Source organism: Oceanisphaera sediminis (assembly GCF_039539745.1).
Classification (GTDB): domain Bacteria; phylum Pseudomonadota; class Gammaproteobacteria; order Enterobacterales; family Aeromonadaceae; genus Oceanimonas; species Oceanimonas sediminis.
In genome coordinates this window covers 1-85,233 of record NZ_BAABDS010000009.1, presented here as the reverse complement: position 1 = coordinate 85,233, position 85,233 = coordinate 1, and the positions used below count along the sequence as shown (strand labels likewise).

90 protein-coding genes, 1 pseudogene and 1 riboswitch are annotated in these 85,233 nt (G+C 58.6%); of the genes and pseudogenes, 61 read left to right on the top strand and 30 right to left on the bottom strand.

The window, feature by feature from the left end; genetic code table 11:
- The first annotated feature begins 228 nt into the window (after positions 1 to 228).
- From ABD827_RS03810 to ABD827_RS03795, 4 genes are all read left to right on the top strand, one after another.
- Complete coding sequence (locus tag ABD827_RS03810; RefSeq protein ID WP_344962486.1) at positions 229 to 1,092, top strand: NAD(P)-dependent oxidoreductase; 864 nt, start codon at positions 229 to 231, stop codon at positions 1,090 to 1,092.
- 287 nt (positions 1,093 to 1,379) lie between these two features.
- The gene (gene hupA / locus ABD827_RS03805) at positions 1,380 to 1,652 is read left to right on the top strand and encodes a nucleoid-associated protein HU-alpha (RefSeq protein WP_204796192.1); all 273 of its coding nucleotides are present in this window, start codon (positions 1,380 to 1,382) and stop codon (positions 1,650 to 1,652) included.
- A 105-nt stretch (positions 1,653 to 1,757) separates the two neighbouring features.
- The gene (locus tag ABD827_RS03800; RefSeq protein ID WP_344962482.1) at positions 1,758 to 2,189 is read left to right on the top strand and encodes a hypothetical protein; all 432 of its coding nucleotides are present in this window, start codon (positions 1,758 to 1,760) and stop codon (positions 2,187 to 2,189) included.
- Positions 2,186 to 2,542: a sirohydrochlorin chelatase gene (locus ABD827_RS03795; RefSeq protein WP_344962480.1), complete on the top strand. Its 357-nt coding sequence runs from the start codon at positions 2,186 to 2,188 to the stop codon at positions 2,540 to 2,542. Before ABD827_RS03800 ends, ABD827_RS03795 begins: the two co-directional genes overlap by 4 nt.
- 45 nt (positions 2,543 to 2,587) lie before the next feature.
- Here the strand turns inward: ABD827_RS03795 and ABD827_RS03790 are convergent, their stop codons facing one another.
- From ABD827_RS03790 to purH, 3 genes are all read right to left on the bottom strand, one after another.
- The gene (locus ABD827_RS03790) at positions 2,588 to 2,956 is read right to left on the bottom strand and encodes a COG4315 family predicted lipoprotein (RefSeq protein WP_344962478.1); all 369 of its coding nucleotides are present in this window, start codon (positions 2,954 to 2,956) and stop codon (positions 2,588 to 2,590) included.
- A gap of 185 nt (positions 2,957 to 3,141) precedes the next feature.
- Positions 3,142 to 4,428 (bottom strand): phosphoribosylamine--glycine ligase, encoded by a 1,287-nt coding sequence (gene purD, locus ABD827_RS03785; protein WP_344962476.1) that lies wholly within the window; start codon positions 4,426 to 4,428, stop codon positions 3,142 to 3,144.
- Between the two features lie 203 nt (positions 4,429 to 4,631).
- Positions 4,632 to 6,215 (bottom strand): bifunctional phosphoribosylaminoimidazolecarboxamide formyltransferase/IMP cyclohydrolase, encoded by a 1,584-nt coding sequence (gene purH, locus ABD827_RS03780; protein ID WP_344962474.1) that lies wholly within the window; start codon positions 6,213 to 6,215, stop codon positions 4,632 to 4,634.
- A gap of 220 nt (positions 6,216 to 6,435) precedes the next feature.
- Between purH and zntR the strand changes: the two genes are divergently transcribed.
- Together zntR and ABD827_RS03770 are read left to right on the top strand one after the other, a co-directional pair.
- On the top strand, positions 6,436 to 6,864 hold the full coding sequence (gene zntR, locus ABD827_RS03775; RefSeq protein ID WP_298715811.1) for a Zn(2+)-responsive transcriptional regulator: 429 nt from the start codon (positions 6,436 to 6,438) through the stop codon (positions 6,862 to 6,864).
- 117 nt (positions 6,865 to 6,981) lie between these two features.
- Positions 6,982 to 8,265, top strand: a complete 1,284-nt coding sequence (locus ABD827_RS03770; protein WP_344962471.1) for a purine/pyrimidine permease — start codon at positions 6,982 to 6,984, stop codon at positions 8,263 to 8,265.
- Here the strand turns inward: ABD827_RS03770 and ABD827_RS03765 are convergent.
- The 5 genes from ABD827_RS03765 to ABD827_RS03745 form a co-directional block, all read right to left on the bottom strand.
- On the bottom strand, positions 8,262 to 8,684 hold the full coding sequence (locus ABD827_RS03765; protein ID WP_298715805.1) for a universal stress protein: 423 nt from the start codon (positions 8,682 to 8,684) through the stop codon (positions 8,262 to 8,264). The genes ABD827_RS03770 and ABD827_RS03765 overlap by 4 nt on opposite strands.
- A 7-nt stretch (positions 8,685 to 8,691) precedes the next feature.
- Positions 8,692 to 10,008, bottom strand: coding sequence for a TRAP transporter large permease (locus tag ABD827_RS03760; protein WP_344962468.1), 1,317 nt, complete (start codon positions 10,006 to 10,008; stop codon positions 8,692 to 8,694).
- Positions 10,008 to 10,538, bottom strand: coding sequence for a TRAP transporter small permease subunit (locus ABD827_RS03755; protein ID WP_298715801.1), 531 nt, complete (start codon positions 10,536 to 10,538; stop codon positions 10,008 to 10,010). Before ABD827_RS03755 ends, ABD827_RS03760 begins: the two co-directional genes overlap by 1 nt.
- A gap of 62 nt (positions 10,539 to 10,600) precedes the next feature.
- Positions 10,601 to 11,608, bottom strand: coding sequence for a TRAP transporter substrate-binding protein DctP (gene dctP, locus ABD827_RS03750; RefSeq protein ID WP_344962465.1), 1,008 nt, complete (start codon positions 11,606 to 11,608; stop codon positions 10,601 to 10,603).
- Between the two features lie 660 nt (positions 11,609 to 12,268).
- Positions 12,269 to 13,201: a LysR family transcriptional regulator gene (locus tag ABD827_RS03745; RefSeq protein WP_344962463.1), complete on the bottom strand. Its 933-nt coding sequence runs from the start codon at positions 13,199 to 13,201 to the stop codon at positions 12,269 to 12,271.
- 232 nt (positions 13,202 to 13,433) lie between these two features.
- On the opposite strand from ABD827_RS03745, the gene ABD827_RS03740 reads away from it, so the two are divergent.
- The 7 genes from ABD827_RS03740 (at position 13,434) to ABD827_RS03710 (ending at position 20,694) form a co-directional block, all read left to right on the top strand.
- Positions 13,434 to 14,897: an NAD-dependent succinate-semialdehyde dehydrogenase gene (locus ABD827_RS03740; protein WP_344962460.1), complete on the top strand. Its 1,464-nt coding sequence runs from the start codon at positions 13,434 to 13,436 to the stop codon at positions 14,895 to 14,897.
- A 24-nt stretch (positions 14,898 to 14,921) separates the two neighbouring features.
- Positions 14,922 to 16,202, top strand: coding sequence for a 4-aminobutyrate--2-oxoglutarate transaminase (gene gabT / locus ABD827_RS03735; protein ID WP_344962458.1), 1,281 nt, complete (start codon positions 14,922 to 14,924; stop codon positions 16,200 to 16,202).
- A 180-nt stretch (positions 16,203 to 16,382) separates the two neighbouring features.
- Positions 16,383 to 16,757: a hypothetical protein gene (locus ABD827_RS03730; RefSeq protein ID WP_344962456.1), complete on the top strand. Its 375-nt coding sequence runs from the start codon at positions 16,383 to 16,385 to the stop codon at positions 16,755 to 16,757.
- Positions 16,758 to 17,129: 372 nt separating this feature from the next.
- Complete coding sequence (locus ABD827_RS03725; RefSeq protein WP_298715786.1) at positions 17,130 to 17,321, top strand: heavy-metal-associated domain-containing protein; 192 nt, start codon at positions 17,130 to 17,132, stop codon at positions 17,319 to 17,321.
- Between the two features lie 46 nt (positions 17,322 to 17,367).
- Complete coding sequence (locus ABD827_RS03720; RefSeq protein WP_298715784.1) at positions 17,368 to 17,709, top strand: zinc-ribbon domain containing protein; 342 nt, start codon at positions 17,368 to 17,370, stop codon at positions 17,707 to 17,709.
- Positions 17,706 to 18,122 (top strand): Cu(I)-responsive transcriptional regulator, encoded by a 417-nt coding sequence (gene cueR, locus ABD827_RS03715; RefSeq protein ID WP_344962453.1) that lies wholly within the window; start codon positions 17,706 to 17,708, stop codon positions 18,120 to 18,122. The genes ABD827_RS03720 and cueR overlap by 4 nt, the downstream gene beginning before the upstream one ends.
- A 73-nt stretch (positions 18,123 to 18,195) precedes the next feature.
- Positions 18,196 to 20,694, top strand: a complete 2,499-nt coding sequence (locus ABD827_RS03710; protein ID WP_344962451.1) for a heavy metal translocating P-type ATPase — start codon at positions 18,196 to 18,198, stop codon at positions 20,692 to 20,694.
- Positions 20,695 to 20,717: 23 nt separating this feature from the next.
- Here the strand turns inward: ABD827_RS03710 and ABD827_RS03705 are convergent, their stop codons facing one another.
- Positions 20,718 to 20,867 (bottom strand): hypothetical protein, encoded by a 150-nt coding sequence (locus ABD827_RS03705; RefSeq protein ID WP_344962449.1) that lies wholly within the window; start codon positions 20,865 to 20,867, stop codon positions 20,718 to 20,720.
- A 229-nt stretch (positions 20,868 to 21,096) separates the two neighbouring features.
- On the opposite strand from ABD827_RS03705, the gene ABD827_RS03700 reads away from it, so the two are divergent.
- From ABD827_RS03700 to ABD827_RS03685, 4 genes are all read left to right on the top strand, one after another.
- The gene (locus ABD827_RS03700; protein WP_344962447.1) at positions 21,097 to 22,110 is read left to right on the top strand and encodes a TRAP transporter substrate-binding protein; all 1,014 of its coding nucleotides are present in this window, start codon (positions 21,097 to 21,099) and stop codon (positions 22,108 to 22,110) included.
- Positions 22,111 to 22,235: 125 nt separating this feature from the next.
- Complete coding sequence (locus ABD827_RS03695; RefSeq protein ID WP_344962445.1) at positions 22,236 to 24,188, top strand: TRAP transporter large permease; 1,953 nt, start codon at positions 22,236 to 22,238, stop codon at positions 24,186 to 24,188.
- A 75-nt stretch (positions 24,189 to 24,263) separates the two neighbouring features.
- On the top strand, positions 24,264 to 24,671 hold the full coding sequence (locus tag ABD827_RS03690) for a GlcG/HbpS family heme-binding protein (RefSeq protein ID WP_344962443.1): 408 nt from the start codon (positions 24,264 to 24,266) through the stop codon (positions 24,669 to 24,671).
- A 32-nt stretch (positions 24,672 to 24,703) separates the two neighbouring features.
- On the top strand, positions 24,704 to 25,471 hold the full coding sequence (locus tag ABD827_RS03685; RefSeq protein ID WP_344962441.1) for an IclR family transcriptional regulator: 768 nt from the start codon (positions 24,704 to 24,706) through the stop codon (positions 25,469 to 25,471).
- 61 nt (positions 25,472 to 25,532) lie between these two features.
- On the opposite strand, the gene pdxR is transcribed toward ABD827_RS03685, so the two are convergent.
- On the bottom strand, positions 25,533 to 27,011 hold the full coding sequence (pdxR, locus tag ABD827_RS03680; protein WP_344962440.1) for a MocR-like pyridoxine biosynthesis transcription factor PdxR: 1,479 nt from the start codon (positions 27,009 to 27,011) through the stop codon (positions 25,533 to 25,535).
- A gap of 183 nt (positions 27,012 to 27,194) precedes the next feature.
- Positions 27,195 to 28,325 carry a chromate efflux transporter gene (gene chrA, locus ABD827_RS03675; RefSeq protein WP_344962438.1) on the bottom strand — a complete coding sequence of 377 codons (1,131 nt, stop codon included), beginning with the start codon at positions 28,323 to 28,325 and terminating at the stop codon, positions 27,195 to 27,197.
- A 273-nt stretch (positions 28,326 to 28,598) separates the two neighbouring features.
- Here chrA and ABD827_RS03670 point away from each other — a divergent pair, with 273 nt between their 5' ends.
- The 15 genes from ABD827_RS03670 to ABD827_RS03600 all read left to right on the top strand — a co-directional run bounded on the left by ABD827_RS03670 (position 28,599) and on the right by ABD827_RS03600 (position 42,828).
- On the top strand, positions 28,599 to 29,465 hold the full coding sequence (locus ABD827_RS03670; RefSeq protein WP_344962436.1) for a FliM/FliN family flagellar motor switch protein: 867 nt from the start codon (positions 28,599 to 28,601) through the stop codon (positions 29,463 to 29,465).
- An 18-nt stretch (positions 29,466 to 29,483) separates the two neighbouring features.
- Positions 29,484 to 29,855 (top strand): flagellar motor switch protein FliN, encoded by a 372-nt coding sequence (gene fliN, locus ABD827_RS03665; RefSeq protein ID WP_344962434.1) that lies wholly within the window; start codon positions 29,484 to 29,486, stop codon positions 29,853 to 29,855.
- Positions 29,845 to 30,585 (top strand): flagellar type III secretion system pore protein FliP, encoded by a 741-nt coding sequence (fliP, locus tag ABD827_RS03660; protein ID WP_425567962.1) that lies wholly within the window; start codon positions 29,845 to 29,847, stop codon positions 30,583 to 30,585. The genes fliN and fliP overlap by 11 nt, the downstream gene beginning before the upstream one ends.
- The gene (locus ABD827_RS03655) at positions 30,586 to 30,855 is read left to right on the top strand and encodes a flagellar biosynthetic protein FliQ (protein WP_344962432.1); all 270 of its coding nucleotides are present in this window, start codon (positions 30,586 to 30,588) and stop codon (positions 30,853 to 30,855) included.
- Positions 30,852 to 31,631: a flagellar biosynthetic protein FliR gene (fliR, locus tag ABD827_RS03650; RefSeq protein ID WP_344962430.1), complete on the top strand. Its 780-nt coding sequence runs from the start codon at positions 30,852 to 30,854 to the stop codon at positions 31,629 to 31,631. The genes ABD827_RS03655 and fliR overlap by 4 nt, the downstream gene beginning before the upstream one ends.
- 1 nt (position 31,632) lies before the next feature.
- A complete protein-coding gene (gene flhB, locus ABD827_RS03645; RefSeq protein ID WP_344962428.1) occupies positions 31,633 to 32,763 on the top strand; it encodes a flagellar biosynthesis protein FlhB in 1,131 nt (376 codons plus the stop codon).
- Positions 32,764 to 32,774: 11 nt separating this feature from the next.
- Positions 32,775 to 34,853: a flagellar biosynthesis protein FlhA gene (gene flhA / locus ABD827_RS03640; RefSeq protein WP_344962426.1), complete on the top strand. Its 2,079-nt coding sequence runs from the start codon at positions 32,775 to 32,777 to the stop codon at positions 34,851 to 34,853.
- A gap of 135 nt (positions 34,854 to 34,988) precedes the next feature.
- Positions 34,989 to 35,075, top strand: a riboswitch (cyclic di-GMP riboswitch).
- Between the two features lie 112 nt (positions 35,076 to 35,187).
- Positions 35,188 to 36,036 carry a MotY family protein gene (locus ABD827_RS03635; protein ID WP_344962424.1) on the top strand — a complete coding sequence of 283 codons (849 nt, stop codon included), beginning with the start codon at positions 35,188 to 35,190 and terminating at the stop codon, positions 36,034 to 36,036.
- Positions 36,033 to 37,397, top strand: a complete 1,365-nt coding sequence (locus ABD827_RS03630) for a sigma 54-interacting transcriptional regulator (RefSeq protein ID WP_344962422.1) — start codon at positions 36,033 to 36,035, stop codon at positions 37,395 to 37,397. The genes ABD827_RS03635 and ABD827_RS03630 overlap by 4 nt, the downstream gene beginning before the upstream one ends.
- Positions 37,394 to 37,711: a flagellar hook-basal body complex protein FliE gene (gene fliE, locus ABD827_RS03625; RefSeq protein WP_344962420.1), complete on the top strand. Its 318-nt coding sequence runs from the start codon at positions 37,394 to 37,396 to the stop codon at positions 37,709 to 37,711. Before ABD827_RS03630 ends, fliE begins: the two co-directional genes overlap by 4 nt.
- A gap of 9 nt (positions 37,712 to 37,720) precedes the next feature.
- Positions 37,721 to 39,418, top strand: a complete 1,698-nt coding sequence (fliF, locus tag ABD827_RS03620) for a flagellar basal-body MS-ring/collar protein FliF (RefSeq protein WP_344962418.1) — start codon at positions 37,721 to 37,723, stop codon at positions 39,416 to 39,418.
- Entirely contained in the window at positions 39,411 to 40,424 is a 1,014-nt protein-coding gene (locus tag ABD827_RS03615) for a FliG C-terminal domain-containing protein (RefSeq protein ID WP_344962416.1), read from the top strand. Before fliF ends, ABD827_RS03615 begins: the two co-directional genes overlap by 8 nt.
- The gene (locus ABD827_RS03610; RefSeq protein ID WP_344962414.1) at positions 40,424 to 41,116 is read left to right on the top strand and encodes a FliH/SctL family protein; all 693 of its coding nucleotides are present in this window, start codon (positions 40,424 to 40,426) and stop codon (positions 41,114 to 41,116) included. The genes ABD827_RS03615 and ABD827_RS03610 overlap by 1 nt, the downstream gene beginning before the upstream one ends.
- The gene (locus ABD827_RS03605; protein WP_344962412.1) at positions 41,103 to 42,437 is read left to right on the top strand and encodes a FliI/YscN family ATPase; all 1,335 of its coding nucleotides are present in this window, start codon (positions 41,103 to 41,105) and stop codon (positions 42,435 to 42,437) included. The genes ABD827_RS03610 and ABD827_RS03605 overlap by 14 nt, the downstream gene beginning before the upstream one ends.
- Complete coding sequence (locus ABD827_RS03600) at positions 42,430 to 42,828, top strand: hypothetical protein (protein ID WP_344962410.1); 399 nt, start codon at positions 42,430 to 42,432, stop codon at positions 42,826 to 42,828. Before ABD827_RS03605 ends, ABD827_RS03600 begins: the two co-directional genes overlap by 8 nt.
- On the opposite strand, the gene ABD827_RS03595 is transcribed toward ABD827_RS03600, so the two are convergent.
- Genes ABD827_RS03595 through flgA form a run of 3 tightly spaced genes read right to left on the bottom strand, consistent with a single transcriptional unit; the run spans position 42,825 to position 44,321 of the window.
- A complete protein-coding gene (locus tag ABD827_RS03595) occupies positions 42,825 to 43,235 on the bottom strand; it encodes a flagellar protein FlgN (RefSeq protein ID WP_344962408.1) in 411 nt (136 codons plus the stop codon). The two genes, ABD827_RS03600 and ABD827_RS03595, sit on opposite strands and share 4 nt — an antisense overlap.
- Positions 43,232 to 43,519, bottom strand: coding sequence for a flagellar biosynthesis anti-sigma factor FlgM (flgM, locus tag ABD827_RS03590; protein ID WP_344962406.1), 288 nt, complete (start codon positions 43,517 to 43,519; stop codon positions 43,232 to 43,234). The genes ABD827_RS03595 and flgM overlap by 4 nt, the downstream gene beginning before the upstream one ends.
- 58 nt (positions 43,520 to 43,577) lie before the next feature.
- Positions 43,578 to 44,321, bottom strand: a complete 744-nt coding sequence (flgA, locus tag ABD827_RS03585; protein WP_344962404.1) for a flagellar basal body P-ring formation chaperone FlgA — start codon at positions 44,319 to 44,321, stop codon at positions 43,578 to 43,580.
- A gap of 80 nt (positions 44,322 to 44,401) precedes the next feature.
- Here flgA and flgB point away from each other — a divergent pair, with 80 nt between their 5' ends.
- The 22 genes from flgB (at position 44,402) to ABD827_RS03475 (ending at position 62,999) form a co-directional block, all read left to right on the top strand.
- On the top strand, positions 44,402 to 44,767 hold the full coding sequence (flgB, locus tag ABD827_RS03580) for a flagellar basal body rod protein FlgB (RefSeq protein ID WP_344962402.1): 366 nt from the start codon (positions 44,402 to 44,404) through the stop codon (positions 44,765 to 44,767).
- Positions 44,768 to 44,769: 2 nt separating this feature from the next.
- Entirely contained in the window at positions 44,770 to 45,189 is a 420-nt protein-coding gene (gene flgC, locus ABD827_RS03575) for a flagellar basal body rod protein FlgC (protein WP_344962400.1), read from the top strand.
- A gap of 2 nt (positions 45,190 to 45,191) precedes the next feature.
- On the top strand, positions 45,192 to 45,848 hold the full coding sequence (locus ABD827_RS03570; protein ID WP_344962397.1) for a flagellar hook assembly protein FlgD: 657 nt from the start codon (positions 45,192 to 45,194) through the stop codon (positions 45,846 to 45,848).
- Positions 45,849 to 45,869: 21 nt separating this feature from the next.
- Entirely contained in the window at positions 45,870 to 47,060 is a 1,191-nt protein-coding gene (gene flgE, locus ABD827_RS03565; RefSeq protein ID WP_344962395.1) for a flagellar hook protein FlgE, read from the top strand.
- Positions 47,061 to 47,070: 10 nt separating this feature from the next.
- Positions 47,071 to 47,799: a flagellar basal body rod protein FlgF gene (locus ABD827_RS03560; RefSeq protein WP_344962393.1), complete on the top strand. Its 729-nt coding sequence runs from the start codon at positions 47,071 to 47,073 to the stop codon at positions 47,797 to 47,799.
- A gap of 75 nt (positions 47,800 to 47,874) precedes the next feature.
- Complete coding sequence (gene flgG / locus ABD827_RS03555) at positions 47,875 to 48,660, top strand: flagellar basal-body rod protein FlgG (protein WP_344962391.1); 786 nt, start codon at positions 47,875 to 47,877, stop codon at positions 48,658 to 48,660.
- On the top strand, positions 48,660 to 49,334 hold the full coding sequence (flgH, locus tag ABD827_RS03550; protein WP_425567961.1) for a flagellar basal body L-ring protein FlgH: 675 nt from the start codon (positions 48,660 to 48,662) through the stop codon (positions 49,332 to 49,334). The genes flgG and flgH overlap by 1 nt, the downstream gene beginning before the upstream one ends.
- Before the next feature lie 8 nt (positions 49,335 to 49,342).
- Positions 49,343 to 50,455 (top strand): lateral flagellar basal body P-ring FlgIL, encoded by a 1,113-nt coding sequence (gene fgIL / locus ABD827_RS03545; protein ID WP_344962389.1) that lies wholly within the window; start codon positions 49,343 to 49,345, stop codon positions 50,453 to 50,455.
- A 9-nt stretch (positions 50,456 to 50,464) separates the two neighbouring features.
- Positions 50,465 to 50,851 carry a rod-binding protein gene (locus ABD827_RS03540; RefSeq protein WP_344962387.1) on the top strand — a complete coding sequence of 129 codons (387 nt, stop codon included), beginning with the start codon at positions 50,465 to 50,467 and terminating at the stop codon, positions 50,849 to 50,851.
- Between the two features lie 6 nt (positions 50,852 to 50,857).
- Positions 50,858 to 52,180 (top strand): flagellar hook-associated protein FlgK, encoded by a 1,323-nt coding sequence (gene flgK, locus ABD827_RS03535; protein ID WP_344962385.1) that lies wholly within the window; start codon positions 50,858 to 50,860, stop codon positions 52,178 to 52,180.
- 53 nt (positions 52,181 to 52,233) lie between these two features.
- A complete protein-coding gene (gene flgL, locus ABD827_RS03530) occupies positions 52,234 to 53,130 on the top strand; it encodes a flagellar hook-associated protein FlgL (RefSeq protein WP_344962383.1) in 897 nt (298 codons plus the stop codon).
- 12 nt (positions 53,131 to 53,142) lie between these two features.
- Positions 53,143 to 54,135: a hypothetical protein gene (locus ABD827_RS03525; RefSeq protein WP_344962381.1), complete on the top strand. Its 993-nt coding sequence runs from the start codon at positions 53,143 to 53,145 to the stop codon at positions 54,133 to 54,135.
- Between the two features lie 232 nt (positions 54,136 to 54,367).
- On the top strand, positions 54,368 to 55,225 hold the full coding sequence (gene lafA, locus ABD827_RS03520) for a lateral flagellin LafA (RefSeq protein ID WP_344962379.1): 858 nt from the start codon (positions 54,368 to 54,370) through the stop codon (positions 55,223 to 55,225).
- Between the two features lie 250 nt (positions 55,226 to 55,475).
- Complete coding sequence (gene lafA / locus ABD827_RS03515; protein WP_344962377.1) at positions 55,476 to 56,333, top strand: lateral flagellin LafA; 858 nt, start codon at positions 55,476 to 55,478, stop codon at positions 56,331 to 56,333.
- Positions 56,334 to 56,642: 309 nt separating this feature from the next.
- Positions 56,643 to 57,959, top strand: coding sequence for a flagellar filament capping protein FliD (fliD, locus tag ABD827_RS03510; protein WP_344962375.1), 1,317 nt, complete (start codon positions 56,643 to 56,645; stop codon positions 57,957 to 57,959).
- A 19-nt stretch (positions 57,960 to 57,978) separates the two neighbouring features.
- Complete coding sequence (gene fliS, locus ABD827_RS03505) at positions 57,979 to 58,374, top strand: flagellar export chaperone FliS (RefSeq protein WP_344962373.1); 396 nt, start codon at positions 57,979 to 57,981, stop codon at positions 58,372 to 58,374.
- 70 nt (positions 58,375 to 58,444) lie between these two features.
- Positions 58,445 to 58,774, top strand: a complete 330-nt coding sequence (locus ABD827_RS03500) for a hypothetical protein (RefSeq protein WP_344962371.1) — start codon at positions 58,445 to 58,447, stop codon at positions 58,772 to 58,774.
- Complete coding sequence (locus tag ABD827_RS03495) at positions 58,771 to 59,973, top strand: flagellar hook-length control protein FliK (protein ID WP_344962369.1); 1,203 nt, start codon at positions 58,771 to 58,773, stop codon at positions 59,971 to 59,973. The genes ABD827_RS03500 and ABD827_RS03495 overlap by 4 nt, the downstream gene beginning before the upstream one ends.
- A gap of 14 nt (positions 59,974 to 59,987) precedes the next feature.
- Positions 59,988 to 60,473 carry a flagellar basal body-associated FliL family protein gene (locus ABD827_RS03490; RefSeq protein ID WP_344962367.1) on the top strand — a complete coding sequence of 162 codons (486 nt, stop codon included), beginning with the start codon at positions 59,988 to 59,990 and terminating at the stop codon, positions 60,471 to 60,473.
- 8 nt (positions 60,474 to 60,481) lie between these two features.
- Positions 60,482 to 61,204: a FliA/WhiG family RNA polymerase sigma factor gene (locus ABD827_RS03485; RefSeq protein ID WP_425567963.1), complete on the top strand. Its 723-nt coding sequence runs from the start codon at positions 60,482 to 60,484 to the stop codon at positions 61,202 to 61,204.
- A 2-nt stretch (positions 61,205 to 61,206) separates the two neighbouring features.
- Entirely contained in the window at positions 61,207 to 62,067 is an 861-nt protein-coding gene (gene motA / locus ABD827_RS03480) for a flagellar motor stator protein MotA (protein ID WP_344962363.1), read from the top strand.
- A complete protein-coding gene (locus tag ABD827_RS03475) occupies positions 62,067 to 62,999 on the top strand; it encodes a flagellar motor protein MotB (protein WP_344962361.1) in 933 nt (310 codons plus the stop codon). Before motA ends, ABD827_RS03475 begins: the two co-directional genes overlap by 1 nt.
- Positions 63,000 to 63,033: 34 nt before the next feature.
- On the opposite strand, the gene ABD827_RS03470 is transcribed toward ABD827_RS03475, so the two are convergent.
- Entirely contained in the window at positions 63,034 to 63,951 is a 918-nt protein-coding gene (locus ABD827_RS03470; protein WP_344962359.1) for a lytic transglycosylase domain-containing protein, read from the bottom strand.
- 93 nt (positions 63,952 to 64,044) lie between these two features.
- On the opposite strand from ABD827_RS03470, the gene ABD827_RS03465 reads away from it, so the two are divergent.
- From ABD827_RS03465 to ABD827_RS03455, 3 genes are all read left to right on the top strand, one after another.
- Entirely contained in the window at positions 64,045 to 64,353 is a 309-nt protein-coding gene (locus ABD827_RS03465) for a hypothetical protein (RefSeq protein WP_344962357.1), read from the top strand.
- Between the two features lie 158 nt (positions 64,354 to 64,511).
- The gene (locus tag ABD827_RS03460) at positions 64,512 to 67,085 is read left to right on the top strand and encodes a putative bifunctional diguanylate cyclase/phosphodiesterase (RefSeq protein WP_344962355.1); all 2,574 of its coding nucleotides are present in this window, start codon (positions 64,512 to 64,514) and stop codon (positions 67,083 to 67,085) included.
- Positions 67,086 to 67,418: 333 nt separating this feature from the next.
- Positions 67,419 to 67,568 carry an entericidin A/B family lipoprotein gene (locus ABD827_RS03455; protein ID WP_344962353.1) on the top strand — a complete coding sequence of 50 codons (150 nt, stop codon included), beginning with the start codon at positions 67,419 to 67,421 and terminating at the stop codon, positions 67,566 to 67,568.
- A gap of 66 nt (positions 67,569 to 67,634) precedes the next feature.
- On the opposite strand, the gene ABD827_RS03450 is transcribed toward ABD827_RS03455, so the two are convergent.
- The 12 genes and pseudogenes from ABD827_RS03450 to ABD827_RS03400 form a co-directional block, all read right to left on the bottom strand.
- Positions 67,635 to 68,000, bottom strand: a complete 366-nt coding sequence (locus ABD827_RS03450; RefSeq protein ID WP_344962351.1) for a glutathione S-transferase N-terminal domain-containing protein — start codon at positions 67,998 to 68,000, stop codon at positions 67,635 to 67,637.
- A gap of 83 nt (positions 68,001 to 68,083) precedes the next feature.
- Positions 68,084 to 68,926, bottom strand: coding sequence for an HpcH/HpaI aldolase/citrate lyase family protein (locus tag ABD827_RS03445; protein WP_344962349.1), 843 nt, complete (start codon positions 68,924 to 68,926; stop codon positions 68,084 to 68,086).
- 258 nt (positions 68,927 to 69,184) lie between these two features.
- Positions 69,185 to 70,117, bottom strand: coding sequence for a catechol 1,2-dioxygenase (catA, locus tag ABD827_RS03440; RefSeq protein ID WP_344962347.1), 933 nt, complete (start codon positions 70,115 to 70,117; stop codon positions 69,185 to 69,187).
- Positions 70,118 to 70,209: 92 nt separating this feature from the next.
- Complete coding sequence (gene catC / locus ABD827_RS03435; protein WP_344962345.1) at positions 70,210 to 70,500, bottom strand: muconolactone Delta-isomerase; 291 nt, start codon at positions 70,498 to 70,500, stop codon at positions 70,210 to 70,212.
- A gap of 47 nt (positions 70,501 to 70,547) precedes the next feature.
- Positions 70,548 to 71,666: a muconate/chloromuconate family cycloisomerase gene (locus ABD827_RS03430; RefSeq protein ID WP_344962343.1), complete on the bottom strand. Its 1,119-nt coding sequence runs from the start codon at positions 71,664 to 71,666 to the stop codon at positions 70,548 to 70,550.
- A gap of 53 nt (positions 71,667 to 71,719) precedes the next feature.
- The gene (locus ABD827_RS03425) at positions 71,720 to 72,781 is read right to left on the bottom strand and encodes an NADH:ubiquinone reductase (Na(+)-transporting) subunit F (protein WP_344962342.1); all 1,062 of its coding nucleotides are present in this window, start codon (positions 72,779 to 72,781) and stop codon (positions 71,720 to 71,722) included.
- Complete coding sequence (locus tag ABD827_RS17815; protein WP_425567960.1) at positions 72,759 to 72,920, bottom strand: hypothetical protein; 162 nt, start codon at positions 72,918 to 72,920, stop codon at positions 72,759 to 72,761. Before ABD827_RS17815 ends, ABD827_RS03425 begins: the two co-directional genes overlap by 23 nt.
- Before the next feature lie 5 nt (positions 72,921 to 72,925).
- Positions 72,926 to 73,153, bottom strand: a pseudogene (locus ABD827_RS17810) (phenol hydroxylase subunit P4); the annotation flags it as partial.
- Positions 73,154 to 73,211: 58 nt separating this feature from the next.
- On the bottom strand, positions 73,212 to 74,717 hold the full coding sequence (locus ABD827_RS03415; protein WP_344962338.1) for an aromatic/alkene/methane monooxygenase hydroxylase/oxygenase subunit alpha: 1,506 nt from the start codon (positions 74,715 to 74,717) through the stop codon (positions 73,212 to 73,214).
- Positions 74,718 to 74,732: 15 nt separating this feature from the next.
- A complete protein-coding gene (locus tag ABD827_RS03410) occupies positions 74,733 to 75,002 on the bottom strand; it encodes an MmoB/DmpM family protein (protein WP_344962336.1) in 270 nt (89 codons plus the stop codon).
- A gap of 12 nt (positions 75,003 to 75,014) precedes the next feature.
- Positions 75,015 to 76,001, bottom strand: coding sequence for an aromatic/alkene monooxygenase hydroxylase subunit beta (locus tag ABD827_RS03405; protein ID WP_344962334.1), 987 nt, complete (start codon positions 75,999 to 76,001; stop codon positions 75,015 to 75,017).
- A 24-nt stretch (positions 76,002 to 76,025) separates the two neighbouring features.
- Positions 76,026 to 76,328: a phenol hydroxylase subunit gene (locus tag ABD827_RS03400; protein WP_344962332.1), complete on the bottom strand. Its 303-nt coding sequence runs from the start codon at positions 76,326 to 76,328 to the stop codon at positions 76,026 to 76,028.
- A gap of 319 nt (positions 76,329 to 76,647) precedes the next feature.
- Between ABD827_RS03400 and ABD827_RS03395 the strand changes: the two genes are divergently transcribed.
- Positions 76,648 to 78,351 (top strand): sigma 54-interacting transcriptional regulator, encoded by a 1,704-nt coding sequence (locus ABD827_RS03395; protein ID WP_344962331.1) that lies wholly within the window; start codon positions 76,648 to 76,650, stop codon positions 78,349 to 78,351.
- 46 nt (positions 78,352 to 78,397) lie between these two features.
- Here ABD827_RS03395 and ABD827_RS03390 read toward each other — a convergent pair whose 3' ends face one another.
- Together ABD827_RS03390 and hmpA are read right to left on the bottom strand one after the other, a co-directional pair.
- On the bottom strand, positions 78,398 to 79,303 hold the full coding sequence (locus ABD827_RS03390; RefSeq protein ID WP_344962329.1) for a SphA family protein: 906 nt from the start codon (positions 79,301 to 79,303) through the stop codon (positions 78,398 to 78,400).
- A 273-nt stretch (positions 79,304 to 79,576) separates the two neighbouring features.
- Positions 79,577 to 80,773, bottom strand: a complete 1,197-nt coding sequence (gene hmpA / locus ABD827_RS03385) for an NO-inducible flavohemoprotein (RefSeq protein WP_344962327.1) — start codon at positions 80,771 to 80,773, stop codon at positions 79,577 to 79,579.
- Between the two features lie 207 nt (positions 80,774 to 80,980).
- Between hmpA and ABD827_RS03380 the strand changes: the two genes are divergently transcribed.
- Positions 80,981 to 81,571, top strand: a complete 591-nt coding sequence (locus ABD827_RS03380) for a DUF4202 domain-containing protein (protein WP_344962325.1) — start codon at positions 80,981 to 80,983, stop codon at positions 81,569 to 81,571.
- A gap of 235 nt (positions 81,572 to 81,806) precedes the next feature.
- Positions 81,807 to 83,147 carry a Na+/H+ antiporter family protein gene (locus tag ABD827_RS03375; RefSeq protein ID WP_344962323.1) on the top strand — a complete coding sequence of 447 codons (1,341 nt, stop codon included), beginning with the start codon at positions 81,807 to 81,809 and terminating at the stop codon, positions 83,145 to 83,147.
- A gap of 117 nt (positions 83,148 to 83,264) precedes the next feature.
- On the opposite strand, the gene ABD827_RS03370 is transcribed toward ABD827_RS03375, so the two are convergent.
- Positions 83,265 to 84,170: a LysR substrate-binding domain-containing protein gene (locus ABD827_RS03370; protein ID WP_344962321.1), complete on the bottom strand. Its 906-nt coding sequence runs from the start codon at positions 84,168 to 84,170 to the stop codon at positions 83,265 to 83,267.
- A 94-nt stretch (positions 84,171 to 84,264) separates the two neighbouring features.
- On the opposite strand from ABD827_RS03370, the gene ABD827_RS03365 reads away from it, so the two are divergent.
- Positions 84,265 to 85,095 carry a phytanoyl-CoA dioxygenase family protein gene (locus ABD827_RS03365; RefSeq protein ID WP_344962319.1) on the top strand — a complete coding sequence of 277 codons (831 nt, stop codon included), beginning with the start codon at positions 84,265 to 84,267 and terminating at the stop codon, positions 85,093 to 85,095.
- Positions 85,096 to 85,233: the final 138 nt, after the last annotated feature.

The following is an 85,233-nucleotide window of genomic DNA, read 5'->3' as shown; positions in this document are numbered from 1 at the left end:
ACTTGCTCTCGCCGGGTGTTTCGGCATGACCTATAAAAACTGGGGAGCCCTCAGCGCCTTCGCGGGAATGACAACAGAACCATGTCTGTTATGCAGCATGACTTATCAAGCGTTATGGAAGGAAAGTGCTTTAGCCTGAGTGTGACTTTATTGGAAAGGCTGCGTTATGCTTTCGGCCATTATTGATGGCTATATAGATATTGGTTAACAAGACTGGGAGTAAAGATAATGAAACTGGCATTTATCGGGCTGGGCGTGATGGGCTTTCCCATGGCGGGGCATCTGCAGCAGGCCGGGCACCAGGTGTGCGTTTATAACCGCAATGCAGACAAGGCGGCCGACTGGGTGTCCCGTCATGGCGGCACCAGCGGCGCGACACCGGCAGAAGCCGCCAAGGGTGCCGACATGGTAATGCTGTGCGTCGGCAACGACGACGACGTGCGTGCCGTGGTGTATGGCGATGACGGCGTGCTGACCGGCATCAAGGCGGGGGCGCTGTTGGTGGATCACACTACTACCTCGGCCATGCTGGCCGAAGAGCTGGCGGTGGCGGCCAGTGAAGCCGGTGCCCGCTTCATCGATGCGCCGGTGTCCGGTGGCCAGCTGGGCGCAGAAAACGGCGCGCTGACGGTCATGGTGGGCGGCGCCGAGGCGGATGTAGCCGACGCCTCGCCGGTGCTGGCGGCCTATGGCAAAAAAGTGACCCGACTGGGCCCGGTGGGTGCCGGTCAGCGCTGCAAGATGGTGAACCAGATTTGCGTGATTGGCGCGGTGCAGGGCATTGCCGAAGGCTTGATGATCGCCAAAAAGGCCGGGCTGGACATTCCTACCCTGATCGACGTGCTGGCCGGTGGTGCCGCCCAGAGCTGGCAGTTGCAGAACCGGGCCCAGACCATGGCCGAAGGCAAGTTCGATTTCGGTTTTGCCGCCCAGTGGATGCACAAGGATCTGGGCATCTGTCTGGACGAGGCCGAGCAGCAGGGATTGACGCTGCCGCTGACCGAACATGTGCATCAGGTATATGAAAAACTGCTGGCCGATGGTCATGGTCGCTGCGATTCCACCGTGGTGATCAAGGATCTTGAGTCCTGAATTCGAGCAATCGATGAGGGCCGGCGGCGGTATTTTGCAGCAGCATCCTCCGTGTTTTGTGCCGAATACCGGTGAGCACTCTGGTAGTCACGAAAGGGGTCGGCTATGCTGTTGTCGTTTGTCGCCGCAGGCCACAGGCACTTTTCCTTGCGGTAATGTGATGTTTTCCGCAGTTTCTGAACAAAACAACGGCACTTGATATTTGGCCTCAAGACAAAGGCTTTGCTTGAGCCTGAAATTTGAATAGAGTGGGCAACCGCTTAATGCCAAGTGAGAAAGGATCCCCTATGAACAAGACTCAGCTTGTCGATGCAATTGCCGCCAAGGCAGATTTGAGCAAGGCTCAGGCCAAGGCAGCACTGGAAGAAGTACTGAACGGTATCACCCAAAGTCTGAAAGAAGGCGATCCGGTGCAATTGGTTGGTTTTGGTACTTTCAAGGTAAACCATCGCGCAGCTCGTACCGGTCGTAACCCCCAGACCGGCAACGAAATCCAGATTGCCGCGGCCAATGTGCCCGCTTTCGTAGCCGGCAAGGCGCTGAAAGACGCCATCAAGTAACGGCTTCCAAACCCGGCTTTCGCCGGGTTTTTTTATTCTCCGCTTGCTCCTCTTGTCCTTCGATTGTTATAACTGAAGCGAGTCTGTTCCCGCTCAAGGGAGGCTATGATGGAAGTGAACGCGATTCGACAGGTGGCAACGCCATGGGCCGGTGCCCGAGGCTTGACCAAGGGTCTGATGCTGACCGAACTGTATCAGAATGTGTGGAATGGCCAACTGGTGCTGTCGATGGGCATGCCCACCGACATCGACACCCCGCCTCAGGTTATCTACCAGCTGAGATTTGATCATCTGTTTGGCTATCGAGTGCTCGAAGGCGCCGATGTGCTGGATTTTATGGACGATGACGAAACTGACAGCGACAGTCAGATCCAGTTGATTACCCCCTCTCGTTTTCTGACCTGGTTTCACCAGCAGAGTCAGGGTACGCATCTGGATGAAGATATTCAGCATTATCGCATTGCGAGCTGGGATTATTGTGTGGACGTACTGGCGGCTCAGGCGCCGCGGGTACAGCGAAAAGCAGGAGTAACATGAAGGGATTTATTCTGGTTGCCCACGGCAGCCGCCGGGCAGCGGCCAACGAAGAAATTGCGGCGTTTGCCCAAAGTCTGACGGCGACCATGGCCGGGCGCTTCGAGCTGATGACTCATGCGTTCTGGGAGTTGGCCGAGCCTGCTCTGGATCAGGCGATTGACCAGCAGGTAGCCGCCGGTGCCAAAGACATCACCTTGTTCCCGTATTTTCTGGCCGAAGGCCGGCATGTGGTCAATGACCTGCCCTCGGTGGTGGTACAGAAGCGGGAGCAGTATCCCGACGTCAATCTGACTCTGTTGCCCCATCTCGGTGCCCTGCCGGGGTTTGCCGACTGGCTGGGGCAACAGCTTTAATCGATTCCCGAACGAAAAAAGAGCCGCTTAAGCGGCTCTTTTTCTTCAGGGCCTGGCCAGATGCCAGACACCGAACTTGCCATCTCCCGACATATCACCCGCTTGCATGTCTTGTTTCCACAGGTACAGCGGCTGTCCCTTGTAGCTCCACTGCAGGCTGCCATCGGCCCGGGTCACTATGCCGTAGTCGCCGTCGGCCTGATCATCGGCGGTGGCGGCCAGCGGTGGCCAGTTATCGGCACAGCTGTCGTTGCAGTTACTCATTCCGGCCTGGTCTTTATCGAACACATACAGGCTCATGCCGACGTCGTTGGTCAGTATTGCTCCCTCCGGGGTATCGGCCATCTGCACCGGCGCCGCCAGTGCCTGCAGGCTGACGGCCAGGGTTAAACCGATCAGTGCTTGCTTGAACATAGCTCCTCTCCTTGAAGGTTGATTGCCGAATAGATGCGTTACAGAATCGCAACTGGCACCTGATTAGAGAGTAGGCGGTTTTCATGCAAGCTGGTGCCGGCTGCCCTTGTTGCCTGAGCCGGATCGACCAATAAAAAAGAGGCCGGATGGCCTCTTTTTGGTACCTGACGTTCAGCGGGTGACGCTTATTGCTGCTGCTCGCGGGCGATGGCGCGATAGGCGATATCGCTGCGGCAGAATACACCTTGCCACTCAATCTGGCGGGCGGCGACGTAGGCGTTGGCCTGGGCCTCGGTCACGGTATTGCCCAGGGCGGTGGCGCACAGCACCCGGCCGCCGGAGGTAACCAGCTCGCCGTCCTTGAACTTGGTACCGGCGTGAAACACCTTGGCGACATCGGTTTCGGCCGGAATGCCGGTGATGACATCATTCTGACGGTAGTGGCCGGGATAGCCACCGGCGGCCAGCACCACGCCCACGGAGGCGCGGGGGTCGAAGTCGGCGGTCACCGTGTTCAGCTCACCCTTGCAACCGGCCAGGCACAGTGCCACCAGATCGGACTGCAAACGCAGCATGATCGGCTGGGTTTCCGGATCGCCGAAGCGGCAGTTGAACTCGATCACCTTGGGCTGACCGGCCTTGTCGATCATCAGGCCGGCATAGAGGAAGCCCTTGTAAACATGGCCTTCTTCCGCCATGCCACGTACGGTCGGCATGATCACCTGTTCCATGATGCGATCATGGATTTCCTGCGTCACCACCGGGGCCGGGCTGTAGGCGCCCATGCCACCGGTGTTGGGGCCGGTATCACCGTCGCCGACGCGCTTGTGATCCTGGCTGGTGGCCATCGGCAGCACGTGCTCGCCGTCGACCATCACGATGAAAGAGGCTTCTTCACCGTCGAGAAACTCCTCGATCACCACCCGGCTGCCGGCGTCGCCGAAGGCATTGCCGGCCAGCATGTCGCGTACCGCGGCTTCGGCTTCTTCCAGCGTCATGGCCACGATAACGCCCTTGCCGGCGGCCAGGCCGTCGGCCTTGACCACGATGGGGGCGCCTTTCTCGCGCAGGTATGCCAGGGCCGGCTCCACCTGGGTGAAGTTCTGATAGTCGGCGCTGGGAATCTGCTGGCGAGCCAGAAAATCCTTGGTGAAGGCCTTGGAGCCTTCCAGCTGGGCCGCAGCCGCACTGGGGCCGAAAATGGTCATGCCGTCGGTTTCGAAGGCGTCGACCACACCGGCTACCAGCGGGGCCTCGGGGCCGACGATGGTGAGGCCGACCTGTTCTTTTTTGGCGAAGGCCAGCAGATCCTGAATGTCGGTGGCGGAAATGGCCACGTTGGTCAGGCTGGGTTCGAGCTCGGTGCCGGCATTGCCGGGCGCCACGAATACCTGGCTGACGTTGGGAGACTGGGCGGCTTTCCAGGCCAGGGCGTGTTCACGACCGCCACCGCCGATTACCAATACCTTCATGGTCTGTTCCTTAAACTGTTAACGCGAAAACGGGGGAGAGAGCCGAGGGGACGGAAGGGCTCGCCACGCCGACACGCCGTAAACCCATCCCTGGGGGCTCGGACATGCCATCCCTGGCATGTCACGGTCGGCTTAGGCGATTCCCTTCCATCCCCTCTTGCATTCGAGCCGCCTGCCTGGCGGTGAACGCGGTCTCCTGCCTGTTAGTGGCGGAAGTGGCGCATGCCGGTGAAGACCATGGTCATGCCGTGTTCGTCGGCGGCCTGGATCACTTCGTCGTCACGCATGGAGCCACCCGGCTGGATCACACAGCTGATGCCGGCGGCAGCGGCGGCGTCGATGCCGTCACGGAACGGGAAGAAGGCGTCGGACGCCATCACCGAACCTTCTACCTTCAGAGCTTCATCGGCGGCCTTGATGCCGGCGATTTTGGCCGAGTAGACGCGGCTCATCTGACCGGCGCCCACGCCGATGGTCTGGGCACCCTTGGCGTAGACGATGGCGTTGGACTTGACGTACTTGGCCACTTTCCAGCAGAACAGCAGATCCTGCAGCTCTTCCTCGGTGGGCTGGCGCTTGCTGACTACCTTGATATCGGCCAGATCGATCATGCCCTGATCCCGGTCCTGCACCAGAATACCGCCGTTGACGCGCTTGATATCACGGCCCTGGGTCTTGGCGCCCCACTGGCCGCATTCCAGCAGGCGGACGTTTTTCTTGTCGGCCACCACGGCCCGGGCTTCGGCGGAGATGCTGGGCGCGATAATGACTTCTACAAACTGGCGCTCGACAATGGCCTTGGCCGTGGCTTCGTCCAGCTCGCGGTTAAAGGCGATGATGCCACCGAAGGCGGAAGTCGGGTCGGTCTGGTAGGCGCGATCGTAGGCTTCCAGCAGATTATCGCCCAGTGCCACACCACAGGGGTTGGCGTGCTTGACGATCACACAGGCCGGCACGTCGAATTCCTTCACGCATTCCAGGGCGGTATCGGTATCATTGATGTTGTTGAACGACAGCTCTTTGCCCTGCAGCTGGGTGGCGGTGGCAACGGACGCTTCATCGATGTCGTTTTCCACGTAGAAGGCCGCGCTCTGGTGGCTGTTTTCGCCGTAGCGCAGATCCTGCTTCTTGGTGAACTGGTAATTGATGGTGCGCGGGAAGGCGGAGTCTTCGCTGGCAGCATGATAGGCCGGCACCATGGTGCCGAAGTAGTTGGCAATCATGCCATCGTACTGGGCGGTGTGCTCGAAGGCGGCGATAGCCAGATGGAAACGGGTGGCCTGGGTCAGGCTGTTGTTGCCGGCATCCATTTCGCTCAGCAGGCGGTCGTAATCGCCGGCGTTGACCACGATGGCCACGTCGTTGTGGTTCTTGGCGGCGGCGCGCACCATGGTCGGGCCACCGATATCGATGTTTTCGATCGCATCTTCGAGGGTGCAACCGGCCTTGGCCACGGTGTTGGCGAAGGGGTAGAGGTTAACCACCACCATGTCGATGGGCTGGATGGCATGCTCGGCCATGATGGCGTCGTCCTGACCGCGACGGCCGAGAATGCCGCCGTGTACCTTGGGGTGCAGGGTCTTGACCCGGCCGTCCATCATTTCCGGAAAACCGGTATAGTCGGATACTTCGGTGACCGGCAGGCCCTGTTCGGCCAGCAGGCGGGCGGTGCCACCGGTAGACAGCAGTTCTACGCCGCGGGCGTGCAGGCCCTGGGCGAAGGCGACGATGCCGTGTTTGTCGGACACACTCAGCAGAGCACGGCGAATGGGTCGAGCAGTTTCCATGGGTTCTCGTTCCTTTAACGATCAATCGGGGGGTTTGGTAAAATCGACAACCGGGTCATAATGCCGACTTTACCAAACCGCCTGGTACGCCAGAACGGGCGGCATATTCTACTGTATTTTGCCATGGCTTGTGTGACTATTTGCTTTGGTGTCAAGAGATTTCATGTGTAACGAAACGCGGTTTTCAGCACCTGCCAGGCAGGGAAGGGAGTAGTAGCAAATGTTTCGGATTGGTGAGCTGGCCAAACACTTTGGGGTGAAGGCCGACACCCTGCGTTTTTACGAGAAGGAAGGCTTGCTGTCACCCAGCCTGCGTACCCCGGCGGGCTACCGGCTGTACAGCGAGGAAGACAAGCGGCGGCTGCATTTCATTCTGCGCTGCAAGCGGGTCGGCTTTACTCTCAAAGAGGTGGATGAGCTGCTGTCGCTCAGGGTCAGCAGCTGCAAGGTGACTTGTCGCGAGGTCAAGGCGGTGGCCGACGCCAAGATTACCGACGTGGAAGAGCGGATCCGGGAGCTGGAGCAGTTTCGTGATTCGCTGCGCCAGTTGTCCGACGCCTGCTGTGGCGGCCTGGAAAGCGCCGAGCACTGTTCCATTCTGGAAGCACTGGACGGCAAGCAACTTACCGCCGAGAATAACGCCCGTTAACGCCCCCTGATACGGCAGCATTCGCCGCCGTTCTTTTTTGCTCGTCTTTATCAGGGCAGGAACTTTCCTGTCCGCTCTGCTTTGTGCCGCCGTCGGCATCGATCACAGGAGTTGTTTATGCATTCTCGTTTTGGCTGGGGACTGAGTGTCAGCCAGTGGTTTATCTTTTTAATGGCCAATGCCCTGGCGCTGCCCATTATTCTGGGGCAGGCCTTTGGCCTGGACAGCGGCGAGATTGCCGGTCTGATGCAGCGCACCCTGATGCTGGTGGGGTTGAGCTCGCTGTTGCAGTCGGCGCTGGGCCATCGTTACACCATTGCCGACGGTCCGGCCGGCTCCTGGGCCATCGTGTTTGTGGTGATGGCCTATATCGGCAAAGAGCAGGGACACGACAGCGCCGAGACCCTGCAGTTGCTGGCCGGTGGCGTACTGGTGGCCGGAGCCATCATGCTGGTGCTGGGTCTGGCCCGACAGGTACACCGGTTGTTGTTTCTGTTTACTCCACTGGTGACCGGCTGTTTCATGCTGTTGCTGGTGATCCAGCTGGCCGGGGTGTTCGTACGCGGTATGGTGACCGATCCGCGTAGCGGCGTGATCAGCCTGCCGGTGGCGCTGGTGGGCTTGCTGGTGTTTCTGGGCGTCCTGCTCTGCTCTTTCAGCCGTCATTCGCTGTTGCGCACCTATGCGGTCATGGTCGGCATAGTGGCGGGCTGGGCAGCGTTCGCGCTGTTCGATCTGGCTAACACGACCCTGCCCGAGGCGGCATCGGGACTGCAGTGGCCCGCGCTGTTTGCCTTTGGTCCGCCCCGGCTGGACAGCGGCATGCTGATTGTGGCGGTGCTGTTTTCATTGCTGTTGTTTTCCAACCAGGTGGCGGCGGTGTCGGCCATCAGCGCGGTGGTGAGCGAGAAGCAGCCGGATCTGGACCGGGTCATCAACCGCAGCAGTTGGGCGTCGGGGCTCAGCCATTTCATGGCCGGCAGCCTCTCGACCATTGCCGTGGTACCGCTGCCGGTGACCGCCGGCTTCGTACAGCTCACCGGCGACAGCCGACGCGGCCCCTTCATGCTGGCCTGTGTGCTGCTGGCACTGGTAGCCCTGTTCCCGCAGGCGGTAGGCTTTCTGTCACTGCTGCCGGCGCCGGTGGCCAATGCCGCCCTGCTGGCCACCTTTATCAAGCTGGTGGCACTGGCCTTTCAGATGCTGACCAAACAGCCGCTGGACAACCGCTCCAGCACCATCATCGGGGTGTCGCTGTTGCTGGGGGTGGGCTGTATGTTCCTGCCGCCGGAGCTGTATCGTCACCTGCCGGGCCTGGCCCAGTACCTGCTGGGCAACGGCCTGCTGACCGGTACCCTGCTGGCGCTGAGCATGGAAAAGCTGTGGCCGACTCAGCGTTAACGGATCACCAGCACGGTGCAGTCGGCGTGACGCACCACCTTTGATGCATTGGAGCCAAGGAGGTAGGTCTTGGCTCCGGGGCGGGAGGCCGGCATCACGATAAGCTCGATGTCGTGCTTTCTGGCCTGGGCGAGAATGGTGTCGTACACCACCCCGTGCTTGATGCGGATTTTCCCCTGATGCTCTGCCGGAATATTGGCCTGCATGAAGTCGTCGAGCTGCTGTTCGACGACCTTGTTCAGGTTGTCGATCAGCTCGCTGGAATACAGCGGCGCGGCGGCATGGTGAATGCGGGCCGAATTGACGTACAACAGGTGGATCTGCCCCTGTGGGTGGCACAGTTTCAGGGCCGACGCCACAACCTGCGGGTAGAGCGCCTGATGCTCGAAATCCAGCGGTAACAGTATTTGCTTGAACATAAGTGCGTTATCCCATCAGTTTGTTAGGCAGCCAGGTGACGAGTTCCGGCACCAGCATGCAGAGCACCAGTACGCCCAGCTTGAGCATGACAAAGGGCAATACCGACTTGTAGATGTCCATCATGGTCACCCCGGGAGGCGCTATGCCCTTGAGGTAGAACAGGGCGAAGCCGTAGGGCGGGGTCTGCACCGCTATCTCTATGTTCAGAATCATCAGAATACCGAACCAGATAGGATCGTAGCCCAGGCCGATGGCGATAGGGGTAAACAGCGGCGCACAGATCAGCACGATGATCATCTCGTCGATGATGAACCCGAGCAGCAGCATGATGAGCTGCATCATCAGGATGATCATGATGGGGGGCAGATCCAGACCGGCGGCAAAGTCGGCCACCATGCCCTGTACGCCCATCAGCAGGTGAAAGTTGCTGAACACCGAGGCGCCCAGCACGATCCAGATGGCCACGCTCACCAGCAAGGCGGTTTCGATACCGGAGCGCTTCATCATCTTGAGCTTGAAACGCTTGTACATGATGGCCAGCAACAGGGCACCGACCACACCGATGGCACCGGATTCGGTGGGAGTGGCAATGCCGGTGATGATGCTGCCCAGCACCAGCATGATCAGGCCCAGCGCCATGAAGCCGTCGCGCAGGGTGATGAAGCGCTCGCGGGCGTTTTTGGGCACGTCCAGGGCATGGCCCACGGGGGCACGGCCGGGGTTCAGTTTGCAGGAGATCACCACATAGAGCACCATGACGGTGATGGAGATCAGTGCCGGCACCAGGGCGGCGACGAACATCTTGCCGACCGAGGTCTGGGTGGTGGAGCTGAACAGTATCATCGGAATGCTGGGCGGGATCAGTATGCCCAGCCCACCGCCGGCCATGATCACACCGAGTGCCAGCTTCTTGTCGTAGCCGCGCTCCAGCATGGGGCGCAGTGCTATGCTGCCGGAAGTCATGATGCCGGCACCGATGATGCCGACCATGGCACCGATCATGGAGCAGACGCCGATGACGCTGATGGCCAGTGAACCGCGAATACGGCCGATAACCAGCTGGCTGGCCTTGAACATGGCATCGCCGATGCCGGAGCGGGTCAGCAGCTGGCCCATGTAGATATAGAGCGGAATCGCCAGCAGCACGAAGCTGAACAGGGTGCTCTCTATGGTCGTCGGTATTATGTTGAAAATACCCTCGCCCCAGGTGGCATAGCCAATCAGCATGGCCACGCCACCCAGCGCCAGGCCGACCTGGGCACCCAGCGCAAAGGAAATCAGTACGCCCAGCAACAGCAGGCCGGTCAATAACTCGATACTCATTATTCTTCGTCCTCGGACAGCAGGGGCTCACCGGTGATCAATTGCCAGAGGTCTTTCAGCATGTCACTGGACAATTGCAGTAAAAACAGCAGGGCGGCGGCGGTGACCATCACCCAGAAGTGGCCGATGGAAGGACCCCATTCGGACTGGCGGGTATAGCCGAAGTCGATGGCCTCCAGCGCCTTTTCCCAGCTTTTGCTGGCCACTATGATTAAAAAGAATCCGCCCAGGGTATTGGACACCAGATCGAAGATGTTCTTGGTTCGCTGGGATACCGACAGGTAGAGGATATCGACGTTGATATGCGCTTTTTTCAGCTGGCCACTGGCACCGCACAGGGCGCCGATATAACCGAACAGAAACAAAGACACGTCGTAGGCCCACATGGTCGGGCTGTTGAGTACGTAACGGGAAAACACTTCAAAGGCAAGGGTCGCCGCCAGCAGAGGAAGGGCCAGGGCGATGGTCTGACCGACGGTCGACACCAGGAGCCCGACCCCTTTGCACCATAAACAAAGTAGTTTTTTCATTATGCATCCATGGAATGAAAACAGCAGCCCCGCCGCAGCGGGGCTATCTCATCGGAAGTGGGTTACTTCATCAGCTTTACGAGGCGAGAGCTGTATTGGTCGGTCTCGCCATAGTGAGCCCAAACGGCTTCGGCCGCCTGCTGCCACTGGGCCTGGTCGGCCTCAGACGCCTCGGGGCTCCAGATCATGCCCATTTTCTGCATGTCGGCGACAGCTTCCTTTTCCCACAGAACAGATTTTTCTGCCTGCTGGGCGGCGTGCCATTTGCTGGCATCACGCACGACCTGTTTCAGGTCGTCCGGCAGCTTGTTCCAGGAATTCTTGTTCACCAGCACGGGCAGGGCCTGGGCGCTGGACACCGGCAGCGGATACATGAACTTGGCGACTTCGGCGAAGTTGCCGTCGCGGTGGTCGATCAGGTTGGAGCCGATGGTGCCGTCAATCACCCCGGTGGCCAGGCTGGTATACGTTTCCCCCCAGGCCAGGTTAACCGGCGAGGCACCCAGCTCGCGGAAGAAGCGGCCGTAGGCGCCCGGAGCACGGATCTTCAGGCCCTTGAAGTCTTCGACAGACTCGATCTTGGTCTTGGTGATGACGTAGACGCCGGGCTGGAAGTAGGGAGCCAGCCACACCAGGCCATGGCGGTCATAAGCCTCGGTCAGTACCTCGGACCAGCCTTTTTCATAGAACTGGGCGTTCAGCTCTTCCAGAGTACCGCTGGAGCCGGGCAGACCGACCTCGACCACGCCGAAGGGGATTTCACCCGCATGCATGGGCTGAAAGGGGGCAGCCATGTCGAGCAGGCCGGATTTGGTGGCACCGATAATGCCGTTGGTATCGACGCCTTCACCGGCATAAAGCATGTTGATTTTCATGCGGCCGTTGGAGTCGGCTTCTATCTTGTCGGCAAAAGACTGATAGACATCGCCGAAGGCGGTGCCGCGGGAATAGAGGTTGGTAAAGCGCCAGGTCACGTCGGCGGCCATGGCCTCCATGGTGGCGCCCATGCCGGCAACGGCAATCAGGGAGGCGGCGATTTTGGTGCGGGTGGAGCTCCAGATACGAGTCATGTTGTAGTCCCTTGTGTTATCACATTCCATTGCTCTGAGGTGAACTCAAAGTCTGTTTTGGTGTTTTGGTATCGATTCCCCCCTTGGGGTGACATGCAGTCTGCGCCAGCCTCCAAAGGGGATAAATACATAATCATTCATGTTTGGTTTGAACTCAGTCAAACAAACAGCGGGAAACTACGCGATTATCAGCAGTAAGCACCATAATGGTGCATAAATGAAGCAGATTAGTTTGCCGTTGTGTGAGGTGGGTCACGCAGCGGAGCCGGCCGAAGGCCGGACTCGGGGCGCAATACCGCTCAGTTAACGGGATCGATTGGCTTTCAAGCCGACCTTCTGCGCCATGGATGGCGCGGAGGGTCGGCGGAGCAGATTCCTTTATTTTCTCTGATGCCAAGGAGTTGCCTGTTAACGTCGTTTACAGGCAACAGAGATCGACTGCCACGACCATGGAATGCCATGGACGGCATTTCCTGAGCCCTCAGGGGGCAGCTTGCTGCCTGCATCAAGTTTGGTGATGGACCAAACATCCAGTGAATGTTTGCAGCCATCGCCAAGCGCAGATGGCCTTAGCCCATGGCGTGTCGTGGGAGGCAGCTGTGTTGCCTCTGAGCTCGGGTTTAAAAATGATCAGATCTTTATTCAAATTGGTATTAGGACTCAGGGCGCGGCTTTCAGGTGGGCGTGCAGCAGTTGCAGAAACAGCGATTTCAATCGGCTCTGGCGACCATGCAGGCGGGTGATGGCGGTAATGCCCAGATCATGATTTTTCTGCTCCGGCAGCAGCGCTTTCATGCGACCGCTCTCGACCCAGCGGCGGGCGAAGCTCTCGGGCAGAAAGCCGATGTACTGACCCGACAGGATCAAGGCGGCTCTGGGTTCGTAATGATAGGCTCGCCCCGCCAGGCGCATGTCGGCCAGTTGGGCGCTGGACTCGGCATTGGTGTAAATGCCGGGGTGGATCAGCTTGCTGTCGGCCAGCTGCTGCGTGATGTCCTCGTCGTTGTCGACCGCGAACAGCGGGTGGCGATCGCTGCAATACAAAAAGCAGCGCACCTTGTACAGATGATGGTACTCCAGCCCTTCCAGATCCCGGTGATAGTGAATAAAGCCGATATCCGCATCTTCATTCAATACTCGCCGTTCTATCTCGCCCATGTGGGCGACGTCCACGCTGACATTGACGTCGGGTGCCTGACAGCCCAGCGCCGCAAACACATCGGCCATCGGGAACTCGTCTTCCAGCCAGATGTTGTCACTGGAGACTATTTTCAGCTCGCCGGTCAGTTGCTCGTGCAGCTCGTTAACGGTGTAGCGAAATTCTTCCAGCTTAGAAAACAGCCGTTTGGCGGACTCGTAGATCACCATGCCGTCGTCGGTGAGGGCAAACCCGGAGCGGCCTCGTCGGCAGAGCTTGAGCTTGAGCCGGTTTTCCAGGTTGGCCATGTGCACGCTGATGGTGGAGCGACTGATATTGAGCTCGGTCTCGGCCGCCGAAAAGCCGCCGCATTCCACCACCGTCTTGAACAGCTTCAGCAGACGTATTTCATAATCACCGATTTGGCCCAGTACGGGACGGTTTGGCTGGCTCATAGTTTGATAATCTTAAATGTGAATGTTGATACGTGATCATTTATGCGACTTTGAGCGCAAGGCTAACATGCAATCAAAATATGGCCAACGACGGCGCAGGGGCGGTCACGGTAATCGGCATTTTTAACTCGATTCTGTGATGGCGGTGCCGGTTAGGTGGCCGGTGGTCGGCCCATAGTAACGGGGCGGCATGGAATTACACCGAGCACAGTTTTGAGAGGCACAGTTTCCTATGAGCATGAATTCAGTCAACCGCACGCTGGTAAAGAATGCCGGGCACATTGCCGGCGAATGGTGTCAGGCCGACAGCGGCGCCACCATTGCCGTTTACAACCCGGCCACCGGCGAGCCATTGGGCCAGGTGCCCGACATGGGCGTGTTCGAGACCCGCGCGGCCATCGACGCGGCCAGCCAGGCCCTGGCTGGCTGGTCGGCCCTGGCGCCCAAAGAGCGTGCCCGGCTGCTGCGTGCCTGGTATGACCTTATCATCGAGCACAAGGAAGATCTGGCGCTGCTGATGACCCTGGAGCAGGGCAAGCCGCTGTTCGAGACCCGGGGCGAGGTGATGTATGGCGCTTCCTATATCGAATGGTATGCGGAAGAAGGCAAGCGCGCCTATGGCAAGGTGTTTGCCGCTCCCACTGCCGACAAGCGGGCGCTGAGCATTCAGCAGCCGATAGGCGTCGTGGCCGCCATCACGCCCTGGAATTTCCCCAATGCCATGATCACCCGCAAGATTGCCCCGGCGCTGGCCGCCGGTTGCACCATAGTGGTCAAGCCGTCGGAAGAAACTCCTTTCTCTGCCCTGGCGCTGATGGCGCTGGCCGAGCAGGCCGGCATTCCCGCCGGTGTCATCAACATGATTACCTCCAGCCAGGCCGCCGCCGTGGGCAAAACACTGACCGACGACGACCGGGTACGCAAGCTGTCGTTTACCGGCTCTACCCGGGTCGGCAAGCTGCTCTATGCCCAGAGCGCCGATACGGTGAAGAAACTCAGCCTGGAGCTGGGCGGCAACGCGCCCTTTATCGTGTTCGATGATGCGGATCTGGATGCCGCCGTGGCCGGTGCCGTGATCTCCAAGTTTCGCAATGCCGGCCAGACCTGTGTCTGTGCCAACCGCATTCTGGTGCAGGACGGTATTCACGATGCCTTCGTCGCTCGTTTCAAGGAGGCGGTCGAGCAGTTGGTGGTCGGCAACGGCCTGACTGATGCCACTACCCTGGGCCCGGTGATCAATCAGGCGGCGATCGACAAGATTGTCGGCATGGTCGATACCGCCCAGTCGCAGGGCGCCACCCTGGTGACCGGCGGCCAGCGTCATGAGGCGGGTGCGCTGTTCTTCGCGCCCACCATTCTGACCGGCGTGACCCAGCAGATGGACATCGCCCGTCAGGAAATCTTCGGCCCGGTGGCTCCGGTCATTCGTTTCAAGGACGACGCCGAGGCGATCAATATTGCCAACGATACTCCTTACGGCCTGGCCGCCTATTTCTATACCGAAAGCCACAGCCGCATCTGGAAAGTGGCCGAGGCACTGGAGTACGGCATGATTGGCATCAACGAAGGCATTCTGTCCAACGAAATCGCGCCTTTCGGCGGGGTCAAGGAATCCGGCCAGGGGCGCGAAGGCTCCTCCCAGGGACTGGAAGACTACATGGAAACCAAATATTTGTGCATGGGCGGCATCCGCTAAGCCATCTTTTCAGGAGACAAGACAATGAGCAAGAATCAGCAACTGCAACAGCGTAAAGATGCCGTCTTCGCCCGCGGCATGGGCAACATGGCCGCCGTGTATGTGGATCACGCCAAAAACAACGAAATCTGGGACGTGGAAGGCCGTCGCTATATCGACTTCGCCGCCGGTATCGCCGTGGTCAACACCGGCCACAGCCACCCGCGCATTCAGGCCGCCGTGGCCGAGCAGCTGGGCCGTTTCAGCCACACCTGTGCCATGGTCACCCCCTACGAGAGCGCGGTGGCCCTGGCCGAAAAGCTGGTCGAGCTGGCGCCCGGCGACACCCGCAAGAAAGCCATTTTCGTCACCACCGGAGCCGAAGCGGTGGAAAACGCGGTCAAGATTGCCCGCGCCCACACCAAACGCAGTGGCGTTATCGCCTTCAACGGTGGTTTTCACGGTCGCACCAACATGACCATGGGCCTGACTGGCAAGGTGGCGCCTTACAAGGCCGGATTCGGACCCTTCCCGGGCGAGATTTATCACCTGCCTTACCCGAATGAATATCACGGCGTGACCGTCGAGCAGTCGTTGAAGGCGCTCGACGAGTTGTTCCATTGCGACATAGAGCCGGGCCGGGTGGCGGCGCTGATCATAGAGCCGGTACAGGGCGAGGGCGGTTTCTACCAGGCGCCACCGGCATTCCTGCAGCAGCTGCGCACCCTCTGCGATCAGCATGGCATAGTGCTGATTTGTGACGAAATACAGACCGGCTTCGCCCGTACCGGCAAGCTGTTTGCCACCGAATATGCCGGCATAGAGCCGGATCTGATGACCATGGCCAAGGGCATTGCCGGTGGCTTTCCGCTGGCCGCGGTGGTGGGCAAGGCCGACATCATGGATGCGGCCAATCCGGGTGGTCTGGGCGGCACCTATGCGGCGTCTCCGCTGGCCTGCGCCGCCGGTCTGGAAGTGCTGAATATCATCGAGGAAGAGCAGCTGTGCCACAAGGCGCTGGCCCTGGGTGAACTGATGAACAAACGCCTGAGCGAGCTGCAGGCGAAGTATCCTCACCATATCGGCCAGGTTCGCAACCTGGGCGCCATGGTGGCGATGGAGCTGGTTCACAATGGGGATGTGGAGCAGCCCAATGCCGAGCTGACCAGGGCGATGGTGGCCAAGGGCATCGAGAAGGGAGTGATCCTGTTGTCTTGTGGGGTACGAGGCAACGTGATCCGCTTTTTGCCGCCCTTGACCTCGCCGCTGGACGTGGTCGGTGAAGGTCTGGATCTGCTGGAGCAAGTGCTGGCAGAGCTGATCTGATAGCTATACGTCGTAGTCAATACTTTTGGCGGGCCACCTTGGCCCGCTTTTTTTATACCGCCCTCAGCGGCGAAAAGCATAGATGACAATAATGTCATTGTTATGTCAGCTTTTCGTCAGCGCCGCCTTGTTATTCTGTTTCCCGTCAACTACATCCACCCGAATCACGAGGAAACACCCATGCTTAACATGACTCGCTTTATTATTGCCATCAGCGCCGCCGCCCTGGCCCCGCAAGCCGCCTTTGCCTCCGCCGACCAGGTACCTGCAAAGGTGTGTTTCAGTACTGCCAGCCACTTCACCGACGGGGTGGATCTGCATCAGGCAAGACTGCACGGCAATGACGGAGCCGCTGAACAATGCACTTCGGCGCAGGTGTTTCTGAATGCAAACAGCAACTTCAGCGATGGCGTCGATCTGTTGCAGAACAAAATGGCACATCGTGATGCCGAGCAAAACCGGGGTGAAGCCGGCAAGGTATATCTCAATACCGCCAACAACGGCAGCGATGGCGTAGACCGTTTTCACCAGCGTATGGAAAATCTTGGCTGGTAACGCACGAGCGCAGACACAGGGCCGTGTCTTTCTCCTCTGAGGTGATTGTTTTCATACCCAAAAACGAACCTTCGGCGCGCAAGCGCCTTCTCTCCCAGCGCCTTCGCCCCCATCGATAGTCTTCCCCGCGTCTTGCGTGCGCCCCCCATGCCTTTTGTCGCTCAGCGGAGCCTTCCGTCTGGCATTAGCGACTTCCTTCAGATTTCCGCCCTTCAATCATCATTATTCTGCTTATCCGGTAGCGCCGGCCACGGCAAGGCCGAGTGCTCGTTGATCCTTCACCAAAAAACAGTTGACCTTACCATGGTGGTAAGGCTGATACTGAAGGCTCACGATAGTGTTCAATCGTTAGTGTTCAATGAGGAAACCGAAATGATCAGTTTTACCCTGCCCGACATGACCTGTGGCCATTGTGTTGGCGTGCTCAATCAGACGTTGATAGAGCTGGATCCCGACTGCGAGCTGGAATTCGACCTGCTGAATCACATCATCAAGGTAGAGAGCAGCATCCCCCGCGAGCAGCTGGCTGACGCCCTGACCGAGGCGGGTTATCCACCCGCATAAGTTGCCTGACCCGGTGCAAATTCCGGGTTTTGACGGGAGCGCCATCATGAGCAGAACTCCGGACAAGGGGCGCAACCCCAGCGACAAACAACTGCGGGAAGCCGACAGGGTGCAGCTGCTGCATCCGTTACAGCAGCGAGAGCACCCTTCTGCCGTGCCTGCGGATCATGACCAATTGGCCCATATCAATACCTACGGCGCCTTGCCGGATTACTATATCGACCAGCCCTTTATCTGCCGGGTCTGTGGCAAACGGGAGATCTGGAAGGCCCGGGATCAGAAGTGGTATTACGAGGAAGCGAAGGGCCATATCGACGCCATTGCGGTGGAGTGTCATGGTTGCCGCAAGGCCAGAAAACAGGGCCGCGGGCCTGAGGTTCACGAATGAACATAGGCGAAGCCGCAAAAAAGGCCGGTGTCTCGGCCAAGATGATCCGTCATTACGAACAGATAAAGCTGCTGCAGCCGGCGGGGCGAACCGCCGCCGGTTACCGGCAGTACGACGAACCGGATATAGAACGACTCAAGTTCATTCGCCGAGCGCGCTTGCTGGGCTTTTCCATTCGCCAGATCGACGAGCTGCTCAGCCTGTGGCAAAACCCGCAGCGATCCAGCCGGGCGGTAAAACAGGTGGCGCAACAGCATTTGCAGGACGTGGAGCACAAGATGCGTGAGCTGGCGCTGATGCAGGCCACGCTGCAGCAAATGATTAGCGCCTGCCCGGGCGACGAAGGCTCGAGCTGCGCCATTCTCGAACAGCTGTCGTCACCGACATCGCCGGCGGATGCTTCCGAAAAATAACCCGGTATGCTTGACCTTGCCATGGTGGCAAGCCTTAGGCTCGCTTCATGGCATTGACTCGAGGAACAACCTCATGACCTCATCGAATTCCCCTCTTTCTTCCGGCGAGCCGGAGTCCGGCCGTCGCGTGCAACTGCCCATCATCGGCATGAGCTGCGCTTCTTGCGTGCGGCGGGTGGAGCAGGCGCTGCTCAAGGTATCCGGCGTGCAGCAGGCAACCGTCAACCTGGCCAATGAAAAGGCCGAATTGCAGCTTGATGACGACACGCTGCTCGAATCCCTGACCGGGGCCGTGGTGAAAGCCGGCTATCAGAGCCGCACCGAGCAGTTTGAACTGGCCATCATCGGCATGAGCTGCGCCTCCTGTGTGGGCCGGGTAGAAAAGGCGCTGCAAAAGCTGCCCGGTGTGCTGTCGGCCAGCGTCAACCTGGCGGCAGAAACCGCACAGATAGCCGCTCTGGCGGGCAATGTGGATGAACAACAGTTGATGGCGGCGGTAAGCCAGGCCGGGTATGAAGCGGCGCCGCGTTCTGCCGAGCGGGATGACGACACGGCTCGGCGCGCTCGCGAGCAGCAAGCGCTCAAACGCTCTCTGTGGCTGTCGGCACTGCTGACCGCGCCGGTGTTCGTGCTGGAAATGGGCGCGCATTTCGTGCCGGGCATGCACCCGTGGATCATGGACACCCTGGGCCGGCCGTTGAACTGGGGCATTCAGTTTGTGCTGGCCACTCTGGTGTTGTTTGGCCCCGGCTTGCGTTTTCTTCGCCATGGCCTGCCGGCCCTATGGTGGGCGGCGCCGGACATGAATTCGCTGGTGGCGATGGGCAGCCTGTCGGCCTGGGCTTACTCGGTGGTGGCGACTTTTGCCGGCGGCTGGCTGCCCCAGGGCAGCAGGCATGTGTATTTTGAAGCGGCGGCGGTCATCGTCACCCTGATCCTGCTGGGTCGTTATCTGGAGGCCAGGGCCAAGGGCCGCACCGGCGAGGCCATTCAACGACTGCTCAGCCTGCAGGTGATCACGGCGAGGGTGAAGCGCAACGGCGACACCAAAGAGGTGCCGCTGGCACAGGTACGGGTGGGCGATTCGGTGCTGGTGCGGCCCGGTGAACGGGTGCCGGTAGACGGCACAGTGCAGGACGGCAGCTCCTATGTGGACGAGTCCATGCTCACCGGCGAGCCGGTGCCGGTAGCAAAGACCGTGGGTGACGAGGTGGTGGGCGGCACCATCAACAAGAACGGTGCCCTGAGCTTCGAGGCGAACAAGGTGGGCGGCGATACCTTTCTGGCGCAGATTATCCGCATGGTAGAGCAGGCCCAGGGCGCCAAGCTGTCGATTCAGGCGCTGGTCGACAAGGTGACGGCGGTGTTTGTGCCGGTGGTAATGGCGATAGCGGCGCTGACCTTTGTGCTCTGGCTGTGGCTGGGCCCGAGCCCGGCATTGAGTCTGGCGCTGATCAACGGGGTGGCGGTGCTGATTATCGCCTGTCCCTGTGCCATGGGGCTGGCCACACCGACCTCCATCATGGTGGGCACCGGCCGGGCCGCCGAGCTGGGGGTACTGTTTCGCAAGGGGCAGGCGCTGCAGACCCTGCGTAACGCTCGCGTCATCGCCCTCGACAAGACCGGCACCCTTACCAAGGGGCAGCCGGAGCTGACCGATCTGCAGGTGCTGCCCGAGTTCGATGAGAACGAGGTGCTGGCACTGGTGGCGGCGGTAGAGCAACACTCGGAGCATCCGATTGCCGAAGCCATCGTTGCCGCGGCCACCAAGAAAAAGCTGAGCCTGCCGGAGCCCGAGCAGTTCAAGTCCCACTCGGGGCTGGGCGTCAGTGCCACCGTCGAGGGACGGCAAATAGAAGTGGGTGCAGACCGCTATATGAAACAGCTGGGCCATCAGCTGGATGCCCTGGCCGACACGGCGGAACAGCTGGCCCGCGAAGGGAAAAGCCCGCTCTATGTCGTTATCGACGGCCAACTGGCGGCCATTATCGCGGTGGCCGATCCCGTCAAGGAGGGGACACCGGCGGCGATTAAGGCCTTGCATGGACTGGGACTCAAAGTGGCCATGATCACCGGCGACAATCGCCATACCGCTCGGGCCATTGCCAGGCAGTTAGGGATAGATGAGGTGGAAGCCGAGGTCATGCCGGACGGCAAGGTCGACGCCTTGCAGCGTTTGCGCGAGCAGCACGGGCCCGTGGCCTTTGTCGGCGATGGCATCAACGATGCGCCGGCACTGGCCGAGGCGGACGTGGGCATGGCCATCGGTACCGGTACCGATATCGCCATCGAGGCGGCAGAAGTGGTGCTGATGAGCGGTGATCTGCGTGCCGTGCCCAATGCGCTGGCCATCAGCCGGGCCACCCTGCGCAACATTCGCCAGAACCTGTTCTGGGCCTTCGCCTACAACGTCTGCCTGATCCCGGTGGCGGCCGGCGCCTTGTATCCGGGGTTCGGCATTCAGCTGTCGCCCATGCTGGCGGCGGGCGCCATGGCCATGTCCAGCGTGTTCGTGATCGGCAACGCCCTGCGACTGAAAAAATTCAGGGCGGTCAGTCAGCAAAAACAGTGACGCTCAGGACGATATGTTGTTATTCAGCCATGAGCTCGACCCTGCTTGATCATGTCGGCGCATTTTTCGCCGATCATGATCGAGGCGTCGGCAACCCTGAGCCGGTTAGCCAGCACACATCCTGCTGAGCCTGCGCCCACCACGATATAGTCGAACTCCCCCAAAGGTTTCATCTTGATGCAGACCCACTACATGATCGCTCATAAATGGCTCCAAAAGTTTCGGCTTATCTGACAGTGAGCTGACTTTCTGTCAGTAAGTTACCCACCCAATATAATTACTTTTCGATACTATTCGTATCGTTTATTTATTTTTTGTTCATTGACAGGATATATTTTGGTTAATATAGTCTCACTTGTTAACTTTTTGTAAGTTTTTATCAAGTCAAGGATGAGGTTACCTATGAAAATTACTCCGTTTATCCTGTCGTCAGTGGTACTGGCCATGTCGGTCAGTCCGGTCGTCATGGCTGAATACACAGGCCCCAAGATCAAGATGAAGCTGGCGCACACGGCTCCGCCGGGTAATCACATTACTCAGGCCTATGAAAAGTTTGCCGATCTGGTTAAAGAAAAATCGGATAGCCGGATAAGGGTTCAGGTATTTCCGGGGGCTATTCTTGGCAGTGATCGCGTGCTGATAGAAGGGGCGCAGAGAGGGACGCTGGAGGTAGGCGTTAGCTCGACTCCGAATCTGGCAGGCTTTTCTCGCCTTTTCCAGGTCTTTGACTTGCCATACATTACTAGCCCTGAACACCAGGATAAGCTTTACAAGTCTTTGGACAAGGGTGGTCCGCTGAACACCTACTTCGAGCAGGCGTCGAATGAAATTGGTTTGCAGCCCATCATGTACGCAGAATATGGCTATCGCAATTTTGTTTCGACCAGTAAACCGTTAACCGGTCCAGATTCATTATCCGGGTTAAAAATGAGAACCACCGATTCACCGGTAGAAGTGGCAGTGGCCAAGGCGTTGGGCGCGAATCCGGCTCCTATTGCCTGGGGAGAGGTTTATACCGCGCTGCAGCAGGGCACCATAGATGCTGAAGGAAATACTTTTCCGCATATGTTTGGTGCCAAGCACTATGAAAACCTAGAATATGCGGTGACCTCGGCCCATAACTATGGCATGCAGGTGGCAATGGCCAATAAGAACTGGTGGGATTCACTTCCTGTCGAAGCCAGGGAAGTCATTGAAGAAGCAGCTCAGGAAGCGGTTACTTATCAGCGGACAGAAGCTTATCCTGCAAACGAGGATAAAGCCCGAGAGGGAATGTTAGAGGCTGGTATTACTATTCATCAAACAACGGCGGAAGAAAATGCCAGATTTCGTGAGCTGACCAAACCTGTATTTGATGAGTTTGCAACCAATCTACCGGACGATTTAATCAAGCTGGTACAGGATACCCAGCAGTAAAATAGTATTTATCTATTGATTAATGATGGTGCCGGATAGCTGTTATCCAATCCGGGGGCTGCTAACAGGTAGGAGTGATACTTCTACCTTATTTGTTGATGAAGGTATTGTGCCGGAGCTGCTTTATGGAAATGCTAAAGCAAAGCGAAATGCAGGATGTTCGCGAGCGAAAATATTCACTTTTGAATATATTCAATAACCTAGAAAAACCTTTTCTTTTTGTTGGTTTGATTTTGATGATTCTAATCATCAATTACCAGACGTTTTTCAGGTATGGTATATCCACTCTCCTGGACCTGACTGCTACGCCGGGCTTTGAGCAATTTTTCAGTGGCTGGCTGGATATCGGAATGCTGCGTGAAAACATCAAGGGCGCCGTAGGGTGGGGAGTCTGGACCGAAGAGCTGGCAAGATATGTTTTTATCTGGATTTCATATCTTGCAGTATCTATATCCATCCTTACAAGAGGTGGAATTCGAGTTGATGTGTTACACAACAGGCTTTCACAGCGCTGGCAGAGTATTGTCTGGATAATGATTGACTCTTGTACTCTGGTACTGGTGTTTCTTTTTTCTTATATAGGTCTTGATTATGTAAAAATGCAGTTGGCTATGCCACAAGTAACACCCGCTTTGCAGATAGGTTATTACATTCCCTACCTGATATTGCCTATCGGGTTTGGCCTGATGTCGGTGCGTACCTTGCAGACACTGTGGCAACAGAGCAGAAAGATGACACTGTCAGATGTTGTACTGGGCATTGCGTTGTCGGTATTGCTGTTTTTGCCTGTGTTGTTGTCTGAAGACTGGAATGCACCTCTGCTGTTGTTCGGTTACTTTACTTTTTTTCTTGTTTTGGGCGTGCCTATTGCTTTTTCCCTGGGGCTGGCGGGGCTGACCACTGTGCTGGGGGCCGGCACCCTGCCGGTGGATTATCTGGCTCAGATTGCCTTTTCTTCGATCGACTCCTTCCCCATCATGGCCATTCCTTTCTTTATTGCGGCCGGAGTATTCATGGGGGCCGGGGGCTTGTCCAGGCGGCTATTGGCACTGGGTGATGAATTGGTAGGCGCCTTGCCTGGTGGTATGGCACTGGCCAGTATCATGACCTGTATCTTCTTCGCCTCGATCAGTGGTTCCGGCCCGGCCACGGTGGCGGCCATCGGCTCCATTACCATACCGGCCATGATAGCCCGGGGATATGATAAATACTTCTCTGCCACCGTGGTGGCTTGCGCCGGAGCGATTGGGGTGATTATTCCGCCCAGCAACCCCTTTGTGGTCTACGGGGTATCTGCTCAGGTCTCCATCGGCAAGCTGTTTATTGCCGGTATCATACCCGGTTTGATCATGGGCGTGGCCCTGATGGTCGTTGCCTACCTTATCTCCAAGAAACATGGCTGGTATGGTGAAGTGCGGGAGCGCTCGCTAAAAACCTTCATGAGTGCGGCCTGGCAGGCCAAATGGGCCTTGATGGTGCCGGTGATTGTGCTGGGCGGCATCTATGGTGGCATCATGACGCCGACCGAAGCCGCGGCCGTCGCCGCCCTTTATGGCCTGTTCGTGGGGTTGTGCATTCACAAGGAACTGACCTTCGCCAGCCTCTGGTCCTCGGCTCAGGACGCCGCCGGCATTTCATCCATCATTATATTGCTGATGGCGATGGCGACCATTTTTGGCAATATCATGACCATTGAGCAGATCCCCGAGTTTATTGCCGATTCTATTCTGGCTTTGACCTCAAACAAGATTGTTATTCTGATCATGATAAATATATTTCTGCTCTGGATTGGTATTTTCATGGAAGCACTGGCAGCCATCGTTATTCTCACACCGATTTTGCTGCCACTGGTCATAGCGGTGGGGGTAGACCCGATTCATTTCGGGGTGATGATGGTCATGAATCTGGCAATTGGATTCATTACGCCACCGGTGGGGGTGAATCTATTCGTGGCCAGTGGTATTGCCAATGTCAGTATTGGTGGTCTTGCCAAGTCTATCTGGGTGTATCTGCTGGTGATGATAACGGTGCTGATGTTGGTTACTTATATTCCGGAAATATCATTGTTTTTATTATGACGGTTTCTTTAACACAAGCGAAGCCTGATGGCTTCGCTTTTATTTTTTAGGGCTGCAAAGATAAAGGAGCCATCTTTGACTATTAATTCAATGACAGTTGCGGCGGCCTGCCTGACAACGGCCAACATGGCCGGGCAATATAGGGGGAAACCGGTCTGTTTTGCGGCCGTTGATGCTTCGGGAGCCCTGATTTATCTGTACCGGATGGATGGAGCGCCCGAACGGCTGATCAATATTGCAATAGGCAAGGCCTATACGGCAGCCAGGATGGGGGTATCGACCGAGGCCTTCAAGCTGAGGCTGTTGAACGAGCAGCTGTCTCTGGCGGATTTTATGGATGAAAAATTCACCTCTCTGCCAGGCGGGCTGCCCTTGTTTGAGAAGGATCAACTGGTTGGCGCGATTGGCGTCAGCGGCCGAGCCCTGGAGGAAGATGTGGTCCTTTGTCGGCAGTTCGCGGAACGTATCCAGATATCCCTATGATAAACTGCCTGAAAATTCATTCAGGAGGGCTTATGAGTACATCAGCCAGTGCAACCAACTCAACTCTGCTTCGTGCTTTTGCCTTGATCGAGGAAATGCTCAAGGAGGACAGGGCGACCACGGCGGCAGACTTGTGCCAGCGTCTGGATGTGCCCAAGCCAACAATACACCGTATTATCGGCCAGCTGGAGCAGGAAGGTCTGTTGCAGAAAGAGCCCGATGGCCGTCACTTTAGTCCGGGACCGCGCTTGAGAAAAATGGCTCTGGGCGTGCTGGCCCAACGCAGTGTCGGGGCTCCGAGACGGGCGGTATTGCAGAAACTGGCCGAAGAGCTGGGAGAAACCTGCAATATTGCCCTGCTGGATGGCCATGAACTGGTCTATTTCGAACGGGTCGAAACCAACTGGCCGGTACGGATACAGCTGCATCCGGGGTCGCGTATGCCATTACACAGTACCGCAGCCGGAAAGCTATTGCTGGCATTAATACCGCTGCATAAACGTAAGGCCTTATTAAGCGGCTTGTCTCTGGATGCTCATACCCGACATACCATTACCGATAGGGAACAGTTGGAACTTGAACTGGAGAAGATTGCCGCCAATACCCTGAGTATTGATAATGAAGAAATGTTTGAGGGCATGGTGGCTTTTGCCGTGCCGGTATACGACGAGGTGGGGCAGGTACGCGCGGCAGTCGCCGTACATGCCCCTACCGCTCGTAAGCCGCTGGCCAGCCTGATGGAGTGGGCCCCGACCTTGCGCCGTGCTGCCGCCCAGCTACAGGTTGTGCTGGATCTGTAAATCCCCGGTTTTCATGCAAAACACCTGTTCTCATGCAGCATAAAGGAGGCCACCGGTTCCTTTATGCTGCCGTTTCCGCTTGTAGCTGTGCCTTTATTTTGGCCAGCAACCTGATGCCGGATTCGATCTTTTCGAGCGGTATCGCCGAGAGGCCTATCTTGAGATAGTTTTTCGGCAGATGGTTGCTGAAATGGTAGCTGTCGGCGGAGATCAGCAGCAGCCCTTCTTTTGCCGCTCTTTGTTTCAGCAGCCCTGCATCTATATGTTCTGGCAGTTCCAGCCAGCAAGAAGAACCGCTGATGGGAGAGCTGATGCAGTCGGGCAGGTGCTGCTTTAACGCCTGCGCCAGGCATTCCCCTCGCTCCTGGAATACCCGGGTCAGTTTTCGCAACAGGGCATCGTGATAGCCCTGGGCCAGAAACAGCGCCACGGCGCGCTGGTTATTGAGCGGCGGGTGACGCAGCATCAGCTGGCGAAGATTACGGGCTTCCTGGATCAGGGCTTTGGGGCCAACCAGAAATCCCATGCGCAATCCGGGAGCCAGTGTCTTGGACAGGCTGCCGATGTAAAGCACCCGTTCGGCCTTGTCCAGGCTCTTCAGGGCAGGGGTTGGATGGGTATCGAAGTTCATTTCCATCTCATAGTCATCTTCAATGACGATGAAATCCTGTTGTTGTGCGGCTTCCAATAGTGCGAGCCGTCGTGCCAGCGGCATGGTTACTGCGGTCGGACACTGGTGGCTGGGGGTCAGGTAGACGGCATCACATTCGTTCAGCTGCTTATCAACCACCATGCCATCTTCGTCGATCCCCAGGCTTTTCACTCGGGCATTGAATACCCGGGCGATATGGCCGGCACTGACATAACCGGGATCTTCAATACCGAAACAGGATTGGCCGTCCAGTAATAGCTGGGCCAGTAGATAGATAGCCTGCTGTGAACCAACGGTGACCAGAATTTCTTCACTGCTCGCCTGTATGCCCCGGCTGGGCAGGATGCGTTTCTGCAGCTGCTCGATCAACTGAGGATCGTCGCTGTCGTAACGATCCGAGCTCCAGTCACGGATAGCCTGCACGCTGACGGCGTCCTTCCAGCATTTACGCCAGCTGTCGATGGGAAACAGGCTGGTATCCAGCTGACCGTAAACAAAGGGGTATTGATAGCTTTGCCAGGAATGGGACTGACTGGCATTGATCTGATGGCCGGGTTTTACCTTAAGCCGATCAAGCCAGTTTACCTTGTCGATATGGGTATCTTCAGGCATGGCCCGGGAGGCGTCAAGGTGACCACCGGCAAACTGGGCGTTGACATAATAACCGCTGCGCTCACGGGAAATAAGGTAACCATCCGAGACCAGCTCGTCATACACCAGCACTATGGTATTACGTGCTACATTCAGGTTTTTAGCCAGGCTACGACAAGAAGGGAGCGGTTTGCTCGGGGGCAAAAAACCACCCAGTATGGCACTGACCAAGTGTTCCCGGACCTGCTGTTGCAGGGTCGCCTGACTACCTCTGTCGAGATGGAAAAGTGCCGACATCCTGTGGCCTCCGTGATGAACTGTGAGTGAACGCACAGGGCATTGATAAAGCGATCGCAATCCCCTGTAACTCGCCGGTAATACCCTTGTTAGCGGCTTTTATATCTCGATATTTACATAAAAATACGCTTACATCATGAAAAGTGAGTTTTTATTTCTCATTTTGTTTGTTGTCGGCCACGTTCACAGCCAGAATCCCAGTAGCATGAAGGCCGGTATCAATACCAGCAGCGGGCATTTGAAGGTGCGCAGGGCCAGCAGGCCCAGGGCAGCGGCGGCCAGTGCCGGGGCGCCGGTCACGCTGCTGACAAACACCGGCTGATACAAGGCTGCCAGCAATAATCCCACCACCGCGGCGTTGATGCCGCTCACCGCACCGGCCATCACCGGCCGCGCCGCCAATGCCTGCCAGCTGTGTTGCAATGCCAGCACCAGCAGAAAGCCGGGCAGAAACACCCCGAAAGTGGCGACCAATGCCCCCAGTATCGGTGCCGTTGGCAACAGTTCGGCGCCTAAAAAGCTCGCCAGGGTAAACATGGGGCCGGGCATGGCCTGAGCCGCCGCATAACCGGTCAGAAATACGTCCTGTGACAGCTGCTCCGCCAGCAGTCCCTGCAGCAGCGGCAGTACCACATGGCCGCCGCCAAACACCAGGCTGCCGGCCTGATAAAAGTCGGCAAAGATCGCCGCCGTGCCGGTGAGTGCCAGCAGCGGCATCACCAGCAGCAAGCCCAGAAACAGCAACAGAAATGGCAGGTTAAGACCGAGTGGCTGGCCGGGTTCGGCGTGCTCTTTTTTCAGCAACTGGGCACCGGTCAGCGCCGCCGCCAGCAGCACCACAAACTGACCGGCCAGTCCCGGCAGTAGCCACAGCAGGGCGGCGCTCAACACGGCGATGGTCAGGGTCAGCCGTTGGCGGCAGAACTGACTGGCCATGGTCAGTACGGCATCGGCCACCACCACCAGTGCAAACAGCTTGAGTCCGGTCACGATGGCCAGGGCTGCCGGTTGGCTGGCCCAGGTTTGCCCGGCCAGGGCCAGCCCCAGCATCAACAGAAAAGAGGGCAGGGTGAAACCGGCAAAGGCCGCCAGGGCCCCCGTGAGCCCGGCGCGTTGGTAGCCGATGGCAAAGCCCAGCTGGCTGGAGGCGGGGCCGGGCAGAAACTGGCACAGGGCGAGGGTAGAAGCGAAGCGATCCTGCGGTATCCAACCGAGTTTTTGCACGAAATGGCGTTGAAAATAGCCTATATGAGCGGCGGGACCACCGAAGCTTATCCAGCCGAGTTTAAAGAATTGCCAGAACACCTGGAGCATAAATGACGTCATCCATTATCAGGGAGGGCAACATCATAACGTGCCCCGATGAACATCTCATGTCTGCGTGTTGTTCTGTATGAGTATTCGCGGAAGATGGCATGGGCTCGGCCCCCCTAACAATCTCTCTATTTACGCACCGGGTATGTTATTTGCATAGCTATCGTTTTTGCAGCAGTAGCACCGCCGACTCTATGGCCATGATGCCAGCATGGAGCGGCCAGAATGCACCAGAGGTGACTTGTGACAGAGAATAAACCGCAGGGGACGATAATGGAACCATCGGCCCCGTCTGGCGGAAAGGTGCATCCGGTGGCACCGGAAGCGCAATTTCCCCGTTATGATTTTTTTCGCAAACATGACCCCCAGCTTGAGCAGCGCCGGCAACTGGCTGTAGGGCTGGAAGCATGTCGGCGCGGCTGGGCGAGTCGGTTGGGCGCCATGCTTTATCGTACCGAGTTGAGTCTTTCTTGCCGGCTGCAGCAGGGCCAGCCCGAGCTGGGCTCCTTGCTGTGTTTCGGCATGGAACATGAGCAGCAAGGACAGATGCGGCCCTCGGCCTGGCTGCTGATTGAGCAGTCGACTCTGTATCAGCTGGCGGAAATGTCCTTTGGTGGAACTCCGGTTCAGGGCCGTGAAGATAAAGCACGCCCGATCTCGGAAACCGAGCGCCGTCTGGGTAGCTCACTGTTGACGCTGTTTGCGACCAACCTAGTGGCACAATTCTTGCTTAATGCTGGCCCGGGACGGGTCGGCATGGCGGCATCGGTGCCGGATCTGAGCGCCGTCACTTTGGTGTCCATCGACATCGATTGTGCCGGCCAGCGCCTGAGTTGGCAGCTGGCCTTGCCGGTGTTGCTGAACCCCGAGCCGGTGAAGCAGGAACAGGCTGCGCTGGGCGTGCAACTGAGCGGTGTGCTCAACGAGCGGCTGCCGCAGTTAACGAACCGGTTACGGGTGTCACTGGCGGAGTTTGAACTGCCATTGGGACAACTGCCGCTGCTGCAGGAAGGCGATATTCTGCCGATTCACCTGTTGCAGGAAACCCGCGCCCGAGTAGGAGAGCAGCCTGTGCTGAAGGGCCGGGTGGCCGAACAGCAAGGCATGCTGGTATTTGCCAGCCACGGATTCATTGATTGAGCAGTTACGAGGTGGCTAATGGCCGAAAAAGAATTGGATGACAGCTTGCTGCTGGGCGAAGGTCTGGACAGCCTGTTTCAGGATGCGGTAACCGAACCGGAAGACAACATCATGGCGGCGGTGGCCGGTCGTGATCTCAGCTATTTTCAGCAGTTGCCGGTCAAGGTGTCGCTGGAGGTTGCCAGTGCCGAAATCAGCCTGGGTGAGCTGATGCAGGCCGGAGAAGGAGCGGTGATCGAGCTGGACAAAATGGCCGGCGAACCGCTCGATGTGCGGGTCAACGGTACCCTGTTGGCGCAGGGCGAAGTGGTGCTGGCCAACGGTCGCTATGGCGTACGGCTGACCCGGGTGTTCAACCAGGCGAGCAAAGAATCGCAAGATGAAGCCTGAGTACCGGCGATACCTGCTGGCTCTGGCAGTCGCCGGCTTGCCGATGACGGCGCTGGCCGATATTCCGCTGTTGTCGGTGATGGGCCCCGACGGCGAGAGTGAATACAGCGTCAAGCTGCAGATATTGCTGCTGATGACCGCCCTCGGCATGCTGCCGGCCTTTTTGCTGATGCTGACCAGCTTCACCCGCATCATAGTGGTGCTGGCGGTGCTGCGGCAGGCGCTTGGCCTGCAGCAGAGCCCGCCCAACCGGGTGCTGATTGGCATCGCCCTGTCTCTGACTCTGCTGATCATGCGGCCGGTGTGGCAGGATATCTATCACAACGCCTTTGTGCCCTACGATCAGGGTGACATCGGCTTCGAACAGGCGCTGGTGACCGCCAAGGCGCCGCTGCAGCAATTCATGCTGTCCCAGACCCGGGAAACCGATCTGGAGCAGATTCTGAACATCGCCCGGGAAGACACCAGCATGACGCCCGAGGCCGTGCCGTTCGACGTGCTGATCCCGGCGTTCGTGCTGAGCGAGCTGAAAACCGCCTTTCAAATCGGTTTCATGCTGTTCATTCCCTTCCTGGTGATCGATCTGGTAGTGGCCAGCGTGCTGATGGCGATGGGCATGATGATGCTGTCGCCGCTGGTGATCTCGCTGCCGTTCAAACTGATGCTGTTTGTGCTGGTGGATGGCTGGGCGATGACGGTGGGCACCCTGGCCCGCAGTTTTGGAGGCTGAATGACCCCGGAGCAGAGCGTCGATCTCATCGGTCAGGCGGTACTGACCATCATCGTCATGGTGAGCGTGCTGATCATTCCCGGCATGGTAGTGGGGCTGGTGGTCAGCATCATTCAGTCGGCCACCCAGATCCAGGAGCAGACCCTGAGCTTCTTTCCGCGGCTGCTGGTGACCCTCTTTATGCTGATCTTCGCCGGCCACTGGTTGCTGCGCAAGCTGATGGAACTGTTTGATCAGCTGTTCATGACCATTCCCGGCAGCTTGGGATGACTGCGCTGGCGAGCCTGACCGCCCCCGAGCTGATGGCCTGGCTGGGCAAGGGCTGGTGGCCCTTTTGTCGGCTGGCGGCGTTTTTCTGGGTTTTGCCGCTGTTTGGCGATGGCTACATCAGCCCGCAGATTAGGTTGCTGTTCGCGCTGATGCTGAGCATGGTCCTGATGCCGCTGCTGCCGCTCGGGCCGGCGGTGGACCCCTTTTCTTTCGCCACCGCGGTACTGACCCTGGAGCAGCTGCTGTTTGGCGCCTTGCTGGCCCTGATGCTGCAAATACTGTTTACCGTGGTCACCATGGCCGGGCAGATACTGTCGATGCAGATGGGACTGGCAATGGCGGTGATGAACGATCCGGTCAACGGCGGGTCGGCGCCGCTTATCGGTCAGCTGTTGTGGCTGTTTGTGGCGCTGCTGTTTTTATCCTGGAACGGTCATCTGCTGGCCATCGACATCATCGTCGAGAGCTTTCGTACCTGGCCGGCGGGCCACAGCCTGTACGAGCTCGATCTCGACCTGCTGCTCCGGCTGTTCGGCTGGATGTTCGGTGCCGCCCTCTTGCTGTCGCTGCCGGCGGTCATTGCTATGCTGTTGGTCAACGTGACCTTCGGGGTCATGAACCGCAGCGCCCCTTCGCTCAATATCTTTGCCCTGGGCTTTCCCATGACCATGATGCTGGGGCTGGTGTCCTTGCTGCTGATGCTGGCCAATATTCCTCAGCGTTATCTGGAATTCAGCGACGATGTGTTCGCCCTGATGCGCGGCTGGATTCAATAGCATGTCGGATCAGAGTTCTTCTCAGGACAAGAGCGAGCAGCCTACCGAGCAGAAAAAGCGCAAGGCTCGCCGTCAGGGCCAGGTGGCTCGCTCCAAGGATCTGAATACCGTGGTGCTGTTGCTGCTGGGCGGCATCATGCTGCTGTGGCAGACCGCCGCGCTGAGTGATTTTTTCAAGCGCCTTTTCATCCTCAACATGGAACTGCCGGCGGCGGCTACCCGGGAGCCCGAGCAGATGATGCTGTATCTGGAACAGTCGCTGATGGCGGCGGTGTGGGCGCTGCTGCCGCTGTTTTTGACCCTGTCGGTGCTGCTGGTGGTTTCCGGGCTGATGCCCGGCGGCCTCTTGTTGTCCTGGGACAGCCTGCAACCCAAGTTCGAACGGCTGAATCCGCTGTCCGGGCTGAAACGCATGTTCTCCAAACAGACCCTGGTAGAGCTGCTCAAGGCGATGCTCAAGGTCAGCCTGCTCGGCGGTGCCCTGGCGGGCATTCTGTACAGCCAGTGGGAGCGGCTGATGTTTCTTGGGCGCCAGTCGTTGTATACCGGATTTGGTCAGGGACTGGGGCTGCTGGTGCTGGCGGTGTTGGTGCTGTGTGTGGTGCTGGCGCTGATTGCGGTGATCGACGTGCCGTTTCAGCGCTGGTCGATGACCCAGAAACTGAAGATGACCAAGCAGGAAGTCAAGGACGAGCAGAAAAGCAGCGATGGCCGGCCGGAAATCAAACAGCGCATTCGCCAAATCCAGTTTCAGATGGCACAGGGCCGCATCGAGCAGCGGGTGCCCGAGGCTGATGTGGTGATCCTCAACCCGACCCATTACGCGGTGGCGCTCAAATATGATCCCAACCGGGCCGAAGCGCCTTTCGTGGTGGCCAAGGGCAGCGACGAGCTGGCCGCCCGTATTCGCGAGCTGGCCCGGCTGCATCAATGCGAAATCATCACCATACCGGCGCTGACCCGCGCCATTTATTACTCGACCCGGGTCGATCAGCAGGTGCCGGCGGGCCTTTATGGTGCCGTGGCCTATGTGCTGACCCATGTGCTGCAGCTGCAGGCCTGGCGTGAAGGACGCGGGCGCGTACCGGGCAAGTTGCCCGAATTCAATATTCCGAAAAAATATCAACATTAACGAGGTGAAGCGTGAACTGGAAAGGTCTTAGCCGTCCTTACTTGGGGGTCCCTCTGCTGCTGTTGGCGGTGCTGGCCATGGTCATATTGCCGCTGCCACCCTGGCTGCTCGATGCGCTCTTTACCTTCAACATAGTACTGGCGATTCTGGTACTGCTGGTGGCGGTGTCGGCCCAACGCCCACTCGACTTCTCGGTATTCCCCACCGTGTTGCTGGTGGCGACCCTGATGCGGCTGACCCTGAACGTGGCCTCGACCCGGGTGGTGCTGCTGCACGGCCACGAGGGAGCGGGCGCGGCGGGCAAGGTGATTGAATCGTTCGGTGAAGTGGTGATCGGCGGCAACTATGTGGTGGGCATGGTGGTGTTCGTGATCCTGATGATCATCAACTTCGTGGTGATCACCAAGGGTGGCGAGCGCATTTCCGAAGTAGGTGCCCGCTTTACCCTGGATGCCCTACCCGGCAAGCAGATGGCGATCGATGCCGATCTGAACGCCGGCTCGCTCGATCAGGAGCAGGCCCGGTTGCGCCGCCAGGATGTGGCCCGGGAAGCCGACTTCTACGGCTCCATGGACGGTGCCTCCAAATTTGTGCGTGGCGATGCCATCGCCGGCCTGTTGATCCTGTTTATCAACCTGCTCGGCGGCTTCATGATTGGCCTGTTTCAGTACGATCTGAGTGCTGGCGAGGCCTTTCAGCGCTTTGCCCTGCTTACCATCGGTGATGGTCTGGTTGCCCAGATACCGTCACTGCTGCTGGCCACGGCGGCGGCCATTATCGTCACCCGGGTCAACGACGAAAACGACATGTCGACCCAGGTCGGCCAGCAATTGCTGGCATCCCCCCGGGTGGTCTACACCGCCGCGGCGGTGATGCTGATCCTGGGGCTGGTACCGGGCATGCCGACCCTGGTGTTTCTGCTGTTTGCCGCCGTGCTGGGTTATGTGGCCTGGCGGCTTAAAGTACCCGGCGCCGAGACGGCTGCCGAGCTGGATCAGGCCGAGCTGTTGCTGGCGCAAGACAAGGCGGCGGAGTCAAATCTGGCCTGGCAGGATCTGCCCTATGTCGATCTGCTGACGTTGGAGCTGGGCTACCGGCTGGTGAGCCTGGTGGACGAACAGCAGGGCGCGCCGTTGATCGGTCGCATTCGGGGCGTGCGCAAGACGCTGTCGGAGCAGGCGGGATTTTTGCTGCCCGAGGTACGGGTGCGCGACAACCTGCAACTGGCGCCCCAGGAATATCGAGTCAAGCTGGCGGGTGTGGTGATGGTCAGCGGCACGGCCGATGGCGAGCGCATGCTGGCGATCAACAAGGGCCAGATTTATGGCGACATCGACGGCGAGCTGACCCAGGATCCGGCCTATGGCATGCCGGCGGTATGGATTGAAGCCGCCAACAAGCCCAAGGCGCTCAATCTGGGGTATGCGGTGGTGGACGCGGCGACGGTGATGGCGACCCATGTCAGCAAGCTGATGCGGGAGCATCTGTCCGAATTGCTGGTGCTGGACGATGTCAGCCGGCTTGGCGAGCGGTTGCAGCAACAGTCACCCAAGCTGGCCGAGGCGTTGGCCGAAGCGGTGCCGGCGGTACTGCAGCTCAAGATTTACCGCTATCTGCTCAAGGAGCAGGTCAGCCTGTCGGATCTGGTCACCATCGCCACCGCGCTGGTGGAAGGGGCCGAAGTCACCAAGGATCCTGTGCTGCTGGCGGCAGATGTGCGTTGTGCCCTCAAGCGGGTGATTGTGCGCCAGATCATGGGAGAACGCGGCGTGTTGAGCGCTTTTACCCTGGTTGATGCCCTGGAGCAGACCCTGTTGAGTGCCCTCAATCAGGCCCAGCAGCAAAACGGCAAGACCAGCATCGACAGCTTCCCGGTCGAGCCGAATCTGTTGTCCCAGCTGCAACAGAAGATGCCCTCGGTGGTGGAAAATCTGCAGGAGCAGGGAGTGCCTGCGGTATTGCTGGTCATGCCTCAATTACGTCCTCTGCTGGCCCGTTATGGCGCCGTTTTTGCCAAGAGTCTGAAGGTGCTCTCCTACAACGAAATTCCCGAACATATACAGATCGACGTGGTCGGCACCTTGGGGTAAATCAATTTATTAGCCCAAACAGGATATTTGATGGTTATTTGGTCATTTAGATCAAGTAACCATGATAAAAATGTGTTTATAGTTGAAGTTATAGTGTTTTTTTAGTCAACTACTGTCGCATTTGAACAAGATTGCTGATGACAAGGGCAAACTGAGCGAAAGTTCAGGACGCAAAGCTTCCGGTCTAAGGGATGAAAATCCTACGATAGCGGGGTCGCCAAGGCAGGATCCTTTCGGCTTACGCCACCTGTATCTCCTTTCTCAGCGTTACCTGACATCCTGGTGTTACGCCAGGCCGGTGCTGTTTTGCCGGTGCTTACGTACAAGTTGAATTATGAATAACCTTACAAGACTGCAGGGCGTCGTGTGCCTCGGTGTTTTGTTGGTCAGTTCTCCGGTGGCCGCAGATTATCTGACCGCCCTGGATCAAGCTGTCTGGCGATACCAGGGCAATGCTGCGCGTTGCATCATGGAACACCAGATAGCCGACGTTGCCATGGCTCGTTTCAGTGCCAAACCGGGTGGCCAGCTCGCTTTTGATGTCGACTGGCAGAGCAAAGGCATTCAGGGCGGACAGGCGACCTTGTCGGTGATACCGGCTCCCTGGCAACAGGCCGATACCGTCCCTCTAGCGCACGCCTCCTGGCGTCAACAGCGGCTTCATTTCACACAACAGGTGCCCGAGGCGCTCAATGCGCTGGCGGATGGCCGCTGGCTTGCGCTCGATGAAGCCGGTAATCCGCATCAACTGGTGATGTCGAGCATTCATTTTCAGCAGGCCTACAGCGACTTTCGCCTGTGTCGTGGCGAAGCGAGCGTCGAACAGACCCTCGATGGCCAGCGGCTGACTCTGCATTTCAAGGTTGGCAGCCAGCAGCTGAGCCCGGCCCAGCGCCAGCAGTTAGAGACCTTGGCGGCACGGCTGACGAGTGACGCGCGCATCAGCAGTCTGTTAATCGAATCCTTTACCGACAATCGTGGCAAGGCCGAGCTCAACCTGCGCCTGTCCCGAATGCGGGCCGAGCAGGTCGCCGACCAGCTGCGCGGCACCCTGCCAACGCTGCCGATGGACATCAGAGCCTACGGCGAAGCTTCCCCCCTGACCGACAACGACACCCCGGCCGGCCGCTATCAGAACCGGCGGGTGACGATCACTTTAATTCAAGCGGAACAAGCATCATGAGCACGGACACTATGGCTTCTTCATTGTTGTGGCTGGTCTCCCGAGAGGGGGTATCGGACGTATGTTATGGCGCCTTGCTGGCCGAGGGATACCAGATTGAACTGATGACGGCACTGACCCGGGGGGAGCAACAGGCTCCCAGGGTGATTTTGCTCGACAGCGACATCGGCCCCGGGTTTCTGGAGCAGATCCGCACCGCCGTCAGCCGCTTTCCCAAGGCGGTGATCATGGCGGTGGTCGATCAGGGTGAAAGTGCACTCACCGGCGAGGCGCTGCGTGCCGGTGCCTGTGACTATGTGCTCAAGCCCTATCAGCCCAGCCAGTTGCTGCGGGTGCTGGGCCAGAGCCTGGTGTTGCGCCAGAGCACCGGCAACATGGTGGTGCGTTCCCGGGCCGGGCTGCAGGTGCTGCAGCTGGCCTATCGTGCGGCCCAGACCTCGGCGGCGGTGTTGATCGGCGGCGAGTCCGGTACCGGCAAGGAATGTCTGGCCCGCTACATTCATCAGGTATCGGGCCGTGGACAGGGGCCTTTTGTGGCGGTGAACTGTGCGGCCATTCCCGAAAGTATGCTCGAAGCGGTGCTGTTCGGTTACAACAAAGGGGCTTTCACCGGTGCCGCTCAGGCTCAGCCGGGCAAGTTCGAACTGGCCAATGGCGGCACCCTGCTGCTGGACGAAATTGCGGAAATGCCGCTTAACCTGCAAGCCAAGCTGTTGCGGGTATTGCAGGAAAAAGAAGTAGAGCGACTCGGCAGCCACCAGAAGATGCAACTGGATGTGCGCATCGTGGCCGCCAGCAACCGGGATCTGCGTGAGGCGGTCAGTGCCGGCGAATTTCGGGAAGATCTGTTTTACCGGCTCGACGTGCTGCCGCTGAGCTGGCCGCCGCTGCGTGAACGGCAGGAAGACATACTACCGCTGGCCCACCATTTTCTGGGCCGTTACGGTCAGGGCGAACAGTTTCGTTTCAGCCCCGAAGCCGAGCGGACCCTGATGAGCTATCGCTGGCCGGGAAATATTCGCGAGCTGGAAAACGTGATTCAGCGGGCGCTGATCCTGGCACGCAGCGCCATTATCGACGTGGCCGACCTGATGTTGCCGGAAAGCCAAACCAGCCGCCTGGCCAACCCCTTGATCGTGCTCACGCCTCCGTCGACACCTGCGCCTGGCAAGGGGCTGCAGGCCAGTCGTCAGCGCGCCGAATTTGATTATGTATTGCAAACCCTGCAACAGCACAGCGGTCATCGCTCTCGTACCGCCGAAGCCCTGGGACTGACGACCCGGGCACTGCGTTACAAACTGGCCACCATGCGTGAGCAGGGCATTGATATTGAACGGACAATAGGGAGCCGAACCGCATGAGCATCTCCATTCAGAATGAACAACAAGCCATGCTGGTCAAACTGGGTCAGCTGCAGCAACAGGCCGGTGGCGATATTGCTCCGGCGGTCGAGCAGGGTTCCTTCGGCGACTTGATGAAAAACTCGGTGCGCGCCATCAACGCCGAGCAGGTGCAGGCATCGAGCCTGATGACGGCGGTGGAAACCGGCGCCAGCGACGATCTGGTGGGCGCCATGCTGGCCAGCCAGAAAGCCGGGCTCGGTTTTTCCGCCCTGGTTCAGGTGCGCAACAAGCTGGCGAGCGCCTTCGATGACATCATGCGCATGCCGCTGTAAGGGGACGTTATGGCAGAAGTAAGTGCGTTAAGCTCGGCGACCCAGCCGCTGCGCGCCGGTTTTGATAAAGGCCGCTTACGCTGGCAGGGCCTGACCGACCATCATCGGCAGGTGCTGCTGTTGAGTGGTCTGGCGCTGGTGATTGCGGTGGTGGTGGTCAGCCTGTTGTGGCAGGGCGGACGTTCGTATGTCCCGCTCTACGGCAAGCAGGAACTCTATGATCAGGGACACATCGTCGAAGTGCTGGAAAAGGGCGAAATTCCTTTTCAGCTCGATCCCCAGAGTGGGCAAATCCTGGTTGAGCAGGAACGACTGGGGCCGGTGCGTATGCTGCTGGCCTCTCAGGGCGTAAAAGCCAGCCTGCCGTCCGGGCTCGAAGAGCTGGCTATGAATACCGGCATGGGCACCAGCCAGTTCATGGAAACCCGTCGCTATCGCCATGCGCTGGAAGGCGAGCTGGCTCGTACCATAATGGCGTTGAACTGGGTGCGTCAGGCTCGGGTTCACCTGGCCATGCCGGAGCGCACCCTGTTTATCGGCCGGGCCGAACAAACGCCGACCGCCTCGGTCATGCTGGACGTGGCCGCTGGCCATAGACCCGATCTGACCCAGGTCGAAGGTATCGTCAATCTGGTGGCCGGCAGCGTGCCGGGCATGACCAATAGCAAGGTCTCGGTGATCGACCAGACCGGCTTGCTGCTCAGCGATCAACTGTCGGCCAACGGCATGAGCAAGGGCCTGAGTTCGCGTCAGGTGGAATACAGCCGCCAGATCGAACAGCAACTGGTGCAACGGGCGCGGGACATGCTTTATCCGGTGCTGGGCGCCAACAACTTTCGCGTGCAGGTGACCGCCGAACTCGACTTCAATGCGGTAGAAGAAACCCGGGAAAGCCTCGACAACAGCCCGGTATTGCTGCGCGAAACCGGCAGTGAAAACAGCAGCAGCGACAACCTGGGGCTGGGCATTCCCGGCGCCCTGGCCAACACCCCGCCGCAAAGCGCGGCCAACGAAGAAGACACGCCTTCCGCCGACAACAAGCAGCAGCGCGAGCAGCGGGAATTTCAGCGCCAGTACGAAAGTGGCCGCTCCGTGGTACATACCCGTTATCAGAGCGGGCGTCTGCAGCAGCTCAGCGTGTCGGTGTTGCTCAACAACGCCATGGCGCCCGAGGGCGGCTGGCCGCCAGAGCAGTTGGCACAACTCGGCCAGATGGTGCAGGGCGCCGTGGGTTTCAGCGAAAGCCGGGGCGATCAGTTTGCCCTGACCAGTTTCGACTTTACTCCCCAGGCGCTGCCGAGCGAGTTTGCCGACGAGCTGGCCTGGTGGCAGTTGCCCGAGTGGCAGGCCTATGCCCGCTATCTGCTGGGTGCCTTGATGCTGCTGGCCCTGCTGTTGTTTGGCGTACGCCCGCTGATCCGTCATTTGGGTACCAATCAGCGCCAGGCGGCGATACGGGAACTGCAGGCCGGCACTGCCAGCGACGCCGAGCCCGCTCGACTGGAGGGGGCCGCCACCTCGGCGCCGGCGCTGGAGCGCGTTGGCCCCCACACGGTATTGCCCTGGGATATGAATGAGCAGGAATGGCAATTGCCACCGCCGGGCAGTGAACTCAAGGTTCAGGTAACCCACCTGCAACTGCTGGCAGAGCGAGAAACCGAACGGGTTGCGGAAGTCATCAAACACTGGATAAAGGATCATGACTGAGCAAGCGACTGAGTTGTCATTGAAAGAAATGGAAAAGGCCGCCGTGCTGCTGCTGAGCATGGGGGAAGGCGCCGCCGCCCGGGTGCTGCAGCGGCTGGATCGGGACGATGTTCGCAAGGTCACCGCCGCCATGGCGAAACTGGCCGGGGTGTCGGCCGATGCGGCGCGGGGCACCTTGCAGGAGTTCTTCGAACTCTATCGTCAGCAAAGCGGCATTAACTCCGCCTCCCGGGAATACCTGGAACGGACCCTGGATCTGGCCCTGGGCGAAAAGCTGGCCCGTGGCCTGCTCGACTCCATGTACGGCGATGTGGTCCGCCAGGAAATACAGCGGCTGCAATGGGTGCAACCCGAGATACTGGCGCGCTTTCTGCAGCAGGAACACCCGCAGATGCAGGCGGTGATCCTGGCCTTTCTGCCGGCCGACTCGGCCGCCGCCGTGTTGTCGTTGCTGCCCGCCGACAGCCACGACGAACTGCTGCTGCGGGTCGCCAACCTCAACGAGGTCAGCGAATTTGTGGTGGTAGAGCTGAAAGCCGCGCTGGCACGCTGCCTGGAGTTTGTGGCCCACAACGCCGGCGCCCAGGTCGACGGGGTGCGTCAGGTGGCCGATATCGTCAACCGTTATCAGGGCAACCGCGGTCAGCTGATGGAACTGCTCAAGCTGCATAATCCGCAGACCGCCAGCAATATCGAACGCAACATGTACGACTTTACCAGCCTGGCTCGTCAGACCAACGAGACCCTGCAGCGCATCGTGCAGGAGCTGCCGCTGGAAGTGCTGGGACTGGCGCTCAAGGGCGCCGAAAGTCAGGTACGTCGGGTGATGCTGGAAGCCATGCCCAAGCGCATGGCGCAGCAAATGGAACAGGACATGCTGCGCGAGGGCGCGGTGGCGGTCAGCCGGGTCGAAAATGCCCGCCTGGAAGTCATGACCCTGGTGCGCGAACTGGTAGAGCAGGGCGAGCTGGAATTCCAGCTCTATGAAGAGCAGGTGGTGAGCTAGTGAAACCCATCTCAAGCCGTCCCGGCAGCTATCGTCGCTATCGGTTTCCGTCGCTGTATGGCGAGGAAACCGCGGAAGAGTCACCGAGCCAGGAGTTGCAGGAACAGCAATATCAGCACAGCCTGGAGCAGGGATACCAGCAAGGCTTCGAGCAAGGTAAACAGGCCGGCTACGAAGCCGGGCAGGAGGCGGGTCGTCAGCAGGGAATAGAGCAAGGGCGTCAGCAGGGACAGGCACAACTGCGCGAGTTGCAACGCACCCTGGCTGACGAGCTGAGACACTGGCAGGCCGGTGCCGAACAACAATGGCAGCAATTGTCGTTATCGGCCCTCGGTCAGCAGCGTCAGCAGATCTGTGAGCTGGTCGAGCAGGTGGCCCGGCGGGTGATCCGCTCCGAGCTGACCCTGAACCCGGAACAGGTACTGGCGATTGTGGAAGAGGCGCTGCAGGGCATCGATGCCCGGGTGCAGGAATTACAGTTATACGTCAATCCGGAAGATCAACAACGACTGCAGGCCATCGGCATTACCGAGTGTCAGGGGTGGGCGCTGCATGCAGATCCGGCATTGGCGCCGGGAGACTGCCGGATCGAAACCGAGACCCTGACACTGGAAGCCCTGACCGAGGAACGACTGCAAAAGGGCATCGCCCGGGTCAGCCAGAGTCTGGGAACCCCCAATGAGCCAGCTTGAACATCGTCTGCTGCAGGCCCGCGCCGCGCTCAGCGATGAGCTGAGCATCGGCCAGGTGTACGGGCGCTTGCTGAAAGTGACCGGCACCGTGCTGGAAGTTTCCGGCTGCCGACTGGTGCTGGGGCAGCGCTGCCAGATAGAAACCGAAGGCGGCGGCGAGCTGGAAGCCGAAGTGGTGGCGCTGGATCGCGAGCAGGCGCTGTTGCTGCCGCTGACGGCGGCGCGGGGCCTGTTTACCGGCGCCCGAGTGCGGCCCTGTCCGGACGGAGCCCGACTGTCGTTGTCGTCGATGCTGCTGGGGCGCATTGTCGACGGCCTGTTGCGACCATTGGACGGCCAGCCTGCGCCAACCGGTTTGCCGGTGCCCTGGCATGTGCCGATTCCCAACCCCTTGCTGCGCCGACGGGTGCGCGAGCCGCTCGATGTAGGCGTGCGGGCCATCAACGCCCTGCTGACTCCGGGCAAGGGGCAACGACTGGGGCTGTTTGCCGGGCCCGGTGTCGGCAAGAGCGTACTGCTCGGCATGATGGCTCGTTATACCTGTGCCGATGTGGTGGTGGTGGGGCTGATTGGCGAACGGGGTCGCGAGGTGCGCGAATTTATCGACGACTGCCTGGGGGAAGCCGGGCGGGCCAAGGCGGTGGTCATAGCGGCACCGGCCGATCAGAGCCCGCTGTTGCGGGTACGGGCGGCGGAGGCCTGCCATCGGGTGGCGGAACATTTTCGTGACCAGGGCAAGGACGTGCTGCTGCTGATGGACTCGCTGACGCGCTTCGTGCAGGCCCGGCGTGAAATCGGCCTGGCGGTGGGCGAGCCCCCGGTGGCGCGCGGGTATCCGCCATCGGCCTTCAGTGCCCTGACCGAACTGGTGGAGCGGGCCGGCAACGGCGAGCAGGAAAGGGGCAGCCTGACCGCCTTTTATACGGTACTGGCCGAAGGGGACGATCAGCAGGATCCGGTGGCCGATGCGGCCCGGGCCATTCTCGACGGCCATGTGGTGCTGAGCCGGCAGCTGGCCGAGCAGGGGCATTATCCGGCCATCGATATCGGTGCCTCCATCAGCCGGGTAATGAGCAAGGTCGGCTCGCCCGAACATCTGGCGCAGGCGGTACGCTGCAAGCGCTGGTTCAGCCTGTATCAGCAGGTGCGTGAATTGCTGCCGCTGGGGGGCATTCAGGCCGGGAAAAGCGCGGAGACCGACGAGGCCATTGCCTGCTACCCCGCGTTGCAACAGTTTCTGCAACAGCAGGAGCAGGAAGCCATCAGTTTCGAACAGAGCCTGCAGCAACTGGCCGAGTTAACCGGAGCACGCGATGCGTAATCATCTTATTCGCCAGCAACGCCAGCAGCTGGACACCCTGATCCAGCAGCGGGATCGCCTGATGACAAAAGAAAGCGAACTGCGCCGTCAGCATCAGGCGCTGGAACAGGCCCGCGAATCACTGAGCGGATTGCCGCGGGTGGTGTCGGGGGCCAGCCTGCTCAATCAGGGGCTAATCAAACAGCAGCTGACCCGGGTACTCGATGGCCACCAACAGCAATTGATGGTGGCCGAGCAGGATCAGGATCGCCTGGCCCGGCTGAGCCGCCAGCAGGCGGGCAAGGTCAAGGGGCTGGAATTGCTTGAACAGCAGCGCGAGCAGCAGGAGTGGCAACGGCGACAGCGTCAGGAGTGGGAAAATCAGCTGGAATGGTGCCTGAATCGGCGTTAGTCCGGATGATACACGCCCTGTGTTACGCCCATGCGTTGTTCCAGCCACTCTTTCTGGCTGGCCAGCAGACGGCCATTGCTGTCGTTGAGCGCACGGCACCGGCGTGCCAGGGTCAGCAGTGTCTGCCAGAGCTCAAGCAGCGGCCGGGCAAGCGAGTCAGGCAATCGTTTGGCGAGTGCATCCAGGGTCGTCGAGCCGAGTGCCGCTTGCAGCTGTTCGCGTTGCCTGGCCAGTTGCGCCAGTTGTTCGGTCAGCTGCAGTTGCCGCGGATTGTGTATCAGCAGCCCCTGATGATCCTGACTGGTCAGCAGGCGGGCCTGACATTGCAACAGCGGGTACAGTTGCCGATAGCCCTGTTGTTCCCGTTGCAACAATTGCCACAGTTGCTTCAGTTGCAGCTTGCTCATGAGCGGCGGTGCAGCTCGACGATGGCCTGAGACAGGGCATCCATATCCAGCACCAGCTCGTTTCTCGCCAGCGCCTCGCGTAGCTGGGTGACCTTGTCCATGTCGACATCCGGCAGGGCATCCAGCCTCTGGCGGGCCTGTTGCAGCATGCCAAGCTCGGGGCTTAACTGGGTTTGCTGAGCCGGTCCTCCAGCGGTGGTTGCGGTGGCACGCGCGGTGTCCGGCGTCTGTTTCGGGGTCACAAGACCGACGGCACCGGTGCGGTGCGGGGCAATTTTCATCATATTTCCATCTTATCTATCTGCAGCTGATCTGGTTTAACGACCCAGGCGGCAAAAAACTTTAATGCAGCGTGCGTACTCTATGTTCGGCCACTACCTGTGCCTGAATACGCTGGTCGGAGTCCAGATTGCGCACCGGTATCATGTCGCCTTCACTGCCGTTGCCGAGTGCCAGCCCCTTGGTGCTGACCGAAAAACTCTCGCCTACCGCCTCAATCACCACCTGCTCGTTTTTCTGTACCAGCCAGACCGGCGCCAGCAGGCCCGGATACAGCGGCTTGCCGGCGGCCAGGTTCCGCAGCAGCCGTTGTGACGGGGCTTCCCGGCCGCCGAAAAAGCCTCGGTGCAGCCGGTGAATGGCCATGCTTTTCAGTTGCACATCGGCCGGGGTGATTTGCCGATCACGCTGCAACGGTTTGGCGGCGACCCACACCGGCAGCCGCACCTTGACCTTCACTCGGGCACGAATGCTCCAGCCGGGCTGATCCTGGCACTGGATCAGGTAGGGAATGCGCCCCCAGGGTTCGGCGTCGGGCTGGGCCGGTTGATACAGCGGGGGCTGGCTGCAGTCGGGCAGGTGGGCGGCTCCGGCCGGCAACCAGGGGACTATGTCGCTCTGGTAAGGCAGCCATTGCTGTAGCCGGGCATGTTGTTCCAGCCGTTCGGTGGCGGCGGCCACCAGCCCCTGTTCCAGTTCGGCACGTACCGGCAATGCCATCAGCAACAGGGTCAGCAGCAGGCTTCCGGGCGGAAATTGCCTTTCCCGTCGTGGTCGATTTGAAGGGTTTTTAATTATGTAAATCATTGATAAATAAATCTTTTAATTAGTGGCATGAATCTTGTTTGTCGAATGGCAACGATAACCATGGCACACAAGGAAAACGAATGGCACTGGGGCTCGACAAGGCACTCGGCATTCATCCGCACGCATTATCGCTCAGGATGGACAGAACACAATTACTGGCGGGAAATCTGGCCAACGTGGATACCCCCGGCTATCAGGCCCGGGACATCGACTATGCCTCGGTCTTGCAGCAGACCGCCCGTCAACTCGAGCGTGGCGGCGATGCCGGAATGATGAATGCCGAACGTCTGTACCGCACACCCTATCAGCCATCCCAGGATGGTAACACGGTGGAGTTGTCGGTAGAGCAGACGGCGTTTGCCGAGAATGCCATGGACTTTCAGACCAGCCTGACCTTTCTGAACCTTAAATTACGCGGCCTCAATCAGGCCATAGAAGGACGTTAATCATGTCGTTTCGCGGAATCTATGACATCGCCGGCAGCGCCCTGCAGGCCCAGACCAGCCGAATGAACACGGTGGCCTCCAACCTGGCCAACGCCGGCTCGGTGGCGGCCAGTGAAGATGAAGCCTATCGGGCCATCAAGCCGGTCTTCGCCACCCTCTACCAGCAGACCCGGGACGGCGAGCTGAGCGGTGCCAGGGTGAATATTGCCGGCGTACTGCCCTCGGATCGCATGCCGGAGCAACGCTACCAGCCCGAGCATCCGATGGCCAATAACGACGGTTATGTCTATTACGCCGGGGTCAACGTGATGGAAGAAATGGCCGACATGATGTCCGCTTCCCGCAGTTTCGAATCGTCGATAGAAGTCGTCGGCCGGGTCAACAGCATGCAGCAGGGGCTGCTGAATCTGGGGCAGCGTTAATCATGGCACTGGCAAATATCAATGGCCTGGACAATGCGTCCGCGGCCCGCTCCGGCGGCATTGCCCCCGGTAACGACGTCGGCAGCATGCGCAGCGAATTTCTGCAGATGATGGTGGCCCAGATCAACAACCAGGATCCACTCAATCCGCTGGACGGCACCCAGTACGTTACCCAGCTGGCGCAATTCAGCATGGTGGAAGGTATCGAACAGATGAAGGTGCAAGGCCAGCAGCAGGCCACTCTGCTCGATACCCTGCAGGTACTGGGCAGCACCTCGCTGATGGGCAAGAAGGTCACGGTGCCGACCCAGTCGATCACCCTGGATAAAGCCGAAGCCCTGACCGGCGACATTCCGGTGCCGCCGGGCACCGAAAAGCTGACCATGCAGGTGCTCGACAAGAACGGCACCCTGGTTCACGAACAGGAATGGCAGCACCCGACCGGAGAGCAGGCCTTCAGCCTGCCTGAGCTGCCCGAGGGTGACTACGACTTCAGGGTCACCGCCGAACGGGACGGGGTCAAGGCCCCCTTGTCACCCTACCTGACCCGTACCGTGGAAAAGGTCAGCCTGCCCGGCGGTGGCGGCGACATCATGCTCGGTCTGGCCGGTATCGGTCAGGTGTCATTATTCCAGGTGACCGAATTCGGTCAGCCCTAAGCGCTATCAAGGAATTACATTATGTCTTTAAGCATTGGTTTAAGCGGCCTGCGGGCTACCAACGAATCACTGGGTGTGATCAGCCATAACATCGCCAACGTCTCTACCGCCGGCTTCAAGAGCGCGCGGGCCGAATTTGCCGCCGTGTACGGTGGTGGCCAGGCCGGCGGGGTGGAAGTCAACAATGTGTCTCAGGACTTCGACCGGGACGGCGACGTGGTCAACACCGGCCGCGCCCTGGATCTGGCGATTTCCGGTAACGGTTTCTTCATGACCAGCCTGAACGGTCAGGCCAGCTACACCCGGGCCGGCACCTTCAATCGCGATGCCGACAACTACATCGTTTCCGGCAGCGGTCAGCGCCTGCAGGGTTACATGACCAACGCCGCCGGTCAGCTGCAGCAGGGCGTGGTGGACGATCTGCAGGTCGACGCCGCCGGTCTGCCGGCCAAAGCCAGCACCAGCCTCGACTTTACCGCCAACCTCAAGGCCGATGCCGAGACCATAGATCCGCTGGTGACGCCCTTTGATCCGGCCGACGCCAGCAGCTACAACTTCTCCCAGTCGAGCGAGCTGTACGACTCGCTTGGTACTCGTCATGTGATGACCCAGTATTTCGTCAAGACCGGCGCCAACAGCTGGGAAGTGAACTACCGCATCGACGGCAATGCCGCGGGTGCCGCCCAGGCGATGACCTTCAATACCGATGGCACCCTGGCCGCGCCGGCCGGCAACATTGCGCTGGCCTATGCCCCTGCCGGTGCCGAGCCGATGGCCATTACCCTGAACCCGGCCAAGATGACCCAGTATGCCGCCGACTTCAGCGTGTCGCGCAACCAGCCCGACGGTTATACCGCCGGTGAACTGGCAGGCGTGCGTTTCGAGTCCAATGGCGACATGTATGCGGTATTCACCAACGGTCAGGATCAGCTCAAGGGCAAGGTGGTGATGGCCAACTTCGCCAACCCCAACGGCCTGCGCCAGGGCAACGATACCAGCTGGCAGCAGAGCTTTGCCTCCGGGGCACCCACTATTGGTGAGCCCGGTACCGGCACCCTCGGCAGCCTGACCGCCGGCGCCTATGAAGGCTCCAACGTCGAGCTGACCGGCGAGCTGGTGAATCTGATGACCGCCCAGCGCAACTATCAGGCCAACTCCAAGACCATCAGTGCCGCCGACAAGATGACTCAGGTGCTGTTCAACTCATTCTAAGGAGCGTTAGATGGATCGTCTGCTTTACACCGCCATGTCCGGCGCCCAGCACGCCATGATGGCCCAGGGGATTCGGGCCAACAACTTGGCCAATGCCAACACCCAGGGCTTTCGCGCCGACTTCGAGCAGGCCTCGGCCCATGCGTTGAGCGGTGACGGTTTTCATACCCGGGTACTGGCCCAGAGCCGGCAGGCGGGCACCAACATGGCTGCCGCGCCCTTGCAGCAAACCGGTCGCGAGCTGGACATAGCGGTGCAGGGCGAGGGTTTTATCGCGGTGCAAAGCGGCGAGCAGGAAGGCTACACCCGGGCCGGCAACATGCTGGTCAGCCCCGAAGGCGAGCTGACCATCAATGGTCATGCGGTGATGGGCGAGGGCGGGCCGCTGGCACTGGCCGAATTCAGCAAGGTGGAAATCGGCTCCGACGGTACCGTCAGCCTGACCCCTCCCGGCGGTGGTGCCCAGATTGAGGGCGGCCGCATCAAGCTGGTTCGCCCCGCGGTTGGCGATCTGCAGAAGGGGGTTGATGGCCTCTTCTATGCCACCCAGCAGGATCGGCTGGTGCAGGACGAAGACATTCAGCTCAAGCAGGGCTACCTGGAAGGGGCCAACGTCAACGTGGTGGAAGAAATGGTGCAGAACATGGCCCTGGGGCGCCAGTTCGAACTGCAGGTGCGCGCCATGAAAACCGCCGACGATCAGGCCCGGGCCGGCGCCCGTTTGATCCGCGGCAGCTAACCGCCGTTTTTTCTCTGATGCCGCCCGGCCTGGCCGGCGGCATTGTCAGCAACACAGCATTGGGTAATCACGAACATGCATGCAGCATTGTGGGTAAGTAAAACCGGATTGAGCGCGCAAGACGCCAAGATGACCGCCATTTCCAACAACCTGGCCAACGTCAACACCGTGGGCTTCAAGCGGGATCGCGTGGCGTTTGAAGACTTGTTCTATCAGGTGCAGCGTCAGCCTGGTGCGGCGGCGGATCAGCAAAACCAGGTGCCGTCCGGCATTCAGATGGGGAACGGCGTCAAGGTAGTGGGCACCCAGAAGGTGTTTACCACGGGTAATTTTCAGAACACCGGGCAGGAACTGGATCTGGCCATCGTCGGCCAGGGCTTCTTTCAGATTGAGCGACCCAATGGCGAGCTGGTCTATACCCGTAATGGCCAGTTTCATCGCAACAGCGAAGGGCTGATGGTGAACGCCGAAGGGCTGCCGATGGTGCCGCAGGTGGAAATTCCGGAAAATGCCATCGGCATTACCGTCGGCAGCAACGGTACCGTCACCGCGTCGCTGGCCGGCCAGGCCGATCCGCAGGAGCTGGGCCTGATCACCCTCGCCAACTTCACCAACCCGGCCGGACTGGAAGCGATGGGCGGCAACCTGTATCGCCAGACCGCCGCCTCCGGTGAACCGCTCGAAGGTCAGGCCGGTGACGATGCCCTGGGCATGCTCAAGCAGGGCACACTGGAAGGCTCCAACGTCAACGTGGTGGAAGAAATGGTCGACATGATCACCACCCAGCGAGCCTACGAGATGAACGCCAAGGTGGTGTCTGCCGCCGATCAGATGCTCAAGTACGTAAGCCAGGCGCTCTGATGATGCGAGCCTGTCACCTCTTGGCTGCCGGTCTCTTGCTGCTGCTGACCGGATGTTCCACCTACGAGTTTGTACCGCCCGAACCGGGCGAGGACAAATGGGCACCCACCCCGGCGCGGGTTGAATACGAGCCGTCTCGTCGCGATGGCAGCGCCTTCAGTCAGTCGTCGATGATCACCCTGTTTCAGGACCGGCGTGCCTATCGGGTCGGTGACATCCTGACCGTGATGCTGGAAGAGCGTACCCAGTCGAGCAAGAAGGCCGATACCAGCCTGGACAAGAGCAGCAGCATCGATATTCCGGTTCCCATTGTCGGGCGCACCGCCCGAACCAACCTGACGGCAAGCGGCGCGGCCGACCGTGATTTCAAGGGTTCGGCCAGTACCAGCCAGCAGAATACCCTGTCCGGTTACATCACGGTCACCGTGGCCGAGGTGCTGCCCAACGATGTGCTGCTGGTGCGGGGCGAGAAGTGGATTCGCCTGAATCAGGGTGATGAATATGTACGGCTGCAGGGGCTGGTGCGAATCGATGATATCGACGGCCAGAACCGGGTGCCGTCCCAGCGGCTGGCCGATGCGCGTATTACCTATGCCGGTCGCGGCGCCCTGGCCGATACCAATCAGGCCGGTTGGCTCAGTCGACTGTTCAACAGCAGCTGGTTCCCCCTCTAGGAGTGAACATGAAATTTTCGTCTTTGATGGTGCTGTGTCTGGCACTGTGCGCAGCCCTGGTATCCCCGGCCCAGAGCCGGGAGCGCCCCCTGCTGGATGTGGTCGATATTCAGGGTATTCGGGATAACCAGCTGGTGGGCTACGGCCTGGTGGTCGGCTTGTCCGGCACCGGTGATCGCAGCCAGGTAAAGTTTACCGGCCAGTCGATGACCAACATGCTGCGCCAGTTCGGGGTGCAACTGTCGGACGATACCGATCCCCGGCTGAAAAACGTGGCCGCGGTGTCGGTGCATGCCACCTTGCCGGCGCTGGCCGGCCGTGGTCAGACACTGGATGTGACCGTATCGTCCATCGGTGATGCCCGCAGCCTGCGCGGCGGCACCCTGCTGTTGACGCCGCTGCGCGGGGTCGACGGTCAGGTGTATGCGGTGGCGCAGGGCAACATGGTGGTGGGCGGTCTGCAGGCCGAAGGCAACAGCGGCTCCTCGGTTACGGTCAATGTGCCGACCGTCGGCACCGTGCCCAACGGCGCCCTGATCGAGCAGGAAATCAGCTCCACCTTCGCCAGTGCGCCCACGGTGACGCTGAACCTGAAGGACGCCAACTTTCGCAGCGCCCGCAACGTGGAGCTGGCCATCAATCAGGTGTTTGGCCCGGACGTGGCCCGCGCTATGGGGCCGCGCACCATCGAATTGCGGGCACCGGCCGACACTCGCCAGCGGGTGACCTTCATGTCGATGCTGGAAGATGTACGGATAGAAATGGGCCCGACCCGGCCGCGAGTGGTGTTCAACAGCCGCACCGGCACCGTGGTGGTAGGGCAGGATGTCAAGGTGCAGGCGGCGGCGGTCAGCCACGGCAGCCTGACCGTGACCATCAGCGAACGGTTCAATGTCAGTCAGCCCAATGCGCTGTCTCAGGGACAGACCACGGTCACCCCCGAGTCGGATCTCAAGGTCGAGCAGGATCCGGGGCAGATGTTCGTCTGGCCCGAAGGCACCTCGCTCGATGAAATTGTACAGGCGGTCAACAGCCTGGGTGCCAAGCCGGACGACCTGATGTCGATATTGCAGGCGCTGGACGAAGCGGGTGCACTGGATGCCGAGCTGGTGGTGCTGTAGGAGAGAATGATGAAAACAGAGACAAGCCAATACCTCAACTGGCAGGGGCTGGAACAGGTCAAGCGTCAGGCGCCGGAGCAGGGACTGGAGCAGGCAGCCGAGCAGTTTGAAGCCATGTTCCTGCAGATGGTGCTGAAGAACATGCGCTCCGCCACCGATGCCATACGGGATCCTGACGGCCCTTTTGCCCCCGGCCCCCAGCAGGCGATGATGCGAGACTGGTACGATGGCCAGATTGCCATGAACATGGCGTCCAGGAGCCAGACCGGATTGCGGGAACTGATGGTGGGCCAATTGAGTGGCACATTAAAGAATGCCCGGTCGGCGGTCGTTGCTAATGGAGATGCGCCCATTGCCGCCTTCAGCCAACCGCTGCGGGTGGCCAAGAACGGATAAGATGAAATGGCAATGATCAATAACGGCCTGTCCGGATTGCTGGCGGCCCAGACCGCGCTTAACACCATGAGCCAGAACGTGGCCAACGTGAATGTGCCCGGTTACAGCCGGCAGGAAGTGCAGCTGTCGGCGCGCCAGACCGGCTTTGGCGTGATGGGCGGCAGTGGTGTTCAGGTCACCGGGCTGCGCCGGGTCGCCGACGAGTTTCTTACCGTACAGCTGTGGCGGGCCGAATCCGACGCCGGTCAGCGCGAGCAGGTCAGTGGCTACCTGGGGCAGCTGGAAACGGTACTGGGCAGTGAAGACAGCAGTTTGCTGCCGGGCCTGAACCGGTTTTTTGCCTCTTTGCACGGCGCGGCAGAAACGCCCCAGAGCATGGCGCCGCGCCAGCAGATCATCGCCTCGGCCGAGGCGCTGGCCCAGCGCTTCAATCATCTCGGATCTCAGCTGGATGCGCAGGAGCGACGCGTGCTGGATCAGCTCGATGCCTCCAACAGCCAGGCCAACAGCCTGCTGAGCCAGGTGGCCGAACTCAACGAAAAAATAAAGGCGGTGGGTGCCCAGGGCGGCAGCATCGGCATTCTGGAAGATCAGCGTGACGAAAGCCTGCGCCAGTTGTCGCAACTGGTCGAGATTCGCAGCTCTCGCCAGCAGGACGGCACCGTCAATGTCAACCTGCCTCAGGGCCAGCCACTGGTGCTGGGTAACCAGGCGGCGCAGATCGAGCGGGACGACACCGAGCTGTCGGTTCAATTCGGTACCCAGGAATACCCGCTCGACGGCAATATCGGCGGCAGCCTGGGTGGCTTATTGTTGCACCGGGAAGAGCAGTTGCTGCCGGCGCGGGCCGAGCTGAACACCATGGCGCAGGAGATGGCCGACAAGGTCAACCAGCAGCTGGCGCAGGGCGTGGATCTGAACGGTCAGCCGGGGCAGCCGCTGTTCACCTTTACCGCCAACGATGCCGCCGGCAGCCTGAAAGTGGCCGACGGTTTTACCGCCGAGCAGCTGGCCTTGTCCGGCGCCACCGACCCGGGGCCGGGCAATAACGACAACCTGCAGGCGTTGCTGGGGCTGGAAGATGCCAGCTACGAGGCGTTTCGGGGCCTGGTTGGCGAGCTGGCCATTACCAGTGCCCAGTGGCAGGCCGATGCGGCCGCCGCCGGCAATATTCGCATGGAAGCCCAGTCCCGGCGCGACGGGGTGAGCGGCGTCAATCTGGATGAAGAAGCGATGAACATGATGAACTATGTGCAGAATTACCAGGCCAATGCCAAGGTAATCGGCACCGCCGACCAGCTGTTCAACACCCTGCTGAACATGATCTAATCCGCAGTGGGAAGCCATGACTTCCCGCTTGCAAGGCGTTTTAAGGAGCCGTAATGCGCGTCAGTACAGGACAGATTCAACGCATCATGATGCACAGCATGGAACAAGGCGGTGCCGATTACGGCAAGCTGTTGCAACAGATGGCCAGCGGCGATCGGCTGCTCAAACCGTCGGATGACCCGCTGGCCACGGTGCGGCTGCAGGGTATCGACAAGGAGCTGAGTGCGCTCGGTCAGTATGAAAAGAATGCCGAACAGGTGAAGAGTCGCCTCGGTCAGGAAGAGACCCAGATCGATGCGATGAAAGATGTATTGCTGCGCCTGCGCGACATGACGGTAGAGGCGGGCAACGGCAGCTACGAGCTGGCAGAACGTCAGGCGCTGACCCAGGAAATGGACTCGCTCAAGCAGACGCTGCTCGATCTGGCCAACGCTCGTAACGAAGAAGGTCATTACCTGTTTTCTGGCTCGAAAACCGATGTGGCGGCAATTGCCGAAACCGCGCCCGGGGTGTTCAGCTATCAGGGCGATGATTATCAGCGCCAGGTGGCCATCGCCAATGGGGTGACGGTGCCGTCCAATGACAGCGCCAAGCGCCTGCTTTTCGACGGCGGCAACCTGTTGCAGCAGGTACAGGATTTCATCGAGGTACTCGACACCACCGCCGGTGACATCAGCACTCAGGTGGGCGACATGCTCAATAATCTGGATCGGGGCATCGGTAGCGTCACCCGTACCCTGACCGACATCGGTGGCCGGGTGAACGGCCTGGAGCAGGTGGTGGCGGCCCATGGCGAAATGCAGGTATTTGGCCAGGGACTGCACAACGAATTGTCGGCGCTGGATTACGGCGAAGCGGCCATGAACATGCAGCAGATGCTGCTGGCACTGCAGAGCACCCAGAAGGCCTACGTCAACGTTAATCAGCTGTCGCTGTTCACCACACTGTAAGGATACGACCCGATGCAGGTGACCAGCCCGCGCCTGAGTCCGCTCAATACCAATCTGGAACCGGCCGCTGGCATTGCCGGCGCCGTCGCCGAATCCAGCACGCCGCCGCTTACCGCAAAAACGCCGGTGTCGCAGTCTGCGCCCGGCCGTTATCAGCAATGGGGTCGGCTCAGTCAGGCCCAGAATCAGATAGCCCGGCTGCAGGCGGCCGAACAGTCGCTGACCCAGGCTTATCAGCAGCTACGCCCGCTGGCCCAGCGGCTACAGGCGTCGGCCATGGCGCCGGAGCAGCAGAGCCGCTGGGGCGAACAGTTGGCGCGGTTATCCGAACATCTGCAGCAACAGGGGCGGCTCGATGCCCGCCTGCAGCCGGTGGCGCTGGACGGCGATGCCGCCCGTTATCGCTATCAGCTGGACAAGGTCGATTTGCTGAGTCCGCGGCCGGTACGGGAACGGGTGACCTTATTGCTGGCCGGCCAGCAGCAGGCCATGGGCATCAGCATAGCGCCGGGTCAGCGCCCGGTAGTGACACTGACCCAGCTTAACCGTCATCTGGCGCCGCTGGGCATTAATGCCGAAGCGGAGCAGGGCAAGCTGCAGCTGATTGCCAGGGAGCGGGGCGAGGCCATTTTGCGTCAGCCAATACTGATGCAGGGCGAGGGCGTGCGAGTACCGGCGGGCGAGCCGGTGCTGATCAAGGCCACCCCCGAGCCCGATGCATTGGCGCCCCTGCAGGCAGCGGCACAAAAGGGTGAGTTGTTGAGCGAGCGGGAACACCTCAAGCGGGTCATGGTACGTATTCAGGATTATTCCCAGCGCCTGCAGGAGCAGCGTCAGCTGATCCTGCAGCACACTGCCAAAGCCTGGCCGGTAGCGGCAGCGAAAGAACCCGGTGCTACTCCATTACCGGCCCAAGCCAGCCGTTTCGAGCAACTGGTGTCGGCGCTGGTGGCCCAGGCCAACGTCTCCCGCCACAGCGCCGTGGCCTTATTGAGAAAGGAATAGCTGCGCAAGGAATAAGCGCCGTTCTTGTAGGGTCGAATTTATTCGACCTGTTACCTGGCGCCTGATTTAACATTCGGCGCTCACCATTTTGTTCCCTGTAGGCCAGCCCCGGCTCGGCTTTGCTGTCACACCTCACACCTCACTAAAAATTTTCTGCTTTGCTCAAGTTGCCGTTTTCCCGTGCCGTTTTATTCAAGTGAATCAAAACACCCTATTTAAAAGGATCACCATCATGGGCATGTCCATTCATACCAACTTTACCTCTCTGGTTACCCAGAACACCCTGAACAGCACCAACAAGATGCTGGGCACCGCCATGGAGCGCCTGGGCACCGGTTTTCGCATCAACTCCGCCGCCGATGATGCGGCCGGTCTGCAAATCGCCACCCGACTGCAGGCCCAGACCAACGGTCAGGGCGTGGCCATGCGTAACTCGCAGGATGCCATTTCCATGATGCAGACCGCAGAAAGCGCTTTCGACGAAATGACCAACATTGCCCAGCGCATGAAGGATCTGGCCACCCAGGGTGCCAACGGTACCAACTCTGCAGCAGAAAACACGGCGATGGACGCCGAGTTCCAGCAGCTGGGTGCCGAATTGGAAAACATCATGAAAAACACCAGTTATGGTGCCGGTACCAACCTGTTTGCTGCGGCGGGCAAGTTCGAAGCGGGCGCGGTGACATTTCAGATTGGTGCGGGTACTGCAGAAACTCTGGATGTTGATATCAACGCGGAAGTAAAAGCGCTGAACACCAGCACCACGCTTACCGCCGGTGTTACCGCTCTGGGAGCGCTGACCGACCAGGCTACTTCTTCCACCGCCATCGGTACCATGAACACGTTCCTGGATAATGTTAGTGAAGTGCGGGGGTTGCTGGGTGCCAATATCAACCGTCTGGAGCACACCATCACCAACCTGGGCAACATGCGTGAAAATGGTGAGCAAGCCAAGGGCCGTATTATGGATGCGGACTTCGCTCAGGAAGCGTCCAACATGTCCAAGAACCAGATGCTGATGCAATCCGGTATGTCTGTGCTGAGCAACGCCAACCAGAGCAGCGGCCTGGTGATGTCACTGCTGCGTTAATCGAATTTTTCGTGTGAGAAAGGGCCCTTTGCGGGCCCTTTTTTATGTTTATGCATGCTTGATGTTCTATCGCCATGTTGCCCTTTTTAGCGGTACTGCCACGTTCAATGCGTGATTCCTGCCCTGTGAAAAATGACCGCCTGTTTTATGTTGAGCCAGGCACTTTTCTTTCAATCACATTCAAGTTCTATCCGGACACCGTCGTTTTATTCTTTTGAATCAAAACACCTTATTCAAAAGGAAAACGATCATGGGCATGTCCATTCATACCAATTTTACCTCTCTGGTGACCCAGAACACCCTGAACAGTACCAACAAGATGCTGGGCACCGCCATGGAGCGTCTGGGCACCGGTTTTCGCATTAACTCCGCCGCCGATGATGCGGCCGGCCTGCAAATTGCTACTCGACTGCAGGCCCAGACCAACGGTCAGGGTGTGGCCATGCGTAACTCGCAGGATGCTATTTCCATGATGCAGACTGCCGAAAGCGCTTTCGACGAGATGACCAATATTGCCCAGCGCATGAAGGATCTGGCGACTCAGGGTGCCAACGGTACCAACTCTGCCGCCGAAAATACGGCCATGGATGCTGAATACCAGCAACTGGGTGAAGAGCTGGCCAATATCATGGAAAACACCAGCTATGGTGCCGGTACCAAGCTGCTGAATACCGGTGGCAAGTTTGAAGCGGCAGCCGGCGTTAAATTCCAGATTGGTGCCGGTACTGCCGAGACCCTGACCGTTAATGTTGGAGCAAAAGTGACCGCTCTGAATACCGATATCGGTGTGCCGGGTGCCACCACGCTGGGCGATTTGACCACACAGGCCAACTCGACGACCGCCATCACCGATATGAATACACTGCTGGACTCCGTAACTGCCATACGTGGTGATTTGGGTGCCAACATCAACCGTCTGGAACACACCATCACCAACCTGGGCAACATGCGTGAGAATGGTGAAGCGGCCAAGGGCCGTATCATGGATGCCGACTTCGCTCAGGAAGCGTCCAACATGTCCAAGAACCAGATGCTGATGCAGTCCGGCATGTCGGTGCTGAGCAACGCCAACCAGAGCAGCGGCCTGGTGATGTCACTGCTGCGTTAAGTCATAGGTTTTCTTTCTGTCAGATTATACGTTTCCTTCTTGTAGGGCCTTTGGTCGGGCCTTGCTTTAGCTTACTTTGCCGGGAATGCCCTACTGGTATTCATTGGCATGGTTTGTCTTTTTGCGGCTCTTTTGGAGCCGCTTTTTTTTTGCCCGGCGTTGGTGCGTCCGGTGAACGATGGTGGTCATTCAGCATTGCCATTCAAGTCATCCCTGTCCTTTGTCGTTAGTCACAACTAATCAGTCAAATCTCGTCAACACGATCGACGTTAACTTCACCCGGAGGTGGCAATGTTTGGGATGGGCAGTATGGATCCTTCTTCTATGGCGCAGATGCTGACGTCGGCCGAGCGCACACCATTGGACAGCTTGCTGAGAGGTCAGCAGAGCGAGCTGGCCAGCCAGAAAGACGCTTATAACAAGATTAAAACCAAGTTGCAGGGCCTGCAGGACAGCATCAAGGCGCTGACCGATGGCGCCGGGCTGCAGAGTCAGTCGGCGACCACTTCCGCCGAAGGCTATGTCAGCGCCACCGTCAACAGTGGGGCGGTGAACGGTGACTACCAGCTGTACGTCAAGCAGCTGGCTCAGGCGGATCAGCAGGCACTGGCGCTGGCCGATGACTGGACGGCTCCCAGCCAGGGCCAGCTCGATATCAGCCTCGACGGCAATACCATGAGCCTGGACTTGTCGACGCTGGCACCGGGCTCCGGCCTGAGCGAGCTGCGTGATGCCATCAATCAGGCGACCGACAACAGCGGCGTGACCGCCTCGCTGATCCGGGCCGATGGCCAGACCCAGTTGCTGCTGACCAGTGCCAAGACCGGCGCCAGCCAGGCCATGAGTATCAGCCTGAGTGGCGGCAATGGTGAAGCCGCCTACACCGACCTGAATGCGGCGCTGAGCACCAAAAAACAGCTCAGTCAGGCCCAGGATGCCCAGATTGAACTGGGCGGCGCCGGTGGCCTGCAGCTATCCAGCAGTACCAACACCTTCGATGGCCAGATTGATGGCCTCAGCCTGACCGTCAACAAGGTTCACGCCCAGGACGGTGCCGGTGCTTATGTCGATGCGCCACTGACGCTGTCGGTCGCCACCGATCAGGAAGCGATTGAAAGTTCGCTCGAGGGCATCGTCAGCGCCTACAACGCCCTGGTGTCGGAAGTGGAACTGCAGACCCGCAGTAAAGACGGCAAAACGGCGGCCCTGAGTGGCGACAGCATGAGCCGAGGTCTGCTGGGCCGCTTGCGTGGCACCCTGTCCAATCCGAGCGGCGATATCGGTTTGTCCGAATTGGGCATCAAGACCGATCGTTATGGCAAGTTGTCGCTCGACACCGCCGCCATGGCCAAGCTGCAGCAAGACAAGCCCGGCGCCTTGGAAACGGCACTCACCGGCACCGATGGCTTGTTGACCCGGCTGGAAGCCGATACCAAGCCGTATCTGGATCGTAACGGCATTCTGGTTCAGCGCGACCGCAGCCTGCAGGCGGGGCTGGACAGGATCACCGACCGGCAGGAGTCACTGGATACCCGCATGAACAAGGTTTATCAGCGTTATCTGGGGCAGTTCACCCGCATGAACACCTTGGCACAACAAATGCAACAGACCATGAGCATGTTTTAACCGAGGTAGGAGCCGCCCCATGTTTGATGCCGATTCCGGCTTTGATGTTTACCAGCATACCCAGACCGACGCCCGGGCCGCCCAGGCCTCGCCCCGTGAACTGGTGCTGATGCTGATGGATGGATTGTTGGACGAAATCGCCCGGGCCGAAGGCCATATGCTGGGTGGCCGGCTGGAAGAAAAAGGCCGAAGTATTGCCAAAGCCATTGATATTATTGGTGGTTTGGACAGCGCGCTGGATTTGAAGCAGGGCGGAGCCCTGGCCGAAAACCTGCATCAGTTATATGACTATTGCGGCCGCCAGCTGTTCAGCGCCAGCGTAAACAACGAGCCAGCCCATCTGGCTCCGGTGATTCGAGTGCTGGAGGATCTACGCGTCGGCTGGCTGGGGCTGGGCAGCGAGGCGGAGGCTTGATGTACAAACGGAACCTCAATCTCCCCAAGGCGGAAAACCGGATTCCGCCGCCGAGTGTGAGGGCAAGCGCATGAACCGTTCGGTGCTGGCGCCTTTGTTTGGTCGCCTGCTGATGCTGCAACAGCGTATCGGTCAGGCGGCGGAGGCGCGACAGTGGGGCTGGCTGGAAGAGCTGGATCATCAATTGCGGGCCTGTCTGGCCGAGCTGGCGCCTCACCGGGAGCAGCTCAATCAGCAGCAACAACAGGTACTGACCCAGTTTGCCAGTCAGTATAAGCAGTTGTGGGAAAGCATCCGTCAGCAGAGCGATGAACTGGGTCAGCAACTGACCGACCTGCGCCAGCAACACGAAGGCACCCTGGCCTATGACTGGGTGAGCCGGCTGGATGAGTCGTCATGATGATTTTACCCGCGGCGGTGCCGGGGCGGGGGACGCCTCCCGGCGAGCCCAGGCTCGCGGCCAATACGCCGGGCGAGTCCGGCTTTGCCGGGGTGGCCGAACGGCTGGGTAACCTGCTGAATGAAGCGGCCGGTAGCACGCGGGACGAACCGGCAGTATCGGGTGAGGCGCCGGTCAATCTGGAGTTGCCAGCCACCGAGGCCGATGGTGGCGAGCAGGCGGCATTGGTAGAGAACAGTACCGAGCCGGCATTGCCTGAAACGACCGAGGCTGAAACACCGGACCTTGCGGCAACGCGCGAACCAGAGCAAGAGACCACCGTTGAAGCCGAACCCGCTGACCAGCCGGTTGAACCGGTTCTCCCCGAGCTGGCAGACACTCCAGGTGATGAGCCGGTTACCGCCTTGTTGCAAGCAGCGGCGAGTGATGCGACCCAGGCCAAAACGACGGCTTCCGTCAGCGTGGAACCCGCAGCCCAGCAATGGGGATTGCGCTATCGAAGTCTGGCCGAGTCGGGGCAGACATCTCCTTCGCTTCAGCCCGTGACCGGTACCGCTGTGCCTGATGCATCCAAAGCGGAGATAGCGGCAGGCACCCCGTCGGCCGTTTCGGTCAACCAGATGTTACTCAAGCAACTGTCCGGCAAGCCGGGGCTGCCTGCTTTGCCTGCCATCGACATTAAGGATGCCACCGTAGCCAGCAACAGCCTTACCGCCACGACGTCCGTTGTGGCGGTGGATTCGGCCCGTGGCCTGGCACCGGTGGTGCATGAGTGGGCGCCGCTGACAGTGAGCCCCGGCAACAAGGCCGCCCTAGGCGAGCAGTTGCTGCAGGCGCTGAAAGACAAGGTCGAGCTGCAGCTCAATCAGCAGGTGCAGCAAGCCCGGATCAAGCTGGATCCGCCGGAAATGGGCCGCCTGGAGCTGAGCGTGCGTCTCGATGGTGATCGGCTGCATATTCAGATCAACGCCAGCCAGGGCGCGTTGCGCGATGCGTTGACCGCCCAGGCGGATCGGCTGCGCAGTGAATTGCTGCCGCACCACAGCGGCGGAGTTGAAGTGAACGTCGGCCAGGGAGACCGGCAGTCATCAGGCTCGCCCGAGCCTGGTGAACAGCATATAGGCGCGGCATTGGCCGACGCGGGCGAACCGATGAAGCAGGAACGATACGTTCGTGACTGGATTAACGCCCTGGCATAACCGAGGAAGATAAAGTGGCAAAAAAATTACGTACCCCTCTCTTGATAGTACTGCTGGTGCTGCTCGCCTCACTGGCCGGCATGTGGGCCGGCACCTTTGTGCTGGCCGATTATCGTGATCGCTGGGTCAATGATGGCTGGGCGGCCTGGTTTGAGAGTACCCCGGAGCCGGAGCCGGTCACCGAGCCTCGGTTTCAGCCGCTGGAGCAGTTCGTGATAGGTCTGCCCGGTGCAGAGCGCAATCATTACATGGTACTGGAACTGGCGTTGATGAGTCGACGGCCCAACCAGGTGGCGCTGTGGGAAGGGGTGCTACCGGCATTGCGCAACACCACCCTGACCTACTTCAGCGGCTTCGATCATGAGCAGGTACAGCAGCAGTTGCAGGACATGAGTCGCTTCGAACAGGAGCTGCAGACGGCGCTGAACCAGCGGCTGGAAAGCTACGACTATGCGCCTTCGGTCGAAGCGGTGCTGATCACCAAACTGGTGATTCAGTAACCATGGGCATGCTGCAGGAGCAGGACTGGCCCGAGGCCGAGCCGACGCTGCCTACCGCGCGGGTCGACAACGAAAGTTACTGGCTGAATCAGTATCTGCCACTGGTCAAGCGGGTGCTGGGCCAGCTCAGAAACCAGGCCGGCACCATGCTGGATGCGGACGACATGTCCCAGATTGGCATCATGGGGTTGCTCGAAGCCTTGCGCCGTTACGGGGGGCCGCCGGATGAAAGCTTTGCCGGCTTTGCCTTCAAGCGCATTCGAGGCGCCATTCTGGATGAACTGCGGAGACACGACTGGCGTCCGCGTCAGCTACGCCAGCAGAGTCACCAGTGTGCCCAGGCCGAGCGGGAGCTGATGCGTCGTCTGGGGCGGCGTCCTACCGAGACCGAACTGGCGCGGGCCATGGGAGTCGAGCTGCCGGCGCTGCGCGACATTGTTTATGCCGGACAGATGGCCGAAATGGAGAGCCTGCAGGAGCTGCTCGAACACGGCGTGGAGCCGGCTCAGGACTCGTCCTTTGCACAGCTGGAGCAGCGCCAGGTCATTACCGGCCTGCTGACCCGGTTGCCCGAGCGGGAACAGCGGCTGATGTCGCTGTATTACCAGCATGAACTCAACATGAAGGAAATTGCCCTGGTGCTGGATTTGACCGAGTCCAGAGTCTGCCAGCTGCACAAGCAGTGCCTGGCATTATTAAACCGTGAACTCACGGTAAACGGAGAGGTGTAATAATGCAGAAGCTGTTAGGTATCGCGGTCATCCTGATCTGCGTTTTTGGTGGTTTTATCATGGCCAACGGCAAGCTGGCGGCCCTGTGGCAACCGGCCGAAATCATCATCATCATGGGCGCGGGTCTCGGCGCGCTCATCCTGGGCAATTCTACCGCCGTGCTCAAGGGAATCTGGCATCAGCTAAAGGCCATTTGTCGTGGCCAGAAAGATGACGCCGAGCTGTATCGTCAGTTGCTGCCGCTGATGCATCAGTTGCTGCAGGAAACCCGGCTCAAGGGGCTGAAGGCGCTGGACGGTCATGTGGAATCCCCCCAAACCAGCCCGCTGTTCAGTCGTTATCCACTGGTGACCCAAAATCCGGAGCTGCTGGGCTTTATTATCGATAATTTGCGCATGCTGGGCATGGGCAAGCTCAGTGCCCACGAGCTGGAAGCGCTGCTCGAGCTGGAAGTGGAGGCGCTGGAAGAAAGCATGATCAAGCCCTCGCAGGCGCTGGCCAAAACCGCCGATGCCATGCCCGGTTTCGGCATTCTGGCGGCGGTGATGGGCATCATCATCACCATGCAGCATCTGGACGGCCCGCTCACCTATATTGGCGTGCACGTGGCGGCGGCGCTGGTGGGCACCTTCCTGGGGATTTTTGTCTGTTACTGCCTGTTCAGCCCGGCCAGCCATGCCATGGAACAGTGGGTAAGTCGGCGTATTACCGCGCTGGAATGTGTGCGGGCGATACTGGTGTCCCATATCAGCGGCAAGTCGCCGCTGCTGGCGGTGGATGCGGGACGCAAGCTGATTGAGCAGGACATCAAGCCCAGCTTTATCGATATGGAATCCTGGATGACGGAAGCGGAAGCCCCCTGATGCGTGACCATGGAACCGTAATCGTCAAACGCAAGTCGCGCCATAAGGGCGAAGGCCACCACGGTGGTGCCTGGAAAGTGGCCTTTGCCGACTTTGCCCTGGCCATGATGGCGCTGTTCATGGTGCTGTGGATTCTGGCGGTGTCGAGCGAGCAGGAACGGGAAACCATATCCAGTCAGCTGCGGGACTACTCGGTGTTTGAAGGCAGCAGCAGCCCCTATCTGCTGGGCGGTACGCCTTTTCCGGCCGACTTGCAGGGGCAGCCGGTAGCCCAGATTCCGGGCCAGGCAACCCAGCTGCAGGATGTTTCTCTGGCCTCTCAGCCGTTACTTAGCCTGGATGATCTGCGCCCGGGACGGGTAGAAAGCGAACAGGACAAGCGCCGGCTGGCAATATTGATTGGTCAGCTGGCCGAACGTCAGGGCATGGAAGACAACCTGCAGCTGGATGTGGTGCCGGAAGGGTTGCGCATCCAGATCCACGATCATGGCGACAAACCCATGTTCGATCGGGGCAGTGCGAGGCTGGCCGGTGACTTCGAGCAACTGCTCAAGACCCTGGCGCCGGTGTTTGAAAAAGTGGAAAACCGGTTGCTGATCTCGGGCCATACCGACTCGGTCCGTTATGTCAGCCAGCATTATTCCAACTGGGATCTGTCCGGTGCCCGGGCACAGAACGTGCGTCAGCTGTTGCAACTGGCCGGCGTGCCCGCCGGGCGGGTATTGCAGGTGGTGGCGATGGCCGATCAGGCGCCGTTCAATCTGGAAGATCCCACTTCCGGTGACAACCGTCGGGTCGAGCTGATGCTGCTGAGTGAGCAGGCCGAGCAATTGCTGCTGCAGCTGTATGAAGCCGGGTTACCCGGCGGCGTATTCGACAAGCAGGCCCAGCGTGCCCAACTGGAAAATACGGCTGACAACATCGTTCATTAATCCTGTTCTGTCGTGCTTGAGTTGCCGCTGTGGATCAGGGGCGATTCCAGCCAGGGGGAGGCGCCGTGCTGAACGGGGCCTTGACCTCACCGAACAGGGCGCCGGAAGAGGATAAATCCAACCCCGCAGCCGGAGCCATGAACAAGGGTTGCGGACGAATGGGCACCAGCTGCTCGGTGCCGGCCCGCCTGTCACTGGCTACCAGAATCGAGTATTCCTCGTGCGCCGATAATGATTCCCCTTTCAGGGCAAGGTTCCATTGCTTCAAGTCAGCGACGCTGACGCCCAGTTGGCGTGCCAGCCGACTCAGTGACACCGGTCCCGTGATCTTGTGTTCGCTGAGCGAGGAACGGCCACGGGCCATCGGGGTGGCCAGCAGTTTTTGTACCGCCAGAAAGCGGGGTACATAACGGCGGGTCTCCTTTGGCAGAGGTAATTGCCAGAAATCTCGGCTGCCGCTTTTGCGCATGGCCCGTCTGACCCGGCCTTCTCCGGCGTTATAGGCTGCCAGTGCCAGCAGCCAGTCGCCGTCGAAATAACCATGCAACCAGGACAAATAGCCCAGTGCGGCGCGGCTGGCGCCGAGGGTGGCGAAGCGGCCGTCGAATTCGTCGTCGATACGGATGCCGAAGCGGCGGGCGGTGGCGGGCATCAGTTGCCACAAACCGGCGGCACCGGCATGAGACAGGGCGCCGGGCTGGTAGGCACTTTCCACCACCGGCAGCCAGGCCAGTTCGGGCGGAAGCTGGTGTTGGCGCAATAACGGAAGCAGGTGGGGAAGCCAGTTTTCCGCCCTGGTGCGGCTAAGCTCGAGGTGACTGGGGTGGCGGCGCAGGTAGTCCAGCTCGCGTTGCACCTCGGGGCGCTCGTAAAGACCCGGGGCAAAGGGCAGGGCGAGAGCGGGACGAATAGTCAGTCCGATCAGTAACAGCAGCAAAGGGATTATTTTCATGGTATTCGGGTAAGCAAGTTGCGTACCCAAACTTTATTTTTGTGCCGTTGGGTCGTTATTAAGGAAAGATTCAGCATAAGCAAAGGAGACGCGATGCGTGCTGCTGCGGGCCAGCCTCACCCTCTGGGGCGTACCTTACATAAAATAACGCTGTATTTGATCCTGCTCGACCTGCTGTTATTGCTGGGCTATGGCCTGCGCAGCGCCGAGCAGGATCTGATTGGTTTTGTGGTGCTGAGTGTGCTGATGCTGGGTTATCAGTGGTTGCTGGGGCGGCTGCTGTTTCTGCAGGCGCGGCGCAGCAATGACGGCTATCTGGTTTATCCGGTGGTGATAGCCAGCCTGATATTTGCCGTTTTGCTGTTTCGTTCTGCCCTCTGGGTGCCGGGCATAGCATCATGAAAAAGGTGTCTTGGCATTGCATTTCAAGCAGTCATTATTCGGGGGGGCTATTTTTATTAATGTTATTGATTTGTATCAATAACATGTCATCTGCAGGATGCACCATTCGGGTCTCTTGGGTATAGTCGGCGCTTCGGTGACAAGGAGAGCTCGCCACCATGGCTGGACGCCCAACCACAATCAAGCGCTATCTGCTGAATCGTACCCTGTTTTTTTCCATTATCGGCTTCTTGTTGTTGCTGCTGGTGGCAAATCAGGCCTATCAGAGCAGTATCCGGGAAAATGCCCATCAGGTAGCTTCCTCGGTGGCAAAGAATACCTTCAATTCCATGTATCTCATCATGAGTCAGGGCTGGACCCGATCACAGTTGGAATCGTTTCTGAGCGAACTGGAGTCCGGCAGCCTCGAGGGCAACATTCGTATCAACCTGTACCGGGGCGGTCTGGTCGATGCCCGCTTCGGCGAGATAGAGCAGCCGGCGCTGGATAGTTCGTTGCACAGTGTGCTGTCGACCGGGCAGGTGGCCGCCTTCGATCAGGGCGAGCACCTGCGTTACCTTTATCCGCTCAATGCCCGTGAAAACTGTCTGGCCTGTCATACCAATGCTCGGGCAGGCGATACCCTGGGAGTGATCGAGGTACAGCAGGATTTGTCGGCCCAGCTCGGCATGGCCAACCGTAATTTGCTTTATTACCTGTTGCTGCTGTCTCCTCTTCCTTTACTGTTTGCCTTCTGGGCGGTGCGCCGGGTCAGCCTGCATATCAACGATTCGGTTCAGCAGCTTTCTCGCAGTATCGAACAGGTCGAAACCCTGTCCGACCTGTCGCGCATGGGGGAAGGGCGCAGCGATTTTCGTTTTAAAGAGATGAACAGTATTTTCGGTCAGGTCGAGCAACTGGCCGACAAGCTGCGCAATATTGCGGTAGACAAGGATCTGCTGGAATTCGAGATTCGCCTGCTGGAAAAGTTTGTCATTACCTCGGAAGTGGTGCGTGACTGGCGCGAGTATGTCAACGTGCTGATGATTGACATCAACAAGGTGCTGGATATTTACACCATGTTCTCCATCTTCAAGGTGGATGATGAGTTGTTTGACCTGGAGATTTTCTGGCTGCATCCACCCAGCCCGCAAACCCTGAACATGATGGAACAGGCGGTGCTGCACCGGCTCAGAGCCCAGGACTCCCTGTTCCGCCACAGCGAGTTCAAGCTGCATCACAACATGGTGCAGGGGGGCAGTGAAGTGGTTATCGAGCTGGATACTCATGATATTGAACTGCAGACCAAATCCCTGCTGGTGGAAATCCCGAAAATCGGCGGTATTGTCGGCATCGGGGTGCAGGCGGATATCGTCAAGGACAGAACCAAGGTGCTGGTGCTGGAGAGTATCCTGTCTACCCTGCTCAACGTGGTGGGGTCGGTCAAGGCCATCTACAAATACACCCGGGATCTGGAATATTACGCGACCCGGGATCCGCTCACCAATCTCTATAACCAGCGTATGTTCTGGGAACTGCTTGAGTATGAGCTGGATCGCAGTCGCCGGCACGAGTATCCGGTGGCCATGCTGCTGCTGGATTTGGACAACTTCAAATCGATTAACGATGGTTACGGCCATGCCAGTGGTGATCGGTTGCTGACCGAGCTGTCGGTGTTGCTCAAGCAGCAACTGGGCAATGGCGATGTGCTGGCCCGTTACGGTGGTGACGAGTTTGTGGTGGTGCTGCCCGAGGCCGATATGGAGCGGGCCGAGCAGGTGAGTGAGCAGATCCTGCAGGCACTGGACAGCTTTGTGATGGAATACGACGGCAGCATGCTGAAAACGAGCTGTTCCATTGGTGTGGGCCTGTATCCCGACCATGCAGACAATGCCAAAGAACTGTTCATGTTCGTGGATAACCTGATGTACCGCGCCAAGGCGCAGGGAAAAAACCGGGTCAGCTTGCCGAAAGAGCAGGATGTGGCAGAAGTTTTCCGCGATATGAGCGAAAAGACCCAGCTGGTGAACCAGGCTATCGAACAGCGAACCTTGCTGCCGGTGTTTCAGCCGATATTACCCATGGGTGATGGCGAGCCGGGGGCGGTGGAAGTACTGAGTCGCATTCGGCTGGCGGATGACAGCCTGATGAATGCCGGTGAGTTCATCGAAATTGCCGAGTCCATGGGCAAGGTACATCTGCTCGATTATATCGTGATGGAAAAGGCCTTTGCCCAGGTAGGCGCGACCGGTTATCGAGGGTTGCTGTTTATCAACCTGTCGCCGCGATCTGTGCTGGTCAGTGATTTTCTGGGCCGGGTAGACAGGCTGGTTGCGCAGTATGCAATGTGCCCGGGCCGTATCGTGTTCGAGATCACCGAAAGAGATACGATAAAGAGCATGGTGTTGCTGGAGAAGTTTATTCGGGCACTGAAAGATGCCGGTTTTTTACTGGCAATCGATGATTTTGGCTCGGGTTTTTCGTCTTTTCATTACCTGAAGCATTTACCGATCGACTTTGTAAAAATCGAAGGCGAGTTTATCGCCAACATGGCCAATGACAGTCGGGACATGGCGTTTGTCAGCAGTATCACGCAGTTGGCAAAGCAGTTGGGTGTGAAAACGGTGGCGGAATACGTGGAAACGCAGGAAGTGCTGGCTCTGGTGCAGGCGACCGGTATCGATTATGCCCAGGGCTATCATATCGGCCGGCCCATTCCGGATTTGGCCGAGGCCATGATTAGGGTCTGTTGACTTTTCGAGATGATTTTTGCAGCAGTTTGTGGGGTCTTGATACAAGGCAGCGCTTATGCCGTGTAGTCACGCTACATAAATAAGCGATAACGCAGTAGCAAGACCCCACAAGCGCTGCCCTGCGGGTTCGGCTAAACGCGTTTTTCTCTTTGTTGAGAGGGCTTTGCTTAGAATGACTAGGCTACACCCCTCTCGTCGCGATAAAAACGCGTTTAACTCGAACAAAATTTAACCGCGAAAGGTCAACAGACCCTAAACTTGGGTGAGTCATTTTTGTCGCCCCGTTGAGTCTATACTCTGAATGGTTATCAACTCGGCAAGAGGGAAACGAAGATGGCGAAGATATTACTGGCAACCCTGATGGCGGCAGGCCTGGTTGCCGGTCTGGCAGGCTGCAACACCTTTGCCGGTGCCGGCAAGGATATTCAGAAAGGTGGCGAGGCGGTGGAAGAAGCCGCGCGTGATGTGCAGAGCAACTACTGATAACGACGGATTAATCCGAATGAAAACAGCCCGCGGATCGATTGATCCGCGGGCTGTTTTATTTGTTCAGCCGAAGCGCTGCTGCAGATAGGCGATGATGTCATTCGACTCATACATCCAGCGGCTTTCGCCGTTTTCCTCGATGCGCAGGCAGGGAGACTTGATACGCCCACCGCCGGCCTGCAGCTCGTCTCTATGCGGGGAGCCGGGCTGAACATTACGCAGTGCTATGGGCAGGTTCAGCTTGTGCATGTTGCGACGAACCTTGATACAGAAGGGACAGCGCGGCAGCTGATACAGTGCCAGTTGCTCGCAGGCTTCATCCACCTGTTGCTGTGCTTGTGGTGCTCGGCGCATTTTGGTAGGACGAGTAATGAAATCACCCAGCTGCCAAATCCCCCCAATCCCATTACGTAATACTTTTACCAGCATGACGGCTCCTTTTTTATGAGCAGCCACGACCGCTCATCAGATGATCAAAAAAGGGATTGTATCTGAAACGCGCCGTTTTTTCGCTATTTCAGCCGGTCGTTGACCGAGGCCATGATGCGGCGCGCCCGCGCCATGACCGGGGTATCCACCATGTTGCCGCTCACCGCCACCACGGCGCCCTTGAGTCGTTGTTCGGCATCCAGCACGTGTCTGGCCCAGTTGATCTGGGCACTGGTGGGCGCCAGCGCCTGCCGGGCCGGTGCCACCTGAGCCGGATGAATGAGCAGAAGCCCACCACAGCCCAGCCGCATGCCCTGACGAATGTAGGCGGTCAGCCCCTTGGGATCGTGAATGGCGGTATAAATGGCGTCCAGCGGTGCTGCCAGCCCATGAATGCGCGAACACATCACCAGCTGGCTGCGGGCAAACAGAAAGGCCGATTCGTCGAGCGGCTCGCCCGCCGGTGGCGGATAGTCCATGCCCAGATCCAGCGCCAGATCCAGCTTGCCGAACAGCAGGCGGGCCACGCCGGGGGCGGCGGCAATCTCGTTCAACCGGGTAAAGGCCAGCGCCGATTCAATAAAGGGTAACAGGGGTTTTTCGGTGATGTGGGCCAGCTCTTGCAACGCCTCGGGATCTTCGGCCTTGGGCACCACGATGGCGGCGACCGCCGGAGAGCGGCAAAGGGCACTGTCCTGATTAAACCAGGGGCTGCCGGTGCCGTTGATGCGCACCAGCACCGAGTTGGCGGCCTGTTTGTCCAGCCAGCCGCTCAGGGTGGTGCAGGCGGCGTCTTTTTCTGCCGCCGGTACCGCGTCTTCCAGATCGATGATGATGGCGTCGGCCCCGCTGGCCAGAGCCTTGTCGAAACGTTCCGGCCGGTTGGCCGGAACAAACAGCAGCGTTTGCAGCGCATTGATATCCATAAAAACCCCCTGTCAATCCGGGCAGGGTTGCCCTGAAGATGTGCAACGGAGTCTTCTGTTTAGAGCAGTTCGTCAAGACTGTAAACCGCGAAATCCGGATTGTGGGATCCGGTCGCCATTAGAGGCTCTGATGCGGGCCGAAAACCTCGTAAGTCATCGCGCATAATTTATGTGGAACTCATGCAGCCTTGGAGCGCACCGGATCTGAGAAAAAGGGGGCCGTTTGACGGCCCCCGGCAGGGTGGGATATGCCTGGACTTATTGTGTCAGCAAGGCGCGTTTGCGCTCGTGCGGTTGTTGCTGGTTGGGATTGTCGGTGGCCAGCAGCTGAATGTTGAACTCCATGCGGGTGAACGGCTGGCTTAATCCATACTGTTTAGCCAGGACCGGATCCTCGATGCGCTTGCCTTCCACTACCAGCTCGTCGCGAGTGGCGAAGGCGAAGTCATCAAAGGTGTACTCGTCACCGGCCAGGTTAATCTGGGTGGTCAGGTGACGGTAGCCCGGTTTGGAGATGAAGTAGTGGATGTGTGCCGGGCGCCGGCCGTGGCGACCCAGTTGGTTGAGCAGTTTCTGGGTGGAACCTTCGGACGGGCAACCGTAGCCTGACGGAATGATGCTCTGGGCGGTGTAGCGCCCCTCGGCATCGGTCTTGATACGTCGGCGCAGGTTGTACTCGCTCTGGGACTGATCGAAGTAAGAGTAGGCGCCTTTAAGATCGGCGTGCCAGATATCGACGACAGCATCCGCTAGCGGCTGGCCTGCCTCATCGGTCACCAAACCCGTGATGATCAGGGTTTCACCGTCCTGTGTACCATCATCCATGCGGGCGAAACCCTCGCTAAGAGGTGCGCCGGCCACGTACAGCGGACCTTCGATGGTACGCGGCGTACCGCCGCTCAGACCGGCTTCGGCATCGGCGGTATCCATGCGGATATCCAGGTAATGGTCCATGCCCAGGCCCGGGGCCAGCAGACCGGCCTCGCCGTTCTGGCCCAGCTCGTTGATGTAGTAGACGGCACTCCAGAACTCTTCCGGGGTCACGTCCAGATCTTCGATGATCTGGAATACGTCTTTCATGATACGGTGTATCAGCACCTTGGTGCGCTGGTTGCCACCTTCCTGATCGAACCCGGCGATTTTTTCCAGTAATGCCTGAACCTGTGCGGTATGTACGGTTTTAACGGTCATTGTCTTGCTCCTTGACGTTGGATATGGGTATTAGAGTGTGGGCGCCTGCTCGGCCAGCCCGGCCCTGTCGTTGATAAGGGCTGATATTCGGATTAGCGATCCCCTTCGTGAATGGAGGACGGATGCCGGCACAGGGGCGCGACGCTGATGTCCATGTAAGGGAACAGCGGCAGGCCGCTTATCAGCTCTTGAAGCTCGGCGTTGTCGGCCACATCGAAAATGCTGACGTTGGCGTAGCTGGCGGCCACCCGCCACAGGTGACGCCACTTGCCCTGGGTCTGCAGTTCCTGGGCGTAGGCTTTTTCTCGCGCCTTGATTTCTTCCGCTACATCCGCCGGCATGCCATGGGGGATATTCACCTTCATCTCGACTTTGAACAGCATGGGTCTTTCTCCGTTTGGTAATGAGTGCGACTGTTTGTCTAGCGCTATTATTTGCGGCGATAGTAGGTCAGCTTGTCTTCGTCTATCTCTATGCCCAGACCGGGGCCGGTGGGCAGCTCGACGCCGTTGTCATGAAAGTTCAACCGCTTGACCACGATGTCGTCCTTCATCAGCAGTGGGCCGAACATCTCGGTCCCCCAGTGAATTTTGTCGAGTGTGGACCAGGCATGCAGCGCGGCCACGGAGCCGATGGTGCCTTCCAGCAGGGTGCCGCCATAGAGACCGATACCGGCGGCATCGGCCACCCTGGCCACTTCCAGCGCCCGCAGCGGGCCGCCCGCCTTGGCAATTTTCAGCGCCACGGCACCAGCAAAGCCGGCGGCGGCCAGACTGAACATGTCTTTTGCATCGGCCACGGCTTCGTCGGCCAGAATGGGCAGATGGAACTTTTCGGACAGGCGCACCAGCGCCGCCAGATCCTTCATCGGGGTCGGTTGCTCGACCAGATCGATACCGGCGGCCTGCAGCTCGGCCATGCCTCTGGCGGCGGTGGCTTCATCCCAGGCCTGATTGACATCGACCCGCACGCTGGCGCTGTCACCCACGGCGGACTTGATGGCCGCCACGTGGCGAACATCGTCCATCAGGGAACGCGAGCCGATTTTCAGTTTGAAATCACAATGACGTTTGGCGGCAATCAGGCTGTGGGCTTCATCGATGTCTTTGGCGGTATTGCCGCTGGCCAGGGTCCAGAGCACCGGAAGGTGTTGATGCACGGCGCCGCCCAGCAGATCCGACACCGGGCGATTCAGGCGCTTGCCCTGCAGATCCAGCAGGGCGGTCTCGATGGCGGACTTGGCCAGGTTGTTGCCACGGGTGCAGGCGTCCAGCCTGACTCTCAGGGTATTGATGTTGTCTGCAGCTTGGCCTAACAGCAGGGGGGCGAAGTAGGTATCTATGGTCAGCTTGACGCTTTCCGGGCTTTCCGGCCCGTAGGCCAGGCCACCGATGGTGGTGGCTTCGCCCACACCCTCCAGACCCTCGGAGTCTTTCATGCGCACGATAACCATGGTCTGAACGGCCATGGTGGTCATGGAAAGCTGGTGCGGACGTATGGTCGGGATGTCGACCAGCATGGCTTCAATGGACTGAATGGTTGCAGGCATGTAACTTCCTGATATCTCTTGCTCACAGTTTAATTTCTGCATTGCCATTTCCCCTATATACGCTTGAACAGGGCGGAGCGGTTTTGTTCCTGGACACCGTCGGCGGCAGTCAGGAATGATTCCATATGGATATCACGCTCGAACAGACGGCTGTGCATCAGGGTGGTAATGGCGGCATCGATCATCGGTGGCGGGCCACACAGGTAGGCTTTGTTGCCGGCACAGCGTTCCTTGAAGTAATCCGCCACGGCCTCGTGCACAAAGCCGCTAAAGCCCTGCCAGTCATCTTCCGGCAAAGGGGCGTTCAGTGCCGGTATGTAGTGAAAGTTGTCGTGCCCGTCGGCCAGCCGTTCGAACAACTCACGGTTATAGAGTTCGGCGACATTGCGTGCGCCCTGGAACAGGTAGATGGGACGGCAATCGCCTTCGGCCAGCATATCCAGAATCATCGACTGGGGACTGGACAGGCCCGAGCCACCGGCAATAAAGATGGCGCCCTGCTCATCGGATTTACGCACGAAGAACTGGCCATAGGGACCGGACAGCGCGAGCGAGTCGCCCACCTGCAGCTCGTCATGCAGCCAGGTTGTGGCCTTGCCGCCTTCGACCTTGCGCACGTGCAGTTCGATCTCCTGCGAGGAAGAGGGGGGATTAGCCAGGGAGAAGGCCCGGCTGCCGTCCACTCCAGGCACCTGCAGGTTGATGTACTGACCGGCCTGGAAGTCCATGTCCCGATCCAGCCTGATGCGAAGGCCGCGAATGGTGGGAGACAGAGCAAGGATTTCGGTGACGGTGCCGCTGTAATCCTGTACCGGATAACCGGCAAAATCCGGATCCACGTCGATATCGGCCTCGATAACCAGATCGGATTCCGGCATGCAGCAGCAGGCCAGTACTTTTCCTTCTTCCCGCTCCACATCCATCAGAGCAAAGGGCGATGCCGCGCCTACATCGGCAAAACCATCGGTGATCTGCACCTTGCAGGTGCCGCAGGTGCCGTGACCGCAGGCGAAAGGCAACCACACTCCCTGACGCAAGGCGGCATCCAGTATGGTCTGTCCCTCTTCTACCTCGATGACATCGCCGGTCGGCTCAATGGTGACTTCGTAGCTCATAAAACCTCCTTAAACGCCCGTGCCTTTGTAACCGTTCAACCCCGGCGTTCTGAAGCGCAGCAACGACTTGTGATCGAAACCTTGCTGTTCCAGAGTCTGTTCGCGAGAGGGCGACAGCGGTTGGCCGTTGAGGGTCCATTGCACGCTGGACCAGTCAATATGTTCGAAATCGGGATGCTGGCTGAATCCTTCGCTCAGGATCCTGTCCTGAAGATCGGAAAACGGCATGGCCGGAGACAGTAGAAACGTCTTGGCCGAGCAGAACAGCAGGTGCTCGTCCCATCCAATATGCACCAGAATATTGTCGCCAAAGTTGGCTCTGGCATCCCTGACTTCGCCCTTGTAGTCTTTGTTGAGTGCGATAACCGGCATGATGTGTTTCTCCTTGATATCGGGGACATTATTCGTCCCCTGTTAATACGGCTTGGGGTCAGGCCATGCCTTTCCACTGGTTCCAGCGTTGTTCGTCCGGTGAGCCCTTGAAGTCCATGTTGTCGGCGCCGACGTTCATGCGGTAATAGTCGCTGAGGATCTGCTCCAGATCGGGGCCGCCACAGTTACCCTGAAGGATCTGGTTAACCGGCAGCCATGCCTGGGCGTATTTTTCCGGTTCATCACAGAAAATATCGTGACAGCCATCGGAGCACATGTGATATCGCTCGCCCTCGTGGATGGCCTCCCGGTAACTGATCTGGCCCGGATCCTTGTCCATCTCGGTGAAGGTCATGGGGACCTGACATACCTGGCACAGTTGGGGCAGACCGCTGCTGTAGAAACGCTTGCCTTCCGCTTCCATTTTTTTGGCCAGCTCCCAGCGCGGACGGTAATATTTGTCGAAGGTGTCCGGATACTTCTCGCTCAGCCAGTCCAGTTCCTCATCGCTGGGGATCCAGGTATGGAAGCCGGCGGCATGACCGTAGTTGTAGAAAATCCACCAGGCCTGGTGCGACACATGTTCTTTTTCCTTTTCGATGACTTCGCTGTATTTCGGCATCCGGATGCCATAGCGGGCCAGATCTTTGAACAGGGCGCCGCCGGCTTCCTCGAAGTACATCTCCCAGGCTTCCTTCCAGGACATCACCTTGTTGGGCAGCATGTAATCCATCATCATGCCGACGATGGACAGCAGCCGGGTGCCACGCCAGAACCACTTGTCGATCCATTTTTGTACTATCGGCAGGTTATCCTCGTGCTGCTCGAGCAGGAACTTGATGATCTCCAGACCCAGGGTCATGTGACGGGCTTCGTCGGACTGGGCGCTAAACCCGAAGGTAACGGTGGCCATATCGCCATTGTGGGCGGCACCGGACATGAAAGGTACGAACAGCAGGTTGGTCAGTACGTATTCAAAGGAAAAGCTGATGGCCAGCAAAAATTCGAAGGGGCCGGCACTGCGGGCATCTTCGAAGAAGGATTTGGGCACCGACAGATACCAGACCCGGTCGTGCATGTGGCTCCAGTCCTGGAAGCCATCAAAATGCTTGTTGTAGTGGCTCATGGCGTGGATCTGGGTTTGCACATGGCGCAGTTCATCAATGGACTGCATCTGTGAAGCGATACGGGCGCCGATGCCGCCGAATTGCCGGCCGGCGTGTGCATATCCCTGATAGGCCTGATATTCCAGCGGGGTGACCGCCGTCAGAAACAGCTTGATGGCGTTGACATAACGCGGGTCGGAGACGTTGAGCTGGCCGTTGTTCTGGGAAAAGGCATCGAAAATGGCGTACAGCTTCTTTTCTTTTTCCGACTGATATTTCCAGTAGGCATCCATGGTCAGGCGGAAGGGATCTTCCCATTTTGACCAGTCGGTGATCTTGATGCCTTCGAACTCTTCGAACGGAAAGGCATCCTTGCGATCCTGATAGGAAAACTCCCAGTCCAGATCGCGGGTCAGCAGTCGGTATTTATCCTTGAGGTTCAGTTTTTTAGCAGCCATGAGTCACTCCTTTCCTCAGCTTTTCCAGCACAATGTGAGTTGATCTTCGTCTTCATCCACGTTGCCGCCCAGGGTAATCAGGTTGAGGTGCAGTTCCTGCACATCCCAGTCACGGCCCAGCTTTTCTTCGACGGTTTCACGCCGTATCACCAGCAGATCCTCATTTTCAATGCGGATCATCGCCGGCATGTGCTGAATGCTGGCATCCGGGTTGTCTTCTTCGATGGCCTCGACGATATAGCGGGAAATATCGTTGTCTTGCAGAGCCAGATACACTTTTGACATGTGATGGTTTCCTTATTGACTGATGCCAGCCTTGGCGATGCGTTTGTCGAGTGCGTTGAGGGCGTCCTGCAGGGCGTCGTCACCCAGCATGTCCCGCACCAGTGGTGACAGGGCATCTGCTACCTTGCCACGCCATTTTTCGGTCCATTGCTGCAACTGCTGTCGGTTAGACTCGCTTTCGGCGGCGGCTATCTTGAAGGCACTGTCGCTCCAGCGGCCGAGATCCTTGTTACATTCCTTCATGAACTCGGTCAGCAGGCCGATATCACGGCCGCCGTTGGCCACCAGCCAGGTATCGAACTGACGGTATACGACATCATTGAGCAGGGTATCCAGCACCAGGTTTTGCGCGATAAACAGCTCGAACCAGTCCTTGGTGACCAGGGTCTCTTCGCACAAGGCACGCAGCCCCTGCCAGGCCGGATCCGTCATCCAGTATTCTTTGGCCTGGGCCAGAGAGTCGGCACTGTTGCCATCAAGCAGCAGGCCGATACGGGAGAGGTACTGCGCCATGCCCAGTCGATCCATGCCGGCAAACAGCAGGGCCTGGGTGATAGCCGTGCCGTAGCCGTAGTCGGCGCCAAACATGTGATTGAGGTTGGCAGTTTGCTCCACATGACGCAGAGGAAGCAGGAAGCGGGTGAGTTTGGACTTCAATTCATCGCTCAGGTTGGCGGCCAGCTCGCGCTTTTCAAAGAAGGTATAGTTGTTTTCGGCGCCTTCCTGCATGCGGGCCCGCTGCTGTACATAGGCACCGTAGTAGAACTGGCGCGGGTCACGAAAGCTGTACCAGTCGGCCATCTCGATGACGGTACGGCTTTTGTCATTCAGCTGTTTTTTCTGATCCCACAGCGGACGGTAGTGGAAGTTGGCTTCACCCTGTACGTCGTAGGTGGCCTCCTGATAGCGGCTGGCCGGCTTTTCGCCAAAACGGCGGCTGATATTGGCAAACGTCTGTCGTATCGGCTCTATGCCGGCGGTTTTGATTTCCAGTGTCATCTTGCTTCCTCTTTCCTGAGAATCTTATTTCTGCGAGTGATTGTGATTACGGCTGAGCAGGGTTTCCTCTCCATATCGCCATTTGTCCATCTCGGCATCGACGGTATCGCTCTGCGCCTGGGTCATTTCCACCACCTGATTGGTCTGGCAGAAGTGCTTGAATGCATCTTTGGGCATGACCAACTCCACGAACAGGCCGGGATCATCGATGGCAAAGTCGAACTCGACAAAGCGGGCATCCTGCGGACTGCGTACGCGGATATATTTGGTCAGGCTTTTGAAGGGAGCCTGATTGCTTGATACCGGGCGTGGCCTGGGTGCATCCATGGTGTTAACCTCCAGCGTATTGATAACAATGTGTAAACACTCCGTTTCATCCATGACTTAATTGCAACTAGGGTGCCATTTTTAACTTGACGATTATTTTTTATTTAACTTATTGTTTTTAATGGTTTTTGTTGTTTTTTTTGGCTTGTTTTTTGATGTGGGCGGTTTGATGGTAATTTACAGATTTGATCAAATGGTTAATATTGTTGCCTTTATGTTGGTTATTTGGTGAGGGCGGTATGCGAGGGAAGCAGATCTCGCACATGGGATCCTGCTGGCGGTGTTCGCCATGAGCCACGGACAGGGATGAAAATGAAAAATGAACGATCTGGATAGCTTGAAAATACTCGACCCGGAAGATTTGATTTCCGGTATTCGCTTTAGCAGCGAGCAAGGAAAAATCTGGTTTAATGAGCAACGAATGCTGCTTATCCATGCGAATGTGATGGGGCAATTACGCAAGGAGCTGGTTGAAACGCTGGGAGTGCAAAGGGCCAAACGTTTTTTGATGCGTTTTGGTTACCACTCCGGGCTTAAAGACGCGGAAGTCGCCCGTAAAGTCAGGCCGCATATCACCAAAGAAGAGATGTTCATGGCGGGACCGCAGCTGCACGCCATTCGCGGCATGGTCAAGGTGGTTCCTACCAAACTGGAAATCGACATGGAGTCGGGTCACTTTCTGGGGGAATTCGACTGGTTCAACTCTTATGAAGCGGATGTGCATCAGCATTACTTTGGCCATGCCGAAGAGCCGATCTGCTGGAGCCTGCTGGGTTACTCCAGCGGCTACACCAGCTACTTCATGGGGCAAACCATTATCTATAAAGAAACCCGCTGTGCTGCCATGGGGGATGATTGTTGCCGTATTGTCGGCAAGCCGCTGGACGAATGGGAAGACAAGGCGGAAATCGAGAAATTCATGTTGCCGGATCCCGTTGCCGAAGAGCTGTTCGCGCTGAGAAACGAGCTGGTCAGGCTAAGAGATACGGTGGGAGATGACAGCGAATACGATTATAAAATATTCAATTCCATCGGTCAGTCTGCCGCCTTTATCAAGGTGTGCAAGCTGATCAAGAAGGCAGCCAACAGTCGCGCGACTGTCTTGCTGCAGGGGGAAACCGGCGTCGGCAAAGAGGTATTCGCCCGCGGCCTGCATGTTTCCAGCGATCGGGCCGAAAATCCCTTCGTGGCAGTGAACTGTGCCTGTATTCCTCCGGAACTGATTGAGGCCGAGTTGTTCGGGGTGGAAAAGGGCGCCTATACCGGCGCAAGCCAGTCTCGCGAAGGCAAATTTGAACGTGCCGACGGTGGTACTATTTTTCTGGATGAGGTGATCGAGCTGTCCCCTCGGGCCCAGGCTACCCTGCTACGCGTCTTGCAGGAAGGCGAGTTGGAAAGGGTAGGGGATACCCGAACCCGAACGGTGGATGTTCGGGTAGTGACCGCCACCAACGAGGATTTGCAGCAAGCGGTGCAAGAGGGTCGTTTTCGTGCCGACCTGTTTTATCGGCTGAATATCTTCCCTGTGCATATTCCTCCTCTGCGTGAGCGTAAAGAAGATATTCCATTGCTTACCCAGTATTTTCTGGAGCGTTACCAAACCATTTACAACAAGCGTATTCTCGGGGTGACCGACAAGTCCCGGGAAGCGCTGCTGGAATATCAGTGGCCCGGTAACATTCGCGAGCTGGAAAACCTGATTGAACGCGGCGTCATTCTGACCGACAACAACAACGAAATAGAGGTGTGTAGTTTCTTTCCCGCCTTCAAGGACAGCGGCTCGGCCGTGGGTCGGGTCCAGCAGGATGGCTCCCTGCGGGAAGAGGTCCCTGCCGACGACGGCGATCAGGAGGCCTGGTGCGAGCGGCTGCTGACTGAGAACTTCAGTCTGGAAAGCCTGGAGCAAAGCCTGATCCGCCATGCTCTCAAGGTGGCTGACGGCAATGTATCCAAGGCTGCCCGCACGCTGGGCCTGACCCGGCCAGCGCTGGCCTACCGAATGAAAAAGCTGGAGCCGTCATGAATGGAGCCGGCGGTCGCCGGCTCCAGCACTACCTTATATCCAAACCTTAAAATACCTTGGTCAGGGTCAGGCGGAACAGGTCGCCACTGGGCCCGTTCTTTACGTCGTATTCGTTGAAATAGGCGGCGTTCAGCCCGATCATCAGCGATGGCCAGAAATAGCCAGCCTCAACCCCGAGGCTGTGCTTCTCTGCTTTTCCGGCCGGCGCTTGCTTACTGTTTTCCAGTTGCCAGGCATTGTAGCCAACCAGCCCCAGCTCCAGGCCGGTACTCAGTTTTTTTGCCATGGCCCATTCCACCAGCCAGCTATCACCCGGTGTAATATGGGTCTCATCCTGTTTTGACTTGATCTCGTAGCGGGACAAGGCCGATATCGACCAACTCTTTGCGGCATCCGGGTAATAGTTGCCGCCCAGAGTCAGCATGGTGGTCTTGAAACCCTTGCCAATGGAAGCAGGCTCGGTACTGCTGTAATCGCCGGTATCAAACCAGAGGCCGGCGCCAAACACCGCATCCCACTGCCGGCCGTGCCAGCCCAGTACAACCGGACTGACAAAGATATCGGCCACTCCATGCTCGGTGCTATTGATGCCGGCGATACCAAAGTCGAGGGAGGTGCGTTGCAGGGGAATAATGGCTTCCATACCGTAGTCGGCGTTCAGCAGCTTTTTGTTGGAGACCCAAACGAGGCGGTTAACCAGAGCGGTGACCGAGCCGGTGTTGTTGCTTGGTAGGTGATTGCCCTGTTCGTTTCTGAGCGAGTCCATATCGTAATGAGCCAGGTAGCCGCGGTAGTAAACGCCGGGCGGAGGGACCACGGCCCCCTTGATGCCTTCCACTCCGGGCACATAGTGTCCATTTGCGGCCAGGGTCGGGCCGGACAGTGCGGTGAGAGCGGCCGCCGTCAGTCCGCCGATATGCTTTCGCGTCTTTCTGGTTCTTGCCTGCGTCATAACATTTCCTTGTTGTAAAAGTGAGCGCCTGGTTCGGATAAACCGAGCGCGCCCCCGAACGACTGATATCCAGCGGTAATAGAAGGGGTGTTAACCTTTTATCAACATTTGTGCCACATGTTACTTTGGTTAATATATTGTTTTATATGACATTTTTAAGTTGGTTGCGGCAGGGGGGATCGCAGGTTTGGTGAAATAATGAAATGGTGGGAGCAAGATTAATGAAATGGTAAAACCGCCATACCAAAGCTGGGTGGCATGGCGGTGGGTTTTTTACAGGCTCTGATGCGGGCCGAAAACCTCGTAATGCAGGCGTGCGTCTTCGATGCCCCAGGCCGAGAGCTGTTCCTTGACCATGGCCATGAAGGGCAGGGGGCCGCAGAAGTAATAATGGGCACCGTCCTGAATGATGGCGTCTTTTACCTGGCTCAAGTCCATCAGCCCTTCGGCGTGATAGTCTTCGGCCGGCTGATCGTTTTCGGCCGGGGTACGATACCAGACATGGGTATTCAGGTTGGCGTGGGCCTGGCGACGCTGTTGAATATCGTCCTTGAAGGCATGCTGGGCGCCGTTTTCGCAGGCGTGCAGCCAGTGAACGTCGGCCTGATGGCCCTGGCTGAGCAGCTGGTCGAGCATGGCGCGCATCGGCGTCAGACCCACGCCGCCGGAGAGCAGCACGACCGGCGTGTCGGCACTGACTTCCATGAAGAAGTCACCGGCCGGTGGCAGCACCTGCAGGGTATCGCCAACCCGTACCTGATCGTGCATGAAGTTGGAAGCCACGCCACCCGGTTCGCGCTTGACGGCAATGCGATATTCCCGGCCGTTGGCGGCCTGACACAGGGAATATTGACGATATTCCTTGTGTTCGAGGAGGGGGCTGTCCAGGTGCAGGTTCAGATACTGGCCCGGCAGGTAATCGGCCACGGCGCCGCCGTCGGCCGGAGTCAGCAGGAAGCTTACGATTTGCTCGCTTTCCGCTTGCTTTTCCTTTACCACAAAGGCCCGGGTGCCACGCCAGCCGCCAGCCTTGCTTTCGTTGCCCTGATAGATCTGCTCTTCACGACCGATAAAAATTTCGGCCAGGGCACCGTAGGCCTGGGCCCAGGCGTCGATGACTTCGGGCGTGGCCGCATCGGGAGCCAGTTCCTTGATGGTTTCCAGCAGGTGATGGCCGACGATGGCGTACTGCTCGGGCTTGATGGCAAAGCCGGTATGCTTTTGGGCAATGCGCTCTACCGCCGCACTCAGCACCGCCGGGTTATCGATGTTTTTGGCATAGGCCAGCACGGCGGTAAACAGGGCGGCGGGCTGGCGGCCTGTTTTCTGGTGACTGAGGTTGAATACGTCTTTCAGCTCCGGGTTGTCACGGAACATGCGCTGGTAGAAGTGCTCGGTCAGGGCGGTGTTGGCAGACTCCAGCAAAGGGACTGTGCTTTTGACGATGTCGATGGTGCGGCTATCCAGCATGATATGGCTCTCTTTAAGTGATATTCAGGATGCAACTTAAGCGGCATATTATAGCTATATTTGATATGCATCAATACGGAGTCGAAATTATTCGAGGGCGTCGGCCGCTTTTTACCGGGTAAAATGGAGTAACTCCTTGATTGTTGCTTGCATTTACAGGCCCAGAGGTAACAATGCTTTTTTGTTACCTCCACAGGATGTCAGGTGATGACCCAGGATTCCCGTTTACAGCAGGTATTGGCGCTGATTGACGCCGAAAATCGCGAAGATCCCAATCAGGAGCTGGCCGACGGTCAGCATTGGCCGAAGGAGTATCTGTATAGTTGCCGAATGAGCGACACCCTGGCGCAATTTATGCCGAATGCACCGGAACTGCTGCAAATTGCCTGTCGGGCGCAGCACATCAAGCGCTGGAGTATTCCGCGATCCGACTACCCGATGGATAAGGCCGGTTACAAACGCTGGCGCAGTGAACTGGCGCAATTTCATGGTGATCTGAGCGCCAATATGATGGCAAAAGTCGGTTATGACGCAGGCGAGCAGCAACGGATCAAGGATCTGCTGCTGAAAAAGCAGCTTAAGCGGGACCCACTGGTGCAGGCGCTGGAAGACGTAATTTGTCTGGTGTTTATTCGTTATTATCTGGCCGACTTCGCGACACGACACCAGGAAGACAAGCTAATCGACATCATCCGCAAAACCTGGGGCAAGATGTCGCCGGACGGCCACGCCGCTGCGCTGCAAGTGTCGCTTGCTCCTGCCATGCAGGCCCTGGTCGGCAAGGCGCTGGAGGGATAAATCATCCCGCATATAGCTCTCTTTCGGAGTATGGCGGGAGAGGCGGTCTGGCGGTATTCGCTCTGGTTCAGGCGGGCGCGTGCAAGGTGGATAGCTAAAAAGATATCTATTGTATATACAAACTATATGAATCGTTAATGTGTATTTAATGTTAATTTTTTGTGAGTGCCTGGTGTTGTTCGGGCACCGAGAATACATCGATAAAGGGACTTGATTATATGAGGGAGTGGATCCTATGAATGCCATTGTTCTGGCCATCCTGGTGATGGTTGCGTTATGCCTGGCTCGGGTATCTGTGGTGTTTTCGCTGGTGGTCGCCGCCCTGATTGGCGGGCTTTGGGCCGGAATGTCGGTAGAGCAGGTGATTGGCGCCTTTAACGACGGTCTGGGCGGCGGCGCCACCGTGGCGCTGGCCTATGCCACCCTGGGGGCCTTTGCGGTGGCGCTGTCGCGTACCGGTATTACCGATCTGGTGGCCAATAAGGCCCTGGGCTGGGTCGGTACCCGGCGGGAGCCGGGCCAGCTGGGCGGCGTAAAATGGTTGATATTCGGTGCCCTGATCATCGTGGGTGCCGCTTCCGGTACCGTGGTGCCGGTACATATCGCCTTTATTCCCATTCTGGTACCGCCGTTGCTGGGATTGATGAGCATGCTGAAGCTGGATCGCCGCGCCGTGGCCTGTGTGATCACCTTCAGTATCACCATCATGTACATGACCACCCCGGTGGGGTTTGGCACCATCTTCCTCAACGATATTCTGACCAACAGCGTTAATCAGGCCGGTGACGGGCTGGGCATGCATGTCACGCCGGGCATGGCGCCCAAGGCGATGCTGCTGCCCGCATTGGGTATGGTGCTGGGGCTGGGGGTGGCGGTGCTGTTCAGCTATCGTCGGCCGCGGGATTACCAGCATCAGCAGGTGACCGTTAAAGAGCAGGGCACACCACAAACCCGGCTCAGTCGCAAACAACTGCTGATGATTATCGCCGCCATCGTTGGTGCCCTGGTGGTGCAATTGAGTACCGGCTCCATGGTGCTGGGCGGCCTGCTGGGTTTTGCCCTGCTGTCGATGAATGGCCTGTTCAAGTGGAAGGATCAGGACGATGTCTTTACTCAGGGCATGCGATTGATGGCGCTGATTGGCTTTATCATGATTGCCGCCTCGGGGTTTGCCGGGGTAATGAAGGCCTCTGGTGCCATTCCCGAACTGGTGGCCGGCTCCGGTGAACTGATTGGCAACAGCCCGCCGCTGGCGGCACTGGTCATGCTGCTGGTGGGGCTCTTCATTACCATGGGCATTGGCTCCTCGTTTTCTACCATTCCCATTATCGCCGCTATTTATGTGCCGCTGGCCATCAGCTTCGGTTTTTCACCCCTGGCGACGCTGGCGCTGGTGGGAACCGCCGGTGCCCTGGGTGATGCGGGCTCACCGGCGTCCGACTCGACCCTGGGACCGACCGCTGGCCTGAACGCGGACGGTCAGCACGATCATATTCGTGATTCTGTGATCCCCACCTTTATTCATTACAACATTCCGTTGGTGATCTTCGGCTGGATAGCGGCGCAGGTATTGTAAGCCGCAAGCCGCAAGCCGCAAGCCGCAAGCCGTAAGCTGTAAGCCGTAAGCCGTAAGCCGTAAGCCGTAAGCCGTAAGATCCCGGGTTCAACCTGAACCCGGGATCTTACGGTTTTTTTATGTCTGATTATTCAGCCCGGCGACGCTGTCGAGAAACAGTCGGGCGGGGATGGAGAGCGGAAATTCGCGGGAGCGGGCCAGTACCACTCGCTGGGGCGGAAATTCATCCTGCAATGGTCGGCAGGCCAAAGGTTCACCGTCGTAGCTTTGATCGCCCGCCGGGCGGGTGCAGGACAGCGCCACCCCATGACCATGCGCCACCAGCCCTCGCTGCATCTCGAACGAGGCGGTGGTATGAATCTGGCGTGGCTTGAGATCCTGATGCCAGAACAGTGACATGAAATACTCCCGGGTCAGCGGCATATCCTGCAGTATCAGGGTCTCAGCCGCTATTTCCGCCAGACCGAGTACCGGCTTGGCGGCAAGCGCGTGCCCGGCCGGCAACAGTGCATAGGGCTTCAGCTCGTCCAGCACCTGCACTTCTGTCTGCTGGGGCAAGCCCAGTTCATAACTCAGTGCCAGCTCGGCCTTGCCCTGTTTGAGCGCCTGGCTGACCCCGGCCAGATCCTGCTCTTGCATCACCACCCGAATGTGGGGGTAACGACGCTCGAATTCGCTGACCAGTCGGGGCAGATAATAAGGCGCTATGTCCCGAAAACAGCAGATGACCAGTTGCCCCTCTACCTCGGTTTCATGCTCATGCCGGCGGGCCAGCAGGTTGTGAGACAGGGTGAGGATCTGGCGGGCTTCCTTGAGTAATTCTTCCCCCCTGGGGGTCAGACTGACTCCCTGGCCGCGATGGCGTTGAAACAGCGGCTGATTAAGCAGACTCTCCAGCTGATGAATGGCGATGGACACCGACGGCTGGGATACATGCAATGCCTCGGCGGCTTTGCTGATGCTGCCATGCTGGGCCACGGACACAAAATAACTCAACTGGCGGAAGGTGAAGGGGATAGCCATTGATCTATGTACTTAATATAAAAAGTGTATTTTTATACTATGTAATGAGGGTGTTAAAGTCGACTCATTACTCATGAAGGAAAAGGAATACAGCATGAATATGCCGATAACCGCATCGCAGTCAGCCGAAACACGGTGGCTGACACCAGAGCAAAAGGCAGCGTATGAGCGCGACGGCGCCATCGTGATCAAGGGCGTGTTCAAGGACTGGATTGAACCGCTGCGTGCCGGCTTCGACAAGGTACTGAACAACCCCAGCGAGCATGGCCGTGAAAACGTCACCGGCAACGATACCGGCCGTTTCTTTGAGGATTACTGCAACTGGCAGCGTATTCCCGAGTTCAAGCGGTGGATTGAGCAGTCGCCGGGGGCCGCCATCGTCGGCGAAGCCACCGGCTCGGAGCGTATTCAGGTGTTTCATGAGCACATTCTGGTGAAAGAGCCGGGTACCTCCAAGGCCACTCCCTGGCATCAGGACCTGCCCTATTACTGCGTAGACGGCGAGCAGACCGGCAGCTACTGGATACCGCTGGATCCTATCACCCCGGAAAACGCCCTGCAGGTAGTACTGGGCTCCCACCGCTGGCCCAGGCTGGTGCGGCCGAGCAAATGGTCGACCAATGCCTCCTGGTACAAGGAAGACAGCCACTTCATGGAGATGCCGGATATCGACGGCGGTGACTTCGAGATCATGATCCCCGAGATGGAATTGGGCGATGCCTTGCTGTTCAACTTCAAGACGGTACACGGCGCCCCGGGCAACCAGACCATGAATCGTCGCCGGGCCTTTTCTACCCGCTTCATGGGCGACGATGTGCGCTATGTAGACCGTGGTGACGCTACTTCACCGCCGTTTGACGGTATCAACCTGCAAACCGGCGACAGAATGCGGGAAGACTGGTTCCCGGTGGTGTGGCAACGCTAATACCAATTTGAATAAACTGTCCGGGATTGATATCGCAGTCAAAAAGATCGAATGTTTAATGTGATCGGCTATGTATGAGTTAACTGTGTCTACACTGTATTTATATACAGAAATATGGTGGGCCAGATTATGGAATGG

Coding starts and splice junctions, on each gene's coding strand:
- ABD827_RS03810 (WP_344962486.1), top strand. CDS start 229: ATGAAACTGGCATTTATCGGGCTGGGCGTGATGGGCTTTCCCATGGCG.
- hupA (WP_204796192.1), top strand. CDS start 1,380: ATGAACAAGACTCAGCTTGTCGATGCAATTGCCGCCAAGGCAGATTTG.
- ABD827_RS03800 (WP_344962482.1), top strand. CDS start 1,758: ATGATGGAAGTGAACGCGATTCGACAGGTGGCAACGCCATGGGCCGGT.
- ABD827_RS03795 (WP_344962480.1), top strand. CDS start 2,186: ATGAAGGGATTTATTCTGGTTGCCCACGGCAGCCGCCGGGCAGCGGCC.
- ABD827_RS03790 (WP_344962478.1), bottom strand. CDS start 2,956: ATGTTCAAGCAAGCACTGATCGGTTTAACCCTGGCCGTCAGCCTGCAG.
- purD (WP_344962476.1), bottom strand. CDS start 4,428: ATGAAGGTATTGGTAATCGGCGGTGGCGGTCGTGAACACGCCCTGGCC.
- purH (WP_344962474.1), bottom strand. CDS start 6,215: ATGGAAACTGCTCGACCCATTCGCCGTGCTCTGCTGAGTGTGTCCGAC.
- zntR (WP_298715811.1), top strand. CDS start 6,436: ATGTTTCGGATTGGTGAGCTGGCCAAACACTTTGGGGTGAAGGCCGAC.
- ABD827_RS03770 (WP_344962471.1), top strand. CDS start 6,982: ATGCATTCTCGTTTTGGCTGGGGACTGAGTGTCAGCCAGTGGTTTATC.
- ABD827_RS03765 (WP_298715805.1), bottom strand. CDS start 8,684: ATGTTCAAGCAAATACTGTTACCGCTGGATTTCGAGCATCAGGCGCTC.
- ABD827_RS03760 (WP_344962468.1), bottom strand. CDS start 10,008: ATGAGTATCGAGTTATTGACCGGCCTGCTGTTGCTGGGCGTACTGATT.
- ABD827_RS03755 (WP_298715801.1), bottom strand. CDS start 10,538: ATGAAAAAACTACTTTGTTTATGGTGCAAAGGGGTCGGGCTCCTGGTG.
- dctP (WP_344962465.1), bottom strand. CDS start 11,608: ATGACTCGTATCTGGAGCTCCACCCGCACCAAAATCGCCGCCTCCCTG.
- ABD827_RS03745 (WP_344962463.1), bottom strand. CDS start 13,201: ATGAGCCAGCCAAACCGTCCCGTACTGGGCCAAATCGGTGATTATGAA.
- ABD827_RS03740 (WP_344962460.1), top strand. CDS start 13,434: ATGAGCATGAATTCAGTCAACCGCACGCTGGTAAAGAATGCCGGGCAC.
- gabT (WP_344962458.1), top strand. CDS start 14,922: ATGAGCAAGAATCAGCAACTGCAACAGCGTAAAGATGCCGTCTTCGCC.
- ABD827_RS03730 (WP_344962456.1), top strand. CDS start 16,383: ATGCTTAACATGACTCGCTTTATTATTGCCATCAGCGCCGCCGCCCTG.
- ABD827_RS03725 (WP_298715786.1), top strand. CDS start 17,130: ATGATCAGTTTTACCCTGCCCGACATGACCTGTGGCCATTGTGTTGGC.
- ABD827_RS03720 (WP_298715784.1), top strand. CDS start 17,368: ATGAGCAGAACTCCGGACAAGGGGCGCAACCCCAGCGACAAACAACTG.
- cueR (WP_344962453.1), top strand. CDS start 17,706: ATGAACATAGGCGAAGCCGCAAAAAAGGCCGGTGTCTCGGCCAAGATG.
- ABD827_RS03710 (WP_344962451.1), top strand. CDS start 18,196: ATGACCTCATCGAATTCCCCTCTTTCTTCCGGCGAGCCGGAGTCCGGC.
- ABD827_RS03705 (WP_344962449.1), bottom strand. CDS start 20,867: ATGAAACCTTTGGGGGAGTTCGACTATATCGTGGTGGGCGCAGGCTCA.
- ABD827_RS03700 (WP_344962447.1), top strand. CDS start 21,097: ATGAAAATTACTCCGTTTATCCTGTCGTCAGTGGTACTGGCCATGTCG.
- ABD827_RS03695 (WP_344962445.1), top strand. CDS start 22,236: ATGGAAATGCTAAAGCAAAGCGAAATGCAGGATGTTCGCGAGCGAAAA.
- ABD827_RS03685 (WP_344962441.1), top strand. CDS start 24,704: ATGAGTACATCAGCCAGTGCAACCAACTCAACTCTGCTTCGTGCTTTT.
- pdxR (WP_344962440.1), bottom strand. CDS start 27,011: ATGTCGGCACTTTTCCATCTCGACAGAGGTAGTCAGGCGACCCTGCAA.
- chrA (WP_344962438.1), bottom strand. CDS start 28,325: ATGCTCCAGGTGTTCTGGCAATTCTTTAAACTCGGCTGGATAAGCTTC.
- ABD827_RS03670 (WP_344962436.1), top strand. CDS start 28,599: ATGGAACCATCGGCCCCGTCTGGCGGAAAGGTGCATCCGGTGGCACCG.
- fliN (WP_344962434.1), top strand. CDS start 29,484: ATGGCCGAAAAAGAATTGGATGACAGCTTGCTGCTGGGCGAAGGTCTG.
- fliP (WP_425567962.1), top strand. CDS start 29,845: ATGAAGCCTGAGTACCGGCGATACCTGCTGGCTCTGGCAGTCGCCGGC.
- ABD827_RS03655 (WP_344962432.1), top strand. CDS start 30,586: ATGACCCCGGAGCAGAGCGTCGATCTCATCGGTCAGGCGGTACTGACC.
- fliR (WP_344962430.1), top strand. CDS start 30,852: ATGACTGCGCTGGCGAGCCTGACCGCCCCCGAGCTGATGGCCTGGCTG.
- flhB (WP_344962428.1), top strand. CDS start 31,633: ATGTCGGATCAGAGTTCTTCTCAGGACAAGAGCGAGCAGCCTACCGAG.
- ABD827_RS03635 (WP_344962424.1), top strand. CDS start 35,188: ATGAATAACCTTACAAGACTGCAGGGCGTCGTGTGCCTCGGTGTTTTG.
- ABD827_RS03630 (WP_344962422.1), top strand. CDS start 36,033: ATGAGCACGGACACTATGGCTTCTTCATTGTTGTGGCTGGTCTCCCGA.
- fliE (WP_344962420.1), top strand. CDS start 37,394: ATGAGCATCTCCATTCAGAATGAACAACAAGCCATGCTGGTCAAACTG.
- fliF (WP_344962418.1), top strand. CDS start 37,721: ATGGCAGAAGTAAGTGCGTTAAGCTCGGCGACCCAGCCGCTGCGCGCC.
- ABD827_RS03615 (WP_344962416.1), top strand. CDS start 39,411: ATGACTGAGCAAGCGACTGAGTTGTCATTGAAAGAAATGGAAAAGGCC.
- ABD827_RS03605 (WP_344962412.1), top strand. CDS start 41,103: ATGAGCCAGCTTGAACATCGTCTGCTGCAGGCCCGCGCCGCGCTCAGC.
- ABD827_RS03600 (WP_344962410.1), top strand. CDS start 42,430: ATGCGTAATCATCTTATTCGCCAGCAACGCCAGCAGCTGGACACCCTG.
- ABD827_RS03595 (WP_344962408.1), bottom strand. CDS start 43,235: ATGAGCAAGCTGCAACTGAAGCAACTGTGGCAATTGTTGCAACGGGAA.
- flgM (WP_344962406.1), bottom strand. CDS start 43,519: ATGATGAAAATTGCCCCGCACCGCACCGGTGCCGTCGGTCTTGTGACC.
- flgA (WP_344962404.1), bottom strand. CDS start 44,321: ATGATTTACATAATTAAAAACCCTTCAAATCGACCACGACGGGAAAGG.
- flgB (WP_344962402.1), top strand. CDS start 44,402: ATGGCACTGGGGCTCGACAAGGCACTCGGCATTCATCCGCACGCATTA.
- flgC (WP_344962400.1), top strand. CDS start 44,770: ATGTCGTTTCGCGGAATCTATGACATCGCCGGCAGCGCCCTGCAGGCC.
- ABD827_RS03570 (WP_344962397.1), top strand. CDS start 45,192: ATGGCACTGGCAAATATCAATGGCCTGGACAATGCGTCCGCGGCCCGC.
- flgE (WP_344962395.1), top strand. CDS start 45,870: ATGTCTTTAAGCATTGGTTTAAGCGGCCTGCGGGCTACCAACGAATCA.
- ABD827_RS03560 (WP_344962393.1), top strand. CDS start 47,071: ATGGATCGTCTGCTTTACACCGCCATGTCCGGCGCCCAGCACGCCATG.
- flgG (WP_344962391.1), top strand. CDS start 47,875: ATGCATGCAGCATTGTGGGTAAGTAAAACCGGATTGAGCGCGCAAGAC.
- flgH (WP_425567961.1), top strand. CDS start 48,660: ATGATGCGAGCCTGTCACCTCTTGGCTGCCGGTCTCTTGCTGCTGCTG.
- fgIL (WP_344962389.1), top strand. CDS start 49,343: ATGAAATTTTCGTCTTTGATGGTGCTGTGTCTGGCACTGTGCGCAGCC.
- ABD827_RS03540 (WP_344962387.1), top strand. CDS start 50,465: ATGAAAACAGAGACAAGCCAATACCTCAACTGGCAGGGGCTGGAACAG.
- flgK (WP_344962385.1), top strand. CDS start 50,858: ATGGCAATGATCAATAACGGCCTGTCCGGATTGCTGGCGGCCCAGACC.
- flgL (WP_344962383.1), top strand. CDS start 52,234: ATGCGCGTCAGTACAGGACAGATTCAACGCATCATGATGCACAGCATG.
- ABD827_RS03525 (WP_344962381.1), top strand. CDS start 53,143: ATGCAGGTGACCAGCCCGCGCCTGAGTCCGCTCAATACCAATCTGGAA.
- lafA (WP_344962379.1), top strand. CDS start 54,368: ATGGGCATGTCCATTCATACCAACTTTACCTCTCTGGTTACCCAGAAC.
- lafA (WP_344962377.1), top strand. CDS start 55,476: ATGGGCATGTCCATTCATACCAATTTTACCTCTCTGGTGACCCAGAAC.
- fliD (WP_344962375.1), top strand. CDS start 56,643: ATGGATCCTTCTTCTATGGCGCAGATGCTGACGTCGGCCGAGCGCACA.
- fliS (WP_344962373.1), top strand. CDS start 57,979: ATGTTTGATGCCGATTCCGGCTTTGATGTTTACCAGCATACCCAGACC.
- ABD827_RS03500 (WP_344962371.1), top strand. CDS start 58,445: ATGAACCGTTCGGTGCTGGCGCCTTTGTTTGGTCGCCTGCTGATGCTG.
- ABD827_RS03495 (WP_344962369.1), top strand. CDS start 58,771: ATGATGATTTTACCCGCGGCGGTGCCGGGGCGGGGGACGCCTCCCGGC.
- ABD827_RS03485 (WP_425567963.1), top strand. CDS start 60,482: ATGCTGCAGGAGCAGGACTGGCCCGAGGCCGAGCCGACGCTGCCTACC.
- motA (WP_344962363.1), top strand. CDS start 61,207: ATGCAGAAGCTGTTAGGTATCGCGGTCATCCTGATCTGCGTTTTTGGT.
- ABD827_RS03475 (WP_344962361.1), top strand. CDS start 62,067: ATGCGTGACCATGGAACCGTAATCGTCAAACGCAAGTCGCGCCATAAG.
- ABD827_RS03470 (WP_344962359.1), bottom strand. CDS start 63,951: ATGAAAATAATCCCTTTGCTGCTGTTACTGATCGGACTGACTATTCGT.
- ABD827_RS03465 (WP_344962357.1), top strand. CDS start 64,045: ATGCGTGCTGCTGCGGGCCAGCCTCACCCTCTGGGGCGTACCTTACAT.
- ABD827_RS03460 (WP_344962355.1), top strand. CDS start 64,512: ATGGCTGGACGCCCAACCACAATCAAGCGCTATCTGCTGAATCGTACC.
- ABD827_RS03455 (WP_344962353.1), top strand. CDS start 67,419: ATGGCGAAGATATTACTGGCAACCCTGATGGCGGCAGGCCTGGTTGCC.
- ABD827_RS03450 (WP_344962351.1), bottom strand. CDS start 68,000: ATGCTGGTAAAAGTATTACGTAATGGGATTGGGGGGATTTGGCAGCTG.
- ABD827_RS03445 (WP_344962349.1), bottom strand. CDS start 68,926: ATGGATATCAATGCGCTGCAAACGCTGCTGTTTGTTCCGGCCAACCGG.
- catA (WP_344962347.1), bottom strand. CDS start 70,117: ATGACCGTTAAAACCGTACATACCGCACAGGTTCAGGCATTACTGGAA.
- catC (WP_344962345.1), bottom strand. CDS start 70,500: ATGCTGTTCAAAGTCGAGATGAAGGTGAATATCCCCCATGGCATGCCG.
- ABD827_RS03430 (WP_344962343.1), bottom strand. CDS start 71,666: ATGCCTGCAACCATTCAGTCCATTGAAGCCATGCTGGTCGACATCCCG.
- ABD827_RS03425 (WP_344962342.1), bottom strand. CDS start 72,781: ATGAGCTACGAAGTCACCATTGAGCCGACCGGCGATGTCATCGAGGTA.
- ABD827_RS17815 (WP_425567960.1), bottom strand. CDS start 72,920: ATGGACCCTCAACGGCCAACCGCTGTCGCCCTCTCGCGAACAGACTCT.
- ABD827_RS03415 (WP_344962338.1), bottom strand. CDS start 74,717: ATGGCTGCTAAAAAACTGAACCTCAAGGATAAATACCGACTGCTGACC.
- ABD827_RS03410 (WP_344962336.1), bottom strand. CDS start 75,002: ATGTCAAAAGTGTATCTGGCTCTGCAAGACAACGATATTTCCCGCTAT.
- ABD827_RS03405 (WP_344962334.1), bottom strand. CDS start 76,001: ATGACACTGGAAATCAAAACCGCCGGCATAGAGCCGATACGACAGACG.
- ABD827_RS03400 (WP_344962332.1), bottom strand. CDS start 76,328: ATGGATGCACCCAGGCCACGCCCGGTATCAAGCAATCAGGCTCCCTTC.
- ABD827_RS03395 (WP_344962331.1), top strand. CDS start 76,648: ATGAACGATCTGGATAGCTTGAAAATACTCGACCCGGAAGATTTGATT.
- ABD827_RS03390 (WP_344962329.1), bottom strand. CDS start 79,303: ATGACGCAGGCAAGAACCAGAAAGACGCGAAAGCATATCGGCGGACTG.
- hmpA (WP_344962327.1), bottom strand. CDS start 80,773: ATGCTGGATAGCCGCACCATCGACATCGTCAAAAGCACAGTCCCTTTG.
- ABD827_RS03380 (WP_344962325.1), top strand. CDS start 80,981: ATGACCCAGGATTCCCGTTTACAGCAGGTATTGGCGCTGATTGACGCC.
- ABD827_RS03375 (WP_344962323.1), top strand. CDS start 81,807: ATGAATGCCATTGTTCTGGCCATCCTGGTGATGGTTGCGTTATGCCTG.
- ABD827_RS03370 (WP_344962321.1), bottom strand. CDS start 84,170: ATGGCTATCCCCTTCACCTTCCGCCAGTTGAGTTATTTTGTGTCCGTG.
- ABD827_RS03365 (WP_344962319.1), top strand. CDS start 84,265: ATGAATATGCCGATAACCGCATCGCAGTCAGCCGAAACACGGTGGCTG.